The 115,343-nt window shown below is 71.9% G+C and carries 107 protein-coding genes and 1 riboswitch (2 of these 108 cut by a window edge); of the genes, 58 read left to right on the top strand and 49 right to left on the bottom strand.

The window, feature by feature from the left end; genetic code table 11:
* Both CLV43_RS02980 and CLV43_RS02985 read right to left on the bottom strand, forming a co-directional pair.
* Positions 1-806, bottom strand: the 5' portion of a protein-coding gene (locus CLV43_RS02980) for an ABC transporter substrate-binding protein (RefSeq protein WP_106185366.1). The gene continues 535 nt to the left of window position 1, outside the view; 806 of the gene's 1,341 nt are visible here — the first part of the coding sequence; the start codon lies at positions 804-806; its stop codon lies off the left edge, out of view.
* Positions 807-823: 17 nt separating this feature from the next.
* Positions 824-2,062 carry an ROK family transcriptional regulator gene (locus CLV43_RS02985; RefSeq protein ID WP_106185367.1) on the bottom strand — a complete coding sequence of 413 codons (1,239 nt, stop codon included), beginning with the start codon at positions 2,060-2,062 and terminating at the stop codon, positions 824-826.
* A 135-nt stretch (positions 2,063-2,197) separates the two neighbouring features.
* Here CLV43_RS02985 and CLV43_RS02990 point away from each other — a divergent pair, with 135 nt between their 5' ends.
* Positions 2,198-2,857 carry a DUF3159 domain-containing protein gene (locus tag CLV43_RS02990; RefSeq protein WP_106185368.1) on the top strand — a complete coding sequence of 220 codons (660 nt, stop codon included), beginning with the start codon at positions 2,198-2,200 and terminating at the stop codon, positions 2,855-2,857.
* Positions 2,858-2,873: 16 nt separating this feature from the next.
* Here the strand turns inward: CLV43_RS02990 and CLV43_RS02995 are convergent, their stop codons facing one another.
* Both CLV43_RS02995 and CLV43_RS03000 read right to left on the bottom strand, forming a co-directional pair.
* Positions 2,874-3,815, bottom strand: coding sequence for an N-acetylglucosamine kinase (locus tag CLV43_RS02995; RefSeq protein ID WP_106185369.1), 942 nt, complete (start codon positions 3,813-3,815; stop codon positions 2,874-2,876).
* 74 nt (positions 3,816-3,889) lie between these two features.
* Positions 3,890-7,231, bottom strand: a complete 3,342-nt coding sequence (locus CLV43_RS03000) for a S8 family peptidase (RefSeq protein WP_106185370.1) — start codon at positions 7,229-7,231, stop codon at positions 3,890-3,892.
* Between the two features lie 267 nt (positions 7,232-7,498).
* Here CLV43_RS03000 and CLV43_RS03005 point away from each other — a divergent pair, with 267 nt between their 5' ends.
* Positions 7,499-8,350, top strand: coding sequence for a fumarylacetoacetate hydrolase family protein (locus tag CLV43_RS03005; protein WP_106185371.1), 852 nt, complete (start codon positions 7,499-7,501; stop codon positions 8,348-8,350).
* 418 nt (positions 8,351-8,768) lie between these two features.
* Here the strand turns inward: CLV43_RS03005 and CLV43_RS03010 are convergent, their stop codons facing one another.
* Positions 8,769-9,443, bottom strand: a complete 675-nt coding sequence (locus tag CLV43_RS03010) for a FadR/GntR family transcriptional regulator (protein ID WP_106185372.1) — start codon at positions 9,441-9,443, stop codon at positions 8,769-8,771.
* A 186-nt stretch (positions 9,444-9,629) separates the two neighbouring features.
* On the opposite strand from CLV43_RS03010, the gene nagA reads away from it, so the two are divergent.
* Positions 9,630-10,832, top strand: a complete 1,203-nt coding sequence (gene nagA / locus CLV43_RS03015; RefSeq protein ID WP_106185373.1) for an N-acetylglucosamine-6-phosphate deacetylase — start codon at positions 9,630-9,632, stop codon at positions 10,830-10,832.
* Positions 10,833-10,894: 62 nt separating this feature from the next.
* Here nagA and CLV43_RS03020 read toward each other — a convergent pair whose 3' ends face one another.
* Genes CLV43_RS03020 through CLV43_RS03040 form a run of 5 tightly spaced genes read right to left on the bottom strand, consistent with a single transcriptional unit; the run spans position 10,895 to position 16,493 of the window.
* Complete coding sequence (locus CLV43_RS03020; RefSeq protein WP_106185374.1) at positions 10,895-11,938, bottom strand: SIS domain-containing protein; 1,044 nt, start codon at positions 11,936-11,938, stop codon at positions 10,895-10,897.
* Positions 11,939-11,950: 12 nt separating this feature from the next.
* The gene (locus tag CLV43_RS03025; protein WP_106185375.1) at positions 11,951-13,384 is read right to left on the bottom strand and encodes a glycoside hydrolase family 3 protein; all 1,434 of its coding nucleotides are present in this window, start codon (positions 13,382-13,384) and stop codon (positions 11,951-11,953) included.
* A 5-nt stretch (positions 13,385-13,389) separates the two neighbouring features.
* Positions 13,390-14,211: a carbohydrate ABC transporter permease gene (locus tag CLV43_RS03030; protein WP_106185376.1), complete on the bottom strand. Its 822-nt coding sequence runs from the start codon at positions 14,209-14,211 to the stop codon at positions 13,390-13,392.
* Positions 14,208-15,197 carry a carbohydrate ABC transporter permease gene (locus tag CLV43_RS03035; protein ID WP_106185377.1) on the bottom strand — a complete coding sequence of 330 codons (990 nt, stop codon included), beginning with the start codon at positions 15,195-15,197 and terminating at the stop codon, positions 14,208-14,210. The genes CLV43_RS03030 and CLV43_RS03035 overlap by 4 nt, the downstream gene beginning before the upstream one ends.
* A 9-nt stretch (positions 15,198-15,206) precedes the next feature.
* Positions 15,207-16,493 (bottom strand): sugar ABC transporter substrate-binding protein, encoded by a 1,287-nt coding sequence (locus CLV43_RS03040; protein WP_106185378.1) that lies wholly within the window; start codon positions 16,491-16,493, stop codon positions 15,207-15,209.
* A gap of 229 nt (positions 16,494-16,722) precedes the next feature.
* On the opposite strand from CLV43_RS03040, the gene CLV43_RS03045 reads away from it, so the two are divergent.
* Complete coding sequence (locus CLV43_RS03045) at positions 16,723-17,481, top strand: GntR family transcriptional regulator (RefSeq protein ID WP_106185379.1); 759 nt, start codon at positions 16,723-16,725, stop codon at positions 17,479-17,481.
* Positions 17,482-17,839: 358 nt separating this feature from the next.
* Positions 17,840-19,330, top strand: coding sequence for an MFS transporter (locus CLV43_RS03050; protein WP_281262139.1), 1,491 nt, complete (start codon positions 17,840-17,842; stop codon positions 19,328-19,330).
* Here the strand turns inward: CLV43_RS03050 and CLV43_RS03055 are convergent, their stop codons facing one another.
* Positions 19,331-20,287 (bottom strand): threonine ammonia-lyase, encoded by a 957-nt coding sequence (locus CLV43_RS03055; protein ID WP_106185380.1) that lies wholly within the window; start codon positions 20,285-20,287, stop codon positions 19,331-19,333.
* A 65-nt stretch (positions 20,288-20,352) separates the two neighbouring features.
* On the opposite strand from CLV43_RS03055, the gene CLV43_RS03060 reads away from it, so the two are divergent.
* Both CLV43_RS03060 and CLV43_RS03065 read left to right on the top strand, forming a co-directional pair.
* Positions 20,353-21,126, top strand: a complete 774-nt coding sequence (locus CLV43_RS03060) for a hypothetical protein (RefSeq protein ID WP_106185381.1) — start codon at positions 20,353-20,355, stop codon at positions 21,124-21,126.
* 595 nt (positions 21,127-21,721) lie between these two features.
* Positions 21,722-22,741 carry a S1 family peptidase gene (locus tag CLV43_RS03065; RefSeq protein WP_342749743.1) on the top strand — a complete coding sequence of 340 codons (1,020 nt, stop codon included), beginning with the start codon at positions 21,722-21,724 and terminating at the stop codon, positions 22,739-22,741.
* 105 nt (positions 22,742-22,846) lie between these two features.
* Here CLV43_RS03065 and CLV43_RS03070 read toward each other — a convergent pair whose 3' ends face one another.
* Both CLV43_RS03070 and thiE read right to left on the bottom strand, forming a co-directional pair.
* Complete coding sequence (locus CLV43_RS03070) at positions 22,847-23,608, bottom strand: dioxygenase family protein (RefSeq protein WP_106185951.1); 762 nt, start codon at positions 23,606-23,608, stop codon at positions 22,847-22,849.
* Positions 23,609-23,642: 34 nt separating this feature from the next.
* Complete coding sequence (gene thiE / locus CLV43_RS03075) at positions 23,643-24,335, bottom strand: thiamine phosphate synthase (RefSeq protein WP_106185383.1); 693 nt, start codon at positions 24,333-24,335, stop codon at positions 23,643-23,645.
* Positions 24,336-24,379: 44 nt separating this feature from the next.
* A riboswitch (TPP riboswitch) is annotated at positions 24,380-24,491 on the top strand.
* Between thiE and thiO the strand changes: the two genes are divergently transcribed.
* From thiO to CLV43_RS03095, 4 genes are all read left to right on the top strand, one after another.
* The gene (thiO, locus tag CLV43_RS03080) at positions 24,486-25,499 is read left to right on the top strand and encodes a glycine oxidase ThiO (RefSeq protein WP_106185384.1); all 1,014 of its coding nucleotides are present in this window, start codon (positions 24,486-24,488) and stop codon (positions 25,497-25,499) included. It overlaps the preceding riboswitch by 6 nt.
* Positions 25,496-25,696: a sulfur carrier protein ThiS gene (gene thiS / locus CLV43_RS03085; protein WP_106185385.1), complete on the top strand. Its 201-nt coding sequence runs from the start codon at positions 25,496-25,498 to the stop codon at positions 25,694-25,696. The genes thiO and thiS overlap by 4 nt, the downstream gene beginning before the upstream one ends.
* Position 25,697: 1 nt before the next feature.
* Positions 25,698-26,465, top strand: a complete 768-nt coding sequence (thiG, locus tag CLV43_RS03090; RefSeq protein WP_106185386.1) for a thiazole synthase — start codon at positions 25,698-25,700, stop codon at positions 26,463-26,465.
* Between the two features lie 67 nt (positions 26,466-26,532).
* On the top strand, positions 26,533-26,976 hold the full coding sequence (locus CLV43_RS03095) for a MarR family winged helix-turn-helix transcriptional regulator (RefSeq protein ID WP_245886093.1): 444 nt from the start codon (positions 26,533-26,535) through the stop codon (positions 26,974-26,976).
* A 449-nt stretch (positions 26,977-27,425) separates the two neighbouring features.
* Here CLV43_RS03095 and thiD read toward each other — a convergent pair whose 3' ends face one another.
* Positions 27,426-28,244: a bifunctional hydroxymethylpyrimidine kinase/phosphomethylpyrimidine kinase gene (gene thiD / locus CLV43_RS03100; RefSeq protein WP_106185387.1), complete on the bottom strand. Its 819-nt coding sequence runs from the start codon at positions 28,242-28,244 to the stop codon at positions 27,426-27,428.
* 1 nt (position 28,245) lies between these two features.
* On the bottom strand, positions 28,246-29,901 hold the full coding sequence (thiC, locus tag CLV43_RS03105; protein WP_106185388.1) for a phosphomethylpyrimidine synthase ThiC: 1,656 nt from the start codon (positions 29,899-29,901) through the stop codon (positions 28,246-28,248).
* Positions 29,902-30,114: 213 nt separating this feature from the next.
* Between thiC and CLV43_RS03110 the strand changes: the two genes are divergently transcribed.
* Complete coding sequence (locus CLV43_RS03110) at positions 30,115-30,849, top strand: hypothetical protein (RefSeq protein ID WP_211304205.1); 735 nt, start codon at positions 30,115-30,117, stop codon at positions 30,847-30,849.
* Here CLV43_RS03110 and CLV43_RS03115 read toward each other — a convergent pair.
* The 6 genes from CLV43_RS03115 to CLV43_RS03140 all read right to left on the bottom strand — a co-directional run bounded on the left by CLV43_RS03115 (position 30,836) and on the right by CLV43_RS03140 (position 34,813).
* A complete protein-coding gene (locus CLV43_RS03115; protein ID WP_106185390.1) occupies positions 30,836-31,441 on the bottom strand; it encodes a LysE family translocator in 606 nt (201 codons plus the stop codon). The genes CLV43_RS03110 and CLV43_RS03115 overlap by 14 nt on opposite strands.
* A 173-nt stretch (positions 31,442-31,614) precedes the next feature.
* Complete coding sequence (locus CLV43_RS03120; protein WP_211304206.1) at positions 31,615-32,481, bottom strand: IS110 family transposase; 867 nt, start codon at positions 32,479-32,481, stop codon at positions 31,615-31,617.
* Positions 32,482-32,706: 225 nt separating this feature from the next.
* Complete coding sequence (locus CLV43_RS03125) at positions 32,707-32,967, bottom strand: hypothetical protein (protein WP_106185391.1); 261 nt, start codon at positions 32,965-32,967, stop codon at positions 32,707-32,709.
* 75 nt (positions 32,968-33,042) lie between these two features.
* Positions 33,043-33,420: a hypothetical protein gene (locus CLV43_RS03130; RefSeq protein WP_106185392.1), complete on the bottom strand. Its 378-nt coding sequence runs from the start codon at positions 33,418-33,420 to the stop codon at positions 33,043-33,045.
* A gap of 90 nt (positions 33,421-33,510) precedes the next feature.
* Positions 33,511-34,197, bottom strand: coding sequence for a dihydrofolate reductase family protein (locus CLV43_RS03135; RefSeq protein ID WP_211304207.1), 687 nt, complete (start codon positions 34,195-34,197; stop codon positions 33,511-33,513).
* A 31-nt stretch (positions 34,198-34,228) separates the two neighbouring features.
* Positions 34,229-34,813, bottom strand: coding sequence for a peptide deformylase (locus CLV43_RS03140; protein WP_106185393.1), 585 nt, complete (start codon positions 34,811-34,813; stop codon positions 34,229-34,231).
* 150 nt (positions 34,814-34,963) lie between these two features.
* Here CLV43_RS03140 and CLV43_RS03145 point away from each other — a divergent pair, with 150 nt between their 5' ends.
* Together CLV43_RS03145 and CLV43_RS03150 are read left to right on the top strand one after the other, a co-directional pair.
* Positions 34,964-35,275 carry a DUF3263 domain-containing protein gene (locus tag CLV43_RS03145; RefSeq protein WP_106185394.1) on the top strand — a complete coding sequence of 104 codons (312 nt, stop codon included), beginning with the start codon at positions 34,964-34,966 and terminating at the stop codon, positions 35,273-35,275.
* Complete coding sequence (locus CLV43_RS03150) at positions 35,272-35,895, top strand: LytR C-terminal domain-containing protein (protein WP_106185395.1); 624 nt, start codon at positions 35,272-35,274, stop codon at positions 35,893-35,895. The genes CLV43_RS03145 and CLV43_RS03150 overlap by 4 nt, the downstream gene beginning before the upstream one ends.
* Positions 35,896-35,936: 41 nt before the next feature.
* On the opposite strand, the gene CLV43_RS03155 is transcribed toward CLV43_RS03150, so the two are convergent.
* The 5 genes from CLV43_RS03155 to moeA all read right to left on the bottom strand — a co-directional run bounded on the left by CLV43_RS03155 (position 35,937) and on the right by moeA (position 43,136).
* Complete coding sequence (locus CLV43_RS03155; protein ID WP_106185396.1) at positions 35,937-38,171, bottom strand: AAA family ATPase; 2,235 nt, start codon at positions 38,169-38,171, stop codon at positions 35,937-35,939.
* Positions 38,172-38,269: 98 nt separating this feature from the next.
* A complete protein-coding gene (pssA, locus tag CLV43_RS03160) occupies positions 38,270-39,247 on the bottom strand; it encodes a CDP-diacylglycerol--serine O-phosphatidyltransferase (RefSeq protein WP_106185397.1) in 978 nt (325 codons plus the stop codon).
* A 3-nt stretch (positions 39,248-39,250) separates the two neighbouring features.
* Complete coding sequence (locus tag CLV43_RS03165) at positions 39,251-39,961, bottom strand: phosphatidylserine decarboxylase (protein ID WP_106185398.1); 711 nt, start codon at positions 39,959-39,961, stop codon at positions 39,251-39,253.
* Between the two features lie 224 nt (positions 39,962-40,185).
* Positions 40,186-41,619: a M48 family metallopeptidase gene (locus CLV43_RS03170; RefSeq protein ID WP_146174626.1), complete on the bottom strand. Its 1,434-nt coding sequence runs from the start codon at positions 41,617-41,619 to the stop codon at positions 40,186-40,188.
* Between the two features lie 317 nt (positions 41,620-41,936).
* Entirely contained in the window at positions 41,937-43,136 is a 1,200-nt protein-coding gene (moeA, locus tag CLV43_RS03180) for a molybdopterin molybdotransferase MoeA (RefSeq protein ID WP_281262140.1), read from the bottom strand.
* A gap of 67 nt (positions 43,137-43,203) precedes the next feature.
* On the opposite strand from moeA, the gene CLV43_RS03185 reads away from it, so the two are divergent.
* From CLV43_RS03185 to groL, 4 genes are all read left to right on the top strand, one after another.
* Entirely contained in the window at positions 43,204-43,866 is a 663-nt protein-coding gene (locus tag CLV43_RS03185) for an AIM24 family protein (protein WP_106185401.1), read from the top strand.
* An 80-nt stretch (positions 43,867-43,946) separates the two neighbouring features.
* On the top strand, positions 43,947-44,153 hold the full coding sequence (locus CLV43_RS03190; protein ID WP_106185402.1) for a cold-shock protein: 207 nt from the start codon (positions 43,947-43,949) through the stop codon (positions 44,151-44,153).
* 74 nt (positions 44,154-44,227) lie between these two features.
* Positions 44,228-45,607 carry a serine/threonine-protein kinase gene (locus CLV43_RS03195; RefSeq protein ID WP_106185403.1) on the top strand — a complete coding sequence of 460 codons (1,380 nt, stop codon included), beginning with the start codon at positions 44,228-44,230 and terminating at the stop codon, positions 45,605-45,607.
* A 218-nt stretch (positions 45,608-45,825) separates the two neighbouring features.
* The gene (gene groL / locus CLV43_RS03200) at positions 45,826-47,445 is read left to right on the top strand and encodes a chaperonin GroEL (RefSeq protein ID WP_106185404.1); all 1,620 of its coding nucleotides are present in this window, start codon (positions 45,826-45,828) and stop codon (positions 47,443-47,445) included.
* 311 nt (positions 47,446-47,756) lie between these two features.
* On the opposite strand, the gene CLV43_RS03205 is transcribed toward groL, so the two are convergent.
* The 4 genes from CLV43_RS03205 to CLV43_RS49960 all read right to left on the bottom strand — a co-directional run bounded on the left by CLV43_RS03205 (position 47,757) and on the right by CLV43_RS49960 (position 51,790).
* Positions 47,757-50,315, bottom strand: coding sequence for a CHAT domain-containing protein (locus CLV43_RS03205; protein WP_106185405.1), 2,559 nt, complete (start codon positions 50,313-50,315; stop codon positions 47,757-47,759).
* 113 nt (positions 50,316-50,428) lie between these two features.
* Positions 50,429-50,851, bottom strand: coding sequence for a carboxypeptidase regulatory-like domain-containing protein (locus tag CLV43_RS03210; RefSeq protein ID WP_425445729.1), 423 nt, complete (start codon positions 50,849-50,851; stop codon positions 50,429-50,431).
* A gap of 59 nt (positions 50,852-50,910) precedes the next feature.
* Complete coding sequence (locus CLV43_RS03215; RefSeq protein ID WP_106185407.1) at positions 50,911-51,516, bottom strand: RNA polymerase sigma factor; 606 nt, start codon at positions 51,514-51,516, stop codon at positions 50,911-50,913.
* A gap of 148 nt (positions 51,517-51,664) precedes the next feature.
* Positions 51,665-51,790, bottom strand: a complete 126-nt coding sequence (locus CLV43_RS49960; protein WP_281262141.1) for a hypothetical protein — start codon at positions 51,788-51,790, stop codon at positions 51,665-51,667.
* A gap of 246 nt (positions 51,791-52,036) precedes the next feature.
* Between CLV43_RS49960 and CLV43_RS03220 the strand changes: the two genes are divergently transcribed.
* The 5 genes from CLV43_RS03220 to CLV43_RS03240 all read left to right on the top strand — a co-directional run bounded on the left by CLV43_RS03220 (position 52,037) and on the right by CLV43_RS03240 (position 57,219).
* On the top strand, positions 52,037-52,696 hold the full coding sequence (locus CLV43_RS03220; protein WP_106185408.1) for a copper homeostasis protein CutC: 660 nt from the start codon (positions 52,037-52,039) through the stop codon (positions 52,694-52,696).
* Positions 52,697-52,803: 107 nt separating this feature from the next.
* Positions 52,804-54,087, top strand: coding sequence for an extracellular solute-binding protein (locus tag CLV43_RS03225; protein ID WP_106185409.1), 1,284 nt, complete (start codon positions 52,804-52,806; stop codon positions 54,085-54,087).
* An 8-nt stretch (positions 54,088-54,095) separates the two neighbouring features.
* Positions 54,096-54,995, top strand: a complete 900-nt coding sequence (locus tag CLV43_RS03230) for a carbohydrate ABC transporter permease (protein WP_106185956.1) — start codon at positions 54,096-54,098, stop codon at positions 54,993-54,995.
* Positions 54,992-55,834 (top strand): carbohydrate ABC transporter permease, encoded by an 843-nt coding sequence (locus CLV43_RS03235; protein ID WP_106185410.1) that lies wholly within the window; start codon positions 54,992-54,994, stop codon positions 55,832-55,834. Before CLV43_RS03230 ends, CLV43_RS03235 begins: the two co-directional genes overlap by 4 nt.
* A complete protein-coding gene (locus tag CLV43_RS03240) occupies positions 55,831-57,219 on the top strand; it encodes a beta-N-acetylhexosaminidase (protein ID WP_106185411.1) in 1,389 nt (462 codons plus the stop codon). The genes CLV43_RS03235 and CLV43_RS03240 overlap by 4 nt, the downstream gene beginning before the upstream one ends.
* On the opposite strand, the gene CLV43_RS03245 is transcribed toward CLV43_RS03240, so the two are convergent.
* On the bottom strand, positions 57,220-57,489 hold the full coding sequence (locus tag CLV43_RS03245) for a PspC domain-containing protein (RefSeq protein ID WP_106185957.1): 270 nt from the start codon (positions 57,487-57,489) through the stop codon (positions 57,220-57,222).
* 91 nt (positions 57,490-57,580) lie between these two features.
* Between CLV43_RS03245 and CLV43_RS03250 the strand changes: the two genes are divergently transcribed.
* The 10 genes from CLV43_RS03250 (at position 57,581) to CLV43_RS03295 (ending at position 68,745) form a co-directional block, all read left to right on the top strand.
* Positions 57,581-58,438: an AAA family ATPase gene (locus tag CLV43_RS03250; protein ID WP_106185412.1), complete on the top strand. Its 858-nt coding sequence runs from the start codon at positions 57,581-57,583 to the stop codon at positions 58,436-58,438.
* Positions 58,439-58,529: 91 nt separating this feature from the next.
* Entirely contained in the window at positions 58,530-59,606 is a 1,077-nt protein-coding gene (locus tag CLV43_RS03255) for a vWA domain-containing protein (RefSeq protein WP_106185413.1), read from the top strand.
* Entirely contained in the window at positions 59,599-60,711 is a 1,113-nt protein-coding gene (locus CLV43_RS03260; RefSeq protein ID WP_106185414.1) for an XdhC family protein, read from the top strand. Before CLV43_RS03255 ends, CLV43_RS03260 begins: the two co-directional genes overlap by 8 nt.
* 51 nt (positions 60,712-60,762) lie before the next feature.
* Complete coding sequence (locus CLV43_RS03265) at positions 60,763-61,287, top strand: (2Fe-2S)-binding protein (RefSeq protein WP_106185415.1); 525 nt, start codon at positions 60,763-60,765, stop codon at positions 61,285-61,287.
* Complete coding sequence (locus CLV43_RS03270) at positions 61,284-63,719, top strand: xanthine dehydrogenase family protein molybdopterin-binding subunit (protein ID WP_106185416.1); 2,436 nt, start codon at positions 61,284-61,286, stop codon at positions 63,717-63,719. Before CLV43_RS03265 ends, CLV43_RS03270 begins: the two co-directional genes overlap by 4 nt.
* A complete protein-coding gene (locus CLV43_RS03275) occupies positions 63,716-64,570 on the top strand; it encodes an FAD binding domain-containing protein (RefSeq protein WP_106185417.1) in 855 nt (284 codons plus the stop codon). The genes CLV43_RS03270 and CLV43_RS03275 overlap by 4 nt, the downstream gene beginning before the upstream one ends.
* Positions 64,567-65,223, top strand: a complete 657-nt coding sequence (locus CLV43_RS03280) for an SRPBCC family protein (RefSeq protein WP_106185418.1) — start codon at positions 64,567-64,569, stop codon at positions 65,221-65,223. Before CLV43_RS03275 ends, CLV43_RS03280 begins: the two co-directional genes overlap by 4 nt.
* Before the next feature lie 167 nt (positions 65,224-65,390).
* The gene (locus CLV43_RS03285) at positions 65,391-66,353 is read left to right on the top strand and encodes a CapA family protein (RefSeq protein ID WP_281262145.1); all 963 of its coding nucleotides are present in this window, start codon (positions 65,391-65,393) and stop codon (positions 66,351-66,353) included.
* 121 nt (positions 66,354-66,474) lie between these two features.
* Entirely contained in the window at positions 66,475-68,133 is a 1,659-nt protein-coding gene (locus tag CLV43_RS03290) for an NAD(P)-binding protein (protein ID WP_106185419.1), read from the top strand.
* 114 nt (positions 68,134-68,247) lie between these two features.
* Positions 68,248-68,745 (top strand): GNAT family N-acetyltransferase, encoded by a 498-nt coding sequence (locus tag CLV43_RS03295; protein WP_106185420.1) that lies wholly within the window; start codon positions 68,248-68,250, stop codon positions 68,743-68,745.
* On the opposite strand, the gene CLV43_RS03300 is transcribed toward CLV43_RS03295, so the two are convergent.
* Positions 68,729-69,664: an o-succinylbenzoate synthase gene (locus tag CLV43_RS03300; RefSeq protein ID WP_106185959.1), complete on the bottom strand. Its 936-nt coding sequence runs from the start codon at positions 69,662-69,664 to the stop codon at positions 68,729-68,731. The two genes, CLV43_RS03295 and CLV43_RS03300, sit on opposite strands and share 17 nt — an antisense overlap.
* Before the next feature lie 74 nt (positions 69,665-69,738).
* Positions 69,739-71,400, bottom strand: a complete 1,662-nt coding sequence (locus tag CLV43_RS03305) for a DNA repair helicase XPB (RefSeq protein ID WP_106185421.1) — start codon at positions 71,398-71,400, stop codon at positions 69,739-69,741.
* Positions 71,401-71,599: 199 nt separating this feature from the next.
* On the opposite strand from CLV43_RS03305, the gene CLV43_RS03310 reads away from it, so the two are divergent.
* From CLV43_RS03310 to CLV43_RS03320, 3 genes are all read left to right on the top strand, one after another.
* Positions 71,600-73,396, top strand: a complete 1,797-nt coding sequence (locus tag CLV43_RS03310) for an LppU/SCO3897 family protein (protein ID WP_106185422.1) — start codon at positions 71,600-71,602, stop codon at positions 73,394-73,396.
* 118 nt (positions 73,397-73,514) lie between these two features.
* Positions 73,515-73,973 (top strand): LppU/SCO3897 family protein, encoded by a 459-nt coding sequence (locus CLV43_RS03315; protein WP_106185423.1) that lies wholly within the window; start codon positions 73,515-73,517, stop codon positions 73,971-73,973.
* 78 nt (positions 73,974-74,051) lie between these two features.
* Positions 74,052-74,813, top strand: coding sequence for an LppU/SCO3897 family protein (locus tag CLV43_RS03320; protein WP_106185424.1), 762 nt, complete (start codon positions 74,052-74,054; stop codon positions 74,811-74,813).
* Between the two features lie 123 nt (positions 74,814-74,936).
* Here the strand turns inward: CLV43_RS03320 and CLV43_RS03325 are convergent, their stop codons facing one another.
* A complete protein-coding gene (locus CLV43_RS03325) occupies positions 74,937-75,926 on the bottom strand; it encodes an ABC transporter substrate-binding protein (RefSeq protein ID WP_106185425.1) in 990 nt (329 codons plus the stop codon).
* Positions 75,927-76,490: 564 nt separating this feature from the next.
* Between CLV43_RS03325 and CLV43_RS03330 the strand changes: the two genes are divergently transcribed.
* The 4 genes from CLV43_RS03330 to CLV43_RS03345 are packed head-to-tail and all read left to right on the top strand — an operon-like array spanning position 76,491 to position 81,547.
* Positions 76,491-79,736 (top strand): sensor histidine kinase, encoded by a 3,246-nt coding sequence (locus CLV43_RS03330; RefSeq protein WP_245886094.1) that lies wholly within the window; start codon positions 76,491-76,493, stop codon positions 79,734-79,736.
* Positions 79,733-80,152, top strand: a complete 420-nt coding sequence (locus tag CLV43_RS03335) for a roadblock/LC7 domain-containing protein (RefSeq protein ID WP_106185427.1) — start codon at positions 79,733-79,735, stop codon at positions 80,150-80,152. Before CLV43_RS03330 ends, CLV43_RS03335 begins: the two co-directional genes overlap by 4 nt.
* Positions 80,153-80,181: 29 nt before the next feature.
* The gene (locus CLV43_RS03340; RefSeq protein ID WP_245886095.1) at positions 80,182-80,961 is read left to right on the top strand and encodes a DUF742 domain-containing protein; all 780 of its coding nucleotides are present in this window, start codon (positions 80,182-80,184) and stop codon (positions 80,959-80,961) included.
* A complete protein-coding gene (locus CLV43_RS03345) occupies positions 80,942-81,547 on the top strand; it encodes a GTP-binding protein (protein ID WP_106185428.1) in 606 nt (201 codons plus the stop codon). The genes CLV43_RS03340 and CLV43_RS03345 overlap by 20 nt, the downstream gene beginning before the upstream one ends.
* A 122-nt stretch (positions 81,548-81,669) precedes the next feature.
* On the opposite strand, the gene CLV43_RS03350 is transcribed toward CLV43_RS03345, so the two are convergent.
* Entirely contained in the window at positions 81,670-83,925 is a 2,256-nt protein-coding gene (locus tag CLV43_RS03350; RefSeq protein ID WP_106185961.1) for a helicase-associated domain-containing protein, read from the bottom strand.
* Between the two features lie 72 nt (positions 83,926-83,997).
* On the opposite strand from CLV43_RS03350, the gene CLV43_RS03355 reads away from it, so the two are divergent.
* The 4 genes from CLV43_RS03355 (at position 83,998) to CLV43_RS03370 (ending at position 87,197) form a co-directional block, all read left to right on the top strand.
* Positions 83,998-84,183 carry a hypothetical protein gene (locus tag CLV43_RS03355; protein WP_106185429.1) on the top strand — a complete coding sequence of 62 codons (186 nt, stop codon included), beginning with the start codon at positions 83,998-84,000 and terminating at the stop codon, positions 84,181-84,183.
* A 133-nt stretch (positions 84,184-84,316) separates the two neighbouring features.
* Positions 84,317-85,708 carry an NAD-dependent malic enzyme gene (locus CLV43_RS03360; protein ID WP_106185430.1) on the top strand — a complete coding sequence of 464 codons (1,392 nt, stop codon included), beginning with the start codon at positions 84,317-84,319 and terminating at the stop codon, positions 85,706-85,708.
* Positions 85,709-85,794: 86 nt separating this feature from the next.
* Positions 85,795-86,277, top strand: a complete 483-nt coding sequence (moaC, locus tag CLV43_RS03365) for a cyclic pyranopterin monophosphate synthase MoaC (protein WP_106185431.1) — start codon at positions 85,795-85,797, stop codon at positions 86,275-86,277.
* A complete protein-coding gene (locus CLV43_RS03370; protein ID WP_106185432.1) occupies positions 86,274-87,197 on the top strand; it encodes a molybdenum cofactor biosynthesis protein MoaE in 924 nt (307 codons plus the stop codon). The genes moaC and CLV43_RS03370 overlap by 4 nt, the downstream gene beginning before the upstream one ends.
* 423 nt (positions 87,198-87,620) lie before the next feature.
* On the opposite strand, the gene CLV43_RS03375 is transcribed toward CLV43_RS03370, so the two are convergent.
* The 3 genes from CLV43_RS03375 to moaA form a co-directional block, all read right to left on the bottom strand.
* Complete coding sequence (locus CLV43_RS03375; protein ID WP_106185962.1) at positions 87,621-88,277, bottom strand: LysM peptidoglycan-binding domain-containing protein; 657 nt, start codon at positions 88,275-88,277, stop codon at positions 87,621-87,623.
* Positions 88,278-89,829: 1,552 nt separating this feature from the next.
* A complete protein-coding gene (locus CLV43_RS03380; protein ID WP_106185433.1) occupies positions 89,830-90,084 on the bottom strand; it encodes a MoaD/ThiS family protein in 255 nt (84 codons plus the stop codon).
* 1 nt (position 90,085) lies between these two features.
* Positions 90,086-91,144 (bottom strand): GTP 3',8-cyclase MoaA, encoded by a 1,059-nt coding sequence (gene moaA, locus CLV43_RS03385; RefSeq protein WP_106185434.1) that lies wholly within the window; start codon positions 91,142-91,144, stop codon positions 90,086-90,088.
* Between the two features lie 147 nt (positions 91,145-91,291).
* Here moaA and CLV43_RS03390 point away from each other — a divergent pair, with 147 nt between their 5' ends.
* From CLV43_RS03390 to CLV43_RS03405, 4 genes are all read left to right on the top strand, one after another.
* Complete coding sequence (locus CLV43_RS03390) at positions 91,292-91,750, top strand: MarR family winged helix-turn-helix transcriptional regulator (RefSeq protein ID WP_106185435.1); 459 nt, start codon at positions 91,292-91,294, stop codon at positions 91,748-91,750.
* A 33-nt stretch (positions 91,751-91,783) separates the two neighbouring features.
* Positions 91,784-92,587, top strand: a complete 804-nt coding sequence (locus CLV43_RS03395) for an HAD-IIA family hydrolase (protein WP_106185436.1) — start codon at positions 91,784-91,786, stop codon at positions 92,585-92,587.
* A gap of 238 nt (positions 92,588-92,825) precedes the next feature.
* Complete coding sequence (locus tag CLV43_RS03400; protein ID WP_245886096.1) at positions 92,826-93,626, top strand: metallophosphoesterase family protein; 801 nt, start codon at positions 92,826-92,828, stop codon at positions 93,624-93,626.
* A gap of 78 nt (positions 93,627-93,704) precedes the next feature.
* Positions 93,705-95,306, top strand: a complete 1,602-nt coding sequence (locus tag CLV43_RS03405; protein ID WP_106185437.1) for an AMP-binding protein — start codon at positions 93,705-93,707, stop codon at positions 95,304-95,306.
* A 42-nt stretch (positions 95,307-95,348) separates the two neighbouring features.
* Here CLV43_RS03405 and CLV43_RS03410 read toward each other — a convergent pair whose 3' ends face one another.
* Positions 95,349-95,885, bottom strand: coding sequence for a hypothetical protein (locus CLV43_RS03410; RefSeq protein WP_146174627.1), 537 nt, complete (start codon positions 95,883-95,885; stop codon positions 95,349-95,351).
* A 250-nt stretch (positions 95,886-96,135) separates the two neighbouring features.
* Positions 96,136-96,510: a YccF domain-containing protein gene (locus CLV43_RS03415; RefSeq protein WP_106185439.1), complete on the bottom strand. Its 375-nt coding sequence runs from the start codon at positions 96,508-96,510 to the stop codon at positions 96,136-96,138.
* 32 nt (positions 96,511-96,542) lie between these two features.
* On the opposite strand from CLV43_RS03415, the gene CLV43_RS03420 reads away from it, so the two are divergent.
* Positions 96,543-97,514, top strand: a complete 972-nt coding sequence (locus CLV43_RS03420) for a Gfo/Idh/MocA family protein (RefSeq protein WP_106185440.1) — start codon at positions 96,543-96,545, stop codon at positions 97,512-97,514.
* On the opposite strand, the gene CLV43_RS03425 is transcribed toward CLV43_RS03420, so the two are convergent.
* Positions 97,496-98,725, bottom strand: coding sequence for an Nramp family divalent metal transporter (locus CLV43_RS03425; protein ID WP_106185441.1), 1,230 nt, complete (start codon positions 98,723-98,725; stop codon positions 97,496-97,498). The two genes, CLV43_RS03420 and CLV43_RS03425, sit on opposite strands and share 19 nt — an antisense overlap.
* A gap of 112 nt (positions 98,726-98,837) precedes the next feature.
* Positions 98,838-99,428: a TetR/AcrR family transcriptional regulator gene (locus CLV43_RS03430; RefSeq protein WP_106185442.1), complete on the bottom strand. Its 591-nt coding sequence runs from the start codon at positions 99,426-99,428 to the stop codon at positions 98,838-98,840.
* Between the two features lie 76 nt (positions 99,429-99,504).
* Here CLV43_RS03430 and CLV43_RS03435 point away from each other — a divergent pair, with 76 nt between their 5' ends.
* Positions 99,505-100,152 (top strand): HAD family hydrolase, encoded by a 648-nt coding sequence (locus tag CLV43_RS03435; RefSeq protein WP_106185443.1) that lies wholly within the window; start codon positions 99,505-99,507, stop codon positions 100,150-100,152.
* On the opposite strand, the gene CLV43_RS03440 is transcribed toward CLV43_RS03435, so the two are convergent.
* A complete protein-coding gene (locus CLV43_RS03440; protein WP_106185444.1) occupies positions 100,115-100,318 on the bottom strand; it encodes a hypothetical protein in 204 nt (67 codons plus the stop codon). The genes CLV43_RS03435 and CLV43_RS03440 overlap by 38 nt on opposite strands.
* A 123-nt stretch (positions 100,319-100,441) precedes the next feature.
* On the opposite strand from CLV43_RS03440, the gene CLV43_RS03445 reads away from it, so the two are divergent.
* Positions 100,442-100,828 carry a cold-shock protein gene (locus CLV43_RS03445; protein WP_106185445.1) on the top strand — a complete coding sequence of 129 codons (387 nt, stop codon included), beginning with the start codon at positions 100,442-100,444 and terminating at the stop codon, positions 100,826-100,828.
* Between the two features lie 27 nt (positions 100,829-100,855).
* Here CLV43_RS03445 and CLV43_RS03450 read toward each other — a convergent pair whose 3' ends face one another.
* The 3 genes from CLV43_RS03450 to CLV43_RS03460 form a co-directional block, all read right to left on the bottom strand.
* The gene (locus CLV43_RS03450) at positions 100,856-101,344 is read right to left on the bottom strand and encodes a DUF2771 family protein (RefSeq protein WP_106185446.1); all 489 of its coding nucleotides are present in this window, start codon (positions 101,342-101,344) and stop codon (positions 100,856-100,858) included.
* Between the two features lie 19 nt (positions 101,345-101,363).
* The gene (locus CLV43_RS03455) at positions 101,364-103,130 is read right to left on the bottom strand and encodes an MFS transporter (RefSeq protein ID WP_106185964.1); all 1,767 of its coding nucleotides are present in this window, start codon (positions 103,128-103,130) and stop codon (positions 101,364-101,366) included.
* Between the two features lie 79 nt (positions 103,131-103,209).
* On the bottom strand, positions 103,210-103,995 hold the full coding sequence (locus tag CLV43_RS03460) for a glutaminyl-peptide cyclotransferase (protein WP_245886176.1): 786 nt from the start codon (positions 103,993-103,995) through the stop codon (positions 103,210-103,212).
* A gap of 51 nt (positions 103,996-104,046) precedes the next feature.
* Between CLV43_RS03460 and CLV43_RS03465 the strand changes: the two genes are divergently transcribed.
* On the top strand, positions 104,047-104,817 hold the full coding sequence (locus tag CLV43_RS03465) for a DUF3027 domain-containing protein (RefSeq protein ID WP_245886097.1): 771 nt from the start codon (positions 104,047-104,049) through the stop codon (positions 104,815-104,817).
* Positions 104,814-107,744 (top strand): sacsin N-terminal ATP-binding-like domain-containing protein, encoded by a 2,931-nt coding sequence (locus CLV43_RS03470; protein WP_425445718.1) that lies wholly within the window; start codon positions 104,814-104,816, stop codon positions 107,742-107,744. The genes CLV43_RS03465 and CLV43_RS03470 overlap by 4 nt, the downstream gene beginning before the upstream one ends.
* A 24-nt stretch (positions 107,745-107,768) precedes the next feature.
* Here the strand turns inward: CLV43_RS03470 and CLV43_RS03475 are convergent, their stop codons facing one another.
* The gene (locus CLV43_RS03475) at positions 107,769-108,035 is read right to left on the bottom strand and encodes a DUF2530 domain-containing protein (RefSeq protein ID WP_211304209.1); all 267 of its coding nucleotides are present in this window, start codon (positions 108,033-108,035) and stop codon (positions 107,769-107,771) included.
* Between the two features lie 77 nt (positions 108,036-108,112).
* Here CLV43_RS03475 and CLV43_RS03480 point away from each other — a divergent pair, with 77 nt between their 5' ends.
* From CLV43_RS03480 to CLV43_RS03490, 3 genes are all read left to right on the top strand, one after another.
* A complete protein-coding gene (locus CLV43_RS03480) occupies positions 108,113-109,594 on the top strand; it encodes an NCS2 family permease (RefSeq protein ID WP_106185448.1) in 1,482 nt (493 codons plus the stop codon).
* A 58-nt stretch (positions 109,595-109,652) separates the two neighbouring features.
* The gene (locus CLV43_RS03485) at positions 109,653-110,084 is read left to right on the top strand and encodes a MarR family winged helix-turn-helix transcriptional regulator (RefSeq protein ID WP_106185449.1); all 432 of its coding nucleotides are present in this window, start codon (positions 109,653-109,655) and stop codon (positions 110,082-110,084) included.
* 81 nt (positions 110,085-110,165) lie between these two features.
* Entirely contained in the window at positions 110,166-111,404 is a 1,239-nt protein-coding gene (locus tag CLV43_RS03490; protein ID WP_106185450.1) for an MFS transporter, read from the top strand.
* Between the two features lie 293 nt (positions 111,405-111,697).
* Here the strand turns inward: CLV43_RS03490 and CLV43_RS03495 are convergent, their stop codons facing one another.
* Positions 111,698-112,327 carry a superoxide dismutase gene (locus tag CLV43_RS03495; protein ID WP_106185451.1) on the bottom strand — a complete coding sequence of 210 codons (630 nt, stop codon included), beginning with the start codon at positions 112,325-112,327 and terminating at the stop codon, positions 111,698-111,700.
* Between the two features lie 127 nt (positions 112,328-112,454).
* On the opposite strand from CLV43_RS03495, the gene CLV43_RS03500 reads away from it, so the two are divergent.
* Together CLV43_RS03500 and CLV43_RS03505 are read left to right on the top strand one after the other, a co-directional pair.
* Positions 112,455-114,104 carry an ABC-F family ATP-binding cassette domain-containing protein gene (locus CLV43_RS03500; RefSeq protein ID WP_106185969.1) on the top strand — a complete coding sequence of 550 codons (1,650 nt, stop codon included), beginning with the start codon at positions 112,455-112,457 and terminating at the stop codon, positions 114,102-114,104.
* Between the two features lie 4 nt (positions 114,105-114,108).
* Complete coding sequence (locus tag CLV43_RS03505; protein WP_106185452.1) at positions 114,109-114,519, top strand: hypothetical protein; 411 nt, start codon at positions 114,109-114,111, stop codon at positions 114,517-114,519.
* Positions 114,520-114,552: 33 nt separating this feature from the next.
* Here CLV43_RS03505 and CLV43_RS03510 read toward each other — a convergent pair whose 3' ends face one another.
* A protein-coding gene (locus CLV43_RS03510; protein ID WP_106185453.1) for a glutamate-cysteine ligase family protein crosses the window boundary here: on the bottom strand, positions 114,553-115,343 show its 3' portion. 706 nt of this gene lie beyond the right edge of the window; 791 of the gene's 1,497 nt are visible here — the last part of the coding sequence; its start codon lies beyond the right edge, outside the window; the stop codon is at positions 114,553-114,555.

Below are 115,343 nucleotides of genomic sequence, written 5' to 3' on the forward strand. Positions count from 1 at the left end.
CCCGCGGTGAACTTCTGCAGGTTGTCCCAGCCGTAGAAGTCGACGAGCTCCTTCTGCCAGGTGAACATGTCCTTCCAGCCCTGGTCCTTGCCCAGGCTGGACTTGCCGTCCTTGTCGACCCACTGCGCGTTGAACATCGTGCCGACGATCTGCGGCTTGAACGCGTAGAAACCCATCTGCGGCAGGAAGCCCGCGACCTGGATCGAGCCGTCGGGGTTCTTCACGGTGAGCTTCTTGGCGTAGTCCAGCAGCTCGGCCGTGGTCTTCGGCGGCGCGCTCAGACCGGCCGCGGTGAGCAGGTCCTTGTTGTAGTACAGGCCGTAGACGTCGGCGAGCATCGGCAGGGCGACCCGGTTGCCGTTGAACTCGGTGTAGTCGAGCACGGCCTTCGGGATGTCGTCGAGGTCGTACTTGTCCCGCTCGATGTAGGGCTTCAGGTCCTGCCACGCGCCGCTGGACGCGAACTGGCCGATGTTGTCCGTGGTGAACGAGATCGCGACGTCCGGCGGGTTGCCGCTGCGGATCGACTGGGTGATCTTGTCGTCGTCCTGGCTGCCCTGGTTGTCGATGGTGATGTTGGTGTGCTTGCCGTGGTACTTGTCCAGCGCCTCCTTGACGATCCCCAGCTCGCGGTCGGAGAAGTTGCTCCAGACCTGGACCGTCACGGCCTGGTCCGCGCCGGGCGCGGCCGCGGGACCCGAGGCGCCGCCGCCACCGGCTGTGCACGCGGCGGCCAACACCCCTGCCGTCGTGACGATCAGAGCTGACCGGAAGCGAAGCCGCGAACGGCCTGGCCTGGTGCGCATTGGCCCTCCTGGGAGATTCAACGTCGGGTGGTGGGGGCGAGAACGGCCGCGTTGCCGTGGTGCGGGCCTCGGAAGGGTTCGGTCGTGGCGGCTGGAAGGCCGAACACCTGTTCCCTGGCGACGGAGAGCGCCGTGTGCAGTGCGCCGGAGCGCACCGGCTTCCCGGTGACCAGGGCGAGCTGTACGGGGGTGCGGGGCACCACCAGGTGGCGGATCTCCGCCGAGACGAGGTCGACCAGCGTCGTGCCGCCCGCCTGGGCGACGTCGCCGGAGAGCAGGACCAGTTCGGGGTCGAGCACGCTGATCACGCCCGCGACGCCGGTGGCGATGCGGCGGGCCAGGTCGACCAGGAACTCCCGGCCCGCGGGCCCGGAGCTCAGCGCCTTGCGCACGGCCGCCTCGCCGGTGCGGGCCGCGACGCCGTGCGCGCGGGCCAGCCGGACGAGGGCGCCGTTGTCGAGCAGCTCGCCGAACGTGCCGCCGGTGCGGTCGGTGCCGGTCTCGGCGACCGCCCGGTCCGGGATCTGCAGGCCGTCGATCTCGCCCGCGCCGCCGGTGGCACCGCGCAGCAGCACGCCGTTGACCACCACGGCCGCGCCGACCGCGTCGGCGGGCCAGATGAGGACGAAGTCGCGGACCTCGGTCGCGCGGCCCGCGATCATCTCCTCGACGGCGACCAGGTTCACGTCGTTCTCGACGGTGACCGTCGTGCCCAGCAGGCCGTGCAGCTCGTCGAGCAGGTCGAAACCGCCCCAGCCCGGCATGTGCGGGGCGTAGGCGAGCTTGCCGGTGGCCGGGTCCACCGCGCCGGGGCTGCCCACGACCACGTGGTGCAGCGCCTCCGGGGTCAGCCCGGCCTGGCCCGCGGCCTTGCTCACGGCACCGTGGAAGGCCTCCAGGACGTCTGACTTGGCCGCCTTCGGCATGGGGGCGCTGTGCTCGGTCAGCAGCGCGCCGGAGATGTCCGCGATCGCCACGTCCACGTGGTCCGGCGTGAGGTCCACCGCCGCGACGTGCGCGAGTGCCCCGTTCACCGACCAGAGCTGCGCCCGCGGACCGCGGCCGCCACCGCGCAAACCGTTGCGCAGCACCGTGTCCGACTCCTCCAGTCGGGTGAGCAGCTGCGCGGTCGCGGGCTTCGAAAGTCCGATGATGCCTTCCAGTTCGGCCCTCGTCAGAGGACCGTTGCGGAGTAGCGCCTCGATGGCCGCGCGGTCGTTGATCTCGCGCAGCAGCCGTGGACTTCCGGCTCGCATCGACTCTCCTGTCTGTTAACTTTCCAGACGATTTCGGGCAACCGTAGTTACGGGGGTCACATTCGTCAACACTCTTGCCGAACGCTGATGCGGGTCCGTTACCTGGGTAAGGCTCCCCTAAGGCAGGCTGGAGGCATGACCGAGAGCCGTCAGGAGTCGTTGGCCGAGCTGCTGGGTGGCCGGGGCGGGGCGCTGGACGCCTCCCTGCCCCCGGTGGCCTTCGTGCTCGGGTGGCTGGTGGCCGGGCAGTCCGTGGTCGTCGGCGCCTGGGCGGCCGTCCTGTGCGGCGTGCTCGTCGGTGTCGTGCGGCTGCTCCGCGGCGAACGCCCGCGCGCCGCCGTGGTGAGCGTCGCGATGGTCGTGATCGCCGCCCTGGTCGCCCTGCACACCGGCCGCGCCGAGGACTTCTTCCTCGTGCAGCTGCTGTCCAACGTCGCCAGCGCCCTCATGTGGGCCGCGAGCATCGTCATCCGGTGGCCGCTGCTGGGCGTCGTCGTCGGGGTCGTCATCGGCCAGAAGACCCGCTGGCGCAAGGATCCCGACCTGCTGCGCGCCTACGGCGTCGCCAGCTGGGCCTGGGTCGGGCAGTACGTGGTGCGCGTGCTGGTGTTCGGCGCGCTGTACCTCGCAGGCCAGGTGGTCGCCCTCGGCGTCGCCCGCGCCGCGCTGACGTGGCCGTTGCAGGCGCTGTGCCTCGCGGTCAGCTGGTGGCTGCTGCGGCGGTCGCTGCCGGACGACCACCCCGGCCTGCGCCACCCCCGGGTGCCCGGCGAGGTGGCGGGTGTTCCCGAGTAGCCGGGCTGTGGCAGCCCTAGGCGGGCCGCGGCGCCGTGGGCCCGAGCAGGTCGAGGGCGGCCAGCCACGCCGCCCCGGCCGCGCCCTCGGTGGCCACCCGGACGGTCGCCCCCGTCCGCGCCCTGAGCAGGCTCCGCAACCGGTCCCCGACCGGACTGGACGGTCCCACGAGACTGCCCACCAGCACGATCGGCGTCCTCTCGCCGGGTTCCCGAGCCGCCATCGCCGTGTCCGCCAACAACCGCGCCGCGGTGTCCACGATGTCCAGCGCGTGCGGGTCCTGGTCCGCGGCCATCGCGCTCACCAGCGGCGCGTACCGCGCCAGCCCGATCGGCGGCGAGCTGTTGACCACGGTGATCAACCGCGACCACATCCGCCGCCGCTGCGCGGTTTCCACCAGCGACATCCCCAGCACCGCCTCGGCCAACGCGGACAGCGGCTCGTCGGTCTCCAGCTGCCCCAGGGTGTCCCGGACCGCCGAGCGCCCCATCCAGAACGCCGACCCCTCGTCGCCGAGCAGCCACCCGTACCCACCGGTCGTGCCGCGCAGCTTGTGGTCGACGATCCGCGCGGCGATCGAGCCCGTCCCGGCGACCACGACCGTGCCGTCCGGTGACGCCGACCCGGCGGCGAACGCGGCCTCGCAGTCGGTGACCACGCGCATGGGGCAGCGCAGTCCGGCCTCCGCCCACGCCTTCTCGAACAGCGCGGCCACGGCGGGGTCGGTGAGCTTGCTGGAGCCCGCCATGCCGAGCACGCCGGACTGGACCTTCCGCACGTCCAGGCCCTCCAGGGCGGCGCGCAGGGCGTCGCCGATCTGGGAGGCCGCGCGGGCGGGCGGGTGGGAGTTGGGGTTGGCGCCGCCCGCCACGCCCGCTCCCAGTCTGGTGCCGTCCAGGTCCAGCACGACCGCCCTGGTAGCTGTGCCGCCGGCGTCCAGTCCCACCACGAAGCCCATTCGACCGAGTATGCCGAGAACCCGACGGGCCCGGCACACCCAAGTGGGTACGCCGGGCCCGTCGGTGGGAACGCTCAGTCGCCGGTGATCGGGACCAGCTGCGCCCGCTTGCCGGTGGCGTTGTGGTGGTGCAGCACGAGCAGTGTGTCCGCCTTGTCCGCGGCCAGCGCGGCGGGGTCGCGGGTGACCTCCAGGCTCGTCCCTCCCTTGGCCCGGTAGGACAGCGCCGCGGCCCCGTCGCCCTTCGTCCACGCGCCGGGCGCGAGCGGGTCGAACGACAGGGGCTGGGCGATCCGGTCCACGAACCCGTCGGCGTTGCCGGGCGCGGGGTAGTTGCCCTCGGTGCCGACCGTGTACGTGATCCGGTGCGACTGCCCGGCGGCGTCGATGCCCAGCGCCGCGAGGGACACCGGGAGGACGACCACGTCGGCGTCCATCACGTTCGTGTCCACGTCGCCGTACTGGCCGTTGACCGGCCGCTCGTCCACGACGGTCCCGTCGGCCGACTTCGTCCTGGCCAGCCACAGGTCCGCGGTCACGCTGCCGTTGGCGTCCTTGGGTTTCGCGACCTCGACGGTGAAGTCGGGCTTCCCGTCGCCGGTGGTGTCGACGGAGACCTTCGGCGTGTTGTTGCCGCCGAGCGTCACCCAGTCGCCCCACGTCACCACGCCGAACGCGAGCAGCGCCTCGGCGGGCGCGCCCGCGGCCCTGGCCTGCGGCGCGGTGGACGCGGCCCCGACGTAGCGCAGGTCGCCGCCCTTGGCCGTGGTGTTCACGGCGCAGTCGGTCTTCCTGGCCTCGTCGCAGTCGGGCAGCCGGTCGCTGGTCCCCTGGAGCTCGAACGCGCTGAGCAGCGAGCGGTAGGCGGTGTCGCCGGAACCCTGGTCCAGGCCGCGGCCGGTGATGTCGAGTACGCCCCGCGCGCCGGTGAACCGCGGGGTGCCCACGGCGGTGTCGCCGACGGGCTTCGGGGCCGCGTAGACCGGGACGCGCAGTGCCGTCCGCTCGCCGACGGGCCTGAGCAGCAGTCGTCCGGAGGCCTCGGCGAGGTACTGCCGGGCGTGGTCGGCCTGGACCTTCTCCAGCGTCGGGTCGGCGGTCTTGCGCAACGCCCCCGGATCGCTGATCCGCAGGGTCACCTCGACCTTCGCCACGCCGTGGGCGTCCACCCTGACCGAGGGCGTGGACGGCGTGAAGGACACGCCGGGCACGGAGGTGGCCGCCTGGTAGGAGACCAGCGCGGTCCGGGGCTGGTCGCCCTTGTTGACGACCTCGACCGTCCTGGTCAGCTCGACCGGGCCCGCCACCTCGACCGGACCGAACGAGACGCCCACCGGGCCGTGGTCGTCCTCGACCATCGCGAGCAGCTGCGTGTCGACGGCCGCGCGCGCGTCGACCCGACCGGCGCCGACCCGCATCGGGGCCTCCACCGTCCCGGAGGTGTTGTCGTCACCGGACTTCACGTCGGCGCCCGCGGTGTTCACGACCGCGGCCTTGACCTCCTCGGGCGACCAGTCCGGGTGCGTCTCGCGGACCAGCGCCGCGATGCCCGCGACGTGCGGCGAGGACATGGACGTGCCGCCCTTGCTCGCCGCGCCGGTCCCGGTGCCGACGTCGGCCGACAGGATCGTATCACCGGGCGCGGCGACGTCCGGCTTGGCCGCGGCCGCACCGCGCGACCCCCTGGAGGAGGACGGCGTGATGGTGTCCGCGAGCGTCGGGGTCGTGGTCGGCACGGAGTTGCGGAGGGCGCCGGTCATCCGCAGCCGCAGGGTGCCGTCGGCCAGCGCGGGCCGCACGGCCCTGGTGGCGGTGCCGGTGAGCTGGAAGACGGGGATGCCCGCGTTGCCCGCGATGCCGGCCAGGAAGTTGTCCCGCGTCGAGGACAGCACGACGCCCACCGCGCCCGCCGCCTCCGCGTTGTCGGTGCGCGCGCCCGAGCCGCACTTGCGGGTGGCGTCGCTGTCGTCCCACTCCAGCCAGGCGAGCTTCCCGGCCACGGCGGCCTTGTCGGCCTCGCTGAACGCGGCGCAGCCGTCCGGGTTGGCCGCGTCGGTCAGCGCGACCACCGGGCCGGTCAGGTCGAGCGCGTCGAACCCGGTGTAGTTCTGGCTGTACTGCCCCGGTTCCTGCCGGCCCGCGACCTCGACGCCGTCGAGCATCGCGAAGGCGTCCCTGGTGTTGGCGACGGCCAGCGCTTCCGGCGTGTTGGCGGGCGAGCCGCCCACGTCGTAGAAGTCGCCGCCGTTGCCCGCCGACGCCACCACGAGCACACCCGCGGCGGTGATCTTGCGGACGAACAGCGAGTCCGGGTCGTCCTGGGCGGAGAAGTCGCTGCCCAGCGACAGGTTCACCACGTCGAGGTGGTCGGCGAGGTCGCCGTCGCCGTTCGGGTCGAGCGTCCAGTCCAGGGCCTGCGTGGTCAGGTTGGTGCTGCCCTCGCAACCGAAGATCTTCAACGCGTAGAGCGACGCCTTCGGGGCGGTGCCGGGACCGATCTTCATCTTCGCCAGCGCGTCGGCGTCCAGGTCCGCGTAGTCGCCGGTGAACGTGGACCCGTCGGCGTTCTCGCCGTACCCCGCGGCCGTTCCCGCGACGTGCGTGCCGTGGCTGCCGCAGTCCAGCGGGTTGCCGTCGGGCTTCGGCGTGGACTTCTCCGGGTACCGCGCGTCGTAGTCGTCGCCCGCGAAGTCCTTGCCCCCCAGCACCTTCGCGGTGGGGAAGGACGCCGGGTCGACGGTGGTGCGGTCCACCGCGTCGTAGGCCGCGACCGTGCCGGGGCCGCCGAAGTCGGCGTGGGTGTAGTCGACACCGGTGTCGACGATGCCGATCCGGATCCCGTCGCCGAGGCGCCCGGTGTCCTGCCAGACCCGCAACGCCCTGGTGAGCTGCACGGAGCTGGCGTTCTGCACGACCTTGGGCACGCTCAGCCGCACGGACCTGACCTCGGGCATCGAGGTCAGCTCGCGGACCTTGGCCGCGTCGGCGGTCACCACGACCCCGGACACGGCGTTGGACGTCTTGCCGACCTCCCGCGTCGCGGAGTCCTTGGCGCGCAGCTCGCCGACGACCTTGTCGGCCGCGGCGTCGCTGAGTTCCCGCGCCCGCCGCACGGCACCCTTCGTCCGGTCGGGGTCCTCGCCCTTGGCCCGCGCGGCGGTGTAGGTCTCGACGGCGGGCGCCCCGGTCAGCTCGACGAACGCGGTCACCGTGCCGGTGGCCCTCGTGAGCGACTGGCCGATCCGCTCGGACGAGCCGCCGGCGGCGGGGGTCGCGGTGGCGGTGGGGACGGCTTCGGCGAGCGGTCCCGCGGCGGGGGCCGCGGTCGCGGCCCCCGCGGGGTGCAGGAGGGCGGCGGCCAGCACTGCTGAGGTCGCGAGCGCTCCCGCGGACCGGGTGGTCCGGTGGTTGTTCATTGACTTCCCTCGTCGGACGGCGGCGGCGTGGAATCCGGCGGACGGTGACTGGTCGTGCGCGGACTGCAAGAGTGGACGATCGGAGGCCGTCGCGGCCCCCGGTCGCACGGCGTTCATCCCAACGGGGGGTGGTCGGGCCGTTCGGCCTGGTCGGGCGGTACCGGGAAAGATCGATTCATCGGACGACTCGTCGGTCGACCTCTGGACGGGACCGGGACCGACGCGTTATACATCCGACGTATCACGCCACCAGGAGGAGGAACAGCCGTGCAGTTCTTGCGTCTCGGAGCACCGGGGTCCGAACGTCCAGCCGTCCGCCACGACGGCGGTACGCACGACCTCACCCCGCTCACCGGGGACGTCGACGGCGCGTTCCTCGCGGCGGGCGGGATCGCCGCCACCCGCGCCGCGCTGGCGGCGGGTGAGCTGCCCGCGCTGGACGAGGGCGACCTGCGCGTCGGGCCGCCGATCGCGGCCCCCGGCAAGATCGTCTGCATCGGGCTCAACTACCGCGACCACGCGGAGGAGACCGGCGCCGCCCTGCCCACCGAGCCGGTGGTGTTCCTCAAGACCGCGGACACCGTCGTCGGCCCGCACGACGAGGTGCTGATCCCGCGCGGGTCGGTCAAGACCGACTGGGAGGTCGAGCTCGGCATCGTGATCGGCGCGACCGCCCGGTACCTGGAGACCGACGAGGAGGCGCTGGCCTGCGTCGCGGGGTACGTGCTCTCGCACGACGTGTCCGAGCGCGAGTTCCAGATCGAGCGCGGCGGCACCTGGGACAAGGGCAAGAACTGCGAGACCTTCAACCCGCTGGGCCCCTTCCTCGTGCCCGCCGACGAGATCGCCGACCCCCAGGAGCTCGGGCTGCGGCTCTGGGTGAACGGCGAGCTGAAGCAGGACTCCTCCACCAAGAACATGATCTTCCCGGTGGCCGAGGTGGTCCGCTACCTGAGCCGGTTCATGGTCCTCCGACCGGGTGACCTGATCAACACGGGGACGCCTGCGGGTGTCGCGCTCGGGCAGGGGGAGCCGAAGCCGTATCTGAGGGAGGGGGATGTGGTGGAGCTGGAGATCGAGGGGCTGGGGAGGCAGAGGCAGGTTTTTGGGCAGGCTTGAGGGGTGGGTGGGGGTGCGGGTGCGGGCTGGGGGAGTCCGGCCCTCGGTTGCGTCGTGCCCACCCGTGGGAAGCCCGGCCCCCGGCGCGCGATTGTCTCAATGCTTGATCTTGCTTGTCAAGACGATAGAACTGTCTTGACAAGCAAGATCAAGCAGGAGGGCGCTGTGGATCGGGGGCAGAGGGGAAGTCTGGCTTCGCCAGCATCGAGCTGCGCTCGACAGGGCATCCTCGGCTTCGCCGTCGGACAAGGCATCGGCTGGCGCCGACAAGGCCCCGGGCGCTCCGCGCCGGATGCGCGCTGGCGGGCTGCGCCCAACGGGGTGCTGTGCTCGGCTTCGCTGTCGGGCGGGGCATCCTCGTTGTGTGGCCAGAACCTTCGTTTTTGGTGGGTCTCAGGTGTTTGTGTGGCCTCGGTGGTCAGGTGAGGTCGGAGAGCCATTGTTCTACGCCGGCTACGTGGACTGTGGTCCAGGAGCGGGCCAGTTCGGTTTCGTGGAGGGCTAAGGCGTCGACGATGGCGCGGTGTTCGGCGATGGTGCGTTCGGCGGCGCCTGCTTGGGCGATGCCGCGCCAGATGCGGACGCGCACCGTGGGGCCGGCGAGGGTGTCGAGTAGTTGGGCCAGGTAGGCGTTGCCGGAGCTGCGGGCGATGGCGCGGTGGAACTCGAGGTCGTGTTCGACGAGTTGTTCGACGGAGCTGGCTTCGGCGCCGGAGTCGCACATGGTGCGGAGGGTGGCGATCTCCTCGGGGGTGATGCGTTGGGCGGCGAGGGCGGAGGCGGCCGGTTCGAGGATGCGGCGGACCTGGAGGACCTCGAGGACGGAGTCCTCGCCGCGGTGGAGGTCGAGGACGAAGGACAGTGCTCCGAGCAGGTCGTCGGCGCGGAGGCTGGAGACGTAGGTGCCGTCGCCCTGGCGGACGTCGAGCACGCGGACGAGCGAGAGCGCCTTGACGGCCTCGCGCAGCGAGTTCCGGGACAGGCCAAGGCGTTCCGCGAGGTCGGCCTCGCGCGGTAGGCGGTCGCCGGGCTTGAGCTCCCCGCTGACGATCATCTCTTTGACGCGCAGGATCGCGTCGTCCGTGACTGCCACGGCACCCTCGACTCGGTAGTAGACCTCGGATGTCTGGTGTCCAGTATGGGCCACCCGTGTGCGTTTCGCGTGCACCCGTGCTGGCGCTGTCCCACCGAACAGGAGCACAATCAGTTATCTTTTCACGAAAGGTGACTAAATCAGTGTTGTCCGGCCATAATGGTCTGGACCATTTGAGGAGGGACCTTGGACACGGTTGTCGCAGCCCCGCGAGCACTACTCGGTCGCACCATCACCGGTCCCGCCTACGTGCGCATCCGGGCCGGTCGCATCGCCGAGGTCGTCGCGGGTGAACCACCCGCCGGCGCGGAAGTGCTCACCCACGGACTGCTCACCCCCGGTCTGGTGGACATCCAGATCAACGGGGCGGTAGGCGTCGACTTCGCCGAGGTGGACTCCGCGAGCATGCGGGTCGTCGCCGAGGCGCTGCCGCAGACCGGGGTGACCCGGTTCCTGCCGACGTTGATCACCGCGCCGGTGCCCGTCGCGATCAGGCAGGCACGAGCGGTCCTCGCCGCGTCGGCCGCGCTGCCCGAGGGCGTCGGGGCGCGGCCGCTGGGTGTGCACTTCGAGGGCCCGTTCCTGTCGCCGAAACGGCCCGGCGTGCACGACCCGGCGCTGATGGTGGAGCCCGGTTCCGCCCAGATCGACGAGCTGCTGGCCGACGACACCCTGCGGCGCGCGTTGCGCATGGTGACGCTCGCGCCCGAGCAGCCCGGTGGTCTGGAGGCGGTCCGCAGGCTGGCCGAGGCGGGTGTGCTGGTGGCGGTCGGCCACAGCGACGCGACCGGCGAGCAGACCAGGGCGGCCGCGGACGCGGGCGCCAGGATGGTCACGCACCTCTTCAACGCCCAGCGCCCGCTGGGCCACCGCGAGCCCGGTGTGCCCGGTGTGGCGCTGGTGGACGACCGGTTCACGCTCGGCCTGATCGCCGACCTGGCCCACGTCGGGCCGGACGTGTGCAGGCTGGTGTTCAACGCCGCGGGCGACCGCGTGGCGCTGGTGACCGACGCCGTGGCCGCCGCCGGGATGCCTCCGGGCCGCTACCAGCTCGGCGGCGCGGACGTCCTGCTCACCGAGGACGGCGTCCCGCGCTCGCCGGAGGGCACCATCGCGGGCAGCGCGCTGACCCTGGACCGGGCCGTGCGCAACATCGTGTCGGTCGGCGTGAACGAGGCCGACGCCCTGGCCTCCGCGACGATCGTGCCCGCCGAGGCGATCGGGGAGTCGGGGCTGGGCCGCCTGGCGCCCGGTGCCGTCGCCGACCTCGTGTGGTGGGACGACGACCTCAACCCGCTCAAGGTGTGGGTGGACGGGCACGTCGTGTTCGACGCCGCCGAGGGTGGGCCCGTCGCGCACGCCGTGGGGTACGCGACCGCGGGCCAGTAGCACCGCCGAACGAGAAAAGGGCCCCCGATCCTCGGATCGGGGGCCCTTCGTCGTGGGAACGCCTACCGCGTGCGGGTGACCTTCTTCAGCCCGCGCGGGCTGTCCGGGTCGCCACCGCGCGCCAGCGCCAACCCGAGCGCGAGCCGTTGGACGGGCAGGATCTCCAGGATGGGCGCGACCTCCTCGGCCGTCTCCGCCACGGGGATCCGCAGCGCGGCCGACACCTTGTCCGCCGCGGAGCCCACGGCGAGCACGTCCGCGCCCCGCCCGTGCACCACGTCCAGCACCTCGTGCAGGGCGTCGCCGCCCTTGCCCGCGCTGGTCACGGCGAGCACGGCCGTCTCGCCGTCCACGGCCGCGACGGGCCCGTGCAGCAGGTCGGCGCCGGAGTACGCCCGCGCGGCCAGGTAGCTGGTCTCGGCCAGCTTCAGCGCCGCCTCCAACGCGGTGGGCAACGAGAACCCGCGCCCGGTCGTCAGCACCCTGTCCACGAACCGGTACCGGCGGACGGCCTCGACCACGGCCTCCTCCGCACCGTCCAAAGTGGACTGCGCCAGCTCGCCCAGCCTGGCCGCGTGCTCGCCGTTGCCGCCGCGGATGCCGTCGAACAGCAGGTACAGCGCCAACAGCGTGGCTGAGTAGGTCTTGGTGGCCGCCACCGCGTGCTCGACCCCGGCGCCGACGTCCACCGACAGCTCGGCGGCGGCGTTCAGCGGCGAGTCGGACGTGTTGGTCACGGCCACGGTCAGCGCGCCCTGCTTGCGGGCGGCCTGGGTGACCTCCAGCAGGTCGGGGGACCCGCCGCTCTGGCTCACCGACACGACGAGCACGTCGCGCAGGTCGGGCTTGCCGCCGTACAGCGTGGTCGTGGAGGGTGACACCAGGCCCGCGGGGAGCTCCAGCAGCACCTCGGTCAGGTACTTCGCGTAGAGGGCCGCGTGGTCGCTGGACCCGCGCGCCGCGAAGAGGACGAAGCGCGGCTTGCGCTCGCGCACCACCTCCGCGACCCGCGCGATCCCGGAACGCCGCTCGACGAGGCCGGAGAAGATCGCCGGTTGCTGCGCGATCTCCGCTGCCATGTGGTGGCCGGGCTGCTGCTCGGTCATGCCGTACCCCTGTCAGGTGGTCGCGAGGCGGCTGGAGGCGATGCGCTCTGCCGCGGCGCGCAGGCACACCCGTGAACCGCCGTGGGTGTTCACGCGGGCGACTGTGCCCAGGTCAGGCCCCGGCACGCCGGTTTCGACATGCACGAGGTCCAGACCAATATTAACCAGCCCGGTGACCAGATCGCGAGCCCAGAGGTGCCGGTGGGCCTCCCGTGTCACCACGATCACGGTCCGCCCGTCGGCCTGCCGGGCGACCTCCTCGGGCGTCACCGAGTCCGTGGCCAGCACGGACGTGCCCTCGACCAGCTCGGTCAGGTACGGGCCGAGACCCCACGGGACGGCGCCGACGGCCTCCGAGGGGGCGACGACCAGGTCCAGCACGAGCGGTGGACCGGTAATGACCAGCGCGCCGGTCACCTCCAGGGCCCTGCGCGCCGCCTGGAGGCCGATCTCGGCGTCGTGACCGGTGACCGCGGCGGGAGGCGTGCCGAGCGCGGCCGTGCGCTCCGCCGCCTCCTCCAGGCGCTCCCGCGACAGCTCGCCGGACTCGACGGCCGCCACGATGCTGTCGATCAGCCGCTGCAGCCCGTCGTCGTCCAGCGGCTCACCGCCCAGGCACAGCGCGTCGACGCCCGCGGCCAGCGCGCGCACCGAGCCCTGCGCCAGGTCGCCGCCGACGGCCTTCATGTCCAGCCCGTCGGTGATGACCGCGCCGGTGAAGCCCAGCTCGTCGCGCAGCACGGCCACGGCCTTCGGGTTGAGCGTCGCGGGCGCGTCGCCCCACTCCGGGACGACCAGGTGCCCGGTCATGACCGACCGCACGCCCGCCGCGACGGCCGCGCGGAACGGCACCAGCTCCACGGCGTTCAGCTCGGACACGGTCCGCGGCAGCACCGGCAGCTCGTGGTGCGAGTCGGCCGTGGACGCGCCGTGGCCGGGGAAGTGCTTCGCGCACGCCGCCACGCCGACGGCCTGCTGGCCCTCGACGAACGCGGCCACGTGCTCGCCCGCCACGACCGGGTCCGAGCCGAACGCCCGGACGCCGATGATCGGGTCGTCCAGCGTGAGCACCAGGTCCGCCGACGGCGCCAGGTTGAGCGACACCCCGCAGGCCGCCAACCGGGCGCCGATCGAGGCCGCCACGGCCCGCGTCAGCGCCACGTCGCCGGTGGCGCCCAGCGCGTGGTTGCCCGGCACCTCCGACCCGCGCCCGGCGTCGAGCCGGGTGACGTCGCCGCCCTCCTCGTCGATGCCGATCACCACGTCGCCGCGGGCGCCGCGCAGCTGCGCGTTCAACGCGGTGACCTGGTCGTCGTCCACGACGTTGCGGCCGAACAGCACGACGCCGCCCAGCCCGTCGGTCACGCGCTTGAGCAACCAGTCCGGGGCGGTGGTCCCGTGGAAGCCCGGTAGCAGTACGGCGGCCGCGAGCCGGTGCAGCGACATGCGCTCTATCCCTTCACGGCACCGGCTGTCACGCCGGTGACCATCTTCCGCTGGACGATGAGGAAGAACACGAGCACGGGCACGGTGAACAGGGCCGACGCGGCCATCGCGCCGCCCCAGTCGGTGCCGAACGCGGACTGGAAGCCGCTCAGCCACACGGGCAGGGTCTCCTTGTCCTCGGCGCGCACCATGACCTTGGCGAACAGGAACTCGTTCCACGCCGTGATGAACGCGAACACCGAGGTGGCGACCAGGCCGGGGCCGAGCAGCGGCAGCGTGACGCGCCGGAACGCGCCCCACCGGCCGCAGCCGTCGACCATGGCGGCCTCCTCGAGCTCGATCGGGATGCCGTTGACGAACCCGCGCAGGGTCCACGCGCAGAACGGCAGCGTCACCGCGAAGTAGATGAGGATCAGCGACGACAGCTGCTGGTACAGGCCGAGGTCGCGCATCATCAGGAACATCGGGATCAGCAGCGCCTCGAACGGCGCCATCTGCGCCACCAGCATCAGCATCACGAAGCCCTTGCGGCCCCGGAAGCGCATGCGGGACATGGCGAGCGCGGCGAGCAGGCCGATCACCAGCGCCGCCACCACGGCGGACAGCGAGACCAGCAGGCTGTTGCCCAGCGACTGGAGGAAGCCCGGCTTCGTCCACGCGGTGACGAAGTTGCCGCTGGTCACCGAGGACGGGATCAGGTCGAACGAGCTGGACAGCAGGTCCTTCTTCGGCTTGAGCGCCGTGGTGACCATCCAGTACGTGGGGAAGGCGAAGAACGCGGCGACGAGCACCGCGACGACGTTCGCCGACACCTTCTTCGCGTTCACAGCTTGCCCTCCTGGGTCTGCAGCAGCTTGCGCAGGTAGGACACCGTGAGCAGGGTCAGGATCACGACCATGAGCACGCTGACCGCCGCGGCCACGCCGAAGTGGCTCTGCGAGATGCCCTCCAGGTACTGCAGGACCGGCAGCGTCGTGGAACCGCCGCTCGGCCCGCCCTCCTTGAACACCCAGATCTGGGTGAAGACCTTGAAGTCCCACAGCAGCGACAGGAACGTCACCATCATCAGCAGGGGCTTGAGCTCGGGCCAGGTGACCGCCCGGAACGTCTGCCACGCCGTCGCGCCGTCGATGCCCGCGGCCTCGTAGAGGTCGGCGGGCACGCCGATCACGCCCGCGTACAGCGAGAACGCCAGGAACGGGATGGCCTGCCAGACGATCAGCAGCCCGATCACCGAGAGCGTCGCCGTCCCGGTGGAGAACCACGAGTGCCCGGCGTAGTCGAAGCCGAGCTTCACCAGGATCTTGTTCAGGATCCCGTACTGCTGGTCGAAGATCCACTGGTAGACCGTGGTCGACGCGATGATCGGCATCGCCCACGCCAGCAGCATGCAGACCTGCAGCAGGATCCGGACCGGTGTGCTGAGCTGGCGCATCAGCAGCGCGATCACCAGGCCCACGACCACGGAGGTCGCGACCACGACGGCGGTGAAGACGACCGTGCGGAGGGTGATCTCCCAGAAGCGCGGGTCGGACAGCACCTTGGCGTAGTTGTCCAGGCCGACCCACACGACCTGGCCCCGGACGAGCTCGCCGAGGTCGAGCTTGCGGAAACTGGTCACCACCACCGAGACGACCGGGAACCCGATCAACCACAGGATGCCGATCACGGCGGGGGCCAGCAGCAGGTACGGCAGCAACCGGTCGAAGGTGCTGCCCCGGCGGCGCCTCGCGCCGCCCGCAACGGCACGCCGCGGTGCCGGCGAGGAGGTCCTCACCGGCACCGCGGCGTCGGTCGTCTCAACGGCCGTCATCGGGGATCGTCAGCCGCCGAGCAACGCGGTCAGCGCCGTGTTGGCATCGCCGGTGGCCTGGTCCAGGCTCTTCGCGCCGGTCAGGTACGCGGTGAGCATGTCCTTCAGCGGGTTCTGGCCCGCCTCGACCGCGGCCCACTTCGGCGTGGCCGGGGTGACCTTGCCGTTGGCGGAGGAGGCGGCGAGCGCCTTGCCGACCGGGTTGGACGCCAGGGAGGCGGTGTCCTTCGAGGTGCCGGGCACGGTGCCCGCGGCGCCGAGCTGGTCCTGGTACTTCTTGCCGCTGAGCAGCTTCAGGTAGCTCTTGGCCAGGTCGACGTTCTTGCTGCCCGCCGGGATGGCCAGGTTCGAGCCGCCGAGGAACACGGGGGCCGACTTGCCCGCGGTCTTGGACGGGATCGGGAACGCGGAGGTCTTCTTCTCCAGGTCCGGGTTGGCCTTGACGGCGCCGCCCAGCTCCCACGGCAGACCGATCATCATCGCCACGTTGCCCGTGCCGAAGACCTCCATCTGCTGCGGCTTGGCCTCGTCGGTGTCCTTCGGGGCCTTGGTGCCCGAGGCGTCGACGAGCTTCTTGTAGAAGTCCACGCCCGCCTTGGCCTGGGCGGAGTCGAGCGAGCCGACGAACTTGTCGCCGTCCTTCTTCGCGACGTCGCCGCCCTGGTCCCAGATGAACGAGAGCAGGGTGTACCAGGACTGGCCCGGCAGGTAGAGCGCCTGGAAGTCGGGGTTGGCCGCGTTGGCCGTCTTCAGCTTCTCGATCGCGGCCAGCCACTCGTCGTTCGACGTGGGGGGCGCGGTGATCCCGGCGGCCTCGAAGAGGTCCGTCCGGTAGATGACGGTGCGGTTGGACGCGTAGAACGGCAGGCCGTACTGCTTGTCCTCCCAGGTCAGGGAGTCCTTGAGGCCGCCGAGCCACTCGCCGCCGTTGAGGTTGGAGGCGTCACCGGTCAGGTCGAGCAGCGTGCCCTCCGACGCGAACTTCGGCGTCTGGGTGTTGCCGAGCTCGATCACGTCGGGCGGGGTGTCGCTGGTCAGCGCGGTGGTCAGCTTCTCCTGGATGCCGCCCCACTTCTGGACCTCGTACTTGACCGTGACGTCCTTGTTCGAGTCCTGGAACTCCTTGTTCAAGGCGTCGGTCAGGGTCGTCGGCGCGGAACCGTCCATCAACCACACGGTCAGCGTCTTCGGACCGCTTGAGCCCGCGGTCCCGGTGTTGCTCGCGCTCGTGCCACAGCCGGCCACGGCCACCGCCAGTGCGGCGGCACCAACGGCAAGTCCTCTCAAGCCCTTCACGTATGCGCCCTTTCAACAAGCCCGGTCCAGAGCGACCGGGGTCAGCCAAGTGGTGTAGACCAATGCGGCCTAGAGTGTGCCGCGCCACAGGCTCTGTCAAGGACGTTGCCGAGACGTTGCAAAGTCATCCGACGAATTTCCTATGGGTTGTCGGGGGTTCGAACGCACGATCCGGCGCGGACAAGGCATCCTGTGGGTGGAGCCGCGATGCAGTACGAGGAGGAAGGCCATGCTGGAGACGACGCCTGGAGCAGGCGTGGACGCCAGGTCTCGTGCGCAACGCGAGCCGAAGTACTGGGGACTCAAGCGGCACCTGCTGGACCTGTTGCGCGCGCTGCCGCCGGGGTCCCCCATCCCGACCGAACGGTCGCTGGCCGCGGACTTCGACGTGTCGAGGACCACGGTCAGGCAAGCGCTCGCCGAGCTGACCGTCGAAGGACGGCTGCTCAGGGTGCAGGGCAAGGGCACGTTCGCGGCGGAGCCGAAGGTCGCGCAGCGCCTGCAGCTGTCTTCGTACACAGAGGACATGCGGGCGCAGGGCCGCAAGCCGTCGTCACGCCTCATCGAGGCGTCCGAGCTGCCCGCCGAGGCCGAGCTGGCCAGGTTCCTGGGCGTCCGCGCGGGCGCCAAGGTGCTCAGGCTGCACCGGCTGCGGTTGGCCGACGACGAGCCGATGGCCATCGAGACGACCCACCTCGCGCTGGGCCGCTTCCGCGGTCTGCGCCGCTACCTCGCACCGGGGACCTCGCTCTACCAGGTGCTCCGGGAGCGGTTCGGCGTCGAGATGGGCCACGCCGAGGAGACCATCGAGACGGCGCTGGCCAGCCCCGAGGAGGCCGAGCTCCTCGGAGCGGACATCGGCCTGCCGATGCTGCTGCTGTCGAGGCACTCGTTCGACACCGAGGGCAACCCCGTGGAGTGGGTGCGGAGCGTGTACCGGGGGGACCGGTACAAGTTCGTGGCCACGCTCAACCGCCCGGCCGGATGACCGGCGGAACCGCTGGTCCCGGCTGATCGGAACGGTCGGGACCAGCGGTTCTGTCAACGTTGTCGTACCCGTCCGGTCGCGTCGGTCTCGGGGAGCCAGCCTATCGGGGGACCCCGCCGCCGCCCCGCGCGGCGATCGTGGCGTCTTCTCGCCGACCCGGTCCGGGGGCGCCGCCGCAACGTGCCTCGGCGGCAACTTGGCCCCTCACGGAAACGTCATGAAGTCCTCCGAGGCGTCCCATCGGGTGGATCGGGCGGTCTGACCCATCGGATTTCCCTATGGCTGCTTCGCGCACCCGAACTTTTCCGATCAAGGTCGTGGTCGGGCCCGCCCCGTGCGTTGGGGTGACAATGGCGCGGTGGTGACCACCGAGGTGATCGTCTGGGGCACTCCCAGGGCGAAGGCAGTGCTGGCGACGACGATCGTCGGGTCCGGCATGGCGATGTTGGACAGCACGATCGTGAACGTGGCCCTGCCCAGGATCGGCGAGGAGCTCGGGGCCTCGGTCGCCGGGCTCCAGTGGATCCTCGACGGGTACCTGCTGTCGCTGGCGGCGCTGATCCTGGTGGCCGGGTCGCTGGGCGACCGGTACGGGCGCAGGCGGATGTTCACCTTCGGCGTGCTGTGGTTCGGCGCCGCCTCGCTGCTCTGCGGCCTGGCGCCCACCACGGAGCTGCTGGTGGCCGCCCGGATCCTGCAGGGGGTCGGCGGCGCGCTGCTCACGCCGGGGTCGCTGGCGATCCTCCAGTCGACGTTCGCGCGGGAGGACCGGTCGCGGGCGATCGGGTCGTGGTCGGGGCTCGGCGGCATCGCGTCGGCGGTGGGGCCGCTGGCGGGCGGGCTGCTGGTGCAGGCCGGGTCGTGGCGGCTGGCGTTCCTGATCAACGTGCCGATCGCCGTGGTGTGCGTGTGGATGGCCCGGCGGTTCGTGCCCGAGTCGCGGGACGAGACGCTGACCGGGCACCCGAACATCCTGAGCTCCGCGGTCGGCGCGGTGGGGCTCGCCGGGGTGACCGGCGCGCTGGTGGAGGCGCCCGCGCGGGGTCTCGACCCGCTCGTGGTCGGAGCGGGGGCCGTCGGCGTCGCCGGGCTGGTCGCGTTCGGCGTGCTCCAGGTCCGCGGCCACAAGCCGCTCGTGCCGCCCTCGCTCTTCGCCAACCGGACGTTCGTGCTGGCCAACGCGTTGACGTTCCTGATGTACGCGGCGCTGGGCGGGGTGCTGGTGCTGGTGATCCTGCAGCTGCAGACCTCGCTGCACTACTCGCCGACGGCGGCCGGGCTCGCCGGGCTGCCCATCACGGTGATCATGCTGGTGCTGTCGGCCAGGTCCGGGCGGCTGGCCCAGCGGGTCGGACCGCGGGTGCAGCTCGTCGTGGGGCCGCTGCTGGTGGGCACGGGGATGCTCCTGCTCCGCAACGCCGAACCCGGCGCGACCTACCTCACCGGGGTGCTGCCGGGGATCACCGTGTTCGGGCTCGGCCTGGCCACGGTCGTCGCCCCGGTCACCGCGACCGTGCTCGCCGCCGCCCCGGACCGCTACGCGGGGGTGGCGTCCGGCGTGAACAACGCCGTGGCCCGCACGGGCAGCCTCGTCGCGGTCGCCGCCCTGCCCGCCGTCGCCGGGCTCACCGGCAAGGGGTACGCCGACCCCGTCGTGATGACGGCGGGCTGGCAGAAGGCGCTGCTGGTGTGCGCGGCGGCGGCCGCGGTCGGCGGACTGCTCGCGCTCGGCACCGACAACGGGGTGCTGAACGAGGTGGCGCCGGAGGACCGGCCGCAGGGCCCGCCTGCCGACTGCCACTCGTGCGGCGTCGAGGGGCCGCCCACGCACGTCCGGCTGGCGCGCTAGCTACTCCGCCAGCAGCTCGGAGAGCAGTGCCGGGTCGAGGTTGCCGCCGGAGACGACGGCGACGGTCCTGCCCGGCGGCAGCTCGTCGCGGTGGTTGAGGTAGGCCGCGACGGTCACGGCACCGCTGGGCTCGGCGACCAGGCGCGAGTTGTGGACCAGCCAGGGGACGGCGGCGCGGATGTCGGCCTCGGACACCGCGACGATGCCGTCGACCAGTTCGCGCATGTGGGCGAAGGTCAGCTCGGAGGGCTCGGCGCGCAGGCCGTCGGCGATCGTCCGGGCGCGCAGGGCGGGCGACCACGACGACGACCGCCTGCCCGCGCGCAGGCTCTCGGCGGCGTCGGCCGCCAGCGCCGGTTCCACGCCGATCACGCGCGCGTCCGGGCAGAGGGCCTTGATCGCGACGGCGACGCCGGAGATCAGGCCGCCGCCGCTGACCGGGACCAGCACGGTCCGCACGTCGGGCAGGTCCTCGGCGATCTCCAGGCCCACCGTGCCCTGGCCAGCGATGACGTCCACGTGGTCGAACGGCGGGATGAGGGTCGAGCCGCGCTGGTGGGAGAGGTAGCGGGCGCGGGACTCGCGCTCGGCCACCGGGACGGTGTGGACCTCGGCGCCGTGGCTTCGGGTGGCGTCGATCTTGACCCGCGGCGTGGTGTCGGGGACGACGATCACGGCGGGGACGCCGAACCGCTTGGCGGCGTAGGCGACGGCCTGGGCGTGGTTGCCGCTGGAGTACGCGACGACGCCGAGCACCCTGACCTCCTCGGGGAGGCGGGCCAGGGCGTGGAAGGCCCCGCGGATCTTGAAGGCGCCGACCGGCTGGAGGTTCTCCGGCTTGAGCCAGAGCGGGCGGTCGTCGTCGGCCCACGGGCACGGCAGCAACGGGGTTCGCAGCACGGCGGGGGCCACGAGGGCGGCTGCCGCGCGGATGTCGGAGATCGTGACCAGGCGCACCAGGAGATGATGCGTGGTGGTCCTCACCTCCGACCAACCGACACGGCGGTCGACCCGTCCCCCTCTTGGACGAGCAGGAGACCGGCTACCAGTTGAGGATCATGAGCGAGGAGCACGAGAAGAAGACCGGACTGGACCTCAAGCCCGCGCAGATCGCCGCGGGAGCGTTGGCCGCGGTGACCGCGGCCTTCCTGGGATCGAAGTTGAACGTCGCCGGGACGATCTCCGGCGCCGCCGTCGCGAGCGTCGTGAGCACGATCGGCGGAGCGCTGTACCAGCGCTCGATCGAGCGGACCCGCGAGTCGGTGCGCAGGGTCGGGAGCAAGGCGTGGGTGGTCCGCTCCGTCGAGGGCGTGACGCAGGTCGAGACGATCACCGGCACACCCCCTTCGGGAGTGGCGGAGAACACGGCCGAGACCGAAAAGGACACAGAGGACAAAACGGCGGAAATCCGGCGCTGGCCACGGATCGCGGCGGGCGCGGTGCTCGTGTTCGCGCTCGGCATGCTGGCCGTCACGGGCGTCGAGTGGGTCCGCGGCGAGCCGCTGTCGGGCGGTTCCGAGGGTACGACGCTGGGCGCGGTCGTGGGCAAGCCGACCGAGCGCCGGGACCAGCCGCCGACCCCGTCCACATCGGACGCGCCGACCCCGACGACCGCGCCGTCGGTGACGTCCTCGGCGCCGCCCACGGGCACCTCATCGGGCGCTCCCGCGACGACGACCGAACCGACCGCGCCGAGCACGTCGACGGCGCCCTCCACGGGGTCGTCGTCGGCACCCGCGCAGCCGGGTTCGCAGACGCCCGCGCCCACCGCGACGGAGCCGTCGCCGGGTCTGTGAAAGGTCGGGGTTACGCCGAACCGACCAACTGGCAATTTGCCCGATCCGGTGATCGTTTAACTACTCCGAGTGAGAGTTAACAGTCAACGGCTACACACCGGAGTTGATTGGTCGTGAGCTGTGACACACTTCGCCCTCAGATGGCCGCGACTGTCACAGGTCACAGGCCTATAACGTCGCTCGATCGGGTGAATACCGGTCAGTAGACGACCCGGAAGGAGGGCTGTGCGAACCGTGGAGACCCCGCGCGGACACACGACTCCGAGGCTTTCGGCGGTCGGTTCTCGACCTTCATCCGACTCGGGCTTGGCGTCGACAGCGGGACGAAGAAGTAGGAGGAGGGTGGGGCGACCCCTGCCGCCGCCCCACCACCCGTCCCCCTAGAGCCCCCAAGAGCGGTCCCTGCAACCACTCCTGGGTTCCCTGCACCCGAAGATGAGGGAGACGTCTAATGATCCGCACGAGTGCGGCCCGCCTCACCGGAGCTGCCCTGCTGGCGGCCGGCGCGGCGATTGCTCTCAGCGTACCGGCGATTGCCGGCCCCGCTGCGGTGAACGTGGCAACTCCGGCCGATACGGAGAGCTACTCGCCCGAGTTGCTCCAAGCGGTCCAACGCGACCTCGGCCTGAACGCCGACCAAGCGCGCACCCGACTGGCCAACGACGACAAGGCCGAACAGGTGGAGGGCAAGGTCAAGTCGGCCCTCGGTGACCGGTTCGGGGGCGCCTGGATCGACCAGGCCTCCGGCAGGCTCACCGTGGCCACCACCGACGCCGCCACGTCCGACACGGCCCGCGCGCTCGGCGCGGACGTGCGCGTGGTCCGGTTCTCGCAGCAGCAGCTCGCGGGCACCAAGGCGGCGCTCGACTCCATGTCGGCGCCCCTGTCGGTCACCGGCTGGCGCGTCGACGAGGCGGCCAACACCGTCGTCGTCGAGGTCAACAGCGACAAGCGCGACGCGGCCACCGAGGCCTTCATCACCTCCGCCAGGAGCCTCAGCCCGGCCGTCAGCGTCGCGGTGACCACCGAGGCGCCCCGGACGCTCTACGACACCCGTGGCGGCGACGCGTACTACATCGGCGGCGCCCGCTGCTCGATCGGCTTCGCGGTCACCGGCGGTTTCGTCTCCGCGGGCCACTGCGGCTCCACGGGCAACGCCACCACCGGCTTCAACCGGGTCGCCCAGGGCACGTTCCGCGGCTCGTCCTTCCCCGGCAACGACTACTCCTGGGTCGCGACGAACTCCAACTGGACCTCCCGCCCGTGGGTGAACCGCTACAACGGCAGCAACGTCACCGTCACCGGCTCCACCTCGGCGGCCGTCGGCGCGGCGATCTGCCGGTCCGGCTCCACCACCGGCTGGCGCTGCGGCACGGTGCAGCAGAAGAACGCGACCGTGAACTACTCGCAGGGCTCGGTGTCCGGCCTGACCAGGACGAACGCCTGCGCGGAGCCCGGTGACTCGGGCGGCTCGTGGGTCGCGGGCACCAACTACAGCCAGGCCCAGGGCGTGACCTCGGGTGGTTCGGGCAACTGCACCTCCGGCGGCACGACCTACTTCCAGCCGGTCGGCGAGATCCTCTCCGCCTACGGCCTGACCCTCACCAGGGGCTAGCCCGACGTCCGGTGGCGAGTGGACTCCCTGCCCGCTCGACACCGACATGGGGAACGCCCCCGCTCCGGCACCCTGCGCCGGGCGGGGGCGTTTCCGCGTCCGCGGTCAGCCGAACTGCACGGACCGCTTCGACAGGCCGTACCAGAAGCCGTCCACGGCGGTCTTGGGCGCGTTCTGGTCCAGGCTCGCGCCCAGCGAGACGAACAGCGGCGCGAAGTGCTCGGTGCGGGGGTGCGCGATGCCCGCGGCGGGCGCCTTGCGCTGGAAGTCCAGCACCGAGTCGACGTCGCCCTCCGCCAGGGCCCGCATGGCCCAGTCGTCGAACTCCACCGACCACGACGGCGGGGCGGCCGCGGTGCCCAGCGACATGTCGATGCCGCGCAGGTTGTGCGTCATGAACCCGCTGCCCACGACCAGCACGCCCTGCTCGCGCAGCGGCGCGAGCCTGCGGCCGAGGTCGAACAGCTCCCGAGGGTCGAGGCTGGGCATGGACATCTGGAGCACCGGGACGTCGGCGTCCGGGAACATCTCCTTGAGCGGCACGTAGGCGCCGTGGTCGAGGCCGCGGTCCTCCTGCTCGACCGGTCCGGTGTCGCTGAGGAGCTTGCGGACGTCCTCGGCCAGCTCCGGGGCGCCCGGCGCCGCGTACTCGACCTCGTAGTAGCGCCTGGGGAAGCCGTAGAAGTCGTAGTACAGCCGCACGGTGCGGGTGGCGCCGAGCGTGACCGGCGACTCCTCCCAGTGCGCGGAGACGACCAGGACGGACTTCGGGCGCGGCAGGTCCGCGGACCAGGAGGCGAGCTCCTCGGTCCACCGCTCGTCGTCGGCCAGCGGGGGAGCGCCGTGGCTCAGGTACAGGACAGGCATCACGAGGGCCAGCGTACGCGGTTTAGTTCAACTTTCAACTAAGCTGTGAGCGCAGTCGCCTGGCCGCGTCCTCGGGGTCCTCGGCCGCCGTGACGGCCCGGACCACGACGATCCGAGTGGCCCCCGCGGCGAGCACCTGGTCGAGGTTCGACAGGTCGATGCCGCCGATCGCGAACCACGGGATCCCGGCGCTCTTGCGCATCTGAACCTGTGCGCCCGCGAGCGGTTCGGGCCGACCGGCGGCCGCCCGGACCAGCGAGAGGCCCGGTGCCCGGCGGCCCGGCTTGGTGGGGGTCGGCCAGCACGGGCCGGTGCAGAAGTAGTCCACGCCCGGCTCCTCGGCGGCGGCCCGCATCTGCGGCACGTCGTGGGTGGACCGGCCGATCGCCACGTCCTCGCCGAGCAGCCGCCGCGCGACGGGCACCGGCAGGTCGTCCTGGCCGAGGTGCAGCACGTCCGCGTCGACGGCGGCCGCCACGTCCGCGCGGTCGTTCACCGACAGCAGCGCGCCGTGCCGCGCGCACGCCTCCGCCAGCACCTCCAGCGCGGCGATCTCCTGCTTGGCCTCCAGCCCCTTGTCGCGCAGCTGCACCACGTCCACACCGCCGCGCAGCGCCGCGTCCGCGAAGTCGGCGAGGTCGCCGCGTTCGGCGCGCGCGTCCGTGCAGAGGTAGAGCCGAGCGGCGGCGAGCCGCCGCCTGATCTGGGTCCCGTCGAGTCCTGGCACGCCCAGGACGTTAACCGCGGCAACGATTCTTGCGCTACGGTGAGGGCGGTCCGCACGGGAGCCCGGAGAACACCGGGCTGAGAGGGAGCGTGGTTCGCTCCGACCGTCGAACCTGATCCGGGTCATGCCGGCGCAGGGAGCGTGAGTGCCTTGGTCCAACGCGTAACCGTCCTGGGCGGCGGTGTCATCGGGCTGTCCACCGCCTGGCGGGTGGCCGCGAGCGGTCGCGCGGTCACGGTTTTCGACGACGGCTGCCGCACCGCGGGCTCGTGGGTGGCGGGCGGCATGCTCGCCCCGGTCACCGAGTCGTGGCCCGGCGAGGAGGAGCTGCTCGACCTGGGCTCCCGCTCGTTGGCCAGGTGGCCCGCGTTCGCGGCGGAGCTGGGCGACGTCGGCCTGCGCACCGAGGGGACGCTCGCCGTGGCGCTGGACTCCGCCGATCTGGGCGTGCTCGACCAGCTCGCCGGGCACCTGCGCGGGCTCGGCCGCGAGGCCGACCGGGTGACCGGCCGCGAGCTGCGCGCGCTGGAACCCGGTTTGGGGCCGCGGGTGCGCGGCGGCCTGTCCGTGCCGGGGGACCTGGCCGTGGACAACCGCAGGCTGCTCTCGGCCCTGCGCAAGGCGTGCGCGGCCCACGACGTCCGGTTCGAGCCGCGTCGGGCCACACCGTCCACTGTGGACGCGGACGTGGTCGTCATCGCGGCGGGCGCGTGGAGCGGCGCTCTGCACCCGGCGCTGGCGCCGGTAATCCGCCCGGTGAAGGGCGAGATCGTGCGGCTTGCGGGTCGGCGCGGCGCGCTGCCGCCGCCGACGCGCACCATCCGCGCGCACGTGGAGGGCCGCGCGGTCTACCTGGTGCCCAAGGACGACGGTCTCGTCGTGGGCGCCACCCAGTACGAGAGCGGGTTCGACGAGGCCGTGACCGTCGGCGGCGTGCGCGACCTGCTGGGCGACGCCGAGGCCGTGCTGCCCGGCATCGCCGAGTACGAGCTGGTCGAGTCCGCCGCCGGGTTCCGCGCGGGCAGCCCGGACAACCTGCCCGTCATCGGCTGGCTGGAACCCGGTGTGCTGGCGGCGACCGGCCACCACCGCAACGGCCTGCTGCTGGCCCCGATCACCGCCGAGAAGGTGCTCACCCTGCTGCGCGAAGGAGGAACCCCGTGAAGGCACGGGTCAACGGCGAGCTGCGCGACCTGCCCGACGGCACGACCGTCGCCGCGGTGCTCGCCCTGCTCGGCGCCCCCAGCTCCGGTGTCGCGGTCGCCGTCGACGGCGAGGTCGTGCCGCGCGCCGAGTGGCCGCGCACGGCCGTCCCCGACGGCGGCACCGTCGAGGTCCTCACCGCCGTGCAGGGGGGCTGACGTGGACGACCTGCTGGTCATCGCAGGTCGCGAGTTCGGCTCCCGGCTCGTCATGGGCACCGGTGGCGCGGCGAACCTGGCCGTGCTGGAACGGGCCCTGGTCGCCTCGGGCACCGAGCTGACCACCGTCGCCATGCGCCGGATGGACGTCGGCGGCGGCACCGGCGTGCTGGAGTTGTTGCGGCGCCTGGGGATCGAGACGCTGCCCAACACCGCGGGCTGCCGCGGTGCCGCCGAGGCCGTGCTGACCGCCAGGCTGGCGCGCGAGGCCCTGGGCACGAGCTGGGTCAAGCTGGAGGTCGTCGCCGACGAGAAGACCCTCCTGCCCGACCCGTTCGAGCTGCTCGCCGCCGCCGAGACCCTCGTGGACGACGGTTTCACCGTCCTGCCCTACACCAACGACGACCCCGTGCTCGCCCGGCGGCTGGAGGACGTCGGCTGCGCCACCGTCATGCCGCTCGGCTCGCCGATCGGCACCGGTCTCGGCATCCGCAACCCGCACAACATCGAGCTCATCGTCTCCCGCGCCACCGTGCCCGTCATCCTCGACGCCGGTGTCGGCACCGCCTCGGACGCCGCCTTGGCCATGGAGCTGGGCTGCTCCGCGGTGTTGCTGGCCACCGCCGTCACCCGCGCCCAGGACCCGGAACGCATGGCCGCCGCCATGCGCGCAGGCGTCGAGGGCGGCAGGCTGGCCAGGCTCGCGGGCCGCATCCCCCAGCGCTTCTGGGCCCAGGCGTCGAGCCCCGCTCCGGACACCGACCTCTGAGCACGCGGTCGGAGACGGCATGATGGGGGCCTGCACCCCCACCGCGCCGCTCCGAGGAGGACATGCCGTGACGGCACCGACGGCCGACGAGGTCGAAGACGCCACCGCACGCCTCTTCCTCGCCATCGGCAGGTTCTCCAGACTCCTCCGCCGCACCGGCTCCCCCGGCCTTGGCCCAGGCGCGGTCTCAGCCCTCGCCACCCTCGCCCGCTGCGGCCCCATGCGCCTGGGCGACCTGGCGCAGAAGGAGGGAGTCGCCCCACCCACCCTCTCCCGCATCGTCGCCGCCCTCGTCGAAGCCGGCTACGTCCGCCGCGAACCCGACCCCCAGGACGGCCGCGCCTGGCTCGCCACCCCCACGACCGAAGGCCAGGAAATGGTCTCCGGCGTCCGCTCGGCCCGCATGCAGGAACTACAACGCCGCATGGAACTACTCTCCCCAGAACACCAATCCGCCCTGATCGCAGCCCTGGGCGCCTTGGAAGAAATCGTCGCCGAGGAAAACCGCTAACACCCCCAGCACGACGCACCCGCCCCTCGGGCGCAAAGCGCCCACCCGCCCGCTAGACCGACGCGAAGCGAGCAGCAGCCACCCCACCCCGTTGGGCGAAGCCCGCCATCGCGCATCCGGCGCGGAGCGCCTGGGGCCTTGTCCGCAGCGCAGCAAGGATGCTCAGTCCGCCGCGAAGCGCGGATGCCCTGTCCGACGGCGGAGCCGAGGATGCCTTGTCGAGCGCAGCTCGATGCTGGCGAAGCCAGACTTCCCCTCTGCCCCCGATCCACAGCGCCCTCTTGCTTGATCTTGCTTGTCAAGACAGTCCTATCGTCTTGACAAGCAAGATCGGGCATTGAGACAATCGCGCGCCGGGGGCCGGGCTTCGCGCGGGGTGGGCACGACGTGACCAAGGGCTGGGTTTCTACCGGGGACGACAGTCAGACCTCACCGGGAAAACCCCCAACTCACCCCTCCAACCTCCACAAAGGCGACACCGGCCCAACCCCCGCCCCCAACGCGTAAGAAGCCCTCACCGACCTCACCACGAACTCCTTCCCGAACCTCACGGCCTCGACCACCCCCTCCCCCCTCGCCAGCCTCGAACAGATCGCCGAAGCCAACGTGTCCCCGCTCCCATGCGTGTGCTTCGTGTCATACCTGGGCCCCGGCAGCTCCACGAACTCCGACCCGTCGAACAGCAGGTCCAGGCACTCCGGGTCCGCCCACATGTGCCCGCCTTTGACCAGCACCCACTCCGGCCCCAGGTCGTGCAGCGCCCGTGCCGCTTCCCGTTGCCCCGCCCGGTCCACCACGTCGATCCCGGTCAGCAGCCGCACCTCGTCGAGGTTCGGCGTCACCAGCGTCGCCCGCGGGAACAGCAGTCCCCGCACCGCTTCCAGCGCGAGGTCGGTCAGCAGCTGGTCCCCGTGCATCGAGGCCGCCACGGGGTCGACGACGAACGGGGTCGTCCCGGTCCGCCCGATCCCCACCTGGTCGCAGGCGTCGGCCACCGCCTCGATGATCCCGGCGCTCGCCAGCATCCCCGTCTTGGCGGCTCCCACCCCGATGTCCGTGGCGACCGCCAGGATCTGCGCGGCCACCACCTCGGGTGCCATCTCCACGAACCCGGTGACGCCCAACGAGTTCTGCACCGTCACGGCCGTGACGGCCGTCATCCCGTGCACCCCGCAGGCGAACAGCGTGCGCAAATCGGCTTGGAGTCCCGCACCACCGCCGGAGTCGGACCCGGCGATGGTGAGGACCCGCGGAGGAGTCGTGTTCACCTCAGGAAGTCTCCACGACCGGGAGGTAGACCTTGTTGCCGTGGTCGCCGAACTCGGCGGACTTCTCCTCCATGCCCGCCTCGATCGCTTCCACTGTGGACAGTCCGTGCTCCTCGGCGTACCTGCGCACGTCCTGGGTGATCTTCATCGAGCAGAACTTCGGCCCGCACATCGAGCAGAAGTGGGCGGTCTTCGCCGGTGCCGCGGGCAGCGTCTCGTCGTGGAACGAGCGGGCCGTGTCCGGGTCCAGCGACAGGTTGAACTGGTCCTCCCACCGGAACTCGAACCGCGCCTTGGACAGCGCGTCGTCCCAGTCCTGCACGCCGGGGTGGCCCTTGGCCAGGTCGGCCGAGTGCGCCGCGATCTTGTACGTGATCACGCCCGTCTTCACGTCGTCCCGGTTCGGCAGGCCGAGGTGCTCCTTCGGCGTGACGTAGCAGAGCATCGCGGTGCCCAGCCAGCCGATCTGCGCCGCGCCGATGGCGGAGGTGATGTGGTCGTAGGCGGGCGCGATGTCGGTCGCCAGCGGGCCGAGGGTGTAGAACGGCGCCTCGCCGCACCACTCCTCCTCCAGCCGGACGTTCTCCGCGATCTTGTGCATCGGCACGTGGCCGGGGCCCTCGATCATCACCTGCACGTCGTGCGAGCGGGCGACGTGCGTCAGCTCCCCGAGCGTGCGCAGCTCGGCGAACTGGGCCTCGTCGTTGGCGTCCGCGATGGAGCCCGGCCGCAGGCCGTCACCCAGCGAGAACGTGACGTCGTAGGAGCGCAGGATCTCGCAGAGCTCCTCGAAGTGCGTGTAGAGGAAGCTCTCCTTGTGGTGGGCGAGGCACCACGCGGCCATGATCGACCCGCCGCGCGAGACGATGCCCGTCACGCGCTTGGCCGTCATCGGCACGTACCGCAGCAGCACGCCCGCGTGCACGGTCATGTAGTCGACGCCCTGCTCGGCCTGCTCGACCACGGTGTCGCGGTAGAGCTCCCACGACAGCTTCGCCGGGTCGCTGTCGACCTTCTCCAGCGCCTGGTAGATGGGCACCGTGCCGACCGGCACCGGTGAGTTGCGCAGGATCCACTCGCGGGTCTCGTGGATCCGCTTGCCGGTCGACAGGTCCATGATCGTGTCGCCGCCCCAGCGGGTGGCCCACACCATCTTGTCGACCTCGTCCTCGATCGACGACGACACGGCGGAGTTGCCGATGTTCGCGTTGATCTTCACGAGGAACTTCTTGCCGATGATCATCGGCTCGGCCTCGGGGTGGTTGCGGTTGAGCGGGATGACCGCCCGCCCGATCGCCACCTCGGAGCGGACGAACTCGGGGTCCACGTTCTCGCGGACCGCGATGAACCTCATCTCCGGCGTGACGACCCCGGCCTTGGCGTAGGCCAGCTGGGTCACCGCGCCGTCCACCGGCCCGCGCGCGGCGATCCAGTCCGCGCGGAGCCTGGCGAGTCCACTGTGGACGTCGATGGTGGCGTTGGAGTCGGTGTACGGACCGGATGTGTCGTACAGGTCGACGTGCTCGCCGTTGGTCAGCTCCACCCTGCGGAAGGGGACCCGCACGCCGTCGCCCGCGTCGCGGTAGACCTTGCGGGAGCCCGAGATCGGGCCGGTGGTTACTGACGGTCGGACTGAGCGGTCGTCAAGTGCCGTCACGACATTTCCTCCCTACGCCGGCATTACCCGGTCAGGTTCGAGCGGTCGGCGGCACCGTGCCCTTCGGCACAACCGCCCTCTCAGCCCGCTTCAGGCGCGAGCTCCCGCGTTTTCAGTTGTCCAGGCCGACCATAGCCACGGTTCGGCACGGCCGGCTAGAACTGATCGGCTTCAGCCGGCGCGCTGGAGGAGATTTCGGCGTACCTTTCTCGCGTGGCTGATCACCAGCCGTTCCCAGCCGGTGCGCGGCGTGGTGAACGACCCGCGGCTGTTTCGGCGTGCCCTTCTTGCGGTGACCTGGCCGGGCGCGGTTACCCGGAGTGCCGGTTCTGCGCCGAGCTGGTCGACCAGGCGTGGCTGCAGGACTGGCAGGCGCTGCTGGCCGCCGAGCAGCTCAGCGAGGGCGGCTCCGGCGAGCGCGAGCTGGCCGAGCTCGTCCTGGACGACGACGAGATCGGCCGCTTCTCGTGGACGTGCACCGACTGGGCCATGACCCTGGTCCGCTGCTCGCACTGCGCGTCCGAACCGGCCACGGGCCCGCTCGACTGCGTCCGCTGCTCCATGGCCGAGGCCACCCGCTGGTCCTGGGACCACTCGGGCACCCCCGACGTCATCACCCCCGAGGACCACGCCCTGCGGGTCGCCCGCGCCGTCCTGCGCGCCCCGCACCGCCACCGCGCCGTCGTCGCCTCCACCTGGCGGCTGCTGATCCCGTTCCTGCTGGTGGGCGAGCTGGCCACCACCGGCCAGATCCAGCGCGTCCGCGCCCACGTGCTCGCCGGGCACTACGAGGAGCTGGCCGCGTGCGCCACCCACGTCCAGCTCACGGGCCTCCCGGAGCTGTACTGGCGCCGCGACGACTCGCACAGGGGCGACCACCAGGTCCGCCTCGACCACCCGCCCCCGCCCCGCGAGGCCGAGGCCGACCAGGTGCCTACCGAGGCGTGAGCACCAGCCGCACCCCGAGCGCCACCAGCACCCCACCCGACACCCGCTCCAGCACCCGCCGCACCCGCGGCCGCCCCAGCCACCCGCGGATCCGGTGCAGCACGCTCACCACCACCAGGTACCAGGCCGTGTCCACCAGCACCCAGACCAGCGCGAACAGCACCAGCACGCCCTTGCCCGCCTCCTCGGCCGGGACGAACTGCGGCAGGAACGAGATCGCGAACACCCCCAGCTTCGGGTTCGCCAGGTTCACCACCAACCCCGCCCGGAACGCCCGCGACGGCAGCTCCTCCACCACCTCGGCCCCCGGCCCGCCCGCCGACAGCAACGCCTTCACCCCGAGGTAGACCAGGAACAGCGCCCCGGTGATCCGCAGGACGTGGAACGCCACCTCCGACGCCGTCAACAGCACCGACAACCCGAGCGCCGCCGCGACCGCCCAGCACGCGACCGCCACCTCCATCCCGGCCACCGTCGCCAGCGCACTCCTGCGCCCGCGCACCGACTGCCGCAACACCAGCGCCGTGCCGGGGCCGGGGGAGAGCGCGATCAGGAACGACGCCGCGATGAGGGCGGCCAGGTTGTCCAGCATGCGGACATCGTCGCTGGCGGGGGCAAGCCGTTTTCGGCTCCGGGGGACCGGCCGGGCTCAGGACCAGCGAAAACGCCATGCCTCGCGCGGACACCCGGTAAATGCCCCCACCCTCACCGGGGGACGGCACCGAGGCCGGTCCACCGGTGGTGGGGGTGTCCCTGTGTTGGTTGTCAAGCTGCAACGGAGGCGGGAACGGCCTCGGCGGAGTGCAGGTAATGGGTGCGGTTGCGCAGCATCGCGTAGAGCACGTCGCAGCGGCGTCGTGCCAGGCGGATCAGGGTGGCGTTGTGTTTCTTGCCCTCGGCTCTCTTCCGGTCGTAATAGGCGCGGCTGGTCGGGTCGTGCAGGGCGGCGAACGCGGCCAGGAAGAACGCCCGTTTCAGCTTGCGGTTGCCGGTCCGGGCCGGATGCTCGCCCTTGATGCTGGTGCCGGAGCTGCGGGTGACCGGGGCGATGCCGGCGTAGGCGGCCAAGTGCCCGGAGGAGGCGAACCCGGAGGCGTCGCCGATCTCCAGCGGGGTGCGGGCTGCGGTCCTGACGCCGATGCCGGGCATCGAGATCAGGACCCCGGCAAGAGGGTGTGCATCAAGGATCCCCTCGGCCTCGCTGGCCAGGTCGTCGTCGAAGCCGACCAGTACGTCCAGTTCGGCCAGGGCGTCGTCGCCGACGTCGACCGTGCGCAGGGTGTGCGGGAGGGTGCGGGCGGCGTCGGCGATGACGAACGCGTCGCGGGCGTCGGGTTTCGCGCGTCCGGGGTAGAGGTCGGCGATGCGGCGCATGGCCGGGCCGGGCAGGTAGGCCACCTGGTGACCGGCCGCGCGGACGACCGCGACCGGCAGCGCTCCGATCGCGGCCGGTTGGTCGACCACCACCAGCGGTGGACCGTGCTGGGCGAGCTTGTCGAACAACGCGCGCAGTTTCGGTTCGGTGTTGGGCAGCGTGGCGTCGTGCAGTCGCTTTCCGGTGGGGGCCAGGCCGACGGCGTGGTGTTCGCCCTGGCCGACGTCCAGGCCGAGGAACACTCGGTAATCGCTCACGGCTCCTTGTCAGGAGCTGCGAAATAGGTAAGGGGGTGCGGGCGGGTGGTCTGGATCCTGGCTGTGGACGGGTGGCGGGGCTGTGGACAACTCGCCGGTGTTGGCCGTGGCTCCGCGAGCCGGCCAAGCGGACGACCCGCGATGCCGAACCGACCAGGCACGACAACCGGACGACCCACCCTTGGGCCACGGCGGTGCGACCACCGCCGTGGCATCGGGGTGGGGTCAGTCCTGCGGCTTGTTCTCGCGGATCTGGTAGATCCGGGCGCGGGTCAGGCCGGTGATCTTGCAGAGTTCGACGACGCGCACGTTGCGGGACAGCTCGGCGTGGATCAGGGCGTCGCGGTGGGCGTGGGCGGTGAGGCGGGCGGCCCTGGCGCGGGTGAGGGCTTCGGTCTGTTCGGCCATGTGCCGTTCCGCGTCGGCCAGTGCGGTGACCGCCTCGAGCAGTTCGGGGTTCACGGTGTCGGCGTTCTCGCGGGGCATGGGTCCTCCGGGAAGAGCGGGCAGGTCTGTCTAGCATTTCGCATATCGCTAGACATGTCTAGTCGGAATGCCCGCCTAGGCTCCGAAGTTCTCCACGAGCCAGGCGCAGAGCTCGGGTTCGGTCATCTCGGGGAACTCGTCGGCGAACACGGTGAGCGAGCGGGTGGCCTCGGCGCGGGTGAGGCCGCGGGCGGCGGCGGCGCGGAAGTAGTCCTGGCGGGCGGCGGTGGGGCGGCCGCCGCCGGTGCCGCGGCCGGGCAGGGCGTCGCGCCAGCGGGTGATCTCCGCGAGCCGTTCCGGCCGCCAGCCCGGTGTGCCGTCGACCTCGACGTCCGGTTCGGGGAACGGGTGGGTGGAGTGGGCGGGGAAGCGGGAGCGCCACTTGTGCACGCCGTGGCGGGTGACGCCCATCGCCTCGGCGACGCCGACGACACCGAGGTACTGCCTGCTCATGGCGCCCCGTTCGGCCAATACTTCGACTCTGACCGAGACCAAGTTACACGACAGCGGCCCCCGCCCGCGGAGGGCGGGGGCCGCCGGTGGTCAGGAGGCGCTGTCGCGCTCGTAGCGGAGCAGCACGACGCCGTTGCCGAACGTCCTGGTGTCGAGGTGGCGCAGGTTGGTGCGGTCGTCGGTCGGGGAGAAGAGCGGCTTGCCGCTGCCGATCAGGACCGGGTGGACGTAGACGTGGTAGCCGTCGACCAGGTCGTGCCTGCGGAACTCGGCGATCAGGTCGGCGCCGCTGAGCGCGAGGTCGCTGCCCGGCTTGGCCTTGAGGGCGAGGACCTCCTCGACGACGACGTCGCGGACGATGGTGGTGTTCCAGTCGGCGTGCTGGAGGGTCTTCGAGTAGACGACCTTCGGCATGTCGCGCCAGATGCGGGCGAACTCCGCGACCGGCTTGCTGACGGTCGGGCCGCGCCGGACGGCGCCCCCTTCCGGCCAGAACTCCTGGACGGGCTCGGCGCTGGCGGCCGGCTTGTCCAGGTTCTCGGGCCAGAACTCGGCACCGCGGTCGGACGCGGACGAGGACGTCCCGTCGGCGGTCGGCCAGTAGGCGGCCATCAGCTCGTGGGTCACGCGTCCGCTCAGGAAGCCGCTCATGCTGCCGAGCTGCTCGTTGAGGTGGGTGTGCAGCTCTTCGTCGACCAGGTGCCAGTCGATCTCCCGGTTCGGCCCCTCGATGTACCCGTCGAGGGATACCGACACCGACACGATGATCTTCCTCAAAACGTCCTCGCTTCGATATGTGGAGAGCGGGTCAGTCCTCTTCCTCGTCGGCGAACGGGTCCTCGGAGGTCGCGGGGTCCCAGGACAGGCCGGGGACGCCCCATTCGTTGGCGCGCATCATGCGCTTGGCCTCGCGCTTGTACCTGCCGACCAGGCGGTCCAGGTACAGGTAGCCGTCGAGGTGGTCGGTCTCGTGCTGGAGGCAGCGGGCGAAGAAGCCGGTGCCCTCCACCTCCAGGGGGTTCCCGTCCGCGTCCTGCCCGGTGACCTTGGCCCACCGGGCGCGCCCCGTCGGGAACGTCTCGCCGGGCGCGGACAGGCAGCCCTCGAAGTCGTCGTCGGGGTCGGGCATGCCCTGCGGGACCTCGGAGGTCTCCAGCACCGGGTTGACGACGACGCCGCGGTGGCGGACGCCCTCGTCGTCGGGGCAGTCGTAGACGAACAACCGCTGGGCCACACCGATCTGGTTGGCCGCCAGGCCCACGCCGTGCGCCGCCGCCATGGTCTCGTACATGTCGGCGATGAGGGTCCGCAGCCCGTCGTCGAACGCCTCCACGGGCTTCGTCGGGTTGTGCAGCACCGGGTCACCGGCGATCCGGATGGGGTGAACAGCCATGGTCGGAGAGCTTATCGGCGTGTCAGCGCGGACGCGCCGACTGATGAAGCGACCCCGATCACGATCACGTGATGTAATTGGCCATTGGGAATCACACGGGATGGGCAGCTTGCGTCCGCAGGTGCTCCGGACCGTGAGGCGAGGAGCCAGATGGACGCCGCAGGGGCACTGGCGCCGGCAGAGGAGCCGGACGACGGTTTGAACGGCAGGGAGCGGGAAATCCTCGCCTTCGAACGCCAGTGGTGGAAGTACGCGGGTGCCAAGGAACAAGCGGTGAAAGAGCTGTTCGACATGTCGGCGACCCGGTACTTCCAGCTGCTCAACGCCCTGATCGACAAGGAGGAGGCCCTCGCGGCCGAGCCGATGCTCGTGAAACGCCTCCGCAGACTCCGCACGGTCCGGCTGCGCGCACGTTCGGCGCGCCGCTTCGGTTTCGAGCCGAATGGTGTCGAGCAGCGATGAGCTCACCGGAATCCCCCAGTTCGTCGCACCCCGCCCGCGCGGCCGGTTTCGCGCTGATCGGCGTCGCCCTGGTGGCGCTGGTCATCGGCGTCGTCACGCTGTTCTCCGGCGGCGGTGACGACACGGCCTCGGGCCCGTCGGACCAGCCGAGCACCGGCGCGCCGTCGGAGTCGACGTCGGCGCCCGCGCCCGCGTCGTCGACGGAACCGCCCGCGAGCTCGGCGCCGCCGACCACGACCTCCGAGACGCCGCCGCCCGCGACGACCACCACCGCGCCGCCCGAGACCCCGCCGACGACACCCGCGGGCCAGCAGGCGGTGGAGAAGCCGCCGGTGCGGGTCTACAACAACAGCACCATCTCCGGGCTCGCCGCGAAGGCGACCGAGGACGTGAAGCGGTCCGGGTGGAACGTCGTCGACACCGGCAACTACTCGCAGGGCCAGATCCCGACGACGACCGTCTACTACCGACCGGGCACACCGGAGGAGGAGTCGGCGAAGGCGCTCGCGAACGTCATGCAGGCGCGGGTGGAGGCCCGGTTCGACGGGATCCAGGCCGCGCACGACGGGATCATCGTGATCGTGACGAACGACTACAAGGGCCCGCAGAACGTGAAGTAGGCCGGTCCGGGTGGTGCGGGAGTCCGCACCACCCCGACCCGCTACTGCTTGCGGGAGTCGGCGTAGGCGGCCAAAGCGGCCAGCTGCACCGGGTCCAGCGACGGGCGCACCGCCTTGCGGGCGCTGGTGAGGTGCGCCGCGGTGACCACGGCGGCCTCCAGCGACTCGCGCATCGCGGTCAGCGCCGCCTCGCGGATCAGGGCCGCGCAGTCCGCGGCCGAGTAGCCGTCCAGCGTCTCCGCCAGTTCGTCCAGGTCCACGTCGTCGGCGAGCGGGGTGTTGCGCGAGGACGCGCGCAGGATGGCGCCGCGGGCCTCGCCGTCCGGCGGCGGGACGTAGACGAGGCGTTCCAGGCGGCCGGGGCGGAGCAGGGCGGGGTCGACCAGCTCGGGGCGGTTGGTGGCGCCGAGGACGATGACGTCGCGCAGGGGCTCGACGCCGTCGAGCTCGGTGAGCAGGGCGGCGACGACGCGGTCGGCCACACCGGAGTCCGAGGACTGGCCGCGGCGGGGAGCCAGGGCGTCGACCTCGTCGAGGAAGATCATGGCGGGGGCGGCCTCGGCGGCGCGGCGGAACAGCTCGCGCACGGCCCGTTCGGACTCGCCGACGAACTTGTCCATCAGCTCGGCGCCCTTGACCGACAGCACGTTCAGCTGGCCGGTGCCCGCGAGCGCCCTGATGAGGAACGTCTTGCCGCAGCCGGGAGGACCGTAGAGCAGCAGGCCGCGCGGCGGTGCGACACCGAGGCGGGCGAACGAGTCGGGGTAGCGCAGCGGCCACAGGGCGGCCTCGGTGAGGGCCTGCTTGACCTCGGTCATGTCGCCGACGTCGTCCAGCGTCAGGCCGCCGGTCTGCAACGTGTCCGAAGTGGACATCGACACCGGGCGCACGGTGTCCAGCGCGCCGAGCAGGTCCTGTTGCGCCACACGGGGTTCGTCCTGGTCGCGTTGGCGCAGCGCGGAGCGGACGGCGGCGTCGCGGCGCAGCGCGACGAGGTCGGCGACGACGAAACCCGGTGTGCGGTCGGCGATCGCGCCCAGATCCACGTCGGACTCGACCGGAACGTCGCGCAGCAGCATGCGCAGCAGCTCGGTGCGGCTGCGGCCGTCGGGCAGGGCCAGGGTCAGCTCGCGGTCGACCAGCTCCGGCACGCGCAGCCGGGGGTCGATGGACTCGGGGTGCGCGCTGGTCACGACGAGCGCCAGGCCCTTGGTGCGCACGGCGGAGCGCAGGATGTCGAGCACGACGGTCGCGACCGGCGGCGGTGAGGTGGCGGGCAGCAGCACGTCCACGTCGGTGAGCAGCAGCACGGCGGGCCGTTCGCTCGACGACGCCGCGGCCACGGCGTCCGCCAGCCGCTGCGCGGTCGCGTTCGCCTCCAGCACGGCGATGCTCGGCGCGGCCAGCTCCACGACGTCGGCGTCCACGCTCTGCGCCACGGACCGCACCAGCGTCGCCTTGCCGACGCCCTCCGGCCCGGCGACCAGCGCCGCGAGCCTGGCCGACGCGCCGAGCTTGGCGAGCAGGTCGGGGCGCAGGAACGTCAGGTCGAGCCACTCGGTGAGCCGCTTCGCGCAGTCGCGCTGGCCGACGAGGTCCGCCACCGGCGGCACGACGGCGTGCTCCACGGCCGGCACGAACGACGGGGAGGCCTCGCGGGCGGTCACCGCGCTCTGGAGCTGGGTCCCGGCGGCGACCACCGGCGGGGCGTCACCGGTGCGGGCGCCGTCGCGCCAGCCGACCACGCTGGACGGCTGCACGGCGACCGGGCCCGCCGGGTCGGTGGCGGTGATGGTGAGCAGCTCGTTGGTCCACGTCATGCCGATCGCGTTCGACAGCTTCCGCCGCGTGGTGCTGACGTCCACGCCGGGCGGCGGCGCGAGGTCCTGCGGCAGCAGCGACACGGCGTCCCCGACGGTGAGCACCTTGCCGGTCAGCGCGAGCCGCAGCGTCTCGGGCGTCAACGAGGTCGTGGCCAGCCGCGACCCGGACACGGTCACCGACCGCGCGCCCGCCACGTCGACGGGGGCCACGACGATCTCGGACCCCTCCACCACGCCGAGGTTCGACAGCGTCACGTCGTCGACCAGCACCACACCGGGCGGCCCGTCGCCGTCACCGGCGGCGGCCAGCGCCGCGCTCACCCGCGCCCCGGTCAGCTTCACCGCGTCCCACGCGCGCAGCCCGAGCGCGTCGAGGACCTCCGGGTGCAGGCGCACGACACCACGGCGGGTGTCCAACGCGGACGGGGACAGCCGAGCGGTCAGCGTGATCACGGCAAGAGCCTAGTGCGAGCACCGCGTTCCCGTCCGGTGTCCCGAGACGACGAAAGGGGCCTCCCGATGTCGGAAGGCCCCTTTCGGACGTGGTGGAGCTAGTTCTGGCTCGGGTCCTTGGGCGTCTGGTCGCGGCGCAGCCCCAGCTGGCGCCAGTTGCGCCGCCGCACACCCGCGTCGGAGCCGGTCTTGGTCGGGTCGACGCCGTTGCGCCGGGGCAGCCTGGCCACCCGCAGCGCCGCACCGGCGACCCGGCCGCGCAACGGCTGGCGCAGCCCGAGACGGCGGTTGGCCACGCCGTGCGCGCGCCGGATCGCCCTGCGGTCCGCGGCGGGCACCTCCCACGCCTCGGGGTGCTTGGCGAGCCAGCGGGAGCGGCGCACGGAGTACGGCAGGTGGCCGAGGTAGACGACCATCGCCGCGATCAGGGCGACCAGCGGGTAGGTGATGATCGCTGCCCCCAGCAGGGCCACCAGCACCAGCAGCGGCGCCACCGCGCGCGGCGGCACCTTGATGGTCTTCACCGACAACGTGGGGATCCTGCTCACCAGCAGCAGGGCGATCGCGACCGTCCACACCGCCACCACGTAGACGTTGGACCACCAGCCGTCGTGGCCCATCTGCTCCTGCACGATCAGCGGCAGCAACAGCAGCAGGCCGCCCGCGGGAGCGGGCACACCGACGAAGAACTCCTTGGCGTACGGCGGTTGTTCGACGTCCAGCAGGGTGTTGAACCTGGCCAGCCGCAGCACCATGCACACCGCGAACACCAGCGCGACGACCCAGCCGCCGCGGTTGGGCTCGAAGCGCCACACGTAGATCACCAGCGCGGGCGCGACGCCGAACGAGATCGCGTCGGCCAGCGAGTCCAGCTCCGCCCCCATCTTGCTGGTGGCGTCCAGCAGCCGCGCGATCCGGCCGTCGAGCCCGTCGAGCAGCGCCGCGGCGGCGATCGCGCCGATCGCCGCCGCCCACATGCCGACGATCGCGAACTGCACCGCCGACAGGCCCGCGCTCATCGCGAGGACCGTGATGGCGTTGGGTAGCAGCCGGATGCCCGGCGTGCTGGGTGCCAAGGATCAGCCCTCCGGGAGCTCGGCGAGCACGGTCTCGCCGCCGATGGTGCGCATGCCCGCCTCGACGAGGGGGCGGCTGCCGCGCGGCACGTAGAGGTCCACGCGCGAGCCGAACCTGATCAGGCCGTACGTCTGGCCCGCGTCGACCTTCTCGCCCTCGACGACCTGGCACACGATGCGGCGGGCCACCAGGCCCGCGATCTGCACCACGACGAGGTCGTGGCCGGAGGTGGTGCGTAGCAGCACGGTGTTGCGCTCGTTGACCTCGCTGGCCTTGTCCAGGTCCGCGGAGAGGAACTTGCCCGCGTGGTAGGACACCTGGCGGATCTCGCCGGCGGCGGGGACGCGCTGGACGTGCACGTCGAAGACCGACAGGAACACGCTGATCCGGATCATCGGGTCGGTGCCGAGGCCCAGCTCCGCGGGCGGGGCGACCTCGACGACGTGCGACACGGTGCCGTCGGCGGGCGCGACCGCCACGCCGGGCCTGGTCGGCAGCACCCGCTTCGGCTCGCGGAAGAACCAGGCGACCCAGGCCGTGACGAGGAACCCGAGCACGCCCGCGCGCTTGGAGAACCGCCTCACCAGGAGACTTGCCACCGCCGCTCCCGCGACGAAGGGGCGGCCCGCGGGGTGCATGGGGGGCACGATGCCCCGTGCGAGCTCGATGAAGTGGGAAACGCCACCACTGTGCTGATCGCGGTCGGAGTTCATTTCGTGGGGAATCCGTTGCTCTTCCGTGGTCGGGCTGTGCTTGGGCCGGCCACACGCTACGCCAAGCGCCCGTGGCGGTCGTCCGGCCGGCCCGCGCGTCCCCCGACTGAACGCGCGGACCGGCTGGACGGCCTGCTGGAGGGTGACGGCTGCGGTTTTGGCGAGCCCAAGGGGCCGCACGTCACGTACCTGCACTGTAATCCGGGTCACATGCGTGATCAATGTCAGTCGGTGAGCGTTCGGTCACAAAGGGAGGCCACGCGCAGGCGTGCGCCCTCGGCCCGGCGGGGGTCGGCGACGGCCGGCGCGACCAGCCCGTCGACGTCCAGGCCGGTGCCGTCGGCCAGCACGACCCGCGGCTCGCCGCTCCAGTCCAGGGCGATCGACGCCCGGCCCGCGCGCAGCAGCTCGGCGACGACCGCGCCGCCCAGCAGCCGGGTGGCGGTGGCGACGAGCTGGTCGGCCGGAGCGCCCGCGGCGATCAGCGGCTCCCCGAGCCGCAGCAGCTCACCCCGGCCCAGCGCGGCGAGCACCTCGTCGGCGGTGCCGCGCTCGGCCGTGCCGCTGGTGCGGGCGGCGTCCGCCAGCACCGAGGCCATCCGCTCCGCCCGCGCCGCGTGCCCGAGGGCGAACACCTCCGGCCAGTCCGCGGCGGGGCCCGCGTCGCGGACCAGCTCGCGCTCCAGCTCGGGCACGTGGTCCAGCAGCGACCACGACGGCCGGTCGTCGGTGGCGGCGTCGCCCGCGGGCACGGCCTCCATCGCGGCGATCCGCTCCCGGACCGCCGGGTGGCTGTCGAACACCGACCCGGACTCCTCGTCGAGCATCCGGACGCCGATCGCGGCCAGCCGCTCGCGGACCTCGGCGTCCCCGAGGAAGGCGCGGAAGCCCGCGAGGACCGGCGGCGTGCGCCCGGCGTCCGGCACGAGCGCCAGGAGCTCCTGGTCGAAGTGCGCCCACGCGACCGACAGCGGGCCGATCGCGCGCAGCGCGGCCTGCGCGGTATCTCGGCCCGCGGCGGCGACGGAGGCCCGGTCGGCGCGCAGCTCCTGCTCGCGGTTGGCCGGTCCGGCGAGCACCGCGTAGAACCGCGCGAACTGGCCGAACAACCAGCCCGGCACCCCGTCGAGCCGGGCGGCGGTCAACCGCAGCGCGTCCTTGGCCCGGTAGGCGGTCGCGGACAGCCGCGGGTGCCCGCCGTGGTGGCCGAGCTCGTGCGCGAGCACCGACCGCAGCCCGCCGACGGACAGGCCCGCCAGCAGGGGCAGGCCGACCACCAGGTGGCGCTCGCCCCCGCGCAGGCCGGACAGCGGGGTCCGCTCCCGCACGGCCGCGGTCACCTCGGGGACCAGCCGGACGGCGTCCGGCGCACGGGTGCCCGCGACCGCGGCCAGCTCGTCGACCACCCGCCACAGCTCCGGCTGCGCCTCGCGGGTCACCGGCACCCCCGGTGGCTCCGGCCCGACCCGGACGGCGGCGAGCACGACCCGGCCGATCGCCAGGGCCACCAGCGCGGCCACGACCCCGAGCCCCACCGCCCCGGCGCCGCCGTGACCCTCGGCGAACGCCCGGACCACCAGCACGGCCGGGCCCAGCACGAGGCCGACCGCGACCACGAGGAAGCCGACCAGCACGGACAAGGCGAGCGCGACGCGCATCGAGACCCCCTGGAACGCCGGCGCCCGGCTCCACCCCTGGAACGCCGGCGCCCGGCTCCACCCCTGGAACGCCGGCGCCCGGCTCCACCCCTGGAACGCCGGCGCCCGGCTCCACTCGGTCGCCGGCCGGGGGAGCCTAGGGCGTGTGTCGAAGTCTCGTTCGATGGGAGTCGCGCCTGAGGTGGTTCCTGGCGGTGCGGCCGACTGGCCCGCATACCTCTGTTGTATGCGGGTCAGTCGGCCGTGCCCCCAGGGGCCGCCTCGGGCCCGGCTACCGCGAACACGGACTTCGACCCACGCCCTAGGGCGCGGGTCCGCTACTCCAGGTACCGGATGGTCACCAGGTCGCCCGCGGCCAGCTCGGTGGTGTCCTCGGGGACCTCGATGAGGCAGTTGGCGACCGCCAGCGCGGACAGCAGGTGCGATCCCGGTCCGCCGACCGGCGTGACGACCTCGCCGGACTCGGCGTCGTAGGCGCCCCGCCGGAACTGGGTGCGGCCCGCGGGGGAGGTGATGGCGGTGCTGATCCTGGCCCGCGCGGTGCGCCGCTCGACGGCGGCGAACCCCATCGACGCGAGCAGCGCGGGCCGCACGAACACCTCGAACGACACCTGCGCGCTCACCGGGTTGCCGGGCAGCGTCACCACGGCGACGCCCTGGTAGCGGCCTGCGCCCTGCGGCCCGCCGGGCTGCATCGCGACCTTCAGGAACTCCACGCCCCGCCCGGTGAAGGCGTCCTTGACCACCTCGTACGCCCCGGCGCTCACCCCGCCGGAGGTCAGCACCAGGTCGACCTCGCCCAGGTGCGGCTCGATGGCGGCGTGGAACGCGGCCACGTCGTCGGGCACGAACCGCAGCAGCTCGGCCTCGCCGCCCGCCTCGCGCACGCCGGTGGCGAGCATCAGGCCGTTCGACTCGTAGATCTGCCCCGGCAGCAGCGGCTCGCCCGGCCCGACCAGCTCGGAGCCGGTGGACAGCACCAGCACCCTCGGCCGCCTGCGCACCGGCAGCCCGCCGAAGCCCAGCGCGCCCGCCAGCGCGAGCTGCGCGGGTCCGAGCACCCGACCGGCCCGGAGCACCAGCGCGCCGACGGCCACGTCGTCCGCGGCCCGCCGGACGTGCGTGCCCGCCTCGACCGCCGTGCGCAGCAGCACCCGGTCGGTGCCGCCGTCGGTGTGCTCGACCTGGACCACCGCGTCCGCGCCCGCGGGCATCGGGGCACCGGTCATGATCCGGTGCGCGGTGCCGGCCTCCAGCGGGGCGACCTCGGTCATCCCCGCCGGGATGTCCTGCGCGACCGGCAGTGTGACGGGCGCCTCCACGACGTCCGAGGCGCGCACCGCGTACCCGTCCATGGCGGAGTTGTCGAACGGCGGGAGCGGGATGGGCGCCACCAGGTCCTCGGCCAGCACCAGACCGAGGCACTCGGCGATCGGCAGGACCCGGACGGGCATGATCCCGACGAGCCCGGCCACACGGGCCTGGTGCTCGGCGACGCTGGCGGGTGTTTTCGGCACGGCACCATCCTGCCGGGCGCGTGCCAGACTGCTTCGACCGACACCGTGGTGAACAGGGGGAAGAACGTTGCAGGTCCGCACGCGTCACACGCCCACGTTCGGCGTCGCCCGGCTGGTGCTGGCCCCCGGCGAGCCGGTGCTGGTCGACCGCGCCGCGTTCGTCGCCAGCAGCTACGGCGTCTCCTTCGACCCGAAGCCGGGCCCGCCGTTCAAGGCGCAGGGCAAGGGCTCGCCCGCCGGGGTGTGCACGGCCAACCACGACGGCGGCTGGGTCGACGTGGCGCCGTCGCTGCCGGGCGACCTGCACGTGCTGGAGCTCGACGGCTCGGCGGGCTGGTGCGTCGCCAGGACCAGCTGGCTCGCGTCCGCGGGCACGGTGAGCATGGACCCGGCCGCGCCGCCGCTGCGCGCGCTGCAGGGCGGCGACGGCGGCTTCCTCAACTACGTGTTCGGGATCGGCCAGGTCGTGCTGACCTGCTACGGCACCCTCGACATCGTGCTGCTCAAGCCCGGTGAGCTGGTCAGCATCGCGGGCGGCCACGTCGTCGGCTTCCCCGAGTCGGTGCAGTGCAGGCTGCGCGCGCTCACCCCGGACGTGCCGCAGTCCATGCGCACCGGGGAGGGGCTGGCCTTCGACTTCGCGGGCCCCGGACTGGTGCTCACCCAGACGCGCAGCCCCCAGCACCTGGGCAGCTGGCTGCGGGGCAACCCGATCGGCTCCCGTTCATGACTCCGTAAGGAGGTACACGCGGGCTGTTCGTTCTTCTAGCGTTGCGGTTTGCCTCGCGTTTTTGCGCTTAGGAGGACGTCTTGGCGATCGGCACGGTCAAGTGGTTCAACTCGGAAAAGGGCTACGGCTTCATCGCCACCGACGGAGGGCCCGACGTGTTCGTGCACTACTCCGCCATCCAGATGGAGGGGTTCCGCACCCTCGCCGAGGGGGACCGGGTCGAGTTCACGATCGAGGCGGGCCGCGACGGCCGCAGCCAGGCCTCGGAAGTGCGGCGCGCGTCGTGATCCGCCGCAGGTGAACGCGCTGCTTCGGTGGAACCGCCCGCGGCCCCGATCAAGCGGGCGTTAGGCTGCCCCGCGTGTCGGAGGACCTGAGCGGGCGGCGGCTTGGCCATTACCGGATCGATGGCGTCCTCGGCCGGGGCGGCATGTCCGTGACCTACCGGGCCACGGACGTCAGACTCGGCCGCAAGGTCGCGCTGAAGGTCATCGGTGAGCACCTCACCGCTGACGCCGAGTTCCGCGAGCGCTTCGTCGACGAGGCCCGCAACACCTCGGCGATCGACCACGCGAACATCGTGCCGCTCTACGACTTCGACGAGGTCGACGGGCTGCTCTACATCGCCATGCGGCTGGTCGACGGGTCCGACCTGGCCAGCCACATCAAGGACGGGCCGCTCTCGCCCGCGCGCACGCTGACGCTGCTCGGCCAGGTCGCCGAGGCGCTCGACATGCTGCACGGCAAGGGGCTCGTGCACCTGGACGTGAAACCGGCGAACGTGCTGGTCACGACCAAGGAGGCGGTGCGCGAGCACGTCTACCTCGCCGACTTCGGCCTGACCAGGCGCGGGGCCACCGGCCACCGCACCCGCACCGGCGACTTCCTCGGCTCGCCGACCTACGCGGCGCCCGAGCACCTGCGCGGCGAGCCGGTCGACGGCCGCACCGACGCCTACGCGCTGGCCTGCATGCTCTACGCGTGCCTGAGCGGCAGGCCGCCGTTCCAGGGCGGCGTGCAGGACGTGATCCAGGGCCACCTCGCCCAGGAGATCCCGCCGCTGAGCTCGCTGGTGGTGCTGCCGCCCGCGATCGACGACGTGCTGCGCCGGGGCACCGCGAAGGACCCGAACCAGCGGTTCGCCACCTGCCAGGAGTTCATCAACGCCGCCCGCGGCGCGCTCGCCCAGGTGCAGCGGCCGGGCAACCCGCCGGAGCGCAGGCAGCCCGGTTCGGCCCAGTCCGGAGCCGGCCAGTCCGGCGGCTCGCAGCCGCCGTCCGGGTCGATCCCGGTGCAGCAGCCGGTCGCGCAGCCCCAGCAGCCGGCCGCGGGTCCGCCCAGCGGCGGCGTGCCCGTCCAGCAGTACCAGCAGCAGCCGCAACAGCCCCAGCAACCGCAGCAGCAGGTCCGCCCGCCCGCGTACCCGCAGCAGCCCCCGTCGCCCTACCAGCAGCAGCACCCCGGCTCCCAGGACCCGGTCCGGCTGCGCCCGCCCGCCCCGATCGGCACCAGCGCGTTCGGCAGCACGGCGAACACCCGGCCGGTGTGGTTCCTGCCGGTCGTGGTCGGCGTGATCGCGGTCGCGCTCGTCGTGATCCTGGTGATCCTGCTGTCGCCCAGCGACGAGCCGCCGAGCGACTCGCCGGGGTCGACGTCGACCAAGCAGTCCATCCAGGTCGGCGTGCCCTCCGGGAGCAGCAAGCCGCTGCCCACCAGCGTGCCCGTGAAGACCAGCCGCTGACCTGCGCTTCTTGCACTCGACCCGGTCGAGTGCTAAACACGAACTGGCACTCGGACCACCCGAGTGCCAGCACGCGGGCTAGGACGGTGAGGCCCGCCCCGGTTCTCCGGGGCAGGTCGTCCGTCGCGGGCACCATCCTGGCCAAGCACCGTGTTCCGCTGTGGACGCACGTCCGCAGTGGCCCCAATATCCTTTAAAAGGCGGAGGAACACACCGCAATGGCCAAGATGATCGCGTTCGACGAGGAAGCCCGACGCGGCCTCGAGCGGGGCATGAACATCCTCGCGGATGCCGTCAAGGTGACGCTCGGCCCGAAGGGCCGCAACGTCGTTCTCGAGAAGAAGTGGGGCGCCCCCACGATCACGAACGACGGCGTCTCGATCGCCAAGGAGATCGAGCTCGAGGACCCGTGGGAGAAGATCGGGGCCGAGCTCGTCAAGGAAGTAGCGAAGAAGACCGACGACGTCGCGGGCGACGGCACCACCACCGCCACCGTGCTCGCCCAGGCGCTCGTGCGCGAGGGCCTGCGCAACGTGGCCGCCGGTGCGAACCCGCTCGGCCTGAAGCGCGGCATCGAGAAGGCCGTCGCGGCCATCACCGAGCAGCTGCTGAAGACCGCCACCACCATCGAGACCAAGGAGCAGATCGCCGCGACGGCGTCCATCTCCGCGGGCGACTCCACCATCGGCGAGCTCATCGCCGAGGCGATGGACAAGGTCGGCAAGGAAGGCGTCATCACGGTCGAGGAGAGCAACGCCCTCGGCCTTGAGCTCGAGCTGACCGAGGGCATGCGCTTCGACAAGGGCTACTCCTCGGCCTACTTCGTCACCGACCCGGAGCGCCAGGAAGCCGTCCTCGAGGACGCGTACATCCTGCTCTACGGCTCGAAGATCTCGTCGGTGAAGGACCTCCTCCCGCTGCTCGAGAAGGTCATGCAGGGCGGCAAGCCGCTCCTCATCATCTCCGAGGACGTCGAGGGCGAGGCGCTGGCGACCCTGGTCGTCAACAAGATCCGCGGCACCTTCAAGTCCGTCGCCGTCAAGGCGCCCGGCTTCGGCGACCGCCGCAAGGCGATCCTGCAGGACATCGCCACCCTCACCGGTGGCCAGGTCATCACCGAGGACGTCGGCCTCAAGCTCGACACCGCCGACATCTCGCTGCTGGGCCGCGCCCGCAAGGTCGTCGTGACCAAGGACGAGACGACCATCGTCGAGGGTTCGGGTGACGCCGAGCAGATCCAGGGCCGCGTCAACCAGATCCGCGCCGAGATCGAGAAGTCCGACTCGGACTACGACCGCGAGAAGCTCCAGGAGCGCCTCGCGAAGCTGGCCGGTGGCGTCGCCGTCATCAAGGCCGGTGCCGCGACCGAGGTCGAGCTCAAGGAGCGCAAGCACCGCATCGAGGACGCGGTGCGCAACGCCAAGGCCGCCGTCGAAGAGGGCATCGTCGCCGGTGGTGGCGTCGCCCTGCTCCAGGCCGCCGAGGCCGTCTTCAAGAGCCTCCAGCTCGAAGGCGACGAGGCCACCGGCGCGAACATCGTCAAGGTCGCCGTCGAGGCCCCGCTCAAGCAGATCGCGGTCAACGCCGGTCTCGAAGGCGGCGTCGTGGTGGAGAAGGTCAAGGGCCTGCCCATCGGCCACGGCCTGAACGCCGCCACCGGCGTGTACGAGGACCTGCTCGCCGCGGGCGTGCCGGACCCGACCAAGGTGACCCGTTCCGCTCTGCAGAACGCCGCCTCGATCGCCGCCCTGTTCCTCACCACCGAGGCCGTCGTGGCCGACAAGCCGGAGAAGAACGCGGCCCCGGCCGCGCCCGACGCCGGCGGCATGGACTTCTGATCCACTGAGGCCCATCGCTTAGACCCACTTCGAAGGCCCCGAACCGGATTCCGGTTCGGGGCCTTCGTGTTCGCCGAGCGTTGGTGCCGTGCGTCGGAGAACGGCGATACGCCCCCAGACCCGCTGGTACGCAACGGAAGCACGCAAGCGCGGTCGATTTTACTTGGGGTTTTTGGGCCTACAATTAGTCGGCGGGCAGGCTCTACCACCTGCCCTTTTTCGCCCGACGAGGCCCAAAAAGAGGGGCCCCAAGTCAAATCGACCACACCCACCCACGCAACCACCGGGACGCCCACCCACCAGCAGCTCGCCTAGCTGTCCGCGCCGAAGCAGACGAACGGCCGCCGTAGGGGATCTGGGGCTGTTGCAGCAGCCAGGGCCTGTGCGGTCGTCCTGCCGGCAGCCAGGCCCTCGTAGAACAGTGCCATCGTGTCGGCGGCGGCTTTGTCGCCGACCTTGCTGACCGCCGACACCACCGTCCGCGACCCGCTCGCCAGCATCGCCCCCGCGAAACCCAACGCCTCGTCGCCCGGTCGGATGTGGCTCAGCGCCAGCTCGCACGAGGCCAGGACGACCTGTTCCGGTGGGTTCGGCAGTCGTGCGCTCTCGTGGGCGAACAGGGGGCCGTCGAAGAGTTCCAGCTTGGAGAAGAGGGCGTTGTCGGGGGCGTGGGTGCCGTGGGCGGCGATGTGGGCGAGGCGGGTGCCGTTCAGGGAGTCGAGGACAGCGGTCGCGGTGGCTTCCTTGCCCTCCAGCACGACCGCGTCCGGGTACGCCCGGTGCAGGGCGGCGATCTCGGCCGAGCCTTCCGGTAGTTCGGGGCCGCCGACCAGGACGACCCGGTGGGCGGACCTGGGGCCGGTCGTGGCGGTGGTCCAGGCGGTGGCGGAGGGGGCGACGACGACCGGGCGGCCGTGCAAGGACGGCAGTGCGGACCAGGGCACGGCGTAGAGGACGCCGGTGGGGACGACGACGAGGTCCCTGCCGTCCAGGACCCGGAGCAGGGGGTGGACGAGGGCGCGGTCGAGGGCGGCGGCGCGCAGCGAGGCGGAGGTGCTGACGGACCTCGCGAGCACGTCGGGGAGGTGGTCGGGGGCCAGGACGTCGAGGTCGGCGTGGAGCTGCCTGGTCAGCTCGGCGACCTCGTCGGCGGGGCCGAGCGCGTGCAGGGTGGCGGTGTCGTCGGTGAGGACGACGGCGTGGAGGGTGCCGTCGTTGCGGGTGTAGCTGACCACGGCCCGGCCGCGCAGGAGCGGGGTGACGTCGGCGGAGGTGGTGACGGGCCGGGGTCGGCCCCAGGGGCTGGTGTGCCAGCCGAGGCGGGAGACCTCCTGGCGCAGTGCTTCGAGGCGCCGCTCCAGCTCGGCGACGGGGCGTCGGTCCAACCTGGAGTGCTGGAGGCTCCGGCTGACCGAACGGGCCTCGGCGACCCGCCTGGCGAGCACCGGGTCGTCGATGGCGGGCAGCGGTTCGTAGCGGTAGACCTGCGCCCTGGTCCGCTCCAGCCAGTCGAACGCCTCCGTCGGCGACGGGGGAGTGGCGGCGAGGGTCAGGCTCACGGCGAGGTCGCCGAGCTCGCGGCCGTGCACGGCGGTGCCGCACAGCAGGTCGAGGCCGCCCATGCGGTCGCGGACGCGGCCCAGCTCGGTGAGGCCCTGCCGGGCCTGGGCCAGCGCGGTGCCGGGGTCGCCCGCGGCGACGGCCCGTTCGGCCAGGCACAGGTGGTGGAGCATGACGTGGTCGATCGGCGCGCCCGGCCGCGGCACGGGGATCGCGGCGGACGGGGCGCGGGAGCCGCGGCGCAGCGCCAGCCTGGCGGCGAGCATCGTGGCGACGGCGGCCTCGTCGGGCAGGCCCGCGTCGTGCAGGCGGGCGGCCAGCCGGTCGAACCGGCGCGGGGTGACCGACCCCGAGTACTCGGCCTCGGCCCGGAGCCTGGTCAGCGCGGCGACCTCGGCCCACGGCTTGCTGCCGCGCCGGGCGAAGCGCCGCTGGGCCTGGGCGGCGAGCTCGCGGGCGCCGGGGCGGTCGCCGAGCAGGAGCGCGGCGGCCGCGCGGGCCAGCTCGGCCTCGGCCAGGTCCTGGCCCACCCGGTGCCTGCGCAGCACGGGCAGCGCGTCGTCGAGGTGCTCGGCGGCCTCCTGGGCCAGTCCGGCGGAGAGCATCGCCCGCGCCTGGTCGACCCGCAGCCGCGGGACGAGGTCGGGGGCGAGCAGGCGCAACGCCCGGTCGGCGTCCTCGTAGTGCCCGAGCGCGGTGGGGACGTCCCCGGTCAGCTGCGCGATGTCACCGAGGTTGTTGCGGGCCTTGGCCCTCATCAGCGGCAGGTCCTCGGCGTCGGCGAGGGCGATCGTCCGCCACATGTCCTGCTCGGCCTGCGCGGGTCTGCCGTAGGCGATCGAGGTGAGGCCGCGGTTCACCAGCGCGGTGGAGAGCGTGGAGGCGTCGACACCGGCGGCTTCCATCCGGGCCACGGACTCGTCGTAGAGCGCGATGGCCTCTTCGGTGCGGCCCGCGCGGTGCAGGATCAGGGCCCGCTGGTCCTGGACGACCGCGGGCAGGCCGTGGTCCTCGGGCAGCGCGGACACCAGGTCGTGGGCCGTGCCGAGGTGGGACAGGCCGTCGGCGACCGAGCCGGTCTCGGCCTCGGCGTAGGACAGCGTGATCAGGATCCGGATGCGCAGCGTGACGGCTTCGAGGTCGTCGGACCCCGCGGGCAGCTCGCGGAGGGCTTGCCGGAGCAGTTTCGCCGCGTCGGCCGGTCGGCCCGCCGACGCCGCTCGGTAACCCCGCTTCCGCAGGGCCGTGGCGGCTTCGACACCGGCACGCGACGTCGCGGCGGTGACGTCCGTGTCGCGGAGAAGGGGCACCGACCAATCGCAGCACACGGACCGTGATCGGTGCGCCCGCCGTTGGTTGGTGATGATGGTCCGAACGGGGCACGTTCGGATCGTCCGAACTCGTGCACGGTGCGTGACGGTGGCTACAGCATGATCGTGGGTGTGACGACCGTGCGACCCCTTTCACCTCGGGCGTTCACCAGGTGCACCACGATCTGGGTGGTCCCGGTGGGCACGTCGGGCAGCACGAAGCGGCCGCCGTCGTCGGCTGTCGTCGTGGTCGACTCGTGCTCGGCGACCCGGACCTCCACCGTGTGCTCGCCCGCGGGCACCAGCCAGCCGTCGATGCGGTGGCGCGCGCCGGTCGAGGTGAAGTTGACCATCAGCGTCAGGTTGTCCACCGTGAACGTGATGGTGCCGGGCTGGCCGCCGCGGACGCCCGCGAGCGATCCGGCGCGCTCCCACCTGGCGACCTCGACGTCGAGGTCCTCCAAGGCGATCGCGAACTGGATGCGTTCCACGAGATCCGCGGGTGGCGGGTCGAGCTCGTAGACCAGACGGTTCAGCTCCGAGAGGACGGCGGTGTCCTCGAAGCCCCTTGGGTCATCGCGCGGGTCGATGTCGTTCACCGCGATCCTCCTTCCGCATCGAGATGTGTGCGCAGCGTCGTGAGGCACCTACCCCTGGTGGGGCCGATGCTGCCGCGCGGGATGGACAGCGCCTCGGCGACCGTGCGGTACTCCGCCCGGCCCGCGAGGACGGTGAGCCGGAGCAGCTCCTGGCACCTTTGCGACAAACGCCCGAAAGCCCGCCACAACCGGATGTCCCGGTCGTCGACGAGCGCTGCGTCCTCAGGCAGTCCGTGCGTGCTCTCCAGGTGGTCGGCCAGCTCGTCGGAGAGACCGGTCTCCCGCCTGGCCGGTGTCCAGGTGCGACGCGCCTCCCGGCGGGTGGTGACCACGAGCCACCCCACCAGGGCACGCGGCTGCTCCAGCCGGTCGATGTGGCGCAGGAACGCGAGCCACACCGTCTGCACGACGTCCTCGGCGGTCGAGCGGTCGAGCCCGTGCCCCCTCGCCACGTGCCAGACCAGTGGTGAGAGGTCGGCGACGAGCACGTCCAAAGCGGACCGGTCGCCCCCACGGGCGGCGATCACGCAGGCGGCGTGCCGGTCCGTCCCCGCCAGGCCCTCCCACGGCGGGTGCTCGCCGGTAGTGCGCAGCTCGCCCACTTCCTCACCTCCTCCTCCACTGTCCCGCTCACCACCGAAGCGGCCCGCGGCGCCTCCCCCGAAGCGCCGCGGACCGCCCCTCCGCGGTGGTCTCCCCGATCGACACCCCTCGAAGCCGACCGACTCCCAACCGCCCCCCAGCGGTCGATCAGTCGGTCTTCACCGGCTCGTCGTGGGTCTGGTGCTGACCGTTCGTCTCCACCGGCGGGATCACCGGTGGGGACGGCTCGGCAGCCTTGTCGGGCTTGTCGACGCCAGGCGGCTTGGCGGTCATCTAGCCTCCTCGATCGGGGTCATGAGGTCTGTCACCAGCACAAGAGCCCACTCGCCCTGAGTAGATACACCCATCCGGAAACTTTCTTGCGCGGAAGTCCCGGCTGTGGTTCGCCAGCGTGCACACCGGACCGGCCGGGTGCCGCCGGGAGGGTGACGCCGACGGCGCACGGGTGACCCGGCACGCCGTCCCAGTGGGTCCGCCGACCCCTCCCCGAGCACCCGCCGACGCCGTATGGTCTAGACCATGCTGGAAGTCATCGCACTCGACGCGGCCGACGCCGAAGCCGCGCAAGCCGGTGGAGCACACCGGTTGGAACTCGTCTCCGACATGGCCTCCGACGGCCTCACGCCGCCCCCGGACGTGCTCAGGAGCGTCCTCGCCGCCACCGACCTCCCGGTCAGGGTCATGCTCCGCGACGCCAAGGGCTTCGCGCCCGGCAGCGTCGACCGCCTGCGCCGCGACGCGGCCGCGCTCCGCGAGCTGGGCGCGACGGAGTTCGTCCTCGGCTTCCTCACCGCGTCGGGCGAGGTCGACGAGGACGCGTGCACGGCCGTGCTGGCCGAGCTGGACGGCTGCCGGTGGACGTTCCACCGCGCGCTGGACAACTCCGCCGACCCGCTCGCCTCCTGGTCGGTCGTCGCGGAGCTCGGCTGCGACACCGTCCTGGCGAGCGGCAGCCCCAAGGGCGTCGCGGACGGCCTCCCGGTGCTGCACGAGCTGGCCGCGCGCCAATCGGAGGACGGGATGCTCCTGCTGGTCGGCGGAGGGCTCAAGGCCGAGCAGGTCGCGCCCCTGCGGGCGGTGGGCGCCACCGGCTTCCACGTCGGCAGCGCCGTCCGGCCGTCGGGCTGGGCCGGTCCCGTCGACGCGGAGGCCGTGCGCGCCTGGGCGAATCTGGTCTGAACCTTGCCGAACGGACACACCGCTCCTATTCTCGCCGAATCGCTCGTTGCTCATCGCGAAATGAACGTTGCGCATGTTGCAATAAATCCGGCTGAGGGGATTCTGAGATGCGGTTCGCGGTTATAGCTGCGGTGTGTTCGGTGGCGTTGGCGGCTTGCGCGCCGGTCACGTCGTCGGGCCCGGCGGCGCAGACCGGCGACGAGAAGACCGGCCAGCTGCGGGTGTGGCTGTTCGACGAGGTCAACCGCGCGCCCAAGGAGGAGGTCGTCAAGGAGGCGGTCGCCGAGTTCCAGGCCGCCCACTCCGGCGTGACCGTGGACGTGCAGTACATCCAGGTCGCCACCCGCGCCGAGCGCTTCAAGGCGGCCTTCAGCGACCCGAAGAGCGCGCCGGACGTCGCCGAGTTCGGCAACACCGACCTCGCGGGCTACGTGGCCGCTGGTGGGTTCGCCGACATCAGCAAGGAGGTGTCGGACTGGGCCGACGCCAAGGACTTCGTGCCCGCCGTGCTCGACACAGCCAAGGTGGAGGGCAAGGTCTACGGCCTGCCCTGGTACGTCGGCGTGCGCGCCCTCTACTACCGCACCGACGTGTTCACCGAGCTCGGCGTCCAGCCACCCAAGACCCTCGACGAGATCGCCCCGCTCGCCCGGCGGATCCGCGCCGCGAAGCCCGACCTGCTCGGCATCTCCGCCGGCGGCAAGTACACCTTCGGCATGCTGCCCTTCGTCTGGGCCAACGGCGGCGACCTCGCCGCGGTCGCGGGCGCGAAGTACGCCGCGAAGATCGACAGCGCCGAGTCGCGCAAGGGCGTCGCCGCCTACACCGAGCTGCTCGCCGACGACATCTGCCCGCCCTCGCAGTGCGCCGCCAACGGCGGTGACGCGAGCGTCGAGGCGTTCCGCGCGGGCAAGGCCGCGATGGTCATCGGCGGCGACTTCAACCGCAAGTCCGTCGACGCCAGCGCCGCGGCGGGCAAGTACGCCGTCGTGCCGCTGCCCGGCACCACCGCGGGTTCGATCGCCCCGGCGTTCGCGGGCGGCAACCTGCTCGGCGTCATGAAGGGCACCGAGCGCAGGACGCTGGCCAACCAGTTCCTCCAGCTCCTGGGCGGCAAGCAGTACCAGCGCAAGATGTTCCAGGCGATGGGGAACCTGCCGACGTTCGCCGACGTGCAGGCCGACGTGGCGAAGAACGACGCGTTCGAGCAGCCGTTCATCAAGACCCTCGAGGCGGGCACCAGGTTCGTGCCCATCACGTCGACGTGGGCCAAGATCGACGCCCAGGCCGTGATCCCCACGATGCTCCAGCAGATCGCGGCTGAGGGCGTGGACGTCGAGACGGCGACGAAGACGGCGGCCGAGTCGATGAACGCGGTCTTCACCTCGTGACGCAGCGGATGGCGAGGGGGCACCGGCTGCCCAGGGGAGACGGACGGGCGGCGCTCGCGTACCTCACCCCGGCACTGCTGGTGCTCGGCGGCCTGATGGCCTACCCGATCTACCAGCTGGTGCTCATCTCGCTGTTCGACTACGGCCAGGAACAGGTCAGCGGCGGCGCGCCGCTGGTCTTCCTGGGCCTGGGCAACTACACGGAGCTGTTGGCGGACAAGCAGTTCTGGACGGTGCTGTGGCAGACCGTCGGGTTCGCCGCGACCTGCGTGGTCGGCACCCTGGTGGTCGGGGCGGCGCTCGCCGTCCTGGCCACCAGGGTCCGCACGTGGGCCAGGACGCTGCTGTTCCTGGCCGCGCTCGGCGCGTGGGCCACCCCGGCCGTCGCGGGCTCGACGATCTGGCTGTTCCTGTTCGACGCCAACTTCGGGCTGGTCAACGAGGTCCTCGGCAGCACCGGGTTCTCCTGGACGTTCGACCGCTGGACGGCCTTCGGCCTGGTCGCCGCCCAGGTGGTCTGGTGCTCGTTCCCGTTCGTCATGGTCACCCTCTACGCGGGCATCAAGGCCATCCCGCAGGAGGTCGTCGAGGCCGCGGCGCTCGACGGCGCGTCCACGGTCCGCACCGCGCGCAGCGTCCTGCTGCCGCTGCTGCGCCCGCTGATCCTCGTCGTCACCATCCAGTCGGTCATCTGGGACTTCAAGGTGTTCACCCAGATCTACGTGATGACCAGCGGCGGCGGCATCGCGGGCCGCAACCTCGTCCTCAACGTCTACGCCTACCAGCAGGCCTTCGCCGCGTCCGAGTACGGCCTCGGCGCGACGATCGGCGTGGTGATGACCGCCCTGCTGCTGCTGATCACCATCGGCTACCTGCGGGCGCTGCGGAAGTCGGGAGAAGAGCTGTGAGGCGTCCCGGTCGGCTGATCGCCGAGCTGGTCACCGTGGTGGTCGCGGCGGTGGTCGCGTTCCCGCTGTACTGGATGGTGCTGACCGCGCTGAAGCCCGCCGACGAGGTGATCTCGGCGGACCCGCGGCCGTGGACGCTGGCGCCGACGCTGGACAGCTTCACCCGCGCGCTGACCGTGCAGAGCTTCGGGCGGTACTTCCTGAACAGCCTGGTGGTCGCGCTGGTCGTGGTCGTGCTGAGCCTGCTGATGTCGTTCCTGGCCGCGACCGCGTTGACCCGCTTCAGGTTCCGCGGCCGCACCACCATGCTGATCATGCTGCTGGTGGTGCAGATGGTGCCGGTCGAGGCGCTGACGGTGCCGCTGTTCTTCATGATGCGGTCGGTCGGCGACGCGGTGCCGCTGTTCGGGCTGAACCACCTCGGCTCGCTGGTGCTGGTGCACCTGGCGTTCAGCATGCCGTTCGCGATCTGGATGCTGCGCGGGTTCGTCGCGGCGGTGCCGGTGGAGCTGGAGGAGGCCGCGACGCTGGACGGCGCGAGCCGGTTCCGGTTCGTGTGGCAGGTGCTGTTCCCGTTGGTGGCACCGGGACTGGTGGCCACCAGCGTGCTCGCGTTCATCCACGCCTGGAACGACTTCCTGTTCGCCAAGACGTTCATCATCTCGGCCGCGGAGAACCAGACGCTGCCGTTGGCGCTGCAGGTGTTCGTCAAGCCCGACCAGAACGACTGGGGAGCGATCATGGCCGGTTCGACGTTGATGACCATCCCGGTGCTGGTGTTCTTCGTGCTGGTGCAGCGCAGGCTCGTGTCCGGTCTCGCCGGGGCGGTGAAGGGGTGAGCCTGCTGCCCCGCCCGGTCCGGTTCACGGCCGGAACCGGGGTGACCCGGCGGGTCGAGCCGGTGGTGTCGTTCGTGGACGGACCGCCGGAGTCCTACCGGATCGAGGTCACCACCGAGGGCGTCTCCGTGGCGGCGGCGGACGAGGCCGGCGCGTTCTACGCGCGGCAGACCCTCCGCCAGCTGCTGGGGCCGAACGCCTTCCGGGCCGCGGCGATCGGCGCCGAGCCGCCGGTGCTGCCGGTGTGCGTGGTGGAGGACCGGCCGCGGTTCGGCTGGCGCGGCTGCATGGTCGACGTGGCCCGGCACTTCCTGCCCAAGCACGACCTGCTGCGGTACGTGGACCTGCTGGCGGCGCACAAGCTCAACGTGCTGCACCTGCACCTGACCGACGACCAGGGCTGGCGCTTCGAGGTGAAGCGGTACCCGCGGCTGACCGGGGTCGGGTCGTGGCGGCCCGAGTCCCGCTACGGCGACCGGCGGGCGAAGCGGTCGACCGGCAGGCCGCACGGCGGGTTCTACACCCAGGACGACCTGCGCGAGGTCGTGGCGTACGCGGCGGAGCGGCACGTCACGGTGGTGCCGGAGGTCGACGTGCCCGGACACAGCCAGGCGGCCATCGCGGCCTACCCGGAGCTGGGCACCGGTCCGGTGCCGGGGGTGTGGACGGACTGGGGCGTCAACGAGAACGTGCTGAACCTGGCGGAGTCCACAGTGGACTTCTACCGGAACGTGTTCGACGAGCTCGTGGACGTCTTCCCCGGCGAGGTGATCGGCCTCGGCGGCGACGAGGTGCCGGGTGCCACGCGGGCGCACGGCGGGTTCGTCCGCGCCATCGCCGCGCACCTGGCGGCGCACGGGCGGCGGGCGTTCGGCTGGGACGAGATCGCCGACGTCGGACCGCTGCCCGACGGCGCGGTGCTGGCGTCGTGGCGCGGGGAGGAGGCGGGGGTCGCGGCCGTGCGGAACGGCCACGACGTGGTGATGTGCCCGGAACGGCACGTGTACCTGGACTACCGGCAGTCCGACTCGCCCGACGAGCCGATCCCGGTCGGCACGGTGCTGTCGCTGGAGGACGTCCACCGGTACGAGCCGGTGCCCTCCGAGCTCACCGGCGACGAGCCCGGCCGCGTGCTGGGCGCCCAGGCGAACCTGTGGACCGAGCACCTCGACTCGGCCCGACGGCTGGACTACGCGGCGTTCCCGCGGCTGGCGGCGTTCGCGGAGGTGGTGTGGAGCGGGGGCGAGCGGGACGAGGCGGAGTTCCTCGACCGGCTCGCCACCCACCACCTCCCGCGGCTCGACGCCCTGGGCGTGGAGTACCGGCCCCTCGCCGGTCCGCACCCGTGGCAGAGGATGCCGGGGGTACCTGGCTTCCCACGGTGATCAGAACGTCGGCGTCGTGTCCTGCGGCTGGTAGAGGTCCGGGGTGCTGATCTCCTCCTCGGGCATGAGCACCCAGCAGGCGACGTAGAGGACGGCGCCCGCGCCGAACCCGAAGAGGGTCGCGGCCACGAGGCCGATGCGCAGCAGCGTGGCGTCGACGCCGAGCATCTTCGCCGCGCCGCCGCACACGCCCGCGAGCATCCTGTCCTCGCGGCTGCGGCGGAGCTTCTTGACCTTGTCGGTGGTCTCGTTGAGCACGTTGTTCGTCATGGGTACGACGATGCCGCCCCGGAGCTGCGAGAACATCGGGGTGCGACCCTGACGTCCCCCGGATCCGGACCCCTGGCCTTACCCTCAGTCGATGACGCCCGACGAGCTCGCCGAGGAGCTGGACCGCGTCGGGTACCTGCCCGACGCCGGGGTGACGACGGCCGCGTTCCTCGCGCTGAGGATGCACCGGCCGCTGTTCTGCGAGGGCGAGCCGGGCACCGGCAAGACCTCGCTGGCGCTCGCGCTGGCCCAGGCGCTGTCGCTGCCGCTGATCAGGTTGCAGTGCCACGAGGGCATCGACGCCTCGCAGGCGCTCTACGACTGGGACTTCCCGCGGCAGCTGCTGCACCTGCGCGCGCTGGAGGCGTCCTCGGAGGGCGTGCTCGACGCGGACGCGGCGGAGGCCTCGCTCTACACGCGGCGGTTCCTGCTGGCCAGGCCGCTGCTGCGGGCGTTGGAGGAGGCGCCGTGCGTGCTGCTGGTGGACGAGGTCGACCGGGCCGACGACGAGTTCGAGGCGTTCCTGCTCGAGGTGCTGGACAGCAACGCGGTGACCATCCCCGAACTGGGTGAGATCCGCGCGCTCGTGCCGCCGGTGGTCGTGCTGACCTCCAACCGGACGCGCGAGGTGCACGACGCGCTCAAGCGCCGGTGCCTGTACCACTGGGTCGAGCACCCGGACCTGGCCCGCGAGGTGGCGATCATCCGGCGGCGGCTGCCGGGGGTGTCCGAGCGGCTGGCCGAGCAGGTCGCCGCGGCCGTGGGCAGGCTGCGCGAGCTGGACCTGCTCAAGCCTCCGGGGGTCGCGGAATCTTTGGACTGGGCGCGCGCGTTGCAGGCATTGGGCAAGTCCGAGCTGGACGCCGAGACCGCGGCGGTCACGCTCGGGGCCGTGCTCAAGTACCGCGAGGACGCCACCCGCGCGGTGGCTTCGGGCGTGCTGGGCTGAGCCCCACCCGCCCGGCTCCATGATCGGCGACAAGCCGCCACAAGGGATTTCCTGGACGATCCTCCAACCGCGGAAGGCGCACAATCGAAGGATGACGGTGCTCACCGGCTACGTCGGGTTCGCCCGCGCGCTGCGCCAAGCGGGTGTGGGGTGCGGGCCGGACCGCGTGCAGGCGTACGTCGCGGCCGTCGACCACCTCGATCCGGGCAGCCGGGACGACCTGTACTGGGCGGGCAGGCTGACGCTGTGCGGGGAGCCGGACGACCTGCCCCGCTACGACGCCGCGTTCGCCGCCTGGTTCGGCGGGGAGCAACCCCGCGGGCCGCGGCACCGCAAGCTGCGGCCGACCCAGCTCGCCGCGCTCAACGGCGGCGGGGCCGAGCAGGCGCCGTCCGGGCGGCTGGCCACCGCCGCGAGCGACGCGGAAGTGCTCCGCCACAAGGACATCGCCGGCCTCACACCCGCCGAGAAGGCGCACCTGCGCGAGCTGATCGCGACGCTCCGCCCGGAGCCGCCGCGGCGCCGGGCGCTGCGGGCGCGCAAGGCGGCCAGGGGGCGGCTGGACCCGAGCCGGACGCTGCGGGCGATGCTGGAGACCGGCGGCGAGCCCGCCCGGCCGCGCTACCGGCGGCGCGCGACCCGGCCGCGCAAGGTCGTGCTGCTGATCGACGTGTCCGGCTCGATGAGCCCGTACGCCGACGCCCTGCTGAGGTTCGCGCACGTGGTCGCGCGGGCCATGCCGACCGAGGTGTGCACGCTCGGGACCCGGCTGACCAGGGTCAGCCGCCAGCTCCGGCACCGCGACGCCGAGTTCGCGCTGACGTCGGCCACCCGCGCCGTGCCCGACTACGAGGGCGGCACGCGTCTCGGTGGGACGATCAAGGTGTTCCTCGACCGGTGGGGGCAGCGCGGGGCGGCTCGGCGCGCCGTCGTCGTGCTGTTCTCCGACGGCTGGGAACGCGGTGACCCCGCCCTGCTGGGCGACCAGATGGCCAGGCTGCGCAGGCTCGCGCACGCGGTCGTCTGGGTCAACCCGCACGCGGGCAAGGACGGGTACGCCCCGACGCAGTCGGGGATCGTCGCCGCCCTGCCCCACGTGGACCGCCTGCTCGCGGGCCACAGCCTCGACACCCTGCGCCACCTGCTCAAGGAGATCAACCGTGCGTGATGTGCTCGACGAACTCGCACGCCGCGTGGCGAACGGGGAGACCGTCGGTGTCGGCACCGTCGTCGACACGTTCAGCTCGGCACCCCGCTCGCCCGGCGCGGCGATGCTGGTCGGCCCGGACGGCGAGGTGACCGGCAGCGTGTCCGGCGGCTGCGTCGAGGGCGCCGTCTACGACCTCGCGCAGCAGGTCGTCGCGGAGGACCGGCCGGTGCTCCAGCGCTACGGCGTGAGCGACGACGACGCGTTCGCGGTGGGCCTGACCTGCGGCGGGATCATCGACGTGTACGTCGAGTCGATCAACGCCGAGACGTTCCCGGACCTGGCCGAGGTGGTCGAGGCCGTGCACGCCGAGGTCCCGGTGGCCATCGCGACGATCATCGAGCACCCCGAGGCCGACCGGCTCGGCCGCCGGGTGGTGATCTGGCCGGACCGGGTCGCGGGCGAGCTGGGGTCGGCGCGGGCGACCGACGCCGTGGTGGACGACGCGCGCGGCATGCTCGCCACCGGCCGCAGCGGGTCGCTGCACTACGGGCCGGACGGCCAGCGGCGCGGCGAGGGCATGACGGTGTTCGTGAACTCCTTCGAGCCGCCGCCCAGGATGCTGGTGTTCGGCGCGATCGACTTCGCCTCCGCGATGGCCAGGCTGGGCACGTTCCTGGGCTACCGGGTCACGGTGTGCGACGCGCGGCCGGTGTTCGCCACCGCCAGCCGGTTCCCCGAGGCCGACGAGGTCGTCGTGGACTGGCCGCACCGGTACCTGGCCGGGCAGGCCGAGGCCGGGCGGGTCGACGAGCGGACCGTGGTGGCCGTGCTGACCCACGACCCGAAGTTCGACGTGCCGCTGCTGGAGGTCGCGCTGCGGCTCAAGCTCGCCTACGTCGGCGCGATGGGGTCCCGCCGCACCCACGAGGACCGGCTGCGGCGGCTGCGCGAGGCGGGCGTGACGGAGGGCGAGCTGGACGGCATGGCGTCGCCGATCGGCCTCGACCTCGGCGCGCGCACGCCGGAGGAGACCGCGGTGTCGATCGCGGCCGAGATCATCGCTCTGCGATGGGGCGGTCGCGGTGAGCGCCTGACCAGTCTTGACGGAGCAATCCACCGCTAGCGGCGTTAGGGTGACGTGACATCGGTCACCCACCACTGGCCTGGAGGGTTCATGCGCATCACCGTCAGCGTGGACGGAGTGAGTTACACCGACGAGGTGGAACCGCGAATGCTGCTGGTCCACTACCTCCGCGAACGACTAGGCAAGACCGGAACCGTCGTCGGCTGCGACACGAGCAACTGCGGCGCCTGCACGGTCCACCTCGACGGCCACAGCGTGAAGTCCTGCTCCATGTTCGCGGTGCAGGCCGATCGCCACGAGGTCACCACCATCGAAGGCCTGGCCCGCGACGGGCAGCTGCACCCCGTCCAGAAGGCCTTCCACGAGAACCACGCCCTCCAGTGCGGGTTCTGCACACCCGGAATGATCATGCAGTCGATCGACCTCCTCGCCGACGACCCCGACCCGAGCGAGGAGACCGTCCGGCACGGGCTGGAGGGCAACCTCTGCCGGTGCACCGGCTACCAGAACATCGTGAAGGCCGTCCGCGACGCCGCGCACCAGATGCGTCCCGGCGCCGGCCCCGAGGCTGAGCAGGTCGCCCCGTCGCCGTCGCACGCGGGAGGTGGCGAATGACCGCCACCGCGGAACCGGAGATCGGCAGGGCCAGGCTGCGCAAGGAGGACGCGCGGCTGATCACCGGGGACACCCGGTGGACCGACAACATCCAGATGGCCGGGATGCTGCACATGGCCGTGCTGCGCAGCCCCATGGCCCACGCGAAGATCACCGGCATCGACGTCACCGCCGCGGCGGCCATGCCGGGCGTGCTGCTCGTGCTGACCGGCGAGGACGTGGCCGCGGAGCAGGGCAGCCTGCCGTGCGCGTGGCCGATCACCGAGGACATGCTCGCGCCGCCCGCCCCGTCGCTGGCGGTCGACGAGGTCAACTTCGCCGGTGAGGGCGTCGCCGTCGTCATCGCCCGCTCCGACTACGAGGCGCACGACGCGCTGGCCGCGATCGACGTCGAGTACGACGAGCTGCCGGTGGTGCTGGACATGGAGGCCGCGGTCGCCGACGGAGCCGACCTCGTGCACCCGGACCTCGGCACGAACAAGAGCGCGACGTGGGTGTTCGACTCCGCCGAGGCGGGGACGGGCGCGGACGTCGACCAGGCCATCGCCGACGCGGAGGTGACGGTCACCAGGACGTTCCGCCAGCAGCGGCTCATCCCGGCGTTCATGGAGCCGCGGTCGGTCGTGGTCGACCCCGGCGGCGGCTCGATCACCATGTGGTCGGCCACCCAGGTCCCGCACATCCTGCGCTGGATGCTGGCCGCGGTCCTCGGCATCCCCGAGCACAAGGTGCGGGTGATCGCGCCGGACGTCGGCGGCGGCTTCGGCGGCAAGCTCCAGGTCACGCCCGAGGAGGTGCTGACCCTGCTGGTCGCGCGCCGCCTGGGCAAGCCGGTCAAGTGGACCGAGTCGCGTACCGAGTCGATGCTCAGCGCGCACCACGGCCGCGACCAGATCCAGCAGCTCACGGTCACCGCCCGCCGCGACGGCACGGTCACCGGCCTCAAGGTCGACCTGCTCGCCGACATGGGCGCGTACCTGCGGCTGGTCACGCCGGGCGTGCCGATCCTCGGCGCGTTCATGTTCAACGCCATCTACAAGTTCCCCGCCTACCGGTTCACCTGCGTCAACGTGTTCACCAACAAGGTCCCGACCGACGCCTACCGCGGCGCCGGGCGGCCCGAGGCCACGTTCGCGATCGAGCGGCTGATGGACGAGCTCGCGGTGGAGCTCGGCATGGAGCCGATGGAGCTGCGCCGCAAGAACTGGATCAAGCACGAGGAGTTCCCGTTCACCACGGTCTGCGGGCTCACCTACGACTCCGGCAACTACGAGGCCGCCACCGACCGGGCCATGGAGCTGTTCGGGTACGACGAGCTGCGGCAGGAGCAGGCGCGCCGGCGGGAGAGCGGTGACCCGGTGCAGCTGGGCATCGGCATCTCCACGTTCACCGAGATGTGCGGTCTCGCGCCGTCGCGGGTGCTCGGCTCGCTGCGCTACGGCGCGGGCGGCTGGGAGCACGCGGCGATCCGGATGCTGCCCACCGGCAAGGTCGAGCTGATCACCGGCACCTCGCCGCACGGGCAGGGGCACGAGACGGCGTGGAGCCAGATCGTGGCCGACCGGCTCGGCGTGCCGTTCGAGGACGTCGAGGTGCTGCACGGCGACACCCAGTCCTCGCACAAGGGCATGGACAGCTACGGCTCGCGGTCGCTGGCCGTGGGCGGCACGGCGATCGTGCTGGCGGCGGACAAGGTGCTGGCCAAGGCCCGCACGCTGGCCGCGCACCTGATGGAGTGCTCCGAGTCCGACGTGGAGTTCGCCTCGGGCCAGTTCTCCGTGCGCGGCACGGGGACGAGCACCGCGCTCGGCGACGTCGTTCTCGCGGCGCACGTGGCGCACAACCTGCCCGACGGCATGGAGCCGGGCATGGACGCCGAGTGCACGTTCGACCCGACGAACTTCTCCTTCCCGCACGGCACGCACCTGTGCGCGACCGAGGTCGACACGGAGACCGGCGCGGTGAAGATCCGCTCCTACGTCTGCGTCGACGACATCGGCGAGGTGGTCAACCCGCTGATCGTCGAGGGCCAGGTGCACGGCGGCCTGGCGCAGGGGATCGCGCAGGCGCTGTTCGAGGAGGCCGTGCACGACGAGTCCGGCACCCTCACCACGGCGACGCTGGCCGACTACCTGCTCCCGTCCGCGGCCGACCTGCCGCACTTCACCACCGACCGCACGGTCACCCCGGCGGACTCGAACCCGTTGGGCGTCAAGGGGGTCGGCGAGGCGGGCACGATCGCCTCGACGCCCGCGGTGGTGAACGCGGTCATCGACGCCGTGCGCCACCTCGGCGTGGACGACGTCGAGATGCCGTGCACCCCGATGCGGGTGTGGAAGGCGGTCCACCAGGGCAAGGAACGGGGAGTGCCCACCACACCGGTCGCGGCGGGCGGCCTCGGTTCCATCGACGCGCAGGGAGGTGCGGAGTGATCCCGGCGGAGTTCGACTACGTGGCACCGGCCACCGTGGAGGAGGTGGTGCGGGCGCTCACCGAGGCCGGTGAGGACGCCAAGGTCATGGCGGGCGGCCAGAGCCTGATCCCGGTGCTGCGGATGAGGCTGGCCGCGCCGAACGTGGTCGTGGACCTGTCGAACCTCAGCGAGCTCACCGGAGTCCGCGACGACGGCGACTCGCTGCTCATCGGGGCGATGACCACGCACTACGAGGTCCAGCGCGACCACCTCGTGCGCGATCACGCCCGGCTGCTGGCGGTCGCCACCGACACCGTCGCGGACCCGCAGGTGCGCCACCGCGGCACGTTCGGCGGGGCGCTGGTGCACGCGGACCCGGCGGGCGACCTGCCCGCTCCCGCGCTGGCGATGGACGCGACGATGGTCATCGTCGGGCCGGGCGGGCGGCGGGAGGTGCCCGCACGTGAGTTCTTCGTCGACTACTTCACCACGGTGCTGGAGCCGGACGAGCTGCTCGTGGACGTCCGGGTGCCGAAGCTGACCGGGTGGAGCGCGCACTACGAGAAGTTCAACCGGGTCGCGCAGGCGTGGTCGATCGTCGCGGTGGCGGCGGCCGTCCGGGTCACCGACGGGACCATCGCCGAGGCCAGGGTGGCGCTCACCAACATGGGGCCGACCCCGGTGCGCGCGACCGGCGTGGAGGAGGCGCTGGTGGGGCAGCCCGCCACCGCCGAGTCGATCAACGCCGCCGCGGCCCGCGCCGCCGAGGGCACGAACCCGACGACGGACGGCAACGCCGACGCCGAGTTCCGCTCGCACCTGGCGCGGGTGCTGACCGGGCGGGCGCTGACCGCAGCGGTGGGCGCATGAAGCTGGAGCACGAGTTCACGGTCCCGGCCCCGGTCGGGACCGTGTGGACCGCGCTCCTCGACCCGGAGAGGGTGGCGCCGTGCATGCCCGGCGCCACCCTCACCGAGGTCGACGGCGCGCGCTTCACCGGCACCGTGAAGGTGAAGCTCGGTCCGATCACCTTGATGTACAAGGGATCGGGCGAGTTCCTGGAGACCGACGAGGCCTCCCGCCGGATGGTGATGAAGGCGTCCGGCAAGGACGTCCGCGGCAACGGCACGGCGGCGGCCACGGTCACCGCGACCCTGGTGGAGGCCGACGGCGGCACGCGCGCGCTGGTCGTGACGGACCTGAGCATCACCGGCAGGCCCGCGCAGTTCGGCCGGGGGCTGATCGCCGAGGTCGGCGGCCGGATCATCGACCAGTTCGCGGAGTGCCTGGCGGGCAGCCTCGGAACGGAGGACGCTGGTGGCCCGACCGCAGCCGATCCGCCCGACGGGGGAACCGAAGTGACGCAGCAGCACCTCAAGGCCGTCCCCGACCGGGCGGAGGAGGTCGAGGCCATCGACCTGCTCGGCACCGCGGGTGTGCCCGTGCTCAAACGGGCCCTGCCGCTGGTCGCCGGGCTCGCGGTCGCCGTGCTGGTGGTCTCCAGGCTCCGGCGGCACCGCTGATCCAGCGGGGGAGGCGGACGGCGGCGGCGCTGGCCGCCTGCCTCCTGCTGCCCGCGTGCGCGTCCACCGCGGGCAAGCCGTTCGCCGCGTCCACCTCCGTCGCCTCCGCCGGCACGCCCGCCGCCTCCGGCGCCACTTCGCCACCGCCGCCGCAGCGGTCGTTCACGCTGGCCGCGGGCGGCGACATCCTGATCCACCCGGCGCTGGAGGCGCAGGCGCGGGCGGACGGCGGCGGCACCCCGGACTTCCACCCGCTGCTGGAGGGGCTGCGCCCGGCGGTCGACGCCGACCTGTCCATCTGCCACCTGGAGACCCCGCTGTCCGCGCCGGGCGAGCCGACGTTCGGCTACCCGGCGTTCAGCGCGCCGCCCGAGGTGGTGAGGGCGCTGCTGGACCTGGGGTACGACAGCTGCTCCACGGCGTCGAACCACACGCTGGACCGCGACGTGCGGGGTGTGCGGACCACGTTGGACGTCCTGGACGCGGCGGGCATGAAGCACACCGGCTCGGCGCGCACCCCGGAGGAGGCCGCGACCCCGCTGATCCTGGACGCGAACGGCGTGAAGGTCGGCCAGGTCGCGTTCACCTTCGGCTTCAACGGGATCCCGCTGCCCGAGCCGTGGATCTCGAACCCGCTCGACCCGCAGCGGGTGATCGAGGCGGCCCGCGCCGCCAAGGCCGCCGGTGCGGAGGTCGTGGTGGCGAGCCTGCACTGGGGCACCGAGTACGAGGCCGACCCGAACGACGACCAGCGCTCGATGGCGGCCGCGATCCTCGCCGACCCCGCCGTGGACCTGATCATCGGCACCCACGTGCACACCGTGCAGCCGATCGAGCAGGTCAACGGCAAGTGGGTCGTCTACGGCATGGGCAACGAGGTCGCCAAGCACGAGGAACCCCGCGGCACCACCGAGGAAGGCCTGATCGCCCGCTTCAAGTTCGTGCAGGGACCGCAGGGCTGGCACGTCGAGGAGGCCAGGTACCGGCCGACGCTGGTCGAGCTCGGCCCGCCGATCCGGGCGGTCGACCTCTCCTCGGTACCCCCGACGCCGCGCCGCACCGAGGCCCTGGCCAGGACCGACGAGGTCGTGGGCCGCCTCGGGGCCGCCGCGCACGGTCTCGGTCGCTGAGGCCGGTCGCCCGCGTCCGGAATCCGTCCGGAAAACTTTTGAACCGATCCGCGGTCGCGTCCGTGACTGGGGTGTACCTCGAAGAACCCCCCTCCAGCAAGCACCGGAAGGTCGGCCAGCCATGCCCGGGAAAGACGCGCCTTTCCACGCCGCGGAACCGAAGACGAAGCTGCTCCGCATGCCGCACCGCGGCAGCATCGCGGGTCGGCTCCCCGGCATCCCGGCCGTGGGACCCGTGCCCGAGCTGACGGTGGCCGACGTCGTCAAGATGCCGCCCCGCCCCGCGGGCCGCGAGCCGCTGCGCGTCGACGTGGTCGGCGGCGGGCCGGTCGGGCTGACCTTCGCCTGCACGCTCAAGGCGATGATGGGCGACCAGGTCGCCGTGCGGATCTTCGACCGCCGCTGGGTCAAGGCCGGTGGCCGGGTGCGCTGGCGCGACCGCGGCGAGGGCAACGTCCGCCGCGAGCAGGTCGTGACCCTGCAGAGCAACGTGTGGTCCGGGCTGCCCAACAAGGTGCAGCGCGCCCTGTTCGTGCCCGGCCGCTTCGGCGAGATGTGGCCGCTGGGCCCCGACTCCCCGGCGGACAAGGGGCGGCCGCGCAACGTCAAGATCCGCTGGATCGAGGACTGCCTGATCGACATGGCGCAGGACGTCTACGGGATCGAGATGGTCGCCGAGGCCTACACCCAGCCCGCGTCGTGGGACGGCACGCACGTCCTCGCCATCGCCGACGGCGCCCGCTCGACCACCCGCGAGGGCCTGAAGGAGCACTTCGGCACGCCCGACCGGGAGTTCTACTCGATCAAGGGCAAGCCGCTGGAGGAGATCGTCCTCGGCATCCGGGTCAAGTCCTACATCCCCGACGAGCACACGGTCCCGTTGACGGTCAGCCAGAACCGCTACCTGTTCAACTCGCTGGGCGGCGGCTTCATCAACATGCGGCTGTCCGCCGAGGAGGCCTCCGAGATCGTGTCGATCGGCGAGAACGGCCCGGTCGAGTGCATCCAGCGCTACGCGTGCACGATGCGCCCGGACAACGGCCGGTTCGTCTGCGACCGGCACAAGGCCGTGTTCAAGCCGTCCATCGACAAGCTGTCCTTCCTGTGGCCCCGGATCCAGGAGGGCGTCCGCTTCTTCGGCGCCTCGCCCCAGGACCTGCTCGGCCTCACCTCGTTCAAGCTGGGCATGCAGCAGCACTCCCGGTTCACCGCCCAGCTCGCCCCCAGCACGTTCGGCTTCCTCATCGGCGACGCCGCCAACTCCCTGCACTTCTGGCCCGGCCGCGGCCTCAACACCGGCGTGAAGAGCGCGCAGTCGTTGGCGGGCGCGCTGCGGGAACGCTGGCAGGGCAAGCAGTTCCGCTCCTCCGACTTCGCCGCCCACGAAGGTCTGATGCAGCAGCTCCAGTACCGCGAGAAGTCCCGCGCCTGGACCGTCATGGTCATGCCGGACGACAACGGCCTGCCCCACGGCATCGAGCAGCGCGTCCGCGACGGCCTCGAGGGCCCGTTCGACCGGCAGGCGCTGACCACCGAGCTGTGGACCCGGATGCGCACCGTCAAGAACCGCCTCTCCAGCCGCATGGGCAACCTCCCCGACGACGAGTGGTACCTCAACAAGATCAACGGTCTGCACGTCAAGACCCTCAAGATCATGGTCGAGACCGGCCCGTGGATCACCCGCGAGATCGGCGGCGACGAGGTCTCCGTCAACGTCGAGTTCCCCCAGTCCGCCCTGATCCCCCGCTCGATGCTGCCCGGCGCCTCCCTCGTCGGCTGAGCCCAGGTCACCCCGCACCGGGTGGTCGCCCGTTCAGGGGGCGGGCGACCACCCACCAGCCCACGAGCGCGTAAAGCCGTTGGCAGTGAACCCCGCCCTTCCTACGGTGGCGGCATGACACCAGCCCTGCCCACCGTCGAGGCCATCCGCACCGAGCGGCTGGTGCTGGAGCCGTTGCGGGTGCGGCACGCGGACGAGATGGCGCCGTTGCTGGACGACGAGCGCCTGCACGAGTTCATCGGAGGCCGCCCGCTGACGCCCGACCAGCTGCGCGCCCGCTACGCCCGCCTGGCCGCCGGGGGCCACAACGGCTGGTTCAACTGGGTCGTGCGGTGCTGCGGAGTGGCGGTGGGGACGGTGCAGGCGACGGTCGAGGGGGCCGCGGCGGACGTGGCGTGGGTGGTCGGGACGGGGCACCAGCGGAAGGGGTACGCGACCGAGGCGGCGCGGGGTGTGGTCGGGTGGTTGGGGGAGCACGGGATCCGGCAGCCGGGGGCGGCGATCCACCCCGGCAACCACGCGTCGGCGGCCGTGGCGCGGAAGCTCGGGCTGGTGCCGACGGACGTGGTGGACGACGACGGTGAGGTGCGCTGGGTCAGCGCAGCGCCCTGACGCGGTCGAGGCGGGCGAGCCAGCGGGCGGTGGTGGGTCCGTCGGCGGCGAAGCCGTCGAACACGTCGGGGGTCGGGGCCGTGCCCAGGACCGGGAGGTGGCCCGCGACGGGGCGCAGGGAGTCCGACGTCACGTCGCCGGTCAGCAGCGACGTGGTCGCCAGGCCGCAGGCGTGGTCCAACGAGGGCAGGGCGGCGGCGAGGGCGAGGCCCGCGGCCAGGCCGACGGAGGTCTCGACGGCGGAGGAGATGACGCACGGCAGGCCGGAGGCCTCGGCGACCCGCAGCGCCCGCCGCACCCCGCCCAGCGGCGCCACCTTGATCACGGCGATGTCGGCCGCGCCCGCGACGGCCACCTTCATCGGGTCCTCGGCTCGGCGGATGGACTCGTCGGCGGCGATCGGCACGTCGACCCGGCGCCGCACGGCCGCCAGCTCGTCGACGGTCCGGCACGGCTGCTCGACGTACTCCAGCCCGCCCGCCGCGCGGTCGAGGGCGCGGATGGCGTCGACCGCGGTGTCCACGTCCCAGGCCGTGTTCGCGTCCACCCTGACCTTGCCGCCGGGGCCCAGCGCGTCGCGGACGGCGGCGACCCGGTCCAGGTCGGCCGACAGCGGGGTGCCCGGATCGGCGACCTTCACCTTCGCCGTCGAACACCCCGAGGCGGCCACGATCCCGTGCGCGCGTTCGGGGTCGACGACGGGAACGGTGCAGTTGACCGGGATCGAGGTGCGCAGCGGCGCGGGCCACGACAGGCCCGCGGACTCCTCGGCGCACTCCAGCCACGGCACGCACTCGGCGTCGGAGTAGTCCAAGAACGGCGAGAACTCGCCCCATCCGGCCGGCCCGCGGAAGAGCACGCCCTCGCGCACGGTGATGCCGCGGAACCTGTTGCGCATCGGGATCGCGTACACCCGGATCGAGGAGACGTCCACGCGCTGATGGTGCCAAAGGACGCGCCGCCCGGCACGGCGGCCGGGCGGCGCGCCGGGGCTCAGTCGACCTCGGGGAGCTCCGGGCTCAGCAGGTCGTCGGCGTCGACGATCCGGTACGCGTAGCCCTGCTCGGCCAGGAACCGCTGCCGGTGCGCGGCGTAGTCGGTGTCCAAAGTGTCCCGCGACACCACCGAGTAGAAGTGCGCCTGGCGGCCGTCCCCCTTGGGGCGCAACAACCTCCCGAGCCGCTGCGCCTCCTCCTGCCGGGACCCGAAGGTGCCAGACACCTGCACGGCGACCGAGGCCTCCGGCAGGTCGATGGAGAAGTTCGCGACCTTCGACACGACCAGCGTGCGGATCTCGCCCTTGCGGAACGCGTCGAACAGCAGCTCGCGCTCCTTGTTCTTCGTGGACCCCTGGATGATCGGCGCGTCCAGCGCCGCGCCGAGCTCGTCGAGCTGGTCCAGGTACGCGCCGATCACCAGCGTCGGCTCGCCGGGGTGGCGGTCCAGGATCGCTTTCACCACCGGCATCTTCGTGCGAGCGGTGGAGCAGAGCTTGTACCGCTCCTCGGGTTCCGCGGTGGCGTACTGGAGCCGCTCGTTGTCGGTCAGCGTCACCCGCACCTCGGTGCACTCGGCGGGCGCGATCCAGCCCTGCGCCTCGATGTCGCGCCACGGCACGTCGTAGCGCTTCGGCCCGATCAACGAGAACACGTCGCCTTCCTGACCGTCCTCGCGCACCAGCGTCGCGGTGAGACCGAGCCTGCGCCGGGACTGGAGGTCCGCCGTCATCCGGAACACCGGCGCGGGCAGCAGGTGCACCTCGTCGTAGACGATCAGCCCCCAGTCGCGCGAGTCGAACAGCTCCAGGTGCTTGTACTCGCCCTTGGACTTGCGGGTGATCACCTGGTAGGTCGCGATGGTGACCGGCCGGATCTCCTTGCGCTCGCCCGAGTACTCGCCGATCTCCTCCTCGGTCAACGACGTCCGCGCGATCAGCTCGCGCTTCCACTGCCTGCCCGCGACGGTGTTCGTCACCAGGATCAGCGTGGTCGCCTGCGCCTCGGCCATCGCGGCCGCGCCGACCAGCGTCTTGCCCGCACCGCAGGGCAGGACGACGACACCGGACCCGCCCGCCCAGAACGCCTGCGCGGCCAGCCGCTGGTAGTCGCGCAGCTTCCAGCCGTCCTCGGCCAACGAGATCGGGTGCGCCTCGCCGTCGACGTAGCCCGCGAGGTCCTCGGCGGGCCAGCCGATCTTCAGCAGCATCTGCTTGAGCCTGCCGCGCTCGCTCGGGTGCACGACCACCGTGTCCGCGTCGATGCGCTCGCCGATCATCGGGACGATCTTCTTGTGCCGCAGCACCTCTTCCAAGACCGCTCGGTCCACAGTGCTCAGCACCAGCCCGTGCACCGGGTTGTTCGCCAGCTGCAGCCTGCCGAAGCGGCCCATCGTGTCCACGACGTCCACCAGCAGCGGCTGCGGCACGGGGTAGCGGGAGAACCGCACCAGCGCGTCCACGACCTGCTCGGCGTCGTGCCCGGCGGCGCGGGCGTTCCACAACGCGAGAGGGGTGACCCGGTAGGTGTGCACGTGCTCGGGAGCGCGTTCCAGCTCGGCGAACGGCGCGATGGAGACGCGCGCCTCGTCGGCGAGCGGGTGGTCGACCTCCAGCAGCAAGGTCTTGTCTGACTGGACGATCAGCGGGCCGTCGGTCACGGGAGCCGGCTCCTGTCGGTTGGTGTTCTTCCATTGTCACAACAACGCGCAAGTCGCGGGCAGTCCCAGTGGCGCACCGTGGCACTGAGGCGACGCTGTGCATCTGAGGACGGTTTGGTAAAACTCTCGAAAACCGGCAAGAGGGTGCCTACGTTCGGCCATGTCCGGACACCCCACGGGACCTCCAGCAAAGGTGATCATGAGCAACGAGTCGACCCCCGACCCCAAGGCCGCGGACGCCCCGGAGAGCACTCCCGAGGCGACGGAGACCGCCCAGACGCCCCCGGTGAGGAAAGCACCGGTCCGGAGGTCACGGGCGAAGGCCGCGCCCGCTGCCGAGACCGCCGCGGCCGACGCCGCGCCCGAGGGCGCCGCCGCGACGCCGGAGGCCGCGAAGGCCGCTCCGGTCAGGAAGACCCCGGCCCGCAAGCCGAGGGCGAAGGCCACGCCCGCCGTCGCCGCCGACGAAGCGGCGCCCGCCGCCGAGGCCGCACCCGCCGCCGCCGACGCCGCGACGCCCGCCGCCAAGACGACGCCCGCGCGGAAGACGCCCGTCCGCAAGTCCAGGGCCAAGGCCGTCCCCGCGACGCCGTCGGTGCCCGCCGAGTCCTCGGTCCCCGGCGTGCCCGCGGTGCCCGCCTCGGCCGCGGTGTCGGCCGCCGTCGAGCCCCCGGCCGACGGTGCCGCCGACGCCATCCCGGTGGAGAAGGCCGCCGAGCCCGCCGCCGTCGAGCCGGCTGCCGAGCCCGCCGCCGCCGAGCCCGTCGAGCCGGTGGCCCCCGAGGTCACCACCGTCCCGGTCCCCGCCGGGGAGACCGCCCAGACCCCCGCCGAGCCCGCCGCGGAGCCCGCCGCCGCGGAGCCGGAGGCCGTGCCCGCCGAGCCCGCCGCGGTCGCCGAGGAGACCCCCGCACCGGCGGCGGAACCGGTGACCGAGCCGGTCGCCAAGGCGGAGGAGCCCGTCGCCGAGCCGGTGACCGAGGCGATCGAGATCCCCGCCGAGGCCGCGGCCTCCACACCCGCCGAGCCGGTCGAGGAGCCCGCGGACGTCGCGGAGCCCAAGACGGACGCCCTGCCCATCCAGCAGGCGCCCCCGGTGGCCCCCCAGGCCGACGCTGAGCCGCCCGCGGCGCCCATCGCTCCCGCCGACGCCGTCGCGGCCGCCGAGCCGCCCACGTCGGCGGAGGAGCCCAAGACGGACGCCCTGCCGATCCAGCAGGCACCCGTCGACACCGCCGCGGAGCCGGTTGTGGAGCCCGTTGCGGAGACGGCCGCGGAGCCCGTTGCGGAGCCCGCCGCCGAGCCCGCGAAGCCCGTCGAGACCGCCGCGGAGGCCGAGCCCGCGCCGGTGGAGCCGACGCCCCTGGTGCCCGCCCAGGCCACCGAGCCGGTGCCCGCCGTCCCCGCGCAGGCGGCCGCCGAGGCGACCCCCGGCGTCCTCTACAAGCCGACCAAGCCCGGCGACGAGGACGAGGAGGAGACCTCCTCCGGCGGCAAGGGCCGCTGGATCGCGATCGGCGTGGTCGCGGTCGCGGTGGTCGTCGCGATCATCGTCGCGTTCACCATGTTCGGCGGCAGCGACCCGAAGAACGCCGCGGCGGGCGACTGCGTGAGCCTGTCGGAGAAGTCGCTGAAGGACTCCAAGATCGAGACCGTGAGCTGCGGCAGCGACAAGGCGCAGCTCAAGGTGGGCAAGGTGATCGGCAACGACTCCGACGCCTGCCCCGAGGAGGGCTTCTACCAGCAGTACCCGGTCGAGGGGAAGCCCGCCGAGGGCTACCGGCTGTGCCTGCTGCCCAACCTCACCGAGGGCTCCTGCTACACCCTCGATGACGAGGGCCTGAACTACATCAAGGGCGAGTGCAAGGGCCTCGAGGCGCTGAAGGTCGTGAAGATCATCAACGGGTCGACCGACACCGCCGCGTGCCCGGACGGCGCGGGCGAGTCGTACCCCGAACCGGCCATCACGTTCTGCTTCGCGCCCGCCGAGAACTGAGTCGGCGTACCACCGTGTGGACTTGATCGTCCACACGGTGGTATTTCGGGACCGTATTTTTGCCACTTTTCGGTGAATACCGTCAACTCGACCGGCGTTCGAGCCGATGCAGTGCCCCATGCGCAGAATCCTGCTGGCCCTCGGTGCGGTCGCCCTCGCCCTCGTCGGGGCGTACGCCCTCGGCCTGTTCGACAGCGAGCCCCCGCAGGTCGCCGCGGGGCAGTGCGCGAGCATCTCCGGCAGCACCGAGGCCCCGCGCTTCACCACCCTGGACTGCGGCTCCGACCAGGCGAACGTCAAGGTCGCCAAGGTCGTCGAGCAGGGACCGTGCCCGGTGGGCGGCGCCACCTACTCCACGTACACGGCCGACGCCACCCTGTGCCTGATCCCGAACTTCGTCGAGGGCTCGTGCTACGGCCAGGACCAGGAGTCCGGACTGCTCAAGGTGCCGTGCGGAACGGCCCAGTCGGTCAAGGTCACCAAGGTCCTCGGCGCCGGGGCGGCCTGCGGGGAGCAACGCGCCGTGGCGTACCCGGAACCCGCTGTCACCTTCTGCCTCGCCAAGGGCGACGCCTGACAACGATGTGGTCACTTCGCTGCGGGGACCGGGGCCGCCGAATACGTTTCTGCCTCCCGTGAACCGAGAGGACCACCCGTGAGCACGCCCAACCACCCGCCACCCGCCGGGCCCGCAGGCCCTCCGCAGGGGCCGGGCCAGGCACCGTACGGCCCGCCGCCGCCCTACGGCCAGCAGGCACCGCAGCAGCCGGGGTGGGGCCAGCCGCAGCAGCCGACCCCGCAGGGCTGGGCCGCGCCGCAGCAGCCGGGCCCCGGCCAGCAGCCGCCCTACGGCCAACCGCCCTACGGCCAGCCGGGGTTCCAGCAGGCCCTGCCGCCGACGCCGCCACCAGCGAAGAAGGGCGGCGGCAAGATCAAGCTGGTGATCACCCTGCTGGTCGTCGTCGGCGCCATCGTCGGCGGCTACTTCCTGAACAAGGACGCCCCGTCCAGCGCGAACGTCGGCGACTGCATCAACATCAAGTCGGCGAGCATCACCAACCCCGAGCTGGAGAAGGTCGACTGCGGCACGCAGGCCGCCGCCTTCAAGGTCGCGAAGGAGCTGGGCAGCGCGTCGGACAAGTGCCCCGAGGGCGACTACGCGTCCTACACCGAGTCCGGTCGGCGGAGCAGCGGTTTCACGCTCTGCCTGATGCTGAACGCGGCCGAGGGCGACTGCTTCAAGGAGGAGGGCTCGATCGTGGCGGGCAAGACCACCAAGGTCACCTGCGACGCGTCGGCCAGCTACAAGATCGAGAAGGTCGTCAAGGGCACCGCCGACAAGGCGGCCTGCGGGCCGGACGGGACCGAGATGGTCTACTCCGACCCCGCGACCACGTTCTGCCTGGTCCGACCCTGACAGACCCCCCGACCCGGTAGTCGGGAGTGCCTCCCCCCACGGTGCACGAGACGGAGGGGCGGTCGGTCGCGTTGTGCGACCGGCCGCCCCTCCGCTCGTCTTCCGGGTCTTGCGACCGGGGAACTAGCTGGTCGTACCCGGTGGCAGCAGCTGCTGCACGTCGAGCCTGCCCGGCAGCACGTCCTCGGTGTCCATCATGTCCGCGACCCGCTGGAGGCGGATCGGGTTGAGCGACAGCGGGAACGTGCCGACTGAGACCAGCGCCGCGGTCTGCTGGTCGACGTCGACGTAGCTGCTCAGCACGTCCTGCACGCTGAGCTTGTTGTTCGACGCGTTCTGCTGCGCGTCGCGCAGCACCGAGCGGAACAGCGCCAGCGTCTTGGGGTTGCCGTCGGCGAACTTCTTGCTCGCCGCGTACCCGGACATCGGGAAGTCCTTCGTCGGGCCGATCGCGGTGTCGGTGACGATCCGGGCACCGGTCTCGCGCTGGACCTTGGTGATGAAGGGCTCGATCATCCAGGCCGCGTCGACGGTCTTGGACTGCATCGCCTGCTGCATCTGCTCGAACGGCATCTCGATGAAGTTGATCTTCTGCTTCTCGATGCCCGCCGTGTCGAGCACGGCCTTCGTGGTCAGCGCGCCGATGTCGTCCGCGCTGTTCACGGCGATGCGCGGGTTCGACTTCTTCGCCGGGGCGTCGTAGGACGCGTCGGTCGAGACCAGTGCCATCGAGTTGGCGCCCGCCTGGTAGGCCTCGCCCTGCAGCTGCAGCTGGGTGCCCTCGGCGACCTTGCGGAACAGGGTCACGTGGCTGGCCCAGGTGACGTCCAGCGTGGTGTCGAGCTGCTTGATGCCCTCGTCCTCGCTGGTCTGGGGCACGAGCTGGACCTGAAGGCCGGCCTTCTCGAACAGTTTGTCGTTGATCGCGATGCGCAGCGGGGCCACGTCCACGACCGGCATGACGCCGATCCGCAGGGTGTTGCGCTCGATGTCGGTCGCACCGCTGTCGCCGCCACCGGGCAGCAGGCTGCATCCGGCAGTGGTCGAGACGACGGTCAGGGCACACGCGACCAGCGCTGCCGCACGTCGCAGAACATGCGCTCGGGTAGGCATGGCACCTCTCGCCTGTTGACTCGGGGAGTCGAGTTGATCAGTGTTCGTCGTCACTTGCCATACTGACGTCGCGTCACCGGGGAGGTGGCACAGAGGCAGCTAGGTTTCGACGTTCGGGGATGTTAACCACCCGAACGCATGAAGCGACAGCCCAACTCGATACGGTGCGTGCTGCTAGAGGCTTCCATCAAGTAGGGCTGGACCATTACGCTGCCGGCCGGGTGGTACAGGTTCTAGCGGACCGTCGGGTTCCTGGAGCAGAATGGAGCGCTTGGTCGGCGCTAGGCTCCTGTGCTGCATTTTGGCCCGATTTTGCGAGTCCATACTTCGGTCCTGGGGAGAGGCCGGGGACACTGCTGCCGGAAGAGGAAGCCCAGGGTGGCCCGACGAGAGAGAGGTCCCAGCCAGTCCGGCGCGGGGACCGCACCGCGCTCCGATAGGCCCGAAACGGGTGACGGACTGGCTGCGCTACGTGATGCAACTGTGACCGAGTCGACGGGATCTGGAAAAACCGACGTGCCGCAGAACAGCGCAACAGATGCGCAGAGCGCCCGTACGTCGAGCTTGAGGCTGCGCAACTGGCGCCTTCGGACCAAGCTCTTCGCCGTCCTGCTCATCCCGACCGTCGCCGCGCTCGCGCTCGGCGGCCTCCGGGTGCAGACGGACCTGCAGAGCGCCACCGACTTCAACCAGCTCGCCAACGAGGTGCAGCTGGAGAGCTCGGTCGCCGACTTGGTGCAGCAGCTCCAGCGCGAGCGCGACCTGAGCGCGAGCCACGTGGCCTCGGGCAAGCAGGTCGACCGCGTGGTGCTCGACCGCCAGCTGCGCCGGGTGAACGACACCTCGGACGCTCTGCAGACCAAGATCACCGAACTCAGCGGCGACCTCGACCCCGCCGTGGCGGAGCGCTTCCGCCGCGCGGCCGAGCAGCTCAAGCGCCTCAACAGCCTGCGCAACGCCGTGCGCGACACCGCGTACCCCTCGGACGCCGTCCTGCGCACCTACTCCGAGTCGGTGGAGAGCCTCCTCGACCTCGGTGAACAGGCCATCGCGGGCATCAACGACCCCGAGCTGGTGAGGTTGCACCTCGCCACCAACGCGATCGCGCGCATCAAGGAGCAGGAGTCCCGCAAGCGCGGCATCCTGCTCGACGTCTTCCAGCGCCAGGACTTCCCCGCGAGCCAGCAGCGCGTGCTGCTCGCGGCGAACGCCGAGCTCGACGCCGCGAGGAACGACTTCCGCAAGTCCGCGACGCCCGACCAGGCGAAGATCTACGACGACACCGTCACGGGTCTGATCGTCGACACGGCGAACGACATGCAGGAGTCGGCGCTGAACCTGGCGGCGGCCAACCAGAGCCTGGACAGCCTCCGCGCGGAGAAGTGGGACATCGCGTCCACGCTGACGGTGAACCTGACGCGCGACGTGGAGAACCTGCTCCTGGAGCAGCTGCAGAACCGCACCGACGAGCAGACCGGCCAGGCCCGCGCCGCCGCGTTCCGCGACTCCGGCATCGTGCTCGCCGCGCTGCTGCTGGCGCTGGCGATGGCCCTGTTCGTCGCGAGGTCGATCCTCAACCCGCTGCGCATCCTGCGCCGCACCGCCCTCGCGGTGGCCGACCACGGTCTGCCGGAGGCGGTCGGCAAGATCCTCGCCGACCCGAACCCGCAGCTCGCGGCCCAGAACGCCATCGCGCCGGTGCCCATCACGACCAACGAAGAGGTCGGGCAGGTGGCGCGGGCGTTCGACGCGGTGCACGGCGAGGCGGTCCGCCTGGCGGCCCAGCAGGCCCTCCTGCGCGACAACGTCAACGCGATGTTCGTCAACCTGTCCCGCCGCTCCCAGGCGCTGGTCGAACGCCAGCTCAACCTGATCGACCGGCTGGAGCAGGACGAGCAGGACCCCGACCAGCTCGCCAGCCTGTTCGAGCTCGACCACCTCGCGACCCGCATGCGGCGCAACTCGGAGAACCTCCTGGTCCTCTCCGGCACCGACCTCTCGCGCAGGCTCACCCGGCCCGTCCCCGCGGCCGAGGTCCTGGGCGCCGCGGTGTCCGAGGTCGAGCAGTACGCCCGCGTGCAGGTCGGCCAGACCCCGGAGCTCACGGTCCAGGGCCGCGCGGTCAACGACCTCGTGCACCTGGTCGCCGAGCTGCTGGACAACGCGACCGCGTTCTCCGACCCCGTGACGAAGGTCACGGTCCGGACGGCCCGCACCCGCAAGGGTGAACTGGCCATCGAGATCCAGGACCGCGGCGTCGGCATGGCCGAGCAGGACATCATCGACGCGAACGAGCGGCTGGCGGACCCGCCGGACGTCGACGTCGCCGTGTCCCGCCGGATGGGCCTGTACGTGGTCGCCCGGCTGGCCAAGCGGCACGACATCAAGGTCCGGCTGCGGGTCAACGAGGACATCGAGGGCGGCACCACCGCGCTCGTCGTCGTCCCCGGCACGCTGGTCCAGGCGCCCGGTGCCGCCGGTGCCCCCATGGGGTCGCCGTCGGAGTCCCTCACGGACTTCCACCCGGCCCAGCGGGCCAGCGGCATCGCCGGTGCCTTCACCAGCAGCTCGCCGCGGTTCGACGACGACAGCTCGCCCGGCTTCCCGCCCCAGGGCGGCGCGGAGCACACCGGCGGCTTCCCCTCCCAGACCGGGACCAACGGCTTCGGGTCGCAGAGCGCGGAGCACACCGGCGGGTTCCCGTCGCAGGAGTTCAGCCCCACGGGCAGCTACCCGAAGCCGGACCTGAACATGCCGGTCAGCTTCGTGCAGCGCGAGTCGGTCCCCGACGCGAACGCGGTGCCGTCCTTCGGCGTCACCCGCCCCGAGGAGGACTCCGGCGTCTGGCTGCCGATGTCCGGCGAGCAGGACCAGCCCGACCGGTCCTGGCCCGAGCGCAACGGCACCCCGGCCGCCGCCACGACGGGTGAGCAGACCCTGTTCACCGCCTACGAGGACCGCGGCGAGGACGCCTCGGCCCCGTTCGAGACCGGCTACGAGACGACCCGCTTCGAGCCCGTGGTGCCGCGTGCGGCCGTCGCGGAGCCCGAGCCGGAGCGGCGCAACGGCCACACGCCCGCGCGCAAGGAGGTCGACCACGACCTCGACGCCCCGACCGAGCGGCTGCCGATCTACGAGGCGGTCCTGTCCCAGTGGTTCCAGGCCGTCGGGAGCGAGACCTCCGCCGCCAAGGCCCAGGCGGTCCCGCCCGCCGAGAAGCCCGCGGGCCTCCCGGTGGCCGAACCCGAGATCCCCCTCTCGGACCAAGAGGAAGTGCCCTTGCCGACCCGACGGCCGAAACCCGTTCCGGCTGTCGCTCCCACCACAACCGAGGTTTCCGTACCCTCAAGGCTCGACGGTCTGTCGGCTTCGGGACTGCCGAAGCGAGCCCCGAGGCCGGAAGCCGCACCTGTCCGGGAACCCGAGCCGGTTGCCGAGGCAGTGGTGGAGCAGGTCGAGGAGCAGGAGGCCCCACAGATGCAGGCGGAACCGACCGCCGAAAGCGCTTGGCAGTCCCCGGCCGACGAAGGCTGGTCCGCTGCCCAAGCACTGCTCAGCAAGACGCCAGACGCCAAGACACAAGCGGGGTTGCCCAAGCGGGTGCCCAAGGCTCAGCTTGTGCCAGGGTCAGCCGCGCCGAAGATCCCGTCGGCGCAGCAATCGCAGCGGCCCCCGCTGCCACCACGATCGCCTGACGCGATCCGTGGACGGATGTCGAGTCTTCAGCAGGGCGTCCGACGAGGGCGACACGCGTTGATCGACGCTTACGCTGGTGACCAGTCGAGCCGGCAAGACGAGGAGCAGGAGTGACGACCGCAGCTCAGCCAGGCAGCTTTGGTTGGCTAATCACCGACTTCGTGCGCCGGGTACCCGGTGTTGCGCACGCCGTAGTCGTGTCGGCGGACGGGCTTCTGCTCGCCGGCTCGCAGGGCTTGCCACGTGACCGAGCCGAACAGCTTTCCGCGGTGGCGTCCGGTCTGGTGAGTCTCACCGCAGGCGCTGCTCGCTGCTTCGAGGCCGGTGGCGTGAACCAGACCGTGGTCGAGATGGAACGGGGTTACCTGTTCCTGATGTCCATCAGCGACGGTTCGTGCCTCGCCGTACTCGCCGCGCCCAACTGCGACATCGGTCTCGTCGCGTACGAGATGACCTTGTTGGTCGAACGGGTCGGACAGCAACTCACCCCGGAGCTGCGCGCTCAGCTCCAGGGCGTGGTAAGGCGGTAGACCTCATGAGAGCGTGGGGGTGAGCGGAGATGGCTGAGAGATCGGGCGCCCACGGACGTCGCTTCGGTAGCGGTTTCAACTACCAGGAGTGGGCGGTCGGGGGTTTCCAGTTCTCGGATCCGGACGCCGCTGACCCCGCGCCGGATGAGGAACCGGACGAGGAAGCAGTGCCCAGCGTCAAACCGGTTGTCCGGCGGAAACGCGGGCGACCGAAACGCGAGAGCGCGGAGATCGATGGCACAGGGCAGGGGCTAGACGACATGTCTCAGCGTGAGGTTGACGATTCGTCGTACGACTACGACGACGTGCCGAACCGTTTCGACATCGACGGGTACGGAAGTGGTCTGTTCGGCGGACCGGGTGCGGATCTCTTCGGTGCCCACAACCTGCCCGACAGCGTTCCGGAACAACTGCCGTACACGACCGGCCAGCAGCCGATCGTGCGGCGCGAGGAGAACCCGGCGGCCGAATCGGGTTCGCTGGTCCGTCCGTACACCCGGACCGGTGGTCGCACACGACCGGACTACGATCTGGCCATCGAGGCACTGGTGTCCACCAGTGAGCGCGGGCTGGAACGTGACGCGGCGGTGCTCCCAGAACACCGGTCGATTTGCGGGATCTGCACGGACACCCGTTCGGTGGCCGAAGTGGCCGCCCACCTCCGACTGCCGCTAGGCGTCGTCCGGGTGTTGATCGGGGACATGGCCAGCATGGGTTTGGTTTTGATTCACCAGGGTGGTCTGGTCGTGGGAGACCGACCTTCCATTGACTTCCTTGAGAGGGTGCTCAGTGGGCTTCGCAGGCTCTAGTCCCCAGGGCGCCGAGGGCGCACGGAAGCCGACGACCTCCGCGAAGATCGTGGTCGCGGGTGGCTTCGGCGTGGGCAAGACGACCTTCGTCGGCTCGGTGTCCGAGATCGTGCCGTTGACCACCGAGGCGGTGATGACCGAAGCCAGCGCGGGTGTGGACGACCTGTCGGCGACGCCGAACAAGGTCACCACCACCGTCGCGATGGACTTCGGACGCGTCTCCCTGGACAGCGACCTGATCCTGTACCTGTTCGGTACGCCGGGTCAGCACCGGTTCTGGTTCATGTGGGACGACCTGGTCCGTGGCGCCATCGGCGCCATCGTCCTGGTCGACACCAGGAGGTTGGCCGACGCGTTCGCGTCGATCGACTTCTTCGACGACCGGCAGCTGCCGTACGTCGTCGGCGTGAACTGCTTCGACGGGTTGCTGCACCACCGCATCGAAGACGTGCGGGAGGCGCTGACGATCGACCAGTCCGTGCCGATAGTGACTTGCGACGCGCGGAACCGGCAGTCGACCAAGCAGACGTTGATCACGCTTGTCGAGCACGCCATGCGCCAGTGGATGTCCGTCCGAGCGGGTTAGTCCCGCCAGGTCGACGCCTGGTGCGATCCCCCTTCCGCAGGGGACCGCACCAGGCCTTCGGCATGCCCTGACCGCGGTTGCCGGCTACTGATGACCCTTCGGACCTGCTCGTGCCGGTGGGCTCAGTCCTCGACGAGCGCCGCGGACGTGATGCGGTGCAGCGGGAAGCGGCGGACCTCGCCGTAGCTGAGGTCGTAGCCCTCCAGCACGCCGCCGCCGACGATCTGGGGCTTGATCACGCGGGTCGCCGCCGTGCCGTGCGAGTCGACCAGGTCGACCAGCACGCTGCGCCCGTCCTTCGCCGCCCGCTGGAGCAGACCCAGCGTGGCCGACGGGCCGTTGCCGTGGTTCGCGGGCACGGAGATCCGCTCGCCGCGCTGGGTGGACCGCGCCCGGTCGCCCGCCCTGACCAGCCGCACCAGCTCGGACAGCTGGTCCTCGCTCGGCGTCGGCACGTGCACCGGCCTGCGCGTCGCACGGGACTTGCCGGGGATGCGCCTGCCGCCCACCCGCAGGTCGAGCACCCGGCCGTCCGGGCCCTCGGCGGCGGGGGAGAAGCCCGCCCCGCGCAGCCCGTCCAGGACGTCGGCCAGCGGCAGCGGGCTGACCAGGACCGTGGGGGCGATCTTGCGGAGCTCCAGCGCGTCCGCGGCCGGGTGCGCCATGACCTCGGTGAGCAGCACCGGGTCGTCGCAGCGCAGGAACGACCCGGCGGCACCGCCGCGCAGCCTCCCGTGCTTGCGGGCCGCGTCGTCGATCAGGTAGGTCAGCGACTGCGGGATCGGTGTCCTCGACCCCTTGCGGAACAGCTCGTGCAGGTCGGAGGCCGTGCGCCCGGCGTCGAACGCGCGGCGCACGGAGCCCTCGCCCACCCGGTACACCGTGGCGCCGCCCGCCGACTCGACGTCGGCCACCAGCGCCAGGTCGTCGGCCAGTTCCGGCTCCAGCCTGCCGGGCGCCACCACGGTCAGGTCCGCCTGCACCAGGAAGTGGTCGACGGGCGCCGGCAGCGAGTCCGACAGCTGCTTGGCCGCCAGTGCGGGGCCCTCGCTGAGCAGCACCCGGCCGGCGGTGGTGATCGCGCCCCTGGACAGCACGGCCAGCGCGGTGCCCTCGGCCATCGTCCAGCGGACCAGCTCGTCGCGCAGCCGCCCGCCCCGGCGGGGCGCGCGCCACGCCAGCACGGCGGCCAGCTCACCGGCGTTCGTCACGGTCGTGCCCGGCTCGAGGCCCGCCAGCGCCTCCAGCACCCAGCGCCGGTCGCGCGGCGCGTTCGGGCGGTTCAGCTCGGCCGACAGCGGGTTCAGCAGCCGTTCGCGCTCGTCGCGCTGCCCGACCAGGCCGGGCAGCCGGGGCAGGTCCAGCCACGCTTGAGCCAGCGTCGACCAGCGCACCTCGGGGGTGGCGGTCAGCCAGGTGTCGGCCAGCGCGGTCGGCACCCACTCGGGCTCGGCGCCCTCGCTGTCGCCCACCAGCCCGGCGGCCACGACCACCTCGACCAGCAGCGCGGCCCGCTGCTCGTCGACCTCCAGGTCCTTGGCGATCCTGCGCATCTCGCGCACGCCCAGCCCGCCCGTGCGCAGCACCGACGGCGGGTCGGCCGACCACGCCGAGATCAGCGACTCGACGTGGCGGAGCAGCTCCAGCGCCTCGCCGGCACCCGTCTCGTCCACGACGGCGACGTCCAGCGAGGTGGTCCTCATCGACGGCTCGGTGACCTGGATCCGGCCCAGCGGGCGGTCGCCGCGCACCAGCAGGCCGACCTCGCGCGGCAGCTCGACGGTCTGGCCGTCGCGGCGGATCAGCAGCCCGCGGGCCAGCAGCTTCTGGATCGGGGTCTTCGCCTGCTCCAGCGCCACGACCAGCGCGGCGTCCCTGGTCTGGCCGATCGGCGGGCCGTCGGCCAGCGTCTTGAGCACCCGCAGCTCGTCCTCGCCCAGCGGGCTCAGGTCCACGTCCGCGAGGGCGGGCACCGAACGGCCGAGGCCCGCGGGGAACGCGGCCACCGCGTCCCGCGAGGCGGGCGGGGTCGACAGGGCCTCGTCCGGGCCCCACAGCAGGGCGCGGGCGCGCAGCGCGGCCAGTGCCTGCTTGAGCGGCCTGGCCTTGACGTCCTTGCCCAGCAGCCGGGCCAGGTCGGGCTGCGGCACCGGGTTCAGGTCCGCGTCCAGCACCAGCAGCGCCTCGAGCACCGTCAGGGTGAACGTGTCCAGGTCCTCGCACGCCCGCGAGACCGACGCGCGGGTGCCGATCCGGGCCGCCAGCACCGCCGTGTCGGCCGGGACGGGCGTGGCCAGGTCCGGGCGGGCGCGCAGGAGCGCTACGAGCACCGAGTCGTCCTGTGCGCGCAGCCAGTCGGCCAGAGTGGTGCCGGACATCTGCACCACGGTATATGTGCGCGCCCTGATCGGGCACACTTGTCCCGACGTAAGCACCACCGAGGAGGAATCGTGGCGAAGGCCGCACGCCCTGAGCGCATCGACCCGCACTGGCCCGTAGTGCCCGAGGGCGAGCACGTCGTGAGCGAGCTCGCCAGCGACAGCCAGGGGGCGCAGTCGCCCTTCGGCGTCGTCACCTTCCCGCTGGCGGCCGAGGAGCTGCCCTACCGGCACCCGGTGACCGAGATCAACAGGTAGTCCCGCCGCCGGGCCGCCGCCCCCGCGGGCGGCGGCCCAGGCGTGACTCCATTCGCCGAGCCGCGCGCGTTCCGTAATGGCTCGGAGACTAGGCTCGACCACCGCGTGGGCAGTACTTGACGTGGGAGGTTCGATGCCGGTCCCCGGCCCTGGTTACTCGATCACCGTTCGACTGGAGGCACCGCCTTCGGCGAGCGCCGCCGGTGACCTGACCGGTGCGGTCGGGCGAGCGGGTGGCGTGATCACGGCGTTCGACGTCGTGGAGTCCCACGGCGACCGCGTCGTCATCGACCTCACGTGCAACGCCCTGTCCGCGAACCACGCGAAGGACATCACCGACACGCTGGAGACGTCCCCCGGCGTCGTCGTCCGCAAGGTGTCGGACCGCACGTTCCTGGTCCACCTCGGCGGCAAGATCGAGGTCACGTCGAAGGTCCCGCTGCGCAACCGCGACGACCTCTCCCGCGCCTACACCCCCGGTGTGGCCCGCATCTGCCAGGCGATCGCGGAGAACCCCGAGGACGCGCGCAGGCTGACGATCAAGCGCAACACCGTCGCCGTCGTGACCGACGGGTCGGCCGTGCTGGGCCTCGGCAACATCGGCCCCGCCGCCGCCCTGCCCGTGATGGAGGGCAAGGCCGCGCTGTTCAAGAAGTTCGCGGGCGTCGACGCGTGGCCGATCTGCCTGGACACCCAGGACACCGAGGAGATCATCCGCACGGTGCAGATCCTGGCGCCGGTCTACGGCGGCATCAACCTGGAGGACATCGCCGCGCCGCGCTGCTTCGAGATCGAGGCCCGGCTGCGCGAGCTCCTGGACATCCCGGTCTTCCACGACGACCAGCACGGCACGGCCATCGTGGTCGTCGCCGCCCTGCGCAACGCCCTGCGCGTCGTCGGCAAGGACATCCGCAACTGCAAGATCGTGGTCTGCGGCGCGGGTGCCGCGGGTTCGGCGATCATCCGCCTGCTGCTCCAGCAGACGCCCGGCGACGTGATCGCCGTGGACGTCGACGGCATCGTGCACCGCGACCGCGAGAACATGGACAGCAACCTCAAGTCCATCGCCGAGCGCACGAACAAGAAGAACGCCAAGGGCCGCCTGCACGACGCGCTCGTCGAGGCGGACGTGTTCATCGGCGTGTCCGCGCCGAACCTGTTCGGCGCCGCCCAGGTCGCCACGATGAACTCCGACGCCATCGTGTTCGCGCTGGCCAACCCGGACCCCGAGATCGACCCGATGGAGGCCCAGCAGCACGCCGCCGTCGTGGCCACCGGGCGCAGCGACTTCCCGAACCAGATCAACAACGTGCTCGCGTTCCCCGGCGTGTTCCGCGGTCTGCTCGACGCGCACGCCAGCACCATCACCGACTCGATGCTGCTGGCCGCCGCCAACGCCATCGCCGACGTGGTGTCGCCGGACCAGCTCAACGCGTCGTTCATCGTGCCCAGCGTCTTCGACGCCACGGTGTCGGGCGCGGTGGCCGAGGCCGTGCGCAAGCAGACGGCCGCCGCGCAGGCCTGAGCGCCCGGTGACCAGTTCTCGCCGGGGTGTCGAGGAACGCCCCGGCTGGAACGGCGGTACTTGGTGTCCGCACTAAAGTCGAGGGCATGACCAAGCAGTTCACCCATCTGGACTCCAGCGGCGCGGCCCGCATGGTCGACGTCTCCGGCAAGGAGCCCACCGCGAGAACCGCGGTGGCGACCGGCGTGGTGCACACGACGGCAGAGGTCGTGGCGCTGCTCGCCGGGGACGACCTGCCCAAGGGTGACGCGCTCGCGACCGCCAGGATCGCGGGCATCATGGCCGCGAAGCGCACGTCCGAACTGGTGCCGCTGTGCCACCCGCTGTCGTTGTCGAGCGTGCGGGTCGACCTCGTCCTGGGCGAGGCCGAGATCCGCATCTCCGCCACCGTCCGCACGACCGACCGGACCGGTGTCGAGATGGAGGCCCTCACGGCCGTCTCCGTCGCCGGTCTGACCTTGCACGACATGGTGAAGGCCGTCGACCCGTGCGCGTCCATCGACGCGGTGCGCGTCGAGCGCAAGGACGGCGGCAAGTCCGGCACCTGGATCCGCCCGGAGGGCAGATGAACACGGCTCGAGTCATCACCGCTTCCAACCGCGCCGCCTCCGGGGTCTACGAGGACCGCGGCGGCCCGTTGATCGTGGAGTGGTTGCGCGGCAAGGGTTTCGAGGTCCCCGACGCCGTCGTCGTCCCCGACGGCGAACCCGTCGCCGACGCCCTCCGCCAGGCTGTCGCGGCCGAGGTCAACGTCGTCGTCACCACCGGCGGCACCGGCATCAACCCCACCGACCGCACCCCCGAGGCCACCCGCTCCGTCCTCGACTACGAGGTCCCCGGCCTGGCCGACGCCATCCGCAACTCCGGCTGGCCCACCGTCCCGACCGCCGTCCTGTCCCGCGGCCTGGCAGGCGTCGCCGGCCGCACCCTCGTCGTCAACCTCCCCGGTTCCACCGGCGGCGTCCGCGACGGCCTCGACATCCTCGGCCTGGTCGTCGACCACGCCGTCGACCAGCTCCGCGGCGGCGACCACGTCCACGCCACCGCCCCCCTCCACACCGGCCCGGCAGCCGTGCTGCGCGCCACCGTCAGCGAAACCCCGCTCTCCCTCGAAGAACACGCCGCCCTCGTCGAGGACGCCGGCGCAGGCGCCGTCGTCACCTTCGCCGGCGTAGTCCGCGACCACGACCACGGCCGCTCGGTCCGCGAACTCGAATACGTCGGCCACCCCAGCGCCGCAGACATCGTCGCCGAAGTCGCCGCAGACATCGCCACCCGCTACTCCGGCGTCCGCGCCCTCGCCGTCTCCCACCGCATCGGCCCACTGTCCATCGGCGACGTCGCCCTGGCCGTCGCCGTAGCAGCCGAACACCGCAAAGAAGCCTTCGCCGTCTGCTCAGAACTGGTGGACGAGGTCAAACGCCGCCTCCCCGTCTGGAAACGCCAGGTCTTCACCGACGGCACAGACGAATGGGTCAACTGCCCATAAGAACGACCCGTCAGACAAAGCCGGCCAGCCACCCACCAACCCCGCCCCGATGGGCGAAGCCCGCCAGCGCCCATCCGGCGCGGAGCGCCTGGGGCCTTGTCGGCGCCAGCCGATGCCTTGTCCGACGCGCAGCGAGGATGCAGTGTCGGACGGAGTCCGATGCTTGGTCAGGCGGAGCCTGATGCTGGCGAAGCCAGACTTCCCCTCTGCCCCCGATCCACAGCGCCCTCCTGCTTGATCTTGCTTGTCAAGACAGCTTCATCGTCTTGACAAGCAAGATCAAGCATTGAGACAATCGCGCGCCGGGGGCCGGGCTTCACCACTTGGTGGGCACCGCACTTCTCAGGTAGGCAAAGCGCCACCCCAACGCCAAAACCCTCCAACCGCCACGAACAGCGGTTGGAGGGCCTGCAAGCCAAATGCCTACTTCGTGGCGATCTTCTGGCCGGGCAGGATCAGGTCGTGGTTCGGGATGAACTCCTTGTTGAGCTCGGCCAGCTTCTGCCAGCCCCCTTCGACCTTCTGCTCGTCGGCGATCTTCGACAGGGTGTCGCCCGCCTTGATCTCGTAGTCGCCGTTCGGGTTCGTCGTCGGCAGTGCGACCACCACGGGGGCCGCGTACTGCTGCTGGACCGGCGCCTGGGCCGCGCGCTGCTGCGTCGGGGCCGGGGTCGCCTGTCGCTGCGGGGCGGGGGCCTGTGCCGCCGCGGGGGTGCCGCCGCCGCCGAGTCCGCGCTGGCCGCAGACCGGCCACGCGCCGATGCCCTGCGACTGGAGGACGTTCTCGGCCACGCGGATCTGCTCCTCGCGGGAAGCGCCCGCGGCCGAGCCGGAGCCGCCGTTCGCGGCCCACGTACCGGGGGAGAACTGCAGGCCACCGTAGTAGCCGTTGCCGGTGTTGATGCTCCAGTTCCCGCCGCTTTCGCACTGCGCGACGGCGTCCCAGTTCACGTCGCCCTGGGCTTGGGCTGTACCGGCGGCCATGCTGAGCGGTGCACCGACGATGATGCCGGCCACCGCGACCTTGGCGATGCTGCGAGCGGCACTGGACAGCTGGCGGTGCTTGCCTCGGTAAGAAATCATTTTCCTCACGGTCCACCAGCACCTGCGTGCGGAACTCGGGTTCGGGCCCGGTGGTGTTCCTCAGCCCCTGTCCGGCGGGTTTTCTCGCTCGGGGTTGTTTGCCGGGGGACCGCTGGACAGGGCTCGGTGCTCGGTCTCCCGGTAGTGCTCGTGACTGGTCGGGGCCAGTCGATTAGCGACCGTACGTAACCGCTGCCGGGAACCCAAACGATTCGGGCCGTGACGCACGCCACAGTGACGAATCGCGGTCTGCGGTGGAGGGTCTGTTTCTCCTGGTAGGAGCGTCGTTACCGGGCCGTATCCGTACTGAGATCGGTCGAGATAAATCACCCTAAGTGAGGCGTGCCTCACGTGATTGCTCCACTCGGGCACCCCCGCCAAGTCCCCCGAAACCGATTCGCGGCGTCCGAAATGAGGGTCCCTCGCAAGCCGGTGGATCACCTCCGCCGACCGCCGCCAACGATCTTCACGACGAACACGAACGATCTTCGCGGCGAACATGCGCCATTCCGCGCACCCGCAATTCCGCCCGCCGGAAATCCCGACCCGCCCCCACCGCGAGATCCCGCACCGGTTGCGGCCCCGCCCCCTCGGATGCACTCTCTACGACGACCGCCCACCACGACCGACCGGAGGACATCCCCACCGCCCCCGCCTTGGCCCCACCGCCCGCAGGGTCCACCCACCGAATCCCCGAGCCCCTCCACCACGATCCCCAAGATCACCCCAGGTGATCACCCACCGAAAACTGTCGTACCCCCTCGGTAGGTTCGAATCGGGGGGCCCACCCAAGCGGGGGACTCCCGCTCCGCCATGAGCCAGCGGACTGTCCCCCGAGTACGCGAGAGCTGTCCTCTATATAGAGGACACCCCTACGCGTATGTAGAGGACACCGCGGCACGCATCCGCGACACGACGACCGCCGAACGCACGCATCCGCGAACCCCACCGACACCACTGCCCCATCAGGTCAGCTCGGTCGCCGACCCCACTGCGCCGACCGCTGACGATCCGCCGCAGCGCCCACCCCGCCCAGCCCTCGGCGAACGGCGGCAGCACACCGGGCATGGCTGAACTGCCGCTCGCGGACGGCGGGCGCATATCGAACCCAGGACTGCCGCGGTCTCCGGCGGGCGGTGCCCCCAAGTCCCGGCAAGAACCCCTCAGCCTCGGCGAGTAGCGGCAGTGCAGGGGTATCGCTGAACTGCCGCTCGCGGACGGCGGGCGTGTGTCGAACCCAGGACTGCCGCGGTTCCCGGCGGGCGGTGCCCAAGTCCCGGCAAGAACCCCTCGGCCCCGGCGAGTAGCGGCAGTGCAGGGGTATCGCCGAACTACCGCCCGCGGACCGCGGGCGCCTATCGAACCCAGGATTCCCGCGGTTCCCGGCGGGCGGTGCCCAAGTCCCGGCAAGAACCCCTCAGCCCCGGCGAGCAGCGGCAGTACAGGGGTATCGCCGAACTACCGCCCGCGGACCGCAAGCGCACAGCGCGAACCAGAACTGCCGCGAGCGCCTGCGGCGGCAGTACCTCCAAGTCCCGGAGAGAACCCCTCAGCCCCCGGCGAACGGCGGCAGCACGTCCAGCAGTGCCCCGGACCGCACCGGAATCCCGCGATCCCGCACCGCCACCCCGTCGAGCAGGAAGCTGGCGGCGGCGAGCACCCGTGCCAGTGGTTCCCCGTGCCGTTCGTGCACCAGCGTAAGCACGTCGGCCACCGTCGCCCCGCCGGTGAGCGGGATGCTCTCGTCCGGTACCCCCGCGGCCGCTCGGGCCCCCGCGAAGTACCGGATCGTCAGTTCGGGCAACTCATCCTCCGATTGCGCTCATGGGCCGGTCGGGCTGGTGGAAGCCCGCGTCGTTGATGCCGTGGCCCGCGGCCTTGGCCCACATGGTGGCGCGCCACATGTCGGCGATCTCGTCGTCGGACGCGCCGGACCGCAGCGGGGCGCGCAGGTCGGTCTCGGACTGGCTGAACAGGCAGTTGCGGAGCTGGCCGTCGGCGGTGAGGCGAGTGCGGTCGCAGGCGGCGCAGAACGGCCTGGTGACCGAGGCGATGACGCCGACGACGGCGGGGCCGCCGTCGACGAGCCAGCGTTCGGCGGGGGCGCCGCCGCGGGCGGCGGGTTCGGGGGTGAGGGTGAAGCCGGTGGCGAGGGAGTCGAGGATCTCGGCGGCGGTGACCATGCTGGTGCGGTCCCAGCCGTGCTGGGGGTCGAGCGGCATCTGCTCGATGAACCGCAGCTGGTAGCCGTTCTCGACGGCGAACCTGAGCAGCGGCACGGCCTCGTCCTCGTTCACGCCGCGCAGCAGCACGGAGTTGACCTTCACCGGGTCCAGGCCCGCGGCGCGGGCGGCGGCCATGCCCTCGAACACGTCGTGCAGCCGGTCGCGCCTGGTCAGCTCGTGGAACCTGGCCCGGTCGAGGGTGTCCAGCGATACGTTCACCCGGTTCAGGCCCGCCGCGACGAGGGAGTCCGCGCGCCTGGCGAGGGACAGGCCGTTGGTGGTCATGGAGATCTTCGGTCGCGGTCGCAGCGCCGCGGTGGCCGAGATCACGTCCTCCAGGCCGCGGCGCAGCAGCGGTTCGCCGCCGGTGAACCGGACGTCGGTCACGCCGAGCCGGGTGACGGCGATGGCGAGCAACCGCGCCAGCTCGTCGTCGCTGAGCACCTCGGGCTGGGGAAGCCAGTCCAGGCCCTCGGCGGGCATGCAGTAGGTGCACCGGAGGTTGCACCGGTCGGTCAGCGAGACCCTGAGGTCGGTGGCGACCCGGCCGAAGCGGTCGACCAGGCCGGGTGTGTTCGGACGCGTGGAGGCGTCCGGCGTGCCGCGCACGACTGGCAACCCGAGTTCGACTGCTGTCACCTCCGCCAGGGTAATGCGGAATCACTTGTGGGTGGCGTCCCAAGACGGGCCTGTGACGCAGGCGTTAGTTGTCGTCACCCACAAGGCAGAGGTGGGACGCCGTTTCTTAGTCGCTAAGATGTTGAACAAGCCAAGAGGAGTGTGGTCATGGCCGAGGTGCCGACGGACGTGCTGGAGCGCTTCGCCTGGTACGCGCGCGAGATGAGCGCTCTCACGGTGATGTTCCACAGCAGGGTCGCCGAGCAGATGGGCGTGTCGGCCACCGACGAGAAGTGCCTCGACCTGGCCATGCGCGCCGACGGGCCGCTCACGGCGGGCCGGATCGCCGAGCTGTCCGGGCTGTCCACGGGCGCGGTGACCGGGGTGATCGACCGGCTCGAACGCGCCGGGTACGTCCGCCGGGTCCGCGACCCGCACGACCGCCGCAAGGTCCTCGTCGAGGTCACCCCGCAGAACTCCGAGAAGTTCGCGCACCTCTTCGAAGGGGCGATGGAGACCGTCGAGAGGGTCCTCTCCCAGTTCACGCCGGAGGAGCGCGACCTGCTGGAGCGGTACAACAAGCTCACCATCGACGTGTTCCGCGAGCGCATGTTCACACCTGACTAGCCGCTCACCACGCTCGGGTGAATCATGTGCCGCATGCCGGAGCGTTGGAACTACCTGATGGACATGGACGGCGTCTTGGTGCACGAGGAGCACCCGATTCCGGGCGCCGGTGAGTTCGTCGCCGAGCTGGCGGGCAACGGGATCCCGTTCCTCGTGCTCACCAACAACTCGATCTACACGCCGCGCGACCTGCGGGCCAGGCTGGCGCGCACCGGGCTGGACATGCCCGAGACGGCGATCTGGACGTCCGCGCTGGCCACCGCCAAGTTCCTCGACTCGCAACGGCCGAACGGGTCCGCGTTCGTGATCGGCGAGGCCGGTCTGACGACCGCGCTGCACGAGATCGGGTACGTGCTGACCGACCGCGACCCGGACTACGTGGTGCTCGGCGAGACCAGGACGTACAGCTTCACCGCGATCACCAAGGCCATCCGGCTGGTCGAGGAGGGGGCGAAGTTCATCGCCACCAACCCCGACGCCACCGGCCCCAGCCGCGAGGGCTCGCTGCCCGCGACCGGTGCCGTCGCCGCGCTGATCGCCCGCGCCACCGGCCGCGAACCGTACTTCGTCGGCAAGCCCAACCCGTTGATGATGAGGTCGGCGCTGCGCGCGCTGGGCACGCACTCGGCGAACACGCTGATGATCGGCGACCGGATGGACACCGACATCCGCGCGGGTCTGGAGGCGGGCCTGCAGACCATCCTCGTGCTGTCCGGCATCTCCGCCGACTCGACCGCCGAGATGTACCCGTTCCGCCCGACGCGGGTCATCAGCTCGATCGCCGAGCTCGTCGGCAACTCCGCCGACCCGTTCGCCGACCCGTCCGGCAAGGGCTGAACGTGCGCGGGCGGTGGCGACCGAGGGGAGCGCACCGCACGTCGTGCCCGCCGGGAACGTGATCAGCGGCACTGCCGAGAAGCTGTGGCGGCGGGTGGGCCGACCGTCGCGGTGGGGGACGCGCAGGCGAGCGCGTCCCTCCCGTGGACCGATCCGCCGTGGTCGCGGATCGGACTACCTGATGACGGTCTGATCGACTTTTCGGCGACACCACCGCGAGTCGCATATCGTCGCGAGTGTGGACACCGACCGGCGAAAGCTCTTCGTGGTCGGCGACGTGCACGGGCACCTCGCTGAGCTCGCTCGTTCCCTGCACATCGCCGACCTTCTCGACTCCGACGGCGACTGGTGCGGTGGGGAGTCGGAGCTCTGGTTCCTCGGTGACTTCGTCGACCGCGGCCCCGACGGCATCGGCGTGATCGAGCTGGTCATGCGGCTCTCCGGCGAGGCCGCGGAGGCGGGCGGCAGCGTGAACGCGCTGCTGGGCAACCACGAGGTGCTGCTGCTCGGCATGCACCGCTTCGGCGACCGCACGGTGCCGGGCGCGCCCAGCGCCCGCAGCTTCGAGCGCAGCTGGCTGATGAACGGCGGCCTGCGCAGCGACCAGGACCGGCTCACCGACAAGCACATCGACTGGCTCACCAGCAGGCCCGTCATGACGCTCGTCGACGACCACCTGCTGATGCACTCCGACACGATGGCCTACCTCGAGTACGGCGACACCCTGGAGGAGATCAACGACGCCGTCCGCGAGGTCGTGGCCGACAACGACCTCGGCGACTGGTGGGAGTGCTGGCGCCGGATGACCACCCGGTACGCGTTCCGCGGCACCCACGGCGTGGAGACCGCGGACCAGATGCTGGAGCAGCTGGGCGGCAAGGTCGTCGTGCACGGCCACAGCGTCATCGCCGACCAGCTGGGCGTGCTGCCCGAGCAGATCGACGGCCCGCTCCAGTACGCCGACGACCGCGTGCTGGCCATCGACGCGGGCCTGTACAGCGGCGGGCCCTGCCTGGTCGTCGAGCTCCCCTACGGCTGACCCGCCGGACGAGGCTGCTTTCGGCCGGTCCGCGTGCGAAGGTGTGGATGCGCCACAACGTCGTCGCGGGAGGTCAACGTGTCCACGGTCAGCTACTCGTCCGGTACGTCCGCCGTTCCCCTGCTCGGCGACACGATCGGCGCCGACTTCGACCGCGCCGTCGCGCGCTTCGGCGACCGGGAGGCCCTCGTCGAGTGCGAGACCGGCCGCCGCTGGACCTACCGCGAGCTCGGCGCGGAGGTCGACGCGCTCGCCGCGGGCCTGCTGACGTCCGGTGTGCGGGTCGGCGACCGGGTCGGGATCTGGGCGCCCAACCGCGCCGAGTGGGTGCTCGTCCAGTACGCCACGGCCAAGATCGGCGCGATCATGGTCAACGTCAACCCGGCCTACCGGGTGCACGAGCTGGAGTACGTGCTCAACCAGTCCGGCGTGCGCACGCTGGTGGCCGCGCGCGAGTTCAAGACCTCCGACTACGCGGGCATGGTCGAGCAGGTCCGGCCGAAGTGCTCCGGCCTGGAGCAGGTCGTGCTGCTCGGAAGTCCCGAGTGGACGGACCTGCTGGCCACGACCGAACGGCCCGAGCTGCCCGTGCTGTCGGCCGACGACCCGATCAACGTGCAGTACACGTCGGGCACGACCGGGTTCCCGAAGGGCGCGACCCTGTCGCACCACAACATCCTCAACAACGGCTACTTCGTCGGCGAGCTGGTCGGCTACACCGAGGAGGACCGGATCTGCATCCCGGTGCCCTTCTACCACTGCTTCGGCATGGTGATGGGCAACCTGGCGGCCACCTCGCACGGCGCGTGCATGGTCATCCCCGCGCAGGGCTTCGCGCCCGCGGCGACGTTGCGCGCGGTCGCCGAGGAGCGCTGCACCTCCCTCTACGGCGTGCCGACGATGTTCATCGCCGAGCTGGCCGAACCGGACTTCGACACCTACGACCTGTCGTCGCTGCGCACCGGGATCATGGCCGGGTCGCCGTGCCCGGTGGAGGTGATGAAGCAGGTCATCGACCGCATGGGCATGCGCGAGGTGTCCATCTGCTACGGCATGACCGAGACGTCACCGGTCTCCACGCAGACCCGCGTGGACGACTCGCTCGACCGCCGCGTCTCCACCGTCGGCCGGGTCGGCCCGCACCTGGAGGTCAAGATCGTCGACCCGGTCGACGGCCGGACCGTGCCGCGCGGCACCCCCGGCGAGCTGTGCACCCGCGGCTACTCGGTGATGCTCGGGTACTGGGAGCAGCCGGACAAGACCGCCGAGGCGATCGACGCCGCGCGCTGGATGCACACCGGCGACCTCGCCGTCATGGACGACGACGACTACGTCAACATCACCGGCCGCATCAAGGACATGGTGATCCGCGGCGGCGAGAACGTGTACCCGCGCGAGATCGAGGAGTTCCTCTACACCCACCCGGACGTGCTCGACGCGCAGGTGATCGGCGTCCCGGACCCCCGCTACGGCGAGGAGCTGATGGCGTGGATCCGACTGCGGCCGGGCGTCGCCGAGCTCACCGCCGAGGCCTTGCGCGAGTTCTGCGTGGGCAAGCTCGCGCACTACAAGATCCCGCGGTACGTGCACGTGGTCGACGAGTTCCCGATGACCGTCACCGGCAAGGTCCGCAAGATCCAGATGCGCGAGGAGGCCGTGGGGATCCTGGGCCTGGACTAGTGCGGTGGACCGGGGGACCGCCTGGACGGCGGGGCTCCCGCGCTAGAGGCTGGTGTCGATCGAGAAGTCGACGTCCGCTTCCCCCGTGCCCGCACCGCGCGCGGTGACGACGAGGGTGTCCTGGACCGTCGTGTCCTCGTCGAAGTCCACCAGCAGCCCCGGCCACGACTCCTCCGGGTCGACGACGTCGGGGATCGTGCACCGCATGCCGCCGTCGTCCGCCGCGCAGGCCCACTCGCCGTCGTCGCGGTGGCGCAGGCGCAGGTGGTCCGTCGGCACCGACAGGACCACCTCCAACGGCTTCGTCGTGGTCGACGTCCCGGTGTTGGTCACGGTCACGATCACCGAGAGGGAACCGTGGCCCGACAGCACCCCCTTGTCCGACAACGAACTGCCCGGCGCGGGGAGCAGGTCCACGTCCAGCGGCACCGACTCCGCCGTCGCCGACGTCGAGGCACCCGGCCCGCTCACCGCCGTCGGCGGACCGGCGCACCCCGCGCCGACCACCAGCAGGACCGCCAACGCGATCCCCGTGCGCCCACTGCCCGCAACCGCTTTCCCCCGCCCGACCCCGGTCATGTCCGTAGGACGCGCGACCGCCGGGGATGTTGTCCGGATCACCCACCGGTCCCGGTGGCGACCACCTCCGCGGTCGGGTCGGCGACTAGGGCGTGTGTCGAAGTCTCGTTCGATGGGAGTCGCGCCTGAGGTGGTTCCTGGCGGTGCGGCCGACTGGCCCGCATACCGCTGTTGTATGCGGGCCAGTCGGCCGTGCCCTCAGGGGCCGCCTCAGGCCCGGCTACCGCGAACACGGACTTCGATACACGCCCTAGGGCAGCGGGACGATGACCTTGCCGAGCGGCATCAGGGAGACGGGGATGAGCTTGAAGTTCGCGATGCCCAGGGGGATGCCGATGATGGTCACGCACAGGGCGATGCCGGTGACGACGTGGCCGACGGCGAGCCAGATGCCCGCGAAGACGATCCAGATGATGTTGCCGATCAACGAGGCCGCGCCCGCGGTCGGCCGGTCGACGACGGTGCGGCCGAACGGCCAGAGGGCGTAGTTGGCGATCCGGAACGACGCCAGGCCCCAGGGGATCGTGATGATCAGGATGCAGCAGATCACGCCGGCGACGGCGTACCCCACCGCCATCCAGAATCCGCAGAGCACGAGCCAGATCAGGTTGAGGATGAGGCGCATACCCCGATCTTGCCCGATTAGGCTGCGCCCTTGTGAGCAACCTGGTGCGTTGGGGTGTGGTCGCCCCCGGTGGTATCGCCGACGTCGTCACGTCGGACCTGGTGCGGGTGCGGGGTGCCGAAGTGGTGGCCGTGTCGTCGCGGGCGCTGCCCCGCGCGCAGGAGTTCGCCGCCAAGCACGGCATCCCGCGCGCCTACGGCGCGACGGCCGACCTGCTGGCCGACCCCGAGGTGGACGTGGTCTACGTGGCCACGCCGCACGCCCAGCACCACGCGGTGGTGCGGGAGGCGCTGCTGGCGGGCAAGCACGTGCTGTGCGAGAAGCCGTTCACGTTGAGCGTCCAGGACGCGCGGGAGCTGGTCGACCTGGCGCGGGAGCGCGGCCTGTTCCTGATGGAGGCCATGTGGACGCGGTTCAACCCGCTGGTCCGCCGGATCAGGGAGCTGGTGGCCGGGGGCGCGATCGGTGACGTGCGGGCGGTGCACGCGCACTTCGGCTTCACCGCGGCCTACGACCCGGAGCACCGGCTGTGGAACCCGGCGCTGGGCGGCGGCGCCCTGATGGACCTCGGCGTGTACCCGGTGTCGTTCGCGCACATGGTGCTCGGCGAGCCGGAGTCGGTCACCGTGCACGGCTCGCTCGCGCCGACCGGGGTGGACGCCGACGCGGCCCTGCTGCTCGCCTACCCCGGCGGCGCGCACGCCCTGCTCACCTGCTCGCTGATCAGCACGCCGGAGGTGCGCGCGACGATCGTCGGCAGCGGCGGCCGGATCGAGGTGCCGGAACCGTTCTACAACCCGGCGGTGATCGTGGTGAACGGCGTGGAGGAACGGGCCGAGCTGGACGGCAAGGGGTACACCCCGCAGCTCGTCGAGGTCACCCAGCGGATCTCCAACGGGTACACCGAGAGTCCGGAGATGCCGCTGGACGACACCGTCGCCGTGCTGCGCACGCTGACCACCGCGCTGAAGGCGCTGGGCGTGGACTACGCGAACGTCAGGTAGACCAGCGCGAGGTTGAGGGCGATCACGGCCACCGACACGGCACCGGCCGCGACGGTCGTGCCGAGCCGGTTGGCGGCCGTGCCCATCACCGACCGGCTCGCGGTCAGCCGCACCAGCGGCACCAGCGCGAACGGGATGCCGAACGACAGGACGACCTGCGACAGCACCAGCGCCGTCGTCGGGTCCGCGCCCGCGCCGAGCACTACCAGCGCGGGCACCAGCGTTACCAGCCTGCGGGCGGGCAGCGGGATCCGGCGGCGCAGCAGGCCGTCCATCACCACGGCACCCGCGTAGCAGCCGACGGCGGTCGACGCGAAGCCCGACGCGAGCAGCCCGACGGCGAACAGCAGCGCGATCCCGCCGCCGAGCCGCGCGTCCACGGCGGCGTGCACGCCGTCGAGCCCGTCCACGTCGGACGACCCCCGCAAGGCGCTCGCGGCGAGCAGCAGCATGGCCAGGTTGACCGCGCCCGCGAACACCATCGCGACGACCACGTCGACCTTCGTGGCGGCCAGCAGCCGCTTGCGCGGCGCGCCCTCGGCGGGCCTGCCGTGCCGGTCGCGGGCCAGTGCCGAGTGCAGGTAGACGGCGTGCGGCATCACGGTCGCGCCGAGCATTCCCGCGGCGAGCAGCACGCTGTCCGCGCCGTCGAACCGGGGGAGCAGGCCGGCGGCCGCCGCCCCCGCCGACGGCGGGTCGACGAACAGCCCGGCGGCGAACCCGACCGCGATGACGACCAGCAGCGCGGTGACGACCCGTTCGAACGGCCGTTGCCCGCCGCGGTCCTGGACCAGCAGCAGCACCGTCGACACGACCCCGGTGACCAGGCCGCCGAGCACCAGCGGCAGGTCGAACAGCAGGCCGAGCGCGATCGCGCCGCCGAGCACCTCGGCCAGGTCGGTCGCCATCGCCACGACCTCGGCCTGGCCCCAGTAGGCGAGCCGCGCCGACCTCGGCATCCGGTCGCGCACGGCCTCGGGCAGCGACATCCCGGTGACCAGGCCGAGCTTGGCCGACAGGTACTGCACCAGGCCCGCCATCACGTTGGCCACGACCAGGACCCACACCAGCAGGTAGCCGTACCGGGCGCCCGCCGCGGTGTTCGTGGCGACGTTGCCGGGGTCGACGTAGGCGATGGCGGCCACGAACGCGGGACCGAGGAGCGCCGCGCCCGCCCGGACGCGGGCGACCCTGGTGCGGATGGCGACCACCGGCGGACCTCCTCGAACACTTGTCGCAACATCATGGCAACAAGGCCGAGTGCGGTGCGGGGCGGCCCACCTGGTGGGAGATCACCCACGGGGCGGGGACGTCCGGTGCCGGTCAGGCCACCCGCGGCAGGATCGCCCGAGCGACCGCCAGCATGGCCTCGACGGCCTGATCCCGCGGCGCGCTCGGCATCAGCAGGTGGCTCAGCGCCAGCCGCACGGTCGTCTCGGCGGCCAGGTGCAGCCGGTCGTCGGGCAGGTCGGGCCACCGCCGCCGGAGGTGCTTGGCGACCATCCCGGTCGCCGGGAGCAGCACCGGAAGACCCCTGGTGGTCAGGAACGGCAGCATGTCCTCGGCGTCCGCGCCGGTCACCACCGACGTGACCAGCCGGTCCTCCGCAGCCTGCGCCAGCATGAACGTGATCGCGTCCCGCATCCCGTCGAACGGGTCGGTCGCCCCGCCGAGCCTCTCCTCGACGCCCACCAGGTACTCGGCCGTCCGGTGCACGGCGACGGCCTGGACGAGCCCCGCCTTGTTGCCGAACTCGTTGTAGACGGTCTGCCTGCTCACGCCCGCGCGGCTCGCCACGTCGGCCAGCCGCAGCCCCGCGACGCCGCGCGCGGCCAGCAGGTCCGCCGCGACGGCGAGCAGGCCCTCGCGCAGGGACGCCTTCGGGGGCTGGCCGGGAGCGGTGGCTCGACTCACGCCCCGAGCTTTACACACCGCGCGCCCACCACTTGGACACCGGCCCGTGTTCCGTCAAGCCACGTAGAGTGGGCCGGTGCCGTTGACCGTGGGATTCGACCTGGACATGACCCTCATCGACCCCCGGCCGGGCATGGCCGCCGTGATGGACGCGGTCGCCGCGGAGTCCGGTTACCCGCTCGACGGCGCCGCCTTCGCCGCGCACCTCGGGCCGCCGCTGGACATGGTCTACCGCGACTCCGGCGTGCCAGAGGAGGAGATCCCGGACCTGGTCGCCCGGTTCCGCGCCCTCTACCCCGACGTCGTCATCCCCTCCACGGTCGAGCTGCCCGGCGCCGCGCGCTCGCTCGCCGCGGTGCGCGAACTGGGCGGCGAGGTCGTGGTGGTCACCGGCAAGTACCGCCAGAACGCCGCGCTGCACCTGGCGGCGTTCGGCTGGGAGGTCGACCACCTCGTCGGCGGCGTCTGGTCCACCGGCAAGGCCGAGGCGCTCCGGCTGCACGGCGCCTCGGTGTACGTGGGCGACCACGTCGGCGACATCCGCGGCGCCAAGGCGGCCGGGGCCGAGGCGGTCGGCGTGGTCACCGGACCGTGCAGCGCCCGCGAGCTGGAAGAGGAGGGCGCGGACCTCGTGCTGCCCGACCTGACCGGGTTCCCGGACTGGCTGCGGGCCAACGCCGACCGGCTCAGCGCCTCCGCGCTCGGGAGCTCCGCACCGCGCTGACCACACCCAGGCCGAGCCCGACCGGCGTCAGCAGCCACGCGGCGAGGTTCAGCCAGATCGGCAGGTTCGACCGGCCCGCGGCGAACAGCGCGAACACCACCACGATCGCCACCAGGCCGAGCGCGAACAAGCCCAGGGCCAGCGGCATCAGCTTCGGAGCGGTCATGCGACGAGGGTAGTCGCGCAATCGGAGGTGCCCGCGCCCTGGTCTTCTGGCTACTCTGGGGGAACGCGTCCTGGGTACGCCCGGGGCGCTTCGTCGTGTCAAAGCAAGGGAATGGTGAGGGCAGTGCCGACCGGCAAGGTCAAGTGGTACGACACGGAGAAGGGCTTCGGCTTCGTCACCCAGGACGGCGGCGAGGACGTGTACGTGCGGAAGTCCGCGCTACCTCCGGGCGTCGAAGGCTTGAAGGCCGGCCAGCGGATCGAGTTCGGGATGGCCGAGGGGCGGCGCGGCCCGCAAGCGCTGTCGGTGCGGCTCGTCGACCCGGCTCCTTCGGTGGCGGAGGCACGGCGCAGGCCCGCGGAGGAGCTGCACGGGCTCGTTGAGGACATGATCAAGCTGCTGGAGACGAAGATCCAGCCGGACCTGCGGCGCAACCGGTACCCGGACCGCAAGACCACGAAGCTGGTGGCCGAGGTGGTCAGGGCCGTGGCCAGGGAGCTCGACCCGTAGGCGACGGGGCCGGGGTGCCGTCGGGGGTCAGCTCTTCGCGCGGTCGTCCACCGACAGCACCCAGGTGCCCCTGGCGACGAACTGGATCTGGCCGGTCTCGTCGATCTGCACGCGCTTGCCGAACTGCTGCACCTCGACGCTCTCCAGCTGGTCGTCGGCGTTCGGCAGCTCCAGCGTGTACGCGTACTGGGGCTCGGCGTTGGTGAAGAGCTTGCTGCGCAGCGGTTCCTGCTGCTCCCCGCGCGCGTCGCGGTAGGTGAACTTCACCGACCAGGCGGACTTGGCGATGGTGCCGCCGACCGAGATCTGGACGGGTTTGCCCGGGGGCACCCGCAGCACGCCGGCCGCCCGCGTGTCGATGGCGCAGTTCTCCGACTCGAGGTCGCAGTACTGGGTGGGCTGGACGTTCACCGTCCTGCCCGACGAGTAGAACGTGACCTCGGGGGACGGGGGTGCCGAGCACCCCGCCGCCAGGAGGAGGGCGGTACTGGCCAGCACAGTCGGGACTCGGCGCACGTCGGGCGACTTTACGCAGCTAGCCGATGGGCTTGGTGGGGTGCACCGCGTTGGGGTGCTCCGGGCGGTCGCCGCCGAGGCCGGGGATGAGCGACGTGCCGCGCCTGCACAGGACCGTCTGGACGAGGCCCGCGGTCAGCAGCACCGCCAGGACGGTGAAGCCGATCCAGTAGGTGGCGGGCAGCAGGACGCCGAGCGCGCCGCCGAAGACCCAGGTGAGCTGGAGGATGGTCTCCGAGCGGCCGAAGGCCGAGGCGCGCGACTCCTCCGGGAGGTCGTCCTGGATGACGGCGTCGAGGCTGATCTTGGCGAGGCCGCTGGCGGTGGCGCCGACCAGGCCGACGACGGCGGCGGTGGCCAGGCCGGGCAGGACCGCGGCGATCACGGCGACGGCCAGGCACGCGCCGAGGCAGAGGACGACGACCTGGTCGGGGTTGCCGAAGTGCAGGCGCGCGCCGACGGCGTTGCCCAGGAAGCTGCCGATGCCCGCCGCGGCGGCGATCACGCCCAGCAGCAGGAGCTGCTTGCCCGCGTCGCCCTCGGTCTGGGCGCGGACGACGAACGCGGCGAACAGGGTCAGGAAGCCGGTGAGCATCCGGATGGTGCCGTTGCCCCAGAGCGACACCACGACGTGGCGGCCCAGCGGCTGGCGCTTCGGCTTGGACGGGTTGGCGCCCAGCGACGTGGGCACCTCGCCCTCGGTGACCTCGACCCACGCGGGGATGCGCAGGCACAGCCAGCCGTTGGCCAGGCAGAGCGCGGCGGTGAACCAGAGCGCGCCCGGCGAGTCGAAGAACTGGGCGAACCCGGCGGCGACCGCGCCGAACACGCCGCCCGCGGCCAGGCCGAAGACGGTCATCCTGGCGTTGGTCTTGGACAGCGTGATGTCCGGCGGCAGCACCCTCGGGGTGATCGCCGACTTGAGCACGGTGAACGACTTGGACAGCACCATGCTGCCCAGCGCGGCCGGGTAGAGGCCCCAGTCGTCGAAGTGCAGCGCCATGACGATCGACAGGAACACCCGCAGCACGCACGCGGCGGCCAGCGCGATCCGCCTGCCGCGCTGGATGCGGTCCAGCGCGGGGCCGATGACCGGGGCGATCAGCGCGAACGGGGCCACGGTGATCAGCAGGTAGAGGGCGACCTTGCCCTGGCTCTCGCCGGTCGCGGCGGAGAAGAACAGGGTGTTCGCCAGCGCCACGGCCATCGCGGCGTCGGCGGCGTAGTTGAGCATCACCGCGTAGGTGAGCGCGGTCAGCCCGGACTTCTCGGCGCCGTCGGCGTGCGCGGCCTTCCGGAACGCGGACACGGCCTGCCGGCTGATCTGCCTGCCGCGGAACATCGCGACCCTGGTCACGGTGAGCTTCTTCGGCAGCGTCGGCGCGGTCGGGTGCTCGGAGGCGGGCACGTGGTCGCGGCGCGACCTCGGCGGCTCCGGCTCCGGTGGCTCACCGGTCGGGTACGGCCTGGTCGGGCGCACGCGGGAGGGGCGTTCGAGGTCGAAGCGCGCCTCGGGGGCCTGCCGGGGGCGGTAGTCGTCGTCCTCCCACGGGTACCGCGTCCGCGGCTCCGGCGGGGGAGGCTGCCTGCGCGGCGGCGGCGTCCGGCGCTGCGAGTCCTGGCGCGGGGGTTCCTGGCGCGGCGGCGGGGCCTGCTGGGGCGGTGGGCCGGGCGGCCACTGGGAGACGCCCTGCGGCTGCTCGGGCGCGCGGCGGGACCTGCGGCCGCCACTCCAGCCGCGCCGGGCACGCGGTGTGCCGTGCGGGTCGTCCGAACCGGAGCGCATCACCCCTCAATCCTGCCTCACGCGAGCGCGTGCCGTGCGGGAACGAGCCCAGGTGGGGGTGCGAATCACCCGCTCCGGGTCACTCCGCGAACCGCACGCGGAACACGCTCGGCCAGTTCTTGCCGGTGACGAGGAACTCGTCGGTGCCCGGCACGGCCGCGATCCCGTTGAGCACGTCGCTCCTCGGCACGCCCGCGGGCCGCAGCGAACCGGCGTCGACGCTGGCCGTGACCTTGCCGGTGGCCGGGTCGATGCGGACGATCTCGTCGGTCTGCCACACGTTCGCCCACACCGCGTCGCCGACGCACTCCAGCTCGTTGATCATCTGCAGCGGCTTGCCGTCCTTGGTGACGGCGACGTCGCCGGTCTTGGCGAAGCTGGTCGGGTCGCGGAAGGTCAGCGTCGCGGTGCCGTCGCTCATGACCAGGCGCTTGTCGTCGAAGCACAGGCCCCAGCCCTCGCCGGTGTACGTGGCGCGCCTCACCTCGCGGAACGTCGCGCGGTCCCGCTGGATGGCCAGGCCGTTGCGGTAGGTGATCTGCCAGATGCGGTCCCCGACGACCGTGATGCCCTCGCCGAACAGGTCGGGGGCGAGGTCGACCTTCTGCCGCACGTCGCCGGTGGCGGGGTCGACCAGGCGCAGCTGGGACTCGCCCTCCAGGCCCGTCCCCTCGTAGAGCGAGCCGTCGACCAGCTCGAGCCCCTCGGTGAACGCGCTGGTGTCGTGGGGTGTGGTGGCCAGCACCTCGATCCTGGTGGGACCGCCCGACGGGCTCGCGGAGGTGCCTCCTGGGGGTGCGGGCGGGGCCGTGCACGCGCCGACGAGGACCAATCCGGCCAACACCACGAGCCTCCGCACGTCCAGAAGGGTGACACGTGTGCACGCGGCTGTGTAGTCGTGCGGCACAATTCACCCGTGACCCCAACGCCCACTCAGCAGCCGCAGCCGGTGCTCGCCGATTCCGCAGCCGTCGATCTCGCCCGCGCCGCCGCGCAGGAGGAAGCCGGGTCGGAACGCATCGGTGCGCATGTCGGCGTGCTCGGTGAGGACGAGGTCTCGGTCACCCACCTCTTCGAGGCCAACCACGCCGGGTACCACGGTTGGAACTGGGCCGTCACGGTCGCGTTCGCCGGGGAGGGCACGCCCCTCTCGGTGAGCGAGGTCGTGCTGCTGCCCGGCAACGAGGCGCTGGTGGCGCCGGACTGGGTGCCGTGGGAGGAGCGGGTCCGCGCGGGCGACCTCGGTGTGGGCGACCTCATGCCGACCCGGCCCGACGACCCGCGCCTGGTGCCCGGCTACCTGGAGTCCGAGGACCCCGCCATCGAGGAGGTCTCGCGCGAGATCGGCCTCGGCCGGGTGCGCGTGCTGGGCCGCAACGGCAGGCTCGACGCCGCCGACCGCTGGCACGGGAGCGACTTCGGCCCGCTGAGCGACATGGCCCGCAGCGCGCCCGCCACGTGCGGCAGCTGCGGCTTCTACCTCCAGATCAAGGGCTCGCTCGGCGCCGCGTTCGGCGTGTGCGCGAACGAGCTGACGCCCGCCGACGGCCGCGTGGTGCACGTCGAGTACGGCTGCGGCGCGCACTCGGAGGTCGAGATCGACATGAGCGTGGGCATCCCGGTGTCGGACGTCGTCTACGACGACGCGCAGCTCGACGTGGAGCCCAACGAGACCGCTCAGCAGTGAGCCTGGACCCGTCCGTGTCCGCGGACCCGTTCGGCACCGAGGCGCTGCGCGACTCGGTGCTCGCCGCGTGGCGCGGCTCGCCCACCCGGTTCCGCGAGGACGCCAACGCCGAGGAGGACCTGCGGCTCGGCGGCTACCGCGACCGGCTGCTGGTCGAGCTGGCGCAGAACGCCTCCGACGCCGCGGGCGACGAGCTCGGCACGCTGCGGCTGTCCGTTGTGGACGGTGAGCTGCGCGCGGCGAACACCGGTGTGCCGCTGGACGCCGCCGGGGTGACGGCGCTCGCGTCGTTGCGCGCGTCGACCAAGAACGGCGGCACGATCGGCCAGTTCGGCGTCGGCTTCGCCGCGGTGCTGGCGGTGACCGACGAGCCGAGGGTGGTCTCCACGACCGGCGCGGTCGCCTTCTCCGCCGAGCGCACCCGTGCCGCCACGCCCGAGCTCGCCGAGCAGCGCGGTGGCGACGTGCCCGTGCTGCGGCTGGTGTGGCCGAGCGACGAGACCGACGTGCCGGAGGGCTTCGCCACCGAGGTCCGGCTACCGTTGAAGGTGGACGCCGCCGCGCTGCTGGCCGACCTCGCCGACCAGGCCGCCGACCTGCTGCTCGCCCTGCCCGGCCTGCGTCGCATCGAGATCGCCGGGCAGGTGTGGACGCGTGAGGTACCCGAAGTCCCGCTTGCGGGGGCGAGCACGGACTCGGACGGAGACGTCGTGGTGCTGCACGGTCCGGACTCCTCGACCCGCTGGGTCCTGCACCGGGTCTCCGGTGAGCTGCCCGCGGAGTTGGTGGCCGGTGTCGAGACCAGGCCGCAGTGGTCGATCTGCTGGGCCTGGCCGTCCGACGGCGTGCTGACCGACGAGGTGCTGCACGCCCCGACGCCCACCGACGAACGCCTGTCGCTGCCCGCCCGGCTGCTGGCCACGCTGCCGGTCGAGCCGTCGCGCAGGCGCGTGCAGCCCGGCGCGGCCGTGGACACCGTGCTGGCCGAGGCCGCCGCGCACTACCCGGCGCTGGTCGCGAAGCTGCCCGCCGTGCAGCGCACGGCCTTGGTCCCGCTGCCCGGCTTCCCGCTGTCCGAAGTGGACGGTGTGCTGCGCGACGGTGTGCTGAAGGCCTTGCGCACGGCCGAATGGCTGCCGCTGGCCAGTGGCGAGTGGGCGTCCCCCGCGAAGGCGAAGGTGCTCGACGCCGGGTCGGAGGAGCTGGTCGAGCTGCTGGAGGACGTGGTCCCCGGCCTGCTCGACGCCGAGCTGACGCTGCCCGAGCACGCGAAGGCGCTGGCGGCGCTGGAGGTCCGCAGGCTGGGCATGCGCGAGGTCGTGGACGCGCTGGCCGGACTCGGCGGCGACCCGGACTGGTGGCGGCGGCTCTACGCCGAGCTGGACCCGATCGCCGAGGTCGACTCGACGGCCCGCGAGGAGCTCGGCGGCCTGCCGGTCCCGTTGGCGGACGGCCGGATCGTCACGAGCCCGCGCGGCGTCCTGCTGCTGGAGGCCGACCAGGAGACCCTGGACCTGCTGGCCGGGGTCGACGTGTCCGGGCTGCGGATCGCGCACCCCGAGGCCGTGCACCCGCTGCTGGTCCGCCTCGGCGCCGTCGAGGCGGGGCCGGTCGAGCTGCTCGACTCCGAGGCCATCCGCGAGGCCGTGCACCGCAGCGCCGACGAGGTCGACGCGGGCATGGACGGCCACGACCTCGTGCGCGCCGTGCTGCGCCTGGTGGACCGCTCGGGCATGCGCCCCGGCGACCGGCCGTGGCTGGCCGAGCTGGTGCTGCCGGACGCGTCCGGCGAGTGGCGGCGGGCCGACGAGCTGGTGCTGCCGGACTCCGCGCTGCTGGACGTGCTGGAGTCGGACGCGCCGATCGGCGTGCTGGACAAGGCGGTCGCCGAGCAGTGGCCCCGGTCGGTGCTGACCGCGGTCGGGGTGGTCGACGGCTTCACGGTCGTGGTGGACGAGGACCCGACCGAGCCCGACCACGACCTGGCCGACGAGGGGTACTGGTGGGCCGCCGCCCCGGAGCCGCCGCGGCGCGTGGTCGGGATCCGCGACCTGGACCTGGTGTCGCGTGACGCGTGGCCCGCGGCGCTGAGGATGCTGGCGGCCGACCCGGTGGCCTGGCGCGCGGTGCAGGAGCCGGACGGGTACACGGGCTGGTGGCTGTCCCAGTACGCGACGCTGGAGGGCGTGCCGCTGTGCGACTGGCGGCTGGAGTCGGCGGAGTCGCTGGCCGGGCTGTACGACGTGGTGCCCGAGGTGGGGCTGCCGGAGCACGTGCTGGTCGCGGTCGGGGTGCGGACCGAGCTGGACGTGCGCGGCGACGACGACGTGCGGGACCTGCTGCGGCGCCTCGGGGATCCGGACCGGGCGCCCGCCGACGCGCTGGTGTTCAAGGCGCACGCCGCGCTGGCCGAGGTCGCGCACCTGCTGGACTCGGGCGGGATCAGCCCGCCGGACCGGGTGCGGGTGCTGACCGGGGCCGCGGTGGCGGCGGACGACGTGGTGGTGCTGGACCTGCCCTGGCTGCTCGGGGTGCTGCCCCCCGAAGGGGTGCTGGCGGCCGACGGGGGCGCGGAGGCGCTGGCCGAGCTGCTGGCGCTGCCGTTGGCGTCGGAGGAGGTCGTGGGCGCTCCCACGACCGAGGGCGACGAGGTGTCGTGGCACGAGCTGGGCGCGGTCCGGCTGGCCTGCGACCTGCTGGGCGTGGAGCTGCCCGCCGGGTCCGTGGTGGTGCACGACGAGCTGACCGTGACCGTGGACGGCACCGGGCACGAGGTGGCCTGGTGGGTGGTCGACGGCGTCGCGCACGCCGTGGACACCCCGGAGGGCCTGGCCCGCGCACTGGCGTGGGTCAGCGGCCGGTGGGCCGACCGGCACGCGTTCGCCGCGCTGATCACCGACCCGACGCCGGTGACGTTGCTGGGCTAGCTACCGGTGACGTTGCTGGGCTGGCTACTGGGTGCCGGTCTGCGCGCCCCGCGAGCCGCGGCGCGCGGCCCGGCGCTGCCAGGCGAACACCCCGTAGCCCAGGACGCCCAGCACCGCACCGGTGAAGCTGGCCCACGTCCACACGGCGTCGTCCGGGTCGATGACCAGGAAGACCACGAAGGCGATCGTCCACAACACCGTGCCGCCGACGATCGCGGGCACGGGGTCGGCCAGGCGGCGGGGTAGTGGGGGAGGACTCGGCAGCGAGTCGTGTTCGGACTGTTCGGCCACGTCAGGCAGGCTACCTCCCGGAAACAAGGATCGGGCACGCTGATCGCGCACCGGTCCGGGTACCGATTGGGGTAGACATGGCCACTGAGCAGACGACGCCGTCCTCGACGACGCCGACCTCCAAGCTCGACGGGTTCTTCAAGATCTCCGAACGGGGCTCCACGGTCGCGCGGGAGCTGCGCGGCGGGCTGGTCACGTTCGTGACGATGGCCTACATCGTGGTGCTGAACCCGTTGATCCTGGGCAGCTTCGCGCCCGACGACGCCGGGGCGAAGAAGGACGTCCTGGGGGCGATCCTGCCGGTGTCGCAGGTCGCCGCGGTGACGGCGCTGGTCGCGGGCGTGATGACCATCCTGTTCGGCCTGGTGGCGAACCTGCCGTTCGCGATGGCCACGGGGCTGGGCATCAACACGTTCGTGGCCGTGACGATCGTGCCGCAGATGACCTGGCCGGAGGCCATGGGCCTGGTGCTGGTCAACGGGCTCGTCGTGCTCCTCCTGGTGGTCACCGGGGTGCGCCAGGCGGTGTTCAACGCCGTCCCGAACGAGCTGAAGGCCGCCATCGCGGTGGGCATCGGCCTGTTCATCTGCTTCATCGGCCTGGTCGACGCGGGCTTCGTGCGCAGGCTCCCGGACGCGGCGGGCACGACCGTGCCGGTGGGGCTCGGCATCAACGGCTCGATCGCGTCGTGGCCGACGCTGGTGTTCGTGGTCGGGCTGCTCGTGACCGGCATCCTGTTCGCCCGCAAGGTGAAGGGCGCGATCCTGATCGGCGTCCTGTCCGCGACGGTGCTGTCCATCGTGATCGAGGCGATCGTGCACGCGGGGCCGTCCAAGGGCGTGAACCCGCTGGGCTGGAACCTCGGCTACCCGGCGCTGCCCGGCGAGGTCTTCAGCCTTCCGGACCTGTCGCTGGTCGGCGACGTGTCGTTCGGGGCGTGGACCAGGATCCCGGCGATCACCGCCGCGCTGCTGGTGTTCACGTTGGTGCTGACCGACTTCTTCGACACCGTCGGCACGATGACCGGGCTGGGCAAGGAAGCGGGCCTGATCGACGCCGAGGGGCAGCTGCCGAGCGTGAACAAGGCGCTGTTCGTCGACGGTCTGGGCGCGGTCGCGGGCGGTGCGGCGTCGTCCTCGTCGAACACCGTCTACATCGAGTCCGCGTCCGGCATCGCCGAGGGCGCCCGGACGGGGCTGGCGAACGTGGTGACGGGCCTGCTGTTCATCGCCGCGATGTTCCTGACGCCGCTCTACGAGGTCGTGCCGGTCGAGGCCGCCGCGCCCGCGCTGGTCGTGGTCGGGGCGCTGATGATGATGCAGGTCAAGGAGATCGACTTCGGCGACTTCTCGATCGCGCTGCCCGCGTTCCTCACCATCGTGGTGATGCCGTTCACCTACTCCATCGCCAACGGCATCGGCGCGGGCTTCGTCAGCTACGTGCTCCTGCGGGCGCTGACCGGGCGGGCGCGCAGCGTGCACCCGCTGATGTGGGTGGTGGCCGCGGCGTTCACCGTCTACTTCGCCATCGGTCCGATCCGCGCCGCGTTCGGTGCCTGATGTCCGGTTCGGCCGCACGGGCGGAACGGGGGACCAGATCGTGAGGTATGCTAACTACGTGGCGGACGCAGCGGCGGAGCAGGGACTGGCGAGCAGGCTCCGGCTTGCCGTGGTCCGGCTCAACCGCAGGCTCCGCGCCCAGCGCACCAACTCGTCGATCTCGCTGACCCAGGTGTCCGCGCTGTCCACGCTGCACAAGTGCGGACCGCTGACCCCCGGCGAGCTGGCCGCCAAGGAAGGCGTCCAGCCGCCGTCGATGACCAGGGTGATCGCGGCGCTGGAGGAGTTCGGCTACGCGACGCGCAGGCCCCACCCGACCGACGGCCGGCAGGCCATCGTGCAGCTCAGCGAGGCCGGGCTGGCGTTCGTGAACGAAGAGGTCGGCGCCAGGGAAGCCTGGCTCGACAAGCGGTTGGCCGAGCTCACATCGGAAGAGCGGGAGCTCCTCTCCCGCGCGGCGGAGATCATCGACAGGATGGCGGGGCAGTAACGGGTGCCGGCTTACGCGGGTGGTAGCGAATCGGATCGCATCGATCGGGACGTCGCGCTACCCCCGCCCAAGCGCAGCACCATGTTCGGCTCCCTGAAGGTCCGCAACTACCGCTACTACGCCTCCGGCCAGGTCGTCTCCCTGATCGGCGTGTGGATGCAGCGCGTCGCGCAGGACTGGTTGGTGCTCGAACTGTCCCACGGCAGCGCCGTCGCGCTCGGCATCGCGGCGGCCCTGCAGTTCGCCCCCACGCTGGTCTTCTCCCTCTACGCGGGCGTGCTCGCCGACCGGATGGACAAGCGCAGGCTGCTGCTGGTGCTGGAGAGCGGCCTCGCGCTGTGCGCGCTGACGTTGGGGCTGCTGGACGTCACGGGGCTCGCCCAGCTCTGGCACGTGTACCTGCTGTGCCTGCTGCTCGGCTGCGTGTCCGCGCTGGAGACGCCGGTGCGGCAGTCGTTCGTGATCGAGATGGTGGGCCGCGACCAGCTCCCGAACGCCGTCGCGCTCAACTCGATGACGTTCAACCTGGCCCGCATGGTCGGCCCCGCGGTGGCGGGCGTCGGCATCACGATCATCGGCACCGGCTGGATGTTCCTGATCAACGCGGCGTCGTTCGTCGCGGTGATCGGCGGGCTGCTGGTGATGGACGTCGCCCAGCTGCGCCGCTCCGAGCCGGTGCCCCGCGAACGCGGACAGCTGGTCGAGGGCCTGCGGTACGTGAAGGACCGCCCGGACCTGGTGATCCTGCTGACGCTGGTCTTCTTCATCTCCACGTTCGGCCTGAACTTCTTCCTCACGCTCGCGGTGATGGCGCGCAACGTGTTCGGCGGCAACGCCGACGCCTACGGCCTGCTCACCACGCTGCTGGCCGTGGGCACCCTCGCGGGCGCCACGCTGGCCGCCAAGCGCAGCACGCGCGGCAAGCCGAGGCTCGCCCTGCTGATCGGCGGCGCGCTCGCGTTCGGCGTCCTGGAGGTCTTCGCGGGCCTGATGCCGAACCTGGTCACCGTCGGCCTGATGCTCATCCCGGTCGGCATCGCCATGATGACCTTCACGACCACCGCCAACGCCACCGTGCAGATGTCCGTCGCCCCCGCCATGCGCGGCCGCGTGATGGGCCTCTACATGCTCGTGTTCCTCGGCGGCACCCCGTTGGGCGGCCCGGCGATGGGCTGGCTGGCCGAGCAGTACACCGGCCGCGCACCGCTCGTCGCGGGTGGTGTGGTCTCCGTCGTCACGGCGCTGGTCGGCGGTGCGGTCCTGGTCCGCAGCGGCGGGCTGGTGCTGCCGAGGTTCCCGATCCGCCCCCGCCGGGCGTAACCCCTGCTTCGCGGCTCCGACGTGCGGGAACGAACTTCTTCCGCACACTTTCGGGTTGCCCACTTCCCAACATGTAGAGCTTAGGCTAACCTAAGTCTCGTCACTTCGTGGTGGGAGTGGCAGTCAGTTCGGGAACAGACGAGGCCCCGCTCGCCGGTCGTACCACCGGCGCGCGGGGCCTCGTCGTGCTCCGGTCCCGTGATGCCCGAACGCCGAGGCGCCGCACGTGGCGGCACCTCGGCGCCAGCTCGGCAGCTCGGCTTGTCGGAGCATCCACTGCCGGGTTCAGGGGGTCACGCGGTGGGCAGCAGCAGCCCGTTCCGACCCGCGCGGGCCGCTTCGAAGCGGGCGTTGACGTCGTCCCAGTCGACGATGTTCCACAGCGCGCTGATGTAGTCGACCTTCAGGTTGCGGTACTGCAGGTAGTAGGCGTGCTCCCAGATGTCGAACGCGAGCAGCGGCGTGGTCGCGATCGACAGGTTGGAGTGGTGGTCCTTCAGCTGCTGGGTGATCAGCCGCTGCCCGACCGGCTCCCACGCCAGGATGCCCCAGCCGGAGCCCTGGATGGACCCGGCGGCCGCGTTGAGCTGCTTGCGGAGCCCGTCGAACGAGCCGAAGAACTCGTCGACCGCCGCGGCCAGCTCGCCGACCGGCTTGTCGCCGCCGTTCGGGCTGAGGTTCTTCCACCACACCTGGTGCAGCGCGTGCCCGGCGAGGTGGAACGCGAGCGTGGTCTCCAGGCCGACGATCGAGCCCAGGTCCTCCTTGTCGCGGGCCTCGTCGATCTGCTCGATCGTGTCGTTCGCGCCCTTCACGTAGGCGGCGTGGTGCTTGCCGTGGTGCAGCTCGTTGATCTCGCCGATGATCGCGGGCTCCAGATCGGCGTAGTCGTAGTCCAGATCCGGCAGCACGTACGGGGCCATCGTCGCTCTCCTCAACCTCTTGCAACATCCTCTTAGTTGCAACTTACTGGCATCAAGACCGGACGGCGAGGGCGGGCGGTCGGAAATCCGGTTGCCGACGGCCGCGCGGGCTGCGACCGTCGGCGTCGTGTCCGTCTTGGCAGCTCGCGGAGTCACGCTGTCGTTCGGTCCGCGGACCGTGCTCTCGGAGGTCGATCTCGATGTCGCAGCAGGCGAACGCGTAGGGCTGGTAGCACCGAACGGGGTGGGCAAGTCGACCCTGCTGCGGGTGCTCGCGGGCGAGCTGGAGCCCGAGGAGGGGACGGTCGTCCGGCACCCGGCGTCGGCCGTGGTGGCGCACCTCACGCAGGAGACCCGGCCGCGCCCCGGCGAGTCGCTGCGCGGGCACCTGGCGCGCCGCACCGGGGTCGCCGAGGCGAACGCGCTGTTCGAGCGCGCGGGCGTCGAGCTGTCCGAGGGCGTGGCGGGTGCGGAGGACCGGTACTCGGCGGCGTTCGACCGCTGGACGGCCATCGGCGCGGGCGACTTCGAGGAGCGGGCGGACGCCGTGTGCGACCGGCTCGGCCTCGCCGCCGACCTGCTCGACCGGCGCACCGCCCACGAGCTGTCCGGCGGCCAGTCCGCCCGGCTGCGGCTGGCGGCCGTGCTGCTCACGCGGGCGGACGCGCTGCTGCTCGACGAGCCGACCAACGACCTGGACACCGACGGGCTGGCCCTGCTGGAGGCGCACGTCTCGGCGAGCCGGGCGGCGGTCGTGCTGGTCAGCCACGACCGGGAGTTCCTCGCCCGCACGACGACGGCGATCGTCGAGCTGGACGAGTTCACCCGCACCGCCTCGCTGTTCCGCGGCGGCTGGGACGCCTACCTGGAGGAGAAGTCGGCGGCCGAGCGCCGGGCCCGCGAGGAGTACGAGGCCTACGCGGCCAAGCGCGACTCGCTCACCGAGCGGTCGCGGCTCACCCGCGAGTGGTCCCGCACCGGCGTGCGCAACGTCGCCAGGTCGAACGAGACCGACAAGAACATCAAGCACCGCGAGAAGCAGCGGGCGCAGGCCACCGCGGCCAAGGCGTCCATTGTGGACCGCGTGCTGGAACGGCTGGAGGAGGTCGAGGAGCCCCGCGAGGCGTGGGAGCTCCGGCTCACCCTGCCCAGCGCGGGCCGGGGCAGCCGGATCGCGTTCACCTTGCGGCGGGCCGTGGTCAGCCGCGGCGACGTGACGCTGGGGCCGGTCGACCTGGCGATCGGGGCGGGGGAGCGCTGGCGGATCACCGGCCCCAACGGCTCCGGCAAGTCGACGCTGCTCGGCGCCCTGCTCGGCCGGATCCCGCTGGTGTCCGGCGAGCGGAGCGCGGGCGCGACGGTCGTGGTCGGCGAGGTCGACCAGCTGCGCGAGGAGTTCGACACCGACCGCCCGGTGCTCGACGTCGTCGTGTCGGCGACCGGGCTGGAACGGGTCGAGGCGCGGACGCTGCTGGCGAAGTTCCGGGTCGGCGCGGACACCGTGCTGCGGCCCGCCAGGACGCTGTCACCGGGCGAGCGCACCCGTGCGGGGCTGGCGTTGTTGCAGGCCAGGGGGACGACGTGCCTGGTGCTCGACGAGCCGACCAACCACCTCGACCTCGCGGCCATCCACCAGCTGGAACAGGCGCTCGCCACCTACGAGGGCACGTTGTTGCTGGTCACGCACGACCGGCGGCTCGCGGAAGCGATCTCCGTCGACCACGAGCTCGACGTGCGCGGGCTGTTCGCCTCCCCACCCGCCAAGGGTGCAAGATAAGGGGATGAGCACCGAGGAGGACTGGCCTGTCGAACAGACCTGGTCCATGCGCAACACGCACTGGCACGCCTACGTCGAGCACACGTCCCTCGACCACGCCTCCCCTCGGCAGGAAAGACTGGAGCGCACGCCGGAAGAGGTGCTGAGCACTCCCGCCGAGGTCGCGGCCTGGCTGGAGGTCAACCTCCGCAGCGCCACCAAGCCGGAGGAGGCGGGCAAGAAGCGCGTCAAGGACGAGCGCGACTTCTCCGACTCCAACCGCGTGCACACGTCGCTGGCCTCCTGCGGGGAGTCCATCTACACCGGCGTGAAGGGGATGCTGACGCTCGCGGTCGAGGCCGTGACGCCGGACGACTGCCGCAGCTCGCACGACGGCGCGGACGTCGCACCCCTCAAGTCGGGTCGCCGCCGCTGACCCGCGGGGGCGACCCTCCCGCTGCCCGGCCGTTCAGCCGACCGGCCAGGTGTGCACGGGCTCGCCCTCGTGCATCAGGTCGACGTACCGCCTGAGCATGCCGGTCAACGCGGCGTCGCGGTCGGCGCCGCGTTCCTCCAGCCGCAGCACGGTGTCGCGCTGCCACGACGAGCCCGTGCGGCGGGTCAGGCAGCGCTGCTCGATCACACCCAGGTAGCGCTCGCGGGCCTCGTCGGACACGCCGCACGCGCGCAGCCCGTCGTGCGCCATCGGCAGCAGCCTGCGCAGCACCAGCTCGTCCGGTGGCACCCAGCCGATGCCCGGCCAGTACAGCTGGGCGCCCATCCCGTGCCGCGCCCCGGTGTAGAGGTTCTCCTCCGCCGCGTGGAACGACATCCGCGTCCACAGTGGACGATCCTGGTCGACCAGCGCCCGCTGGGTGCCGTAGAAGAAGGCGGCGTTGGCCACGATGTCCAGCACCGTCGGGCCCGCTGGCAGCACCCGGTTCTCGATCCGCAGGTGCGGGACGCCGTCCACCGCGTCGTACACCGGCCTGTTCCACCGCCAGATCGTGCCGTTGTGCAGCCGCAGCTCGGTCAGCTCGGGCGTGCCGCCCGCCTCCAGGACCTCCACGGGGTTCTCGTCGTCGGTCTCCGGGAGCAGCGCGGGGAAGTAGCGGGCGTTCTCCTCGAACAGGTCGAAGATCGACGTGATCCACCGCTCGCCGAACCACACCCTCGGCCGCACGCCCTGGTTCTTCAGCTCCTCGGACCGGGTGTCGGTCGCCTGGAGGAACAGCGGGATGCGCGTCTCGTGCCAGAGCG

It is taken from the genome of Umezawaea tangerina, from assembly GCF_003002815.1.
Taxonomy (GTDB): Bacteria; Actinomycetota; Actinomycetes; order Mycobacteriales; family Pseudonocardiaceae; genus Umezawaea; species Umezawaea tangerina.

Excerpts from the sequence above, each read along its gene's own strand:
- CLV43_RS02985 (WP_106185367.1), bottom strand. The coding sequence starts at position 2,062 with ATGCGAGCCGGAAGTCCACGGCTGCTGCGCGAGATCAACGACCGCGCG.
- CLV43_RS02990 (WP_106185368.1), top strand. The coding sequence starts at position 2,198 with ATGACCGAGAGCCGTCAGGAGTCGTTGGCCGAGCTGCTGGGTGGCCGG.
- CLV43_RS02995 (WP_106185369.1), bottom strand. The coding sequence starts at position 3,815 with ATGGGCTTCGTGGTGGGACTGGACGCCGGCGGCACAGCTACCAGGGCG.
- CLV43_RS03000 (WP_106185370.1), bottom strand. The coding sequence starts at position 7,231 with ATGAACAACCACCGGACCACCCGGTCCGCGGGAGCGCTCGCGACCTCA.
- CLV43_RS03020 (WP_106185374.1), bottom strand. The coding sequence starts at position 11,938 with ATGACCGAGCAGCAGCCCGGCCACCACATGGCAGCGGAGATCGCGCAG.
- CLV43_RS03025 (WP_106185375.1), bottom strand. The coding sequence starts at position 13,384 with ATGTCGCTGCACCGGCTCGCGGCCGCCGTACTGCTACCGGGCTTCCAC.
- CLV43_RS03035 (WP_106185377.1), bottom strand. The coding sequence starts at position 15,197 with ATGACGGCCGTTGAGACGACCGACGCCGCGGTGCCGGTGAGGACCTCC.
- CLV43_RS03045 (WP_106185379.1), top strand. The coding sequence starts at position 16,723 with ATGCTGGAGACGACGCCTGGAGCAGGCGTGGACGCCAGGTCTCGTGCG.
- CLV43_RS03070 (WP_106185951.1), bottom strand. The coding sequence starts at position 23,608 with ATGCCTGTCCTGTACCTGAGCCACGGCGCTCCCCCGCTGGCCGACGAC.
- CLV43_RS03115 (WP_106185390.1), bottom strand. The coding sequence starts at position 31,441 with ATGCTGGACAACCTGGCCGCCCTCATCGCGGCGTCGTTCCTGATCGCG.
- CLV43_RS03125 (WP_106185391.1), bottom strand. The coding sequence starts at position 32,967 with ATGCCCCGCGAGAACGCCGACACCGTGAACCCCGAACTGCTCGAGGCG.
- CLV43_RS03130 (WP_106185392.1), bottom strand. The coding sequence starts at position 33,420 with ATGAGCAGGCAGTACCTCGGTGTCGTCGGCGTCGCCGAGGCGATGGGC.
- CLV43_RS03140 (WP_106185393.1), bottom strand. The coding sequence starts at position 34,813 with ATGGCTGTTCACCCCATCCGGATCGCCGGTGACCCGGTGCTGCACAAC.
- CLV43_RS03145 (WP_106185394.1), top strand. The coding sequence starts at position 34,964 with ATGGACGCCGCAGGGGCACTGGCGCCGGCAGAGGAGCCGGACGACGGT.
- CLV43_RS03150 (WP_106185395.1), top strand. The coding sequence starts at position 35,272 with ATGAGCTCACCGGAATCCCCCAGTTCGTCGCACCCCGCCCGCGCGGCC.
- CLV43_RS03165 (WP_106185398.1), bottom strand. The coding sequence starts at position 39,961 with ATGAACTCCGACCGCGATCAGCACAGTGGTGGCGTTTCCCACTTCATC.
- CLV43_RS03170 (WP_146174626.1), bottom strand. The coding sequence starts at position 41,619 with ATGCGCGTCGCGCTCGCCTTGTCCGTGCTGGTCGGCTTCCTCGTGGTC.
- groL (WP_106185404.1), top strand. The coding sequence starts at position 45,826 with ATGGCCAAGATGATCGCGTTCGACGAGGAAGCCCGACGCGGCCTCGAG.
- CLV43_RS49960 (WP_281262141.1), bottom strand. The coding sequence starts at position 51,790 with ATGACCGCCAAGCCGCCTGGCGTCGACAAGCCCGACAAGGCTGCCGAG.
- CLV43_RS03220 (WP_106185408.1), top strand. The coding sequence starts at position 52,037 with ATGCTGGAAGTCATCGCACTCGACGCGGCCGACGCCGAAGCCGCGCAA.
- CLV43_RS03225 (WP_106185409.1), top strand. The coding sequence starts at position 52,804 with ATGCGGTTCGCGGTTATAGCTGCGGTGTGTTCGGTGGCGTTGGCGGCT.
- CLV43_RS03230 (WP_106185956.1), top strand. The coding sequence starts at position 54,096 with ATGGCGAGGGGGCACCGGCTGCCCAGGGGAGACGGACGGGCGGCGCTC.
- CLV43_RS03245 (WP_106185957.1), bottom strand. The coding sequence starts at position 57,489 with ATGACGAACAACGTGCTCAACGAGACCACCGACAAGGTCAAGAAGCTC.
- CLV43_RS03250 (WP_106185412.1), top strand. The coding sequence starts at position 57,581 with ATGACGCCCGACGAGCTCGCCGAGGAGCTGGACCGCGTCGGGTACCTG.
- CLV43_RS03255 (WP_106185413.1), top strand. The coding sequence starts at position 58,530 with ATGACGGTGCTCACCGGCTACGTCGGGTTCGCCCGCGCGCTGCGCCAA.
- CLV43_RS03265 (WP_106185415.1), top strand. The coding sequence starts at position 60,763 with ATGCGCATCACCGTCAGCGTGGACGGAGTGAGTTACACCGACGAGGTG.
- CLV43_RS03270 (WP_106185416.1), top strand. The coding sequence starts at position 61,284 with ATGACCGCCACCGCGGAACCGGAGATCGGCAGGGCCAGGCTGCGCAAG.
- CLV43_RS03280 (WP_106185418.1), top strand. The coding sequence starts at position 64,567 with ATGAAGCTGGAGCACGAGTTCACGGTCCCGGCCCCGGTCGGGACCGTG.
- CLV43_RS03290 (WP_106185419.1), top strand. The coding sequence starts at position 66,475 with ATGCCCGGGAAAGACGCGCCTTTCCACGCCGCGGAACCGAAGACGAAG.
- CLV43_RS03295 (WP_106185420.1), top strand. The coding sequence starts at position 68,248 with ATGACACCAGCCCTGCCCACCGTCGAGGCCATCCGCACCGAGCGGCTG.
- CLV43_RS03310 (WP_106185422.1), top strand. The coding sequence starts at position 71,600 with ATGAGCAACGAGTCGACCCCCGACCCCAAGGCCGCGGACGCCCCGGAG.
- CLV43_RS03315 (WP_106185423.1), top strand. The coding sequence starts at position 73,515 with ATGCGCAGAATCCTGCTGGCCCTCGGTGCGGTCGCCCTCGCCCTCGTC.
- CLV43_RS03325 (WP_106185425.1), bottom strand. The coding sequence starts at position 75,926 with ATGCCTACCCGAGCGCATGTTCTGCGACGTGCGGCAGCGCTGGTCGCG.
- CLV43_RS03340 (WP_245886095.1), top strand. The coding sequence starts at position 80,182 with ATGGCTGAGAGATCGGGCGCCCACGGACGTCGCTTCGGTAGCGGTTTC.
- CLV43_RS03350 (WP_106185961.1), bottom strand. The coding sequence starts at position 83,925 with ATGTCCGGCACCACTCTGGCCGACTGGCTGCGCGCACAGGACGACTCG.
- CLV43_RS03360 (WP_106185430.1), top strand. The coding sequence starts at position 84,317 with ATGCCGGTCCCCGGCCCTGGTTACTCGATCACCGTTCGACTGGAGGCA.
- moaC (WP_106185431.1), top strand. The coding sequence starts at position 85,795 with ATGACCAAGCAGTTCACCCATCTGGACTCCAGCGGCGCGGCCCGCATG.
- CLV43_RS03370 (WP_106185432.1), top strand. The coding sequence starts at position 86,274 with ATGAACACGGCTCGAGTCATCACCGCTTCCAACCGCGCCGCCTCCGGG.
- CLV43_RS03390 (WP_106185435.1), top strand. The coding sequence starts at position 91,292 with ATGGCCGAGGTGCCGACGGACGTGCTGGAGCGCTTCGCCTGGTACGCG.
- CLV43_RS03395 (WP_106185436.1), top strand. The coding sequence starts at position 91,784 with ATGCCGGAGCGTTGGAACTACCTGATGGACATGGACGGCGTCTTGGTG.
- CLV43_RS03410 (WP_146174627.1), bottom strand. The coding sequence starts at position 95,885 with ATGACCGGGGTCGGGCGGGGGAAAGCGGTTGCGGGCAGTGGGCGCACG.
- CLV43_RS03415 (WP_106185439.1), bottom strand. The coding sequence starts at position 96,510 with ATGCGCCTCATCCTCAACCTGATCTGGCTCGTGCTCTGCGGATTCTGG.
- CLV43_RS03440 (WP_106185444.1), bottom strand. The coding sequence starts at position 100,318 with ATGACCGCTCCGAAGCTGATGCCGCTGGCCCTGGGCTTGTTCGCGCTC.
- CLV43_RS03455 (WP_106185964.1), bottom strand. The coding sequence starts at position 103,130 with ATGCGCTCCGGTTCGGACGACCCGCACGGCACACCGCGTGCCCGGCGC.
- CLV43_RS03480 (WP_106185448.1), top strand. The coding sequence starts at position 108,113 with ATGGCCACTGAGCAGACGACGCCGTCCTCGACGACGCCGACCTCCAAG.
- CLV43_RS03490 (WP_106185450.1), top strand. The coding sequence starts at position 110,166 with ATGTTCGGCTCCCTGAAGGTCCGCAACTACCGCTACTACGCCTCCGGC.
- CLV43_RS03495 (WP_106185451.1), bottom strand. The coding sequence starts at position 112,327 with ATGGCCCCGTACGTGCTGCCGGATCTGGACTACGACTACGCCGATCTG.
- CLV43_RS03505 (WP_106185452.1), top strand. The coding sequence starts at position 114,109 with ATGAGCACCGAGGAGGACTGGCCTGTCGAACAGACCTGGTCCATGCGC.